Genomic DNA, 115,343 nt, shown 5'->3' with positions numbered 1-115,343 from the left:
CTGCTCGCCGGGTACCAGGCGGTCCTGTCCCGGCACAGCGGGCAGGACGACATCGTCGTCGGCACCCCGGTCGCCGGGCGGGACCACCCCGACCTGGAGGGGCTGATCGGGTTCTTCGTCAACACCGTGGCCCTGCGGGTGTCGACGGCCGGGTCACCGTCGCTGCGGGAGCTGGTCGGACGGGTACGCGAGGTGACGCTCAACGGGCTCGGCAACGCCGAGCTGCCGTTCGAGAAGCTGGTCGAGGAGTTGCAGCCGGACCGCAGCCTGGCCCACGCACCGGTCTTCCAGGCCCAACTGGTCCTCCAGAACGCGCCGTACGACGGCTTCCGGCTGTCCGGCTGCACGACCACCTCCCTGGAGGTCGACAGCGGCTCGGCCAAGTTCGACCTGACCCTGGTGGGGGAGCGCACCGCCGACGGGGCGCTGCGGCTGGCGTTCGAGTACGACACCGCGCTGTTCGACGTCGCCACCGTGGAGCGGTTCGGCCGGCACCTGTGCACCCTGCTGGCGGCGGCGGTCGCCGACCCGGACCGTCCCCTGGACCGGATCCCGCTGCTCGCCGGTGCCGAACTGCGGCAGGTCGTGGTGGAGTGGAACGCCACCGACCGGCCGCTGCCCGAGGTCTCCTCGGTGCTGGATCTGCTGCCCACCGGTCCGGGCGCGCCCGGCTCCGCGCCGGCGGTCACCGGCCCGGACGGCCGGCTCGACCGGGCCGAACTGCACCGCCGGGCCGGGCGGATCGCCGGCCGGCTGCTCGCCGCCGGGGTCGGCCCGGACACGCCGGTCGGCATCTGCCTGGACCGGGGAGTCGCGATGGTGGCCGCGGTGCTCGGCGTGTGGCGCGCCGGGGCCGGCTATCTCCCGCTCGACCCCGCCCTGCCGGCGGAACGGCTGCGTCTCATGCTCGCCGACTCCGGCACCCGCGTGGTGCTGACCAGCCGCGCGGTCGCCGACCGGCTGGCCGGGGTGCTGGCCGATGCCCCGACCGTCCTGCTCCTCGACGCCGACGCCGGGACCAGCGCCGTCGACGGTGCGGCCGGCGGTGACGGCGGAACGGACCGCACCGGCTCGGACGAGCCGGGGCCGGTGGTCGTCCCGCATCCGGACGCGCTGGCGTACCTGCTCTACACCTCCGGCTCGACCGGCCGCCCGAAGGGCGTGGCCGTCCCGCACCGGGCCGTGCTCAACCTGCTCACCTCCTTCCGCGCCGACCTCGACCTCGGACCGGGTGACCTGCTCGCGGCGGTCACCACGCTGTCGTTCGACATCTCCGTGGTGGAGCTGCTCCTGCCGCTGATGTGCGACGTCCCGCTGGTGGTGGTCGGCGCGGACGAGACGGCGGACGGGCCGGCCCTGCGCCGCCGGTTGGTCGAGAGCGGCACGACCGTGCTCCAGGCCACCCCGGCCACCTGGCGGCTCCTGCTGGCCGCCGGTGGGGTGCCGCCGTCGGTGCGGCTCCGGCTCACCGGCGGGGAGGCACTGCCCCGGGACCTCGCCGACGCGCTGCTCGCCGACGGTGCGTCCCTGTGGAACTGCTACGGACCGACCGAGACGACGGTCTACTCGTCCGCCGGCCCGGTGCCGCCCGCCCCGGCCGCCGTCACCATCGGCGGGCCGATCGCCAACACCCGGCTGCACCTGCTCGACGAGGCGTTCCAGCCGGTGCCGGTGGGCGTGGTCGGCGAACTGTACGTCGGCGGGACCGGGGTGGCCCGGGGCTACCACGGCCGGCCCGGCCTGACCGCCGACCGGTTCGTGCCCGACCCGTTCGCCGACCGGCCCGGTGCCCGGCTCTACGCCACCGGCGACCTGGCCCGCCGTCGGCCCGACGGTCAGGTGGAGTACCTCGGCCGCGCCGACCACCAGGTCAAGGTGCGCGGGTTCCGGATCGAGCCGGGCGAGATCGAGACGCTGCTGCGGGCGCAGGCGGAGGTCGCCGACGCCGTGGTCACCGCCTGGACCGGCGGGGACGGCGACGTCCGGCTGGTCGCGTACGCGGTGCCGGCCGCCGGTACCGACCCGGACGCCCTCTGGGAGCGGGTCCGGCCCGCGCTGGCCCGCCGGCTGCCCGAGTACATGGTGCCGGCGGCCCTGGTGCCGCTGACCGCCCTGCCGCTCAACGACAACGGCAAGGTCGACCGGAAGGCGTTACCGGCTCCCCGGTGGACCGACCCCACCGCCGTCCCGGTCGCCCCCCGCGACCCGGTGGAGCACCTGGTCGCCGGGATCTGGCAGGAGGTGCTGCGGGTCGACGCGGTCGGCGTGCACGACGACTTCTTCCGCCTCGGCGGGCACTCGCTGCTCGGGGTGCGGGCACTGGGCCGGATCGGGGCGGCGGTGGACATGGAGGTGCCGATCCCGCTGCTCTTCGCGGCCCCCACGGTCGCCGCGATGGCCGACGCGCTCCGCGCCGCCGAGCCGTCGCCCGGCCACGTCGACGCCGTCGCGGCCTTCCGGCAGGAGATGGCCGGCCTCTCCGACGAGGAACTGCGGGCACTGGTGGAGGGACCGGAATGACCGACCGGGAACGGCTGATCCGGGAGCTGATGGCCCGCCGGGGGCTGGGCGCGGCGACCCGGCCGGCGGGGGTCCCGCGTCGGGCCCCGGGCACCCCCGTGCCGCTGTCGCCGACGCAGGAGGGGATGTGGTTCCTCGACCGGCTCCAGCCGGGCAGCCCGGCCTACGTGATGAGCCACGCCGTCCGGCTCACCGGGCCGCTGGAGCCGACCGCGGTGCAGGCCGCGCTGGACGACCTGGTCACCGCGCACGAGGCGTTGCGGACCCGGTTCGTGGACCGGGACGGACGCGTCGAGCAGGACGTGCTTCCCGCCGACCATCCGGGCGCGCGGTGCGTGCTGGTGGTCGAGGACCTGACGGGCGGGTCCGCCGCCGAGCGTGCGGCGGCGGTCGCCGACGCCGTCCGGCGGGAGACCGAGACCCCCTTCGACCTCGGCCGGGCACCCCTGCTCCGGGTCCGGCTGGGCCGGTTGGCGCCCGACGAACACCTGTTGGTGGTCAGCCTGCACCACATCGTCGCCGACGAGCGGTCCGTCGACATCGTCCTGACCGGTCTGCTCGACGGCCACCACCGGCACCGGACCGGCACCGGCGCGGCGCCCGCCCCGGTCGCCCAGTTCCCCGACCACGTCCTCTGGCAGCGCGAGCGGCTGGCCGGCGGCGGCGCGGACCGCGCCCGCGAGTTCTGGACCAGCCGCCTCGACGGCTGCTCCGGTCTGCTCGACCTGCCCACCGACCGGCCCCGCCCGGCCACCCAGACCGTCGCCGGACGCACCCACGGTTTCACCGTCGCGGCCGACCTGACCGCCGCCCTCGACGCGCTGGGCCGGCGTACCGGCTGCACCCGCTTCATGGTGCTGCTCGCCGGGCTCCAGGTGCTGCTGGCCCGCCTCGGCGGCACCGACGACGTCTGCGTCGGTTCTCCGGTGACGCTGCGCGCCGACGCGGCCCAGCAGGACATCGTCGGCCTGCTGGTCAACACCCTGCCGCTGCGCACCGACCTGTCCGGCGACCCGACGCTGGCCGAGGTGGTGAGCCGGGTCCGGGCCACCTGCGTGGCGTCGCTGGCCCACGCCGAACTGCCGTTCGAGCGGATCGTCGAGACCGCCCGGCTGCCCCGCGACCTCAGCCGCAACCCGCTGTACCAGGTGATGCTGGTGGTCAACCAGGACGGTCCGGAGGGCCCGCGCGGCGACCTGACCGTCCGGCCGGTCCCGGTGGTCCGGGAGACCTCCCGGCTGGACCTGACCGTGGCGGTGCGCGCCGCCGGCACCGGCCTGGCCGGCCTGGTCGACTACAACACCGACCTGTTCGACGAGGTGACCGTCGCGCGCTTCGTCGACCGGTTCACCGCCGTGCTGTGGGCGCTGGCCACCGAACCGCAGCGCCGACTCGCTGACCTCGACCTGACCGGCCCCGCCGAACGACGGGACCTGGCCCGGTGGAACGCCACCGACCGGGCGTACCCGACCGGGGCCGGCCTGCACGAGCTGGTCCGGGCCCGCGCGGCCGTCGACCCGGACGCGCCCGCGCTGCTGGACGTCAGCCCGGACGCCCCGGTGCGGACCCCGCTGACCTACGGCCGGCTGGTCGCGGACGCCGACCGGCTCGCCGATCGGCTGCGCGGGCTCGGCGTCCGGCCGGACCAGCCGGTCGGGCTGGCCCTGCCGGCGGGAGCCGCCGCGCTGACCGGGATCCTGGCGATCCTCACCGCCGGTGGCGGCTACCTGCCGCTGGACCCGGCCCACCCGCCGGCCCGGCTGCGGGCCCTGCTCACCGCCGCCGGCAGCACGGTCTGCCTCACCGCCGCCGACCTCGCCCGGACGCTGGCCGCCCCGCCGGACCCCGCCGATCCCGACGACCGGCCGTACGCCGGCACGCTGCTCGTCGTCGACCCCGACGGTCGGCCGACCGACCCGGGCGACGACAGCGCGCCGGTCGACTCGACGCCCGCGCCGGTCCACCCCGACCAGCTCGCCTACGTCATCCACACCTCCGGCTCCACCGGTACGCCGAAGGGCGTGATGGTCGGCCACCGCACCGCCGTCAACCTCGCCCTGGCCTTCGCCGACCTGCACCGCATCGGTCCCGGTGACCGGCTGCTCATGCTGCCCCCGCTCAGCTTCGACGCCTCCGTCGGCGACCTCTTCCCGGCCCTGGCCAGCGGGGCGGCGCTGGTGGTGCACCGGCAGCCGGCGGCGATCACCGGCCCCGGCCTGGCCGAGTTGTGCCGTACCCACGGGATCACCCTGGTCGACACCGCCGCGCCGCTCTGGGCACGGTGGGTGGACGACCTGGCCGCCCGGTCCGGGCCGGTCGACGCCGGCCCGCTGCGCGCCACGATGGTCGGCGGGGAGGCCGTCGACCTGGACACCGTCCGCCGGTGGGCCCGGCTCACCGACGGTCGGGTCACCGTCTTCAACCACTACGGCCCGACCGAGGCGACCGTCTGCGCCACCACCCTCGCCACCGTCGACGGCGCGGAACTGCCCGGCCTGACCCGGCTGCCGATCGGCCGTCCGGTGCCGAACGTGCGGGTCCACGTCCTCGACGCCGCCCTGCGGCCGGTCCCGATCGGCCTGCCCGGCGAGGTGTACGTCGGCGGCACCGCGCCCGCCCGGGGGTACCTCGGCCGCCCCGCCGAGACCGCCGCCCGCTTCGTGCCCGACCCCTACGGCCCGCCCGGGACACGGCTCTACCGCACCGGCGACCTGGCCCGGCACCGTGCCGACGGGACGCTGGAGTTCCTCGGCCGCACCGACCGGCAGGTCAAGATCCGTGGGCACCGGATCGAGGTCGGCGAGGTGGAGGCGGCCTGCGCGGCCCTGCCCGGCGTCCGCCGGGCCGCCGTGCTGGTCGACCACCCGGTCACCGGTCCCCGGCTGGTCGCCTACCTGGTCGGCGACGCGGACGTACCGGACGGGCCGACCGCGCGGGCCGCGCTGCGGCGACGGATGCCGGAGCACCTCGTTCCGGCGGCCTTCGTGCGGGTGCCGGAGTTGCCCACCAACCGGCACGGCAAGCTGGACCTGGCCGCCCTGCCGGCCCCCGCCGACGCCCCCGACCGGCCCGCGCACGAGCCACCGGCCACCCCCACCGAGAAGACCCTCGCGGAGATCTGGGCCGACCTGCTCGGCACCGGGCCGGTAGGCCGGCGGGACAACTTCTTCGACCTGGGTGGACACTCGCTGCTCGCGGCCACCGTGGTGACCCGGATCCGCACCGCTCTCGGCGCGGACCTGCCGCTGCGGGCGCTCTTCTCCGCCGCCGACCTGGCCGGGCTCGCCGCCGTCCTCGACGGGGACGGTCCGGCCCCGGTCGACCACGGCGACCTGCTGCGCGCCGAGGCCCGCCGCGCCGACGACCTGTCCGTGCCGGCCGGCGCCGTTCCGGCGGTGCCGGAGCAGGTGCTGTTCACCGGGGCCACCGGTTTCCTCGGCGCGTACCTCCTGGCCGACTGGCTCAGCCACACCCGGGCCACCGCGCACTGCCTGGTCCGCGCGGCCACACCGGCCGCCGCCGTCGACCGGGTCCGCGCCAACCTGCACCGGTACGGCCTCTGGCGACCGGAGTACGCCGACCGGCTCGTCGGCGTCCCCGGGGACCTCGGCGCGCCCCGGCTCGGGCTGACCGGGCCGGCCTTCACCGAACTCGGTGAACGGATCGACGTCGTCGTGCACAACGGGGGCGTGGTCAACTTCGTGCAGCCGTACCCGATGCTGCGCCCGGCCAACGTTGACGGCACGTGTGAGGTGCTCCGGCTGGCCACCACCGCCCGCCCCAGCGCGGTGCACTTCGTCTCCACCCTCGGGGTCTTCGTCACCCCGTCGCGCACCGGCACCCTGGTCCGTGAGGGGGACGTGCCGGACGACTGCGCCGGCCTGTACGACGGCTACAACGCCAGCAAGTGGGTCGCCGACGCGCTGGTCCGTGCCGCCCGGGACCGGGGCCTGCCGGTCAGCGTGCACCGGCCCGCCCGGATCACCGGCGACGCCCGTACCGGGGTGGGCAACGTGGACGACTTCTTCAGCCGGCTGCTGAAGACCTGCGTGCAACTCGGTGCCGTACCGGACCTCGACGACCCCGCCGACCTCGCCCCGGTGGACTACGTGGGAGCCGGCATCGGACACCTCACCAGGACCGGATCCACCGGCGACCACCACTACTACAACAACCGCACCATCACCTACGCCGTTCTCGCCGAGGCCGTCACGGACTTCGGTCTGCCGGTGGACCTGGTGCCGTACCCGCGGTGGCGGGCGGCGCTGCTGGCCCGGCCGGACGCCGCCCTCGCCCGGTTCACTCCGCTGTTCGGCGAGGCCACCCCGGTACGCAGCCAACCGGACTTCGACTGCACCGGCACCGAGAACACGCTCGCGGCGGCCGGGGTCACCTGCCCGGCGGCCGACGCGCACCTGCTGCACACCTACCTGGCGGCGTTCGTCGCCGCCGGGTTCCTCGACCCGCCGGGGAGGACCCGTGGCTGACCGTACGCTGACCCACTACCGCTGGGTGGCCATCTGGCTCGGCCAGCTCGTCTCGCTGATCGGGTCGAGCCTGACCGCGTTCGTCCTCGGCGTCTGGGTCTACCAGCGCACCGGCTCGGTCACCCAGTTCTCGATGATCTTCCTGGCCGCCACCCTGCCGGCGGTGCTGGTCGCGCCGTTCGCCGGGGCCCTCGCGGACCGCCGGGACCGCCGCCGGTTGATGCTGGCCAGCGACACCCTCGCCGCGGTGGGCACCGCCGTGCTCGCCGCGCTGGTCGTGGCCGACGCGCTCGAGGTGTGGCACATCTACCTGGCGACGGTGCTCAGCGCCGGGGCGTCCACCGTGCACCAGGTCGCCTACCAGGCGATGACCCCGGCGCTGGTCGGCAAGCGGCACCTCGGCCGGTTCAACGGGTTGATGCAGGTCTCCCGGGCGGTGCAGATCGCCGCGCCGCTGGTCGCCGGGGTACTGGTGGTGACCATCGGGGTCGGCGGGGTGATGGTCGTGGACCTGGGCACCTTCGTCGTCGCGGCCGGCACGCTGCTGCTGGTCCGACTGCCCGCCGAGGTGACCCGCCCGGCCGGGAAGGGCGCCGCCGACGAGCCGGTGCTGCGCGGGGCCGCCGCCGGCTGGCACCACCTGCGGCAGCGTCCGGGCCTGCTCCGGCTGATGCTGGTCTTCGGTGGCTTCAACTTCCTCTTCGGCATCGCCGGGGTGCTCGTCCAGCCGCTGATCCTCTCGTTCTCCTCGCCGGACACCCTCGGCGTGCTGATGTTCGCCGGTGGGGCCGGGCTCTTCGCCGGCAGCCTGCTGATGGGCGCGTGGGGCGGCCCGGCCCGCCGGATCACCGCCGTGTGCGGTGGCCTCGCGATCGGCGGGGTGGCGCTGGTGCTGCACGCGGCGGCCCCGTCGGTGTGGCTGATCGGCGTGGTCGCCCCGCTGTTCCTGTTCACCCTGCCGATCGTGAACAGCTCCACCATGACGTTGATCCAGACCAAGACCGAGCCGGCCGTACTGGGTCGGGTGCTCGCCACCGCCCGGGTGATCGGCGACGCCAGCATCCCGTTCGCGTACGTGCTGGCCGGACCGATCGCCGACGGGGTCGAGCCGCTGCTGCGCGCGGACGGGGCGCTCGCCGGCTCGGTCGGCTCGGTGATCGGCACCGGCGACGGCCGGGGCGTCGCGCTGGTCTTCGCGGTCACCGGGGCGCTGATGGTGCTGCTGGCCGCGAGCGCGTGGGCGTGGCCGGCGCTGCGCCGGGTCGACGACCTGCCCGACGCGCTGCCCGACGATCCGGCGACGCCGCCGGACAGCGGGGCGGAGGCCGACAGCGCCACCGACGCCACCGAGTCGTCCGGCCCGTCCTCCGTGCCCGCCCACCGCTGACCCGTCCACCGACCGCCCCACCCCGATCTCCGAAGGAGCGCCCCGCCATGCCGGTGCCGTTGAGCCCGGACGAGGCCCACCTGTTCCTCGCCTCCGACGCCGCCCCCGCCGCGTACCTCGACCTGCTCGACGCGGTCTCCTTCCGCAGCGCCGCCGCCGGGCTGCGGCTCGGGGTGTTCGAGGCGTTGGCCGACGGCCCCCTGCCGGCCGACCGACTCGCCGACCACACCGGCACCGACCCGCTCGGACTGCGGATCCTGCTCGACGCGCTGGCCGGGTACGGCTACCTCACCCGCGCGGACGGGCGGTACGCCAACAGCGCCAACACGGCCCGCTGGCTGCTGCGCGACGCGCCGGGCAGCTTCGCCCCGGCGCTCTCCTTCTGGTCCACCGTGCTGACCGGCTGGTGGCAGGACCTGGAGTCGTCGATCCGCTCCGGCGGCCCGACCGGCGACTTCTACGCCTGGCTGGAGCGGCATCCGGAGGCCCTCGCCGACTTCCACACCATGCTGCGCGGCCTGGCCGACGCACTCGGCCCGGAGATCGTCGACCTGGTGCCGGTCCCCGCCGACGCCCGCAGCGTGCTGGACGTCGGCGGCGGGCACGCCGCGTACCCGGTCGCCCTGCTCACCGCCCACCCGCAGCTGCGGGCGACCGTGGTGGACCTCGACGGCGCGCTGGCCCAGGGGGCGCGGACGGTCGCCGACGCCGGCCTGACCGACCGGGTCACCCTGCGACCGGGCGACCTCTTCACCGCCGACCTCGGCACCGGTCACGACCTGGTGCTGCTCTTCAACATCGTGCACGGCTACCAGCGCGAGGCGGTGCTCACCCTGCTGCGCCGGGTCGCCGCCGCGCTGCGCACCGGCGGCCGGATCGTCCTGCTCGAACCCCTCGCCGAGGTGCCGGAGCGCCCGGCCGGACCGGGGGAGGCGTTCGTCCGGATGTTCAGCCTGAACCTCTTCCACACCCAGGGCGGCCGGGCGTACGCCTACCCCGAACTCGTCGCGCTGCTGGAGGAGGCGGGCTTCACCGACGTGGACCAGCACATGCTGACACGGTCCGACACCGACCACCTGGTGACCGCGGTGCTGGCCGGCTGATGTCCGAGCACCTGGTCCCGCTCGGCGACGGGTGGGGGCTGTGGCGCTGGTGCTGCGTCCGGGCCGCCGGCTTCCCCGTCGACCTGCTCGACGCCCTGGCCGACCCGGAACTGGCCGCCCTCGCCGACGCGGTGGACGCCGGCGCCGACGACCGCGCGTACCGCGCCCGGTTCCGGCACGCCGAGCGGGCCCTGGCCCGCGCGCTGCACACCGCCGCCGCCGATCCCCGGCTCCGGGAGGCGGTCGCCTGGCAGAACCCGACCGCCCTGGACACCGGCTTCGACACCCTGCTGCGCCGGAACCCGGAAACCGTGTCGCGCACCGGCCGGCACCGCAAGACCGAGGCCCTGGTCACCAGCTACCTGCACCGGTACGCGGCGAAGAACGACACGATCGGATTCTTCGGGCCGCTGCGCTGGGCCCGGATCGATCCGGCACAGCCGGAACCGGTGACCACCGCGCACGACGGCACCGCCGGGGACCGCACCCTCTACCTGGAGGGCTGGGCCGTCGCCGCGCTCGGCCGGGCCCTCGCCCCGGCGCTGCGGCCCTGGCTGGTGCCCCGGCTGCTGCCGCTGCTCGACGTCGACGGGGACAGTCTGCGGGTCCCGCTGGCCGATCCAATGCCGCTGGAACCGGTGCAGGCGGCCGTCCTGCGGGCGCTGCGACCGGGGCGTACCGCCCGGCAGGTCGTCGCGGCGGTCCGCGCCGACGCCGGAGCAGACCCGGACCGGGTGTGGGCGGCGCTGGACCGGCTGCACACCGACCGCCGGATCGAATGGACCCTGGAGGCGGCCCCCGACGACCTGCACGCCGCCGCCACCCTGCGGGCCGTCGTCGCCGCCGTCGACGACCCGGCGGTACGCGCACCCGCGCTGGCCGCGCTGGACCGGCTCACCTCGGCGGCGGCGACCGTGGCGGCGGCCCGGGACGACGCGACGGCGGTCCGTGACGCCCTCGCCGGCCTCGGCGCGACCTTCACGGACCTGACCGGTGCGGCGCCGGTCCGCGAGGCCGGTCAGCTCTACGCCGGCCGCACCCTGGTCTTCGAGGAGTGCCGGCGGCCGGACTCGATCCGGCTCGGCCGGGCGGCCCTGGACACCCTCGCCGGTCCGCTCACTCTCCTGCTGGACAGCGCCCGCTGGTACACGGCGGCCGGCGCGGCGCTCTACCGGCGGGCGCTGCGTACCCTGCACGACCAGCTCGCGGCCCGGCGGCCGGGCGTACCGGTGCCGTTGGCCGACCTGTGGCTCGCCGCCCGGAGCGTGTTGATCGACGACCCGGGGCCGGTGGTCCGCCCGTTGACCCGCGCCCTGCACCACCGGTGGGAACGGCTGCTCGCGGTCGGGGAGGGTGACCGGCGGGTGCGGCGCGGCGTTGCCGACCTGCGCGCCGCCGCAGCCGCCGCGTTCCCCGCCGGCCCGCCCGGCTGGGCCACCGCCGTCCAGCACAGCCCGGACCTGATGATCGCCGCCCCCGACCTGGCCGCGATCGCCGCCGGTGACGTCGACTGGGTCCTCGGCGAACTGCATCCGGGGTACCACACGATGCGCTACGCCAGCTGGGTCGACTGCCACCCGGACCCGGCCGCGTTGGCCGGGGCGATGGCTGCCGACCTGCCCGGCCCGGTGGTCCGGCTCGGCGCGACCGGCAGCCAGGGCGGCAGCGCCACCCGCTTCTCGCCCCGGCTGCTCGCCCCCGGCCACCGGCGGTTGGTCTTCGCCCCGGACACCTGCGGCCACGACCCCGATCACGACCTGGTGGTGGGCGGCTGCGACGTGGTCGACACCGGCGGCCGGCTGCTGGTCCGCCGCCGCTCCGACGGCGACTGCCACGACCTGATGGAGGTCTTCGCGGACCTGGTCGCCGCGAACCTGATGCCGCACTTCCGGCTGCTCTCCCCGGCACCGCACCGACCCCGGGTGACCATCGACCGACTGGTGGTCAGCCGGGAGTCGTGGACGGTCCCGGCCACCGGTGTGGACTTCGCGGCCGACCCGGACGAGGCCCGTCGCTTCCTGCGGGTGCGGTCCTGGGCGCGAGGGCTCGGCCTGCCCCGGCACGTCTTCCTCCGCTGCACCGGGGAACGGAAGCCGGTGCACGTCGACCTGGCCAGTCTGGCGTCGGTGGAGGTGCTCTGCCGCGCGGTCCGCCGGGCCCGACGCACCGACGGAACCGCCGCCGAGATCACCGTGACCGAGATGCTGCCGGACCCCGGGCAGCTCTGGTTCGCCGACCGGGACGGCCGTCGGTACAGCTCGGAGTTGCGCCTCGTCGCGGCCCCCACGACGCCGGCCTGACCCGGCACGGGCGGCGGCCCGGGGTGTGCCCCGGGCTGCCGCCCGGCCGTGCCCCGGGCTGCCCGGCCCGCTGGGTGCGGGTCCGTCCCCCACATTCTCCGCACCTGCGCTGCCGCCACGGCCCGTCCGCGTCCACGGGTGGGTGGCGTGCGGGCATCGGCGCGGCTCAGGGCGCTCGGCGGAATGTGCGGAGCACCGCCCGATGCGGTCGGTCGCGCTGCCGACGACGCTGGATCCACCAACAGCGATACGAGGTCGGGTGGTAAGGGCCATGGGTAATCCTGTGTATGTGAGCGTCCTCGCTCCGGATCCGGTCCTGGCGGCCGGGGCGACGGCCGCGTTGCGTGAAGGTCCGGGTCTGGCTCTGGCGCCCCGGGACGCCCCGGCCGACGTGGCGGTGGTGCTTGTCGACCGGGTGGATCCGCTGGCCCTGGACGCGGTCCGTCGGGTGCGGGACACCGGCGGACGGTCGGAGGTGGTACTCGTGGCGAGCGACTTCACGCAGGCCCAGGCGCTGCACGCCATCGCCGCCGGAGCCCGGGGGCTGGTCCGCCGACGTGAGGCGGGGTCGGCCCGTCTCGCCCGGACCGTCCTCGCGGTCGCCGAGGGCGACTGCTCCGTGCCGCCGGACATGCTGGCCCTGCTGCTCGAACCGGATCCCGGCCGCCCGCCCGCCCCGGCGGTGGACGGGTCGTCCGACGGCGTCGGCCTCGACGAACGGGAACGGGCTGTGCTGCACCTGGTGGCCGAGGGCCGCGAGACCGGCGAGATCGCCCGGGAGTTGAGTTACTCGATCCGTACGGTGTCCGGCGTGGTGCACGACATCACCCGCCGGTTCCGGCTGCGCAACCGTGCGCACGCCGTCGCGTACGCGCTCCGGGCGGGGCTGCTGTGAGCGGCTCGGGGGACCGGCTGAGGGTGGCAGTGCTGGCCGATGACCCGGGTACGGGCAGGGAACTGCTGGCGGCGCTGTGCGCCAGCCCGGGGGTCGCTGCGCAGGTGGTGGACGGCCCGGTAGAGGTCCTGGTCACCGCCGCCGCGACGGTCGACAGGGCCCTGGCGCTGTGCCGACGCCATGACGCAGGTCCACCGGGTCGCACGGTGCTGCTGGTGGCCGACGTGTTCGACCCGGTGGCGGTGCGCGCTGCCGTCAACGCCGGGGTGCGGACCATGTTGCGGCGGTCCGACGCGAGCCCGAGGCAGTTGGTCGCGGCGATCGAGGCGGCACGGCACGGCGAGACGCGGTTGCCGTCGGAGGCCGTCGTCCGGCTGTTGGGCGCGCAGGCCGATCCGTCGGTGTCGGCGCTGTTGACCGCCCGGCAGATCGACGTGTTGGCGTTGATGGCGGAGGGGCACGGCAACGCCGCCATCGCCCGGAGGCTGCGCTGCTCGGAGCACACCGTCAAGAACGCCGGTTACGAGCTGATGGCCCGGCTGCAGGCCCGTAACCGGGCCCAGGCGGTGGCCCGCGCGGTACGCACCGGTCTGGTGTGAGCCGGTGCCGCGAGGACCCGACCGCTCCGGCGGTCGGGTGGGACCGCGCCGGACGGCCCGGCCCCGGTCGGTGGGGGCGCGTCCGGGTCCACGCCGAGAGGCGGTGCCGACCGCCGCTCAGCCCTGGTAGCCCCGGGACGCGAACTCGCCGAGAGCGAGCCGGTTCGGGAGCCCGGTCTTGATGATCAGGTTGGAGACGTGCCGTTCCACGGTCCGTGGCGACAGGTGGAGCCGGCCGGCGATCTCCCGGTTACTGAGCCGCTCGACGAGCAGTCGCAGCACCTCGAACTCCCGAACCGTGACACCGGCAGCGCGCAGTGTCCCGGGCACCTGGTGGGAACCCGTCCGGCGTTGCGGCACCCGGACGCCGGCGGCGCGGAGCAGGGTGCGACAGGCGCCCGCCACGGCGGTCACGTCGGTACGGTGGAAGTGCTCCTCGGCGGTGCGTAGCCAGTCGACCGGGTCACCCCACCCGTCCGCCAGGGCGGCCTCCGCGCACAACCGCAGGCCCAGGTGCCGGCCCATCGGATACGGCTGTCCCACCCGGACCGCCTCGTCGACGGCGGCACAGGCCCGCTCGGCGTCCCCGGCCCGCCCGGCCCGTACGGCTAGGGCGAAGAGGGCGAACTGGCGGTCCCAGCCGAACGCGCTCAACGGCACCTGGTCAGCCGGCCCTGCCCCGGGTGGCCGCGCGCACAGCGCCGTGAGCAGCAGATGCAGCCCGTCCCGCCCGGCGAGCAGGAAGGTGGTCGGGTTCCGGTCCGCGGCCGCGAGTGCCCGGGACATCTCCTCCACGGCCCGGGGCCGGTTCTCCTCGAGCAGTGCGCAGAAGGCGCGGGCAAGCCCGTGGATGCGTGGACCGTTCCGGGACTGATCGCCGTGCGCGTCGGCGAGTTCGTCCAGCGTGGCCTCCATGTCCTTGCGCTGGCCACGGTGGGCGTGCAGGACCGCGCGCAGCAGCAGGACGTACTCGGCGGTTTCCAGCAGGCGGAGCCGACTGGTGGCGGTCCACACGTCGTCGATGAGGGCCTGCGCCCGGTCGAACTCGTGCCGGAGGATGGCCTGGAGGGCGATGCTCGCCTCGGCCTGATAGCGGGCGGTGACCGCGCCGATCCGGGTGGCCTGCGTCCTGGCCTGTTCGAGCCGCTCCGTGTTGGCGTCGCGCAGCGCGTCGTCGTTGCCCAGGCGCACCAGCGCATGGATGTCCCAGATCGGCAGGTCGTGTTCCGCCGCGATGACCCGGCTGCGCTCGAGGCACGCGGTGGCGTCATCCGGGTCCCGTTGCCGGACCAGCGCCCCCAGCAGCTGCCAGGCCTGGCAGGCGACCACCGGCAGGGGGACCTCCTCGGCCACGGCTGCCGCCTGCCGGGCCATCGCCTCCACGTGGTCGAGACGGTCGGCGCCCGGCCGGTCCAACTCGAGGTGGGCGGCCACCACGTCGACGCTCGCGACGTCCTCGGGACGCGGGTCCGGGCCGAGTAGCGCGCGCGCCGCCCCGACCCGGGCGAGTCCCTCCGCGGACTGGCCGGCCAACATCGCGGCCCAGGCCAGCCGGGTGTGCAGGCGGGCGAGTCGTCGGTGGTCGAGGACCCCGGCCACCTGTTCGACGGTTTCCACGAAAGCCAGCGCCCGGTCGATCCGGCCGGCTTCGGCCAGTGCGTAGATCAGCGGTTCCAACGCGTCCGCGCGGATCCCCGGCTCGTCGTCGGTGAGCAGTTCCCAGGCCCGTTCCAGCAGGGCGACGGCCGAACCGGCGGCCCCCTCGGCCAGGCAACGCCGCCCCGCCTCGGCGAAGAGCCTTCCCGCGGTGACGGGTTCACCTGCGGCCAGTCGCAACGTGGCGGCGACCTGGCACCACTCGCCCGGCAGGCCGGAATGCACCTCGGTCACCGCATCGGCCGTCCGACGGGCCAGTCGCGTCCGCTCGGTGGGCTCCAGCAGGCTGGTCAACGCCTCCTGCATGAGCGGGTGCTGGAACCGGTACCAGTCCGGCATCTGTTCGTCCGCGACCACCAGCTGAGCCGCCAGGGGGCCCTGGAGGTGGCTGAGCAGTTCGCGGTCGGACATCCCGGTGACCGCCTGCGCCACGGTGAGCGGGAACCGGCAGCCGAGCAGGGCACCTGCCATGATCAGCTCTCGGGCGCGGTCGGAGAGCTGCTCGATCCGGCGCCGCACGCTGCGGACGAACGTGTCCGGCCGGCTGGTCAGGGCGTCCGCGCAGATCCGCCACCCGGTGGAAGTCTCGACCAGGACGGCCGTGTCGCACATGCCGGCCAGCAGATCCTCCACCAGGAACGGGTTGCCGGTGCTGCCCGCCCACACCAGGTCGGTGGCGGCGTCCGGCACGTCCTGCGGACGTACGGCGAGATAGGAGGCGATCATCCGATGCACCTGTGGCCGGTTCAACCGGTCCAGTTCGAGCAGCACACAATGCCCACGTTGGGCCATCGACCGCACCAGGTCGAGCGCCGGACAGGGATCGCGCCGTAGGGTTCCGAGCAGCAACGCCGGCAGGTCGGACATGTTGTCGACCAGGTACTCGATCACCCCCAGGGTCTCCGGGTCGGCGTCGTGCAGGTCCTCCAGCGTCAGCAGGCATCCCGCCTCCCTGCCGGCCAACGCCATCAGGCGGAGCACGGCCTCGGCGAGGATCACCAGCGAGGCGTCGCCGTTTTCGGTGGAGGCGGGGCGCAGGTCCGGCACCAGACGGCCCAGGACCGGTCGGTACGGACCCAGCGCATCGATGTCGACGGGATCGCCGGCCCGTAGCAGTGACAGGACCGCCTCGGTCAGCGGTCGGTACGGCACCAGTGGCCCGGTCGTGCTGCTACGTCCCCGCATCAGGCGCATGCCGGAGCCGTAGCCGGCGTCGGCGGCCGCCGCGGCGAGCCGCGACTTGCCGATGCCGCCTTCGCCGACGAGGAATATGGCACTGCCACGGCCCGTTCGAGCAGCCAGAAGTCCTGACCTGACGACCCGCTGCTCGTTGTCGCGGCCCACGATGGTCGATGAACGTAGCCCCACAGCTAAACGCTAGTGTCGCGTCACGCGGCGTGTCCTCGGCCAGGTGGCCAGCGTTGGGCGGGGCCCGGTCACCATCGGGCCCCGTCCGTCACCGCTTCCTCGCGGTCACGCCTCCTCCGGTGGGCAGCAGGTCGACCCGGTCTCGATGAGCACCCGCACGGAGTCGTCGGTCAGCCCCTGTGCCGGTACGCCGTGCGCGGTCGCCACGACCAGGCCGGCGAGCACGGCGGCGCGCAGCCCGAAGGGGACGCCGGTACGGCCGTTCGGGCGTCGACCCGGCGAGTCGACCGCGTCGTCCCGGCTGCTGGGTGAGTCTTCGACGAACATCGGACTTCCTCCTGACGTGACGGGGCATGGCTGACATGACGGTCGGGGTTCATCAGGTGCGGTGGTGGATCCATCAACGGCGGGAGCAGGACCTCCCCGCTTCTTCGAGCAGCAGCACGGAGGGCACCTCGGCGGCGAAACCGAGGCGCAGCAGCCCGTAACCGATACCAGCGAGCCCGGCCAGCAGACCGGGGGTCACCACCTCGCCGGGGGTCCCGCAGACGGGTCCCTCCCGACGGACGGCGTCCAGGACGAGACCGGCCCGGTGGCGCAGTACCCGTGCGGCGGCGGGGTCGCCGGTCCCGGCCAGTACGGTCAACGCTTCGGTCCTGCCGAGTTCGCCGTGGCACAGGCTGAGGTCACGCCGAACCGGCTGGTCACCGATCGCCCGCGCCCCCCGGTCGGCCACCACGGTCCGGTCCACCGCCACCAGCTGAGCGACCAGTCGTCCTGCGGTTCCGCCGCACCAGCCGGTCTCGACCGGGTCGGAGAGATCCACGGGTCCGCCCAGCTCCAGGGCGCGGACGGCCACGGGCCGGTACCGGGGCACCGGCCCGGCGATCCGGTGCAGGGCGTACCCGATGCCGGCCCAGCCGTGGGCGAACCCGTCCGGGACGTCTCCGGGCGTGGCGTCCAGGACGACGGTCCGCAGCAGGTCGGCGCACCGCTCGGCGAGCCGCCAGGCGCTGTCGAGTCGAAGTTCGCGGTACACCGCGAGCATCGCGGCCAGACAGCCGGCGAGTCCGTCCGACCAGCCCGCCGGGGATTCGGCCGTCGTGGCGATGCCGGCCAGTTCGACAGTGTCCGAGGCCAGGGCTGCGAGATCGTGGTCGGCGAGCAGGGTCGCCAGCCGGGCGAGCGTGTATGCCATACCGCCCAGCCCGGACAGTCCCCCGCAGCCGACCACGGTGACCAGTTCCGGCCGTGCGGCGAGCGATCGGCACAGCGCCGGATAGGACCGGAGGGCGCGGCGGGCGATGTCGGCGTACCGCGGCATGCCGGTCAGGGTGGCCAGTTGCGCCAGGTACAGCGCCACGCCGAGGTACCCGTGCGCCAGCCCCGCACCCAGGGGCAGGAGCAGCCAGCGTTCGTCGTCGACCGGCTCCAGCCCCAGCCAGTTGATGCGCCCGTCGCCGTCGATGCCGGCCGCCACGATCCGGTCGGCGACCGCGCACGCCGCGGTCAGCAACTCCTGCGGCGGCGCGGCCACCGGGCGCAGCCGCGGGAACGACCGTTCGGGCCGGGAGTGCGTCGAGGTCGCCGACCGGGTCGCCAGGGTAGCCGCGACGATCCACGCCTGGTCCCGCCGGTCCACCTCGCTCAGCTCCCGGAGCGTCTCCCCGACCCGGTCGAGGGCGGGGCGGCCGAACACGTCGGGCAGCCGTCGACCGGTCGAGGTCCACAGGTCACGGCTGTCCGGTCGGGTCTGGAACAGCGGGACGTCCCCGGCCCACAGGTCGATCGCCTCGGCACCGGCCGTGACGAGTTGGAGAGGGCTCGCGGCCCGCGTCCAGAGCTGGTCGAGTTCCTGGTCGCGGTCCAACCCGTCCCGCAGCGACTCGGGGCGACCCGCCGCGTCGAGCAGGTCCCGGTACCACCGGGTCGGCCGCACCACCGCCCGCACCGGAATCCCGGCGCAGCGGCGGACGACCGTGGTCAGTCCCTCCCGGTCCCGCGCCACCGCGTCGTAGCCCAGGCCGAAGCCGTGCAGCAGCGCGTCCCGGTGGATCGTCGGCTCCACCGCCCGACCCGCGACGTGGGGCCGGCTGGGCGCGAGGATCGGCAGGGCGACCCGTCGGACCAACCGCATCCGGTCGGTGCCCACCGACTCCCACTGGTGGATCGTCGCGCACCCGGAACCCGCCAGCGCGGACGTGTCGGCCCGGCCCGGCGCGACGAGGGGCAGCAGGGCGGTGCGCGCCACCGAATCGGCCAGCATCCGGACGGCCGGATCGGGCGGCCGAGGGGCTGTCGGCATGGTCGGGTGGAAGAGGGTCTCCGCGTCGACCACCACCGGTTGGTCCTTCCACGCGATCACGTTTCCGCAGTGGATGTCGGTGGCGCGTACCACGTGCAGCAGGGCGAGCAGTGCCCCCAGCCGCCGGTAGTACTCGGGTGCGGCAGCCTCCGTCGGTAACGCCGTGTGCGGCACGAACTCCGACCAGCCGTACCCGGCGCGGGCCAGGACCACGGGCACCCGCAGATCGAGGCCGGGTACCGCCTGGTTCAGCCAACCGACCAGCTCGCCGAGCCGGAGCTGCGCCCCGGCATCGCGGGGTTTGTACGCTATCCGGGCTCCACTGTCGAAGGACAACAGCCGGACGGTACGACCCCGATGGTGGGCGTCGCCCCAGTGGCCGGTGGCGCGGCACAGCACCCCGGGGTCCGTGTCCCGGAACACGGTACGTACGACGTCGTTCCGGTCCTCGGCGAATCGGGCGACCGCCTCGACCAACGCCTCGGCCTCGAACTGACTGGTCTGCGCGAGCAGCCGGGCCAACACCGGGTACCGGTCGACGAGTTCCGCCAGCCCGGTGGGCTCGGACAGCTGGCGGACGAAGTCGGTGAAGCGCTGCCGGCCGTTCGCGCCGTGCAGGCGGCCTGCGGCGCGGCGGGCGTCCAGCTCGGTGACGAGGGTGGGACCGGCGAGGTCCACGAGCCGGCGACCCAGGTCGTCCCGGAAGCCGGCGACCAGCGTGGCCACGTCGAGCCTCGCGATCCGCCGGTACGGCCCCAGCCGGGCCGCGACCTGTTCCGCCGCTTCGGACACCAGGGTGCGCAGCGGCCAGGCCAGGGCCTCGCGCCAGTTCAGCCTGACCTCCGCGCCCGGGGGGACCGTCCGCCGGACCGCCGCCTCGACGACGCCCGCCCAGCTCGGCTGGACGGTTCGCGCGGCCAGTGCGGCGGGTGGTTCGGCGAGCAGCCGGAGCAGGGTCGCCTGGTCGAGCCGGATCGCGGCCAGCCGGCGGTCGAACATCTCGGTGCCGTCGTGGCCGTACCGGTCCCGCCACCGTGACAGCCGGGCCCGGGAGGGCCCGTCCACGTCCCCGGTGCCTCGGGGGGCACCGGGGACGCGTTCGTGCAGCGCCAACGCTCGGACCCACCAGTGGCCGTCGAGCCCGGCGTCGGCGCGGGTGCTCGCGGTCCTCGGAAGCGGCCCCGTGCTCATCCACCCATCGTCCTGTTCGGACGTTCGACGTTCATGAGTGTTCGGTACGCACTTTCTTCAGCCGGCCGGGCACCCGTCAGCCTCGGCGGGCCACCGCGGCGTCCGGCGTGACCGGCGGTTCCGGGAGCGTACGCAGCCGGGCGACCGGGGAGTTCAGGACCAGCAGCAGCGAGGCGGTGAAGCCGAGTGCGGTGATCACCAGCGTCGGACGCAGACCCACCAGGTCTCCCAGCCAACCGCCCAGAAGCGCGCCGAGCGGCATCGTTCCCCAGGTGAGGAAGCGCAGGGCACCCGTGGTCCGTCCCAGCAGGGCCCGCGGTGTGACGCTCTGGGTGAGCGTCGCCAGGTGCACGTTGCCGATCGTGGTGCCGATGCCACCGAGCAGGAACGAACCGAAGAGCACCGTCAGCACCAGCCAGTCCGGGCCACCCGCGAGGGGGATCAGCGCCTGCGCGAAGGAGCCGATCCCGAAACCGGTGACGATGGCCGGCCCGGGACCCAGCCGGTTGCCGACCCGGCCCGCGAGGACGGCGCCGACCAGCGATCCGGCTGCGCCGACCGCCAGGACGAGGCCGACCGTCGCCACGTCCGCGCCGAGCGAGCGGATGACGAAGAGCGGGAAGACCGTCTGCATCGCCATGAAGAACAGGTTGTTGAAGCCGGCACGGAACGCGCAGACGCGCAGGTACGGGTCGGCGCGTACGAACCGCAGCGAGGCGCCGATCTCCGCGATGACCCCGGTGTGCGGGCGCGGCGGAGGCGCCGGGTCCCGGTGCCGGATCGCCAACAGGACCAGCGCGGAGACCAGATGCACGACGGCGTTGGCGAACAGCGTCACCGGCACGGAGATCGCCTGTACGAGCAGGCCACCGAGACCGGGACCCCCGATGCGCGCCGCCGAGATGCTGCCCTGGACCCGGCTGTTGGCGGCGGTGAGCAGGTCACGTTCCACGAGCGACGGCAGGTAGGTGGAGGAGGAGAGGTCGTACAGGACGGCGAGGGTGCCGATGACGAAGCCGGCGACGTACAACTGCTGGATCGTGAGCACGTCGGCGACGAAGAGAGCGGGCACGAGCGCGAGCAGCCCCGCCCGGAGGAGGTTGGTGGCGACGAGGAACGGCCGGGGACGTACCCGGTCCACCCACACCCCGGCGAACAGGGTGACGAGCAGGTAGGGCGCGAACTGTGCCCCGTTGAGCAGACCGGCCTGCACGGGGGTGGCACCGAGGTCCACCACGGCGAGCAGCGGCAGGGCCAGAGCGGTGACCTGCACACCGAGGCGTGCGATGCTCTCGCCGGTCCAGTACCGGACGAAGTCGGCGTGTCGCCACAGGTTGGGCGTGGTCGAGGTGGTCATCGCAGCACGAACACATCGTCTTTGAGGTCCTGGATCACGGCGTAGTCCTCGGCGGTGCCGGTGCCGGTCAGGAAGATCCGCAGGGGGGAGGTGAGCAGGTCCCGGGTAGGACGCATCAGGTCGCCGGGTCGTAGCTTGACCGCGACGGCGTGCACCGTCGGCAGGGCGGCGATCCGGTTCAGGACGCCGTCGTCGACCGCCGCCACCACCCCGGTCCGATCGGTGCTGGTGTTGCAGACCATCGCGGGCCGGGCGGGGGAGTAGATCCGGCCGGCGTACCGGGCGTGGAAACGCTCCGGGTCCACGTACGCGAGGGCGGTCAGCGACGCCTGGTTGTGCCCGAGGCACACGTCGTGGAACCCGCAGTTCATGTTGCCGTTCATCCGCGCGCCGATCTCCACCAGCGCCGGCCCGTCCGGCGTGACGATCACCTCGGCGTGCGCCGACCCGTTACGCACGCCGAGCGAGGCCAGCACGTCGTCGACGTACGCGATCAGTTCGGGCACCGGCTGCTCGGCCGGGTGGAGCAGCACGTCCCGGTCGTAGACCGGCCGTCCGTCGGCGACGAGGCGCTTGTGGTACCGCCACACCCCGCAGACGAATCGCCGGCCGTCGCGGCTGACCGTGTCCACGATGTACTCCTCGCCGGGCAGGTACGACTGCACGAGAACGTCGGTGTTGGCGGTGCCGTACACGTCGGGCGCGGCGAGCACGGCGCGGGCGGCGGCCTCGACGGCGGCGTCGTCGTGGCACAGCCGGACCCGGTCGGTCCCCGCCGACCGTACGGGCTTCACCACCACCGGGTACGTCGTGTTCTGTTTGATCCAGCAGACCAGGTCGGCGGGGTCCGCCGCGCGGAACTGGAGCGCGCACCGCAACCCGTCGGTGCGTAGCTGCTCGACCATCCGGTACTTGTCGCGGCGCAGCGGCGAGGTCGCCGAGCCGTTCGTCGGTAGCCCGAGCTGCTCGCTGAGCAGGTCGGCGAGGGCCACTCCGGAGTCCTGCCCGGCCACGACGCAGATCGGGTCGAGGGCCCGGAGGCGGGGGAGCGCGTCACCGGAGAAGACGATGTTGTCGACGAAGGCGGTCAGATCGGGGCCGGGCAGGGCGTCGTGCATCTGCTCCGCGGTCTGCACGTGGACGAGGTCGACACCGTGCGCGGCGAACGCGGCGGGTAACAGGTTCCCGGTGGTGTAGGCGTCCACCACGACGCCGACGCGGCGGGTCATCGGGACTCCCGGTGGAAGACGCAGCCGACGTACGAGCCGTCGCCGAGGAATCGGATGTCCTGACCGACACCGGGGATGCCCTTGACGAAGGCCCCGCCGTAGCCGCCGTCGGTGAGGAAGACTCCCCAACTCAGGAGGCAGGGCACCGTCCGCCCGTCGGCGTCGAGGAAACGCTCGGCGACCGGTCGCACCCGACGCTGTAGGACGTGCGGTGCGGACAGGGCCGCGTCGAGACGCTCTTTCCAGGTGGTGGGATCGACCATCCAGCCGGCGGTGATGCCGCGACCGGCGTAGCCGGTGCTGGGCTTGAGGACCAGGTCCTCCCGGTGCTCGCGGGCGTGGTCGAGGAGGCTTCTGTCCAGTCGCCGGGTCCAGGGCAGGAGCCGGTCGACCACCTCCCGTTCGTCGGCGGAGAGGGCCGACCGACACGCGTCCTCGGCAAGCAGCGCCAGGCACTCCTTGATTCCGTGCAGGTCCGCGGCGAACGGCGCCAACAGGGTCGCCGCACCGTCGTCGATTGCGTCCAGCAGCGGCCGGACGAGCGCGTCCGCTTCGGGCGAGCCGTCGAGTCGGCCGAGCTGGAAGGTACGGAAGACCCGGTCCACGCGTCGTCCACCCGCGGTCAGGACCCCGCCCCGGTAGGCCAGTTCCCCGGCGTGGCAGGGGAACGCCTCGTGCCCGGCTGCGGCGAGTGAGGCCAGGAACAGCGTCAGGTGGTCGTGGCTCCCGCCCGGCCAGGTCAGTACCGCGATCGGGTGCGCCGAGGGCGGGAACGCCCGCAGCATCCCGGCGATCGGGTCGCGGTAGGTGAGGTCGTGGCCGGCCGCGAACGCGGCGAAGGTCGGGTCCGCCAGCATGGCCCGGTTCATCTCGGCGATCTCGCAGCCCCCGAGTGAACTGCTGGTGTTGAACTCGACGAGGCGGAAACCGGTCGCGTCCTGGACGAGGTCGGCCCGTCCGATCGACGGGAGTTCCCGAGCGGACACGGCCGACGCGGCAGCCTGCGCCTCGGGCAGGCCCAGTGCTCGGGCCAACGCCGCCGGATCCCCGTCGAAGAGCCGGTCGGGCAGGGCGCGCAGGGCGTCGAGGAAGACCCGGAGGTCCCGTCCGAGCGAGGTGGCGGCGTCCGTGTCGAGCAACGCCGGCCGATTGAAGACGGGCCGGCCGAGCCAGGCGTGGGTACCGCCGAACGCGGCGGCGGCGGTGTCGACGGAGCCGACGTCGGCGAGCAGGGCGCGGGTGAGTGCGTTCTCCGCCAGGGTTGCCCCGGCGACGGTCGTGGTCGTCATCTGGGCTGCTCCAGGGTCAGGTAGGGGGTGACCTTTCCGGTCCGGTCGTTGCGGGCGAGCCGGTCGACGCGGACGAACCGCACGGCGTCCGGTTGGGCGCTGGCGATGGCGTCGAGGGCGTACACCCGGCGCAGGACGTACGCGCGGAGGCCCTGCGGCTCGCCGCCGCGGTGACGGATCTCGACGGCGGCGAGGCTCGACCCGTCGCGGGGATCCACGGTCAGCGCGAGCTGCGCGTCGGCGACGCCGGGTGCCTCGCGTACCGCCTCGAGCAGATCGCCGAGGCGCAGCAGGGTGTTGAAGAACTTGACGCGGTCGTCGGCGCGGCCGAGCACCCGCAGGCCGTCCTCCCGGCCGCAGGGGCAGGCGGCGGAGGTCACCCGGTCGCCGAGCCGGTACCGGTGAGCCGGCGCCGGCCAACCCTCGCCGTGCCGACTGAGCAGGGTGCCGTCGCCGTCGACCTCGAGCACCTGGTCGGGGAGCAGGTGCAGGACGGCCGGGTCGCAGGCGGGATCGTTGACCGCGATCACGTACGTCTCGATCGAGCCGTAGTTGCCCCACAGGCCGGCGTCCGGAAAGGCCTCCCGGATCGCGTCCCGCCGGGCGGTGGTCAGGGGTTCGCCGACCCAGATGACGGTGCGCACCGGCAGCGCGGGGCGCAGCGGCGCGGCGGCCGCGGCGAACTCGGCCAGCACGCTCGGTGCCCCGGCCAGGGCGGTCACGCCGGTGTCCACGAAGGTGTCCCACCAGTCGGGCAGGTCGTCAGCCGCCACCGGCCCCATCGGCAGGACGGACGCCGCACAGCCGGCCGCCAGAGTGTTGTAGAAGTAGTGCGCGCCCCACAGCCGCCCGGGTCGGAACAGATTGAGCAGCACGTCCCCGGGGCGTAGCGGACGCCAGTCGCGCAGCAACCGGGGAACGCCCTGGTGATGCGCGATCGTCGTCACCTTGATCCGCCCGGTGGTGCCCCCGCTCGCGACCAGGTGGCCGCCGGTGCCGGCCGTCGCGGCCCGGCTGAGGGCGGCGACGTCGCCCGGACCGGTCTCGGCGACGGGTGGCACGGGGGCCGATCCGATCAGCACGGCCACCTCCCGGTGAGCGTCGCGGCGACCCGGGTCGCGATCGTCGCGGTCACGCCCAGCCGGTGCTCCACGGCCACGCCCAGGTCGAGCAGGGCACCGTCTGATCCGGACCGGCCGACGAACTGCACGGCGAGCGGCCCGCACTCGTCGTCGACGACGGCCGGCAGCACCAGCGCCGGCATCCCGGCGAAGCTGGCGATCGGCGTGTAACCGATCCGGTCGGTGTAGTCGGTGTCGACGGGCTTCGGCAGCGTCGGCCGCCCGGCCCGCTCGACCACCCGCTTCGGCGGCAACGGACTCACGGGCAGCAGCATGACGTCCACGCCGGTCCTGTCGAGGAAGGTGGGCATCGCCGTGTGGAACGCCCGCTGGGCGTCGTGCAGTTCGCGGTGCCGGCCGGCGGTGACGGCCTCGCGCAGTGAGGCGCGGGCGGGCGCGGAGAGGGCCATCCCGAGCCGACCCTCCGTCTCCGCGACCACCTCGCCGACATCCGCCGCGCAGAGTTCCCAGGCCAGTTCACGGGCGCTCCACATCGCCTCGGGCAACTCGATCTCCCTGACCGTGTAGCCGAGGTCGCGCAGCACGTCCACGACCCGGTCCTGCGCGCCCGCCATGGGCGGGGCGGCCGAAGCGGCGTTGCGCACCGTCGCCACCACCGGTCGGCCGGTGCGCCCACCGTGCGGCGGAGGGGTCACCGGTGCGCGCCGCCACAGCAGCCGGAGGTCCTCGACGGTGCGGGCCATCAGACCGACGGAGTCCTGGGTGGGCGACACCGGCAGCACCCCGGCCAGGCGCGCGGGATGCCAGGAGACGCGCAGCCCGGCGATCCCGCAGTTCGCCGCCGGCCACCGCGCGGACCCGAGTACATCGGTGGCGAGGGCGTAGTCGCTGATCCCAGCGGCCACCGAGACGGCGGAGCCGGTGCTCGACCCGCCCGGCGACAGGTCCGGGAAGGCCGGGTTGAGCGCCTGGTCCGGTGGGCCGATGTTGAGTTCCGTCGCGTAGGCCTTGCCGACCACGGACAGGCCGATCTCCCTGAGCCGGGTGACGGCGTCCGCCGTGACGGCAGGGTAGTGACGGTGGGTGGCGTGCCCGAGGCTGGTCGGCATGCCCGCCACGTCGATCGTGTCCTTGACGGTCACCGTCCAGCCGCCGTGGTCGGCCCGCGGGTCCACCCACCGCAGCGCGCGGGTGACCTGGTCCGCGTACCCGACCCACGCCCGACGCAGGTCGGACCAGGTGTCCCGGTCCAGGCCGGCGTCGGCGAGCGCGGTGTCCCGTCCGGCCACCGGCCCGAGCAGCAACGGCACGGTCGTGGCGTCGGGCGGGGCGACCAGGGTGCGGTCGAGGTAGTGCAGCGCCGCCGCCCTGCTCATCGGGCTGCCTGGAGTTCGTTACGTCGCGCGTACGCCGCGAAGCGGGTCGCCACCACCTCGTGCACGGTGTCCGGCGGAAACAGCAGCCGGGACACCGCGCCGTCGGCCTCCAGCTCGGACAACCACAGCCCGCCGTCGGCGGTACGGAGCAGGTCGATGCACACGTAGGACAGGTCGAGCCGGTCCGACACCAGGCGGGCCAACTCGTGCACCTCGGGTTCGAGGTCGCGCCGTACGGTGAACGAGCCGCCCCGGCTGACGTTGGCCACGTGCGACCCGGGTTTCGGCCGCCGGTCGACGGCCGCCACGATCTTCCCCTCCACGACGACGGCCCGGGTGTCGGCGACCACGTCGGCCAGGCAGGGCTGGACGATCATCCCGGTGCGGCTGCCCGCCGCGAGACCGAGCACCGCCTCCAACGAGGCGCGGTCGGCACACGGCACGCAGCCCTGCCCGCCGCTCCAGGCGGTCGGTTTGACGAAGACCGGAAACCACTCCTCCGGCACCAGCCGGTGCTGGCCGATGCGGTGCACGTCCCGGTCGGCGGTCAGCCGCAGAGTCGGGATCACGGGCACCGGGGAATCGGCGAAGAGGTTCAGCGTGGCGTACTTGTCGTTCAGCAGGATGCCGGCCTCGATGGGAATGGGAAGCCAGAATCCCATCGTCTCCAGGCACGTCGCGACGGATATCCCGGTCCACAGGTCAGAAATGTGGGTCGGGCCGGTACGGACGCCGTAGACGACGATGTCGCGGTCCGGGGACAGCGCCTCGTCGCGGTGGTAGGCGACGCCGTCGGCGATCGCGACGTGATCCGGGGCCGCCACGACGAAATCGAGGCCGGCACGTGCTGCTCCAGCAGCGTAGTCGGGCCAGAATTCCTGTTCCTCGTACGCCCGTAGCAGTTCCGAGCTGCGGTCGGGAAAGAGGTAGAGGATGCGCTGGTCAGCCATGACACCTCACCGTTCGAGTTGGGGGACCCGGACAGAATGCCAACCGGCGTTTAAGGAACACTTAAGACCCGCCAAAGCGCGAAGGCCCGGAAACCCGGTTTCTTAAGCATTGTGGACGACCTGTCGTGGTCGCTGTTAATGTCCGCACCGGACCGACGTGGAATAGCGAGGTACGCAGATGATCTGGCACCACGAGGAACGCATCGACGTATTGGCGCAGGCGCGCCGAGAAATGTGTGGAAGTGGCGGACGGATACCCGACGCGCAGTTCTACGAGCGTAAGCTGGCCGAGGTCTGGCGGCGTGCCGGGGACACCCCGGCGTACGCGGGAATCGGCGGGTACACGCCGGCGGCGTTCGCCGCGCTGCCGGTCACCGCACGGGAGGAACTCAAGGCACGCCCTGCCGACTTCCTCGCCGTCGCGCCGAACGCGGCACTGCGCTACTACGAGACCACGGGCAGCACCGGTACGCCGACGCCGACGCCGAGGCTGGCCGAGGACGTCATCTGGAACACCGTCTCCGTGGCGGAGGCGTGGCGGGAGTTGCTCGACGGGCCGGACGAACGGGTCCTGAACCTGCTCCCCTCGGACGTGGTGCCCGTCGGCGACCTGGTGGCTCAGGCCTGCGACTACCTCGGCGTGGCGCACACCCGGGCGTACCCGTTCACCACCGGCATCCTCGACTGGGACCGGCTTGCCGACCTGTGGTGCAGGGTCGCCCCCACGACGGTCTTCGTGGCGCCCGGCGTCGCTCTGCAATGGACCCGGCTGGCCAAACAGCGTCGGCTGTTGGACACGCTCAACGGCTCCGTACAGCGGCTCATGCTGCTCGGCGAGGTCAACACCCCGGCGTTGCGGGCCCGGCTCGGCCGGTGGTGGGGCGCCACGGCGCTGGACGGCAGCTACGGCAGCACCGAGACCGGCACGTTGGCCACCGCGTGCACCGCCGGAAACCAGCACCTGCTGCCGACCGCCGCGTACTTCGAGCTGTTGACCGGTCAGGGCCTGGTGCCCGCCGGGGCGGGTGCCGGTGCCGGCACCGCGGCGGGGACGGGCGAACTGGTGGTGACGCCCCTGAACGCGTACGCCCGGCCGCTGCTGCGGCTCAACACCGGGGACGTGGTGACCCTGACCACCGGCTGCCCGTGCGGCCGGCGCACCCCGCTGGTCCGGGTACACGGCCGTGCCTCCGACACCACGCAGGTGCGTGGTGTGGCGCTGGCCCCGGGCCAGGTGGAGGAGATCGTCTACGCCGCCACCACCGCCACCGGCTACCTGATCGAGGTGGACGCCGACGGTACCTGGGCCCGGTTGCTGCTCGAACGGGACGTCGACGGCTACCGCTCGGGCGAGCCCGCGATGGTCCAGGCCCTCCAGACCGTCTTCGACCGGAGCCTCGGGCTGGCGTGGGACCAGGTGGCGTTCGTCAACACCCTGCCCGTCAACACCAAGAGCGGAGCCGCGCAGAAGAGCTGGAAACGGTCGAACGTGCGCGTCCTGGAGTCGGCGTGACCCGCGCCGCCACCGGCCCGGCCGGTACCGGCGAGGCCGACCTGTGGTGCACGTACGCAGCCGTACGCACCCTGGCGTGGCTCGGCCGCACCGATGCGGTGGACGACCGCGCCGGTGTGCGGGCCTACCTGACCAGCCGTCGCAACGCCGACGGCGGGTACGCGTGGAGCCGGGGCATGGCGTCCGACGCGTGGTCCACCTACTACTGCACGCAGGCTCTCGCCGAGCTGGGGGAGGTGGTCCCCCAGGTGGACCGCACCCGGGGCTGGCTGCGGGACACCTGGTCCGGTGCGGCGTACGGCATGACGCCCGGCCAGGCTCCCGACGTCTGGGCCACCCACTTCTCCACCCGTACCGTGTCCGCGACCTGCGGTGACACCGTGCCGGACCGCGCTGCGCTGGCCGGCTGGCTGCGTGCCCTGCAGTCGCCGGGCGGCGGTCTCTGCTGGACGCCCGGCGACGCGGAGCACGGCAACGCCGACGTGCGCGCCTGCTACTACGGCGTGATGTCGTGGCTGGCCGTCGCCGGGGCCGGCGACCCGCCGCCGTGGGACGTGCCACGGCTGGTGGCGTGGCTGCGCCGACGGCAGGACCGGGACGGCGGATTCCGGTTCGGCGAGGCGGCGGAGGTGCCCTGTCTCTGGGCGACGTACCGGGCCACGGCCGCCCTGGCCGCCCTGGGCGCTTCCCCCCGGGACCCGGCCGCCGTGGCCTCCTGGGTGCTCGGCATGCGGGGCGGCAGCGGAGCGTTCGTGCGCTGGGCCGGCTACCCCGTCGAGGACGTGTGGGCCGCCTTCTGCGCGGTCGGCACCCTCCGCGCCCTCGGGGTGCCGACCGCGCTCGTCGAGGCACCGGTGGTGGCCAGGATCCGCGCGGTCGCCTGCCCCGGCGGCTACACCTACCGGGAGGCGCCGCTGGCCGCGGACGCGTTGACCACCGCTGCGGTGATCCTGTCGAGCGACGGCGACGCGGCGGCAAGGACCTGGCTCGAAGGCTGTCAGCTGCCGAACGAGGGCGGGGTGATGTACATGCCGGGTCGCGGTGCGGAGGTGCGGTGCACCCTGTGGGCGCTGGCCGCCGGTGCCTTCGCCGGCGACGCCGTGGGCCGCTCGCGGATCGCCCGGTGGATCGTCGACCTCCAGAATCCGGACGGCGGCTTCGGGTACTGGGCGGGACGTGGGTCCGACCTGGTGTCCACGGTGTCGGCGGCGGAGATCCTGCGGCTGCTCGGTGTCACTGCGCGACGCGGCCTCGACGCGGAGGGACTGCTCGCCTTCGTGCGCTCCTGCGGGGCCGGGGAAGGGCACGCACCCGTGCCGGGCGGCCGTCCCACGCTTCGCGCCGGCCTGCAGGCGCACCGGCTGCTGGCGGCGCTCGGCCAGCCCGACACGTCGGCGGTCGCCCGGCTGCTCGCCAGGCACCGGGTGCGCGGCGGCGGCTGGGCCAACGAGGGCGACCGGATGCCGGACCTGCTCTCCACGTACGAGGCGGCGTTGACCACCGACCGGCTGGGCCTGCCGTTCGACGGGCCGCACGTCGAACGGTTCCTGGACAGCACGGACCGGGGCGGCGGGGTCGCCTGGACACCGCTGGCACCGACCGGCGGCGGCGTGCTGGCCGACTGTCTCGGCGGGCTGCTCCGCGCCCGGCTCACCGGTCGGCGGCGTCCGCTGCCGGCCGTCGCCCTGTCCTGACCACCTGTGCCCGGGAGGCTCCTCGTGCCCACCATCGCCATCGCCGCCGCGCCACCGCTCCCGACGGCCGGCCAGCGCGCGGTCGTGCTGCGACTGACCCGCTGGCTGGTCGAGCGGGGGGTCCGTCCGGAGCGGGTGGTCGTGCGCTTCGACCCGGCCCCGGACCTGTACGCGGGAGGTTGGCCCGTTCCCCGGCACACCACGGTGACGTGCTGCGTCGGCCCGGACCGGGACGGAGAGTTCCGGGCGGCCCTGGCCGGCCACGTCGCCACCACGCTCGGCGGCACGGGCTTCCTCTACCTCGAGTTCCGCACCACCTCGCCCGCGGACGTGTACGTGCGCGCGGGCCACCACCTCGTCCGGGCCGACCAGCCCCGGCCAGTCCGAGAGGAGACAGCATGACCACCGACGTGACAGCCCGACTCCGGAAGACGCTCGCCGCCCAGCTCGGGGACGCCTTCACCGGCGTGGCCGACACCGACCTGTTGCCCGAGACGCTCGGCGACGCCTACGACAGCATCTCGGCGCTGGAGTGCGTCACCGCCGTGGAGGAGGAGTTCGGCATCGAGGTCGACCTCGTCACCGACGACGTCCGTTACTGGTTCGCCACCGTCGACCGGATGGCCGCGTTCGTCAGCCGCCGGCTCGAAGACGTTGCCGTGCTCCGCGTGGTCCGATGATCCCGTTCAGGACGTCGGGCACGACCGGACCTGCGGTCACCTGGTGGCGGGAACAGCACCAGCTGGACGCGGAGGTGCGATTGTTGCTGCCGTTGCTCGGCCGGGTCGACCGGGTGCTGAGTTTCGCACCACCCCACCACCTCTACGGCCGGATCTTCGGCGTGGAGCTGCCGCGACTGGCCGGCGTGCCGGTCGTGGCGGCGTGGACCGACCCGCTGGCGCTGCCCCCGATGACCGCCGGTGCCCGGCACCTGGTGGTCTGCCTGCCGTCGACCTGGCCGCTGTTGCGGCGGCACGTCGAGAGGCTGCGCGGCACCGACCTCGTGGCGGTGCACAGCACGGCGCGGACGACCCCGGCGACGCACCACGTCGTCGATCGTCTCGGTCTCACCGCCGTGGAGGTGCTGGGATCGACCGAGACCGGCGCGGTCGCCACCCGGGTGGTCACCCGCGCCGGGTGCGACTGGACGCTGCTACCCGATGTCGAGTCGTTGCCCGCCACCGACGGCCGGCTGCACGTCAGCGGGCCGCGCCTGGCGGCATCCCTGACCAGCTACCGCACCGGCGACCTCGTCGAGTTCACCGGCGCGCGTACCTTCCGGCACCTCGGCCGCTCGGGGGGCCTGGTGAAGGTCAACGGGCGCCGGTGCGACACGGACGCCGTCGCCGCGCTGGTCAGCCGCATGGTGCCCGGGTGCGACGCGCGCTGCGTGCCGGTGACCGACCCGCTACGCGGCGAACACTACGACCTGTACTACTCGGCCGGACCGGAACCCGCCGAACTGCGCCGGTTGCTGGCGGCGGCCGGCGCCGACCTGCCCGCCCCGCGCCGCGTACGTCGGGTGCCGGCGCCGTGACCGACCCCGTCGAGGAGGTCCTGGCGCGGACCGCCGCCCCGATCGAGGCGTCGCCGGACGAACGGCGCGCGATGGCCGGCAGCCGCGCGGTCCTCGCCGCCACCACCACCGAGGTGTACGGCACCACCCGTGGCTTCGGCCCCCTGGCGGCCTATCCGGCCGACCCGGATCCGCGTCGACAGGGGCTCGGACTCGTCGCACACCTCGCCGTCGGACAGGGCGAGCCGCTGTCGCCCGGCGTCACCCGCACGATGGTGTGGCTCCGACTGCGCAGCATGGCCCTCGGGTACTCGGCCGTGGAGCCGCGGTTGTGGGTCGCGCTCGCCGATCAGTGGAACGCCGGGTTCACGCCCGTCGTGCCGCGTGAGGGCAGCCTCAGCGCCAGCGGCGACCTGGTGCCGCTGGCCCACGCGGCGCTGGCCGCTGGCGGGTCCGGCACCGAGCTGGCATGGCACGACGGCGCGCGGGTGCCCTCGGCCGGGCGGCTACGGGCCCTGGGCCTGTCCCCGGTGGTGTGGGAGGCACGCACCGCGCTCGCGTTCGTCAACGGGTCCAGCGCCAGCCTCGCCCAGGCCCTGCACAACCACCGGATCCTGCGCGCGTCCGTACGGCTGGCCGCGGCGGCCACCGCCCGCATCGTCACGCTGCTCGGCGCCGATCCGGCACCGTACGGTGAGCCGCTGTCGCGGGTACGCAACCAGCCCGGCCAGCGGAGCGTCGCCGCCTGGATCCGTGCCGCGCTGCCCCCGGCGAGCGTGCGTGCCGACAGCCGACCGTTCCAGGAGCGGTACTCGCTGCGCTGCGCCCCGCAGGTGCTCGGCGCGGTCCTCGACCAGCTCGACGCGCAGGGCGTGATCCTGTCCCGGGAAGCCGACGGTTGCACCGACAATCCGGTCACCGTCGACGGGGCCGTACACCACGGCGGCAACTTCCACGCCGCGCCCGTGGCGCTCGCCACCGAGGCGCACGCGGTCTGCGCCCACCAGGTCGCACTCCTGATGGAACGGCAGCTCGCGCTGCTGATCGACCCGACCGTCAACGGGGGCCTGCCCCCGATGCTCACTCCCGCGCCCGGTGCCGCCAGCGGTCTGGCGGGTGTGCAGATCGCGGCGGCGTCGCACCTGGCCAGGCTGCGACAGCTGGCGCATCCCGCCTCCACCACCACGATCCCCGCCAACCTGGAGAACCAGGACCACACCCCACTGGCCCTCAACGGTGCGAACGCGGTCGCCGACATGCTGACGCGGGTCCGGTGGATCGCCGGGTCGTTGCTGGTGGCCGTGAACCAGCACACCCATCTGCGTCCGGCGCCCACCGACGGCCTGTGGACGCGGCTCCGACAGGCGATCGGGCCACTCGACGGGGACCGGCCGCTGGCCGCCGCGATCAGGGACGCGGCAGCGCTCGGCCTGCCGGAAGAGGGGTGACCGGGGCCGTCCAGAGCGGTGCCGTCCTGCCCAGGAGCCACAGTTTCGCGGCGTACAGGCGCATCAGGCCGTGCAGTCGGAACTGGTGCGGACGATGCTGTTCGAGCAGGTGTCGATCGAGCAGGTTCTCCAGCAGCCGGCGTACCGCCGACACCGGCAGTCCGGTGGCGGCGGAGGCCGCCGAGGCGTCGAACTCGTCCCCCGGCACCAGGCTGAGCAGGCGAAACATTCGCTGCTCGGGCTCGGGCAGGGTCCGGTAGGACGCCTCGAACACGCCCTCCACGCTGCGGTCACCGGCGGACAGCTCCTCCAGCCGCAGCCCGTTGTCGAGCCGGTGCGCCAACTCCCGGATCGGCCACGCCGGGCGTTGCCGCAACCGGGCCGCCGCGAGCCGGATCGCCAACGGCAGGTATCCGCACAGCCGGACGACGCGGGCCACGGCGGCCGGATCCGTCGCCGCCGGGGCGCCGGCGACCCGGATGAACAGGTCCACCGCGTCCGCCGGCTCGAGCACGTCCAGGCGGATCGGGTGGGCGCCGTCCACCCCACCCGCCGTGCGGCTGGTGACGATGACGAGACTGGCCGAGTTCCCGGGCAGCAGCGGCTGCACCTGCCGGGCGTCCACCGCGTCGTCCAGCACGACGATCATCCGTCGGGTGGCCAGCAACGCGCGCCAGCGCGCCGCGTTCAACGCCGGGTCCGGGCCGGCCTGCGCGCCGAGCATGCCGAGCAGGAGCCCCAGCGCGGACTCCATGGACAGCGGCTCCCGGTCCTGGGTGCAGCCGTGCAGGTCCACGAAGAGCTGCCCGTCGGGGTAGGCGGCGCGCTGCTGGTGGGCGAGGCGGGTCGCCAGTGCCGTCTTGCCGACGCCGGCCATTCCGGAGATCTGCAACAGCGCCGGAGCCGACCGCGGCTCGGCCGTCACCCGGGCCGCCTCGGTGAGCTGCGCCGCCCGGCCGACGAAGTCGGTCAGGTCCCGGGGCAGCATGTTCGCGCCGAGCTGGTCGGGGTGGCCCGGCCCGGCCACGATCACCCGGCGGTGTGCCGCGCGCAGACCGGGGCCCGGGTCGACCCCCAGCTCGTCGCGGAGCAGCCGGTGTGCCCGTCGGTACGTCTCCGACGCGTCCGCGGTCCGGCCCTGCCGGGCCAGCGTGACGATGAGCAGTTCGTGGAAGCGCTCGCGCAGTGGATGTTCCTGGGTGAGCTGTACGAGCTGGGGCACCAGGTCCGCGCTGCGGCCGAGCGTCAGCTCCAGCTCGGCGAGGCGCTCCCAGGCGGTGAGCCGCTCCTCGGTGACCACGGGCTCGACCTCCCGGCGGAGCAGCCCCGGACCCAGGTCCGCGAGCGGGCTCCCACGGAAGGTGGCGAGGGCCCGGCGGAGCAGGTCCGCCCCGGTTGCCGGCGCCGCCGCCGTGGCACGTCCCACGAGCGCCCGGAAGCGGTGCAGGTCCACCGCCTCGGGATCGATGTCGAGCAGGTACCCGCCAGCCCGGTGGACGAGGCGCACGTCCCGTACGGCGGCGCGTACCTGGGAGGCGTACACCTGGAGGGCACCGTGCGCGCTGCGCGGTGGTTCGCCGTCCCAGACGGCGTCGACGAGACGGCTGCGCGTCACGTGCCGGCGGGGTTCGAGCAGCAGCGCGGCGAGGAGTCGGCGTGGCTTGAGCGGCAGGGGCCGCTGCCGCTCCTCGCCGACGCGAACCTCCAGGTCACCGAGTAGGCGGAAGTCGTACCTCATCGAGCCTCCTCCCCAGGGCCTGCGGGCGCCTGCCCCCACCTCGGGAGGCGCGACGCCCGCAGGCATCCACTCAGCTCCCGCGGGGTGCGCGGGCCTCGACGGTCACCACGGCCGCGCGAGCGCCGACGGCGTTGTGGTGGTGCAGGACGAGCAGGTCCTGCGGGACCTGCGCCGGATCCCGCCCGACGGTCAGCGCGGTGCCGGGTCGGGCCAGATAGGTCAGTGCCGGTTCGGTGCCGCCGAGGACCCACGTTCCGGGGCGGACCGGATCGAACGTCAGGCCGCCCACCCGGTCGACCACGGCGTCGCCCGGCGCCCGGTAGAAGCCCCGGACGGCCACCTCGTAGCTGATCTGGTGGGCCGGCCCGGCCGGGTCCACACCGAGCGCGGCGAGCTTCACCGGCAGCAGTACGACGTTGGTGTCGAAGATGTTCGTGTCGGTGTCACCGAACCGGCCGTTCACCGGTTGGACGTCCACCACGGTGGGCTGCGACCGGTTCAGGTCGACCGTCGAGACCAGCAGCACGTCGCTGCGCGGTGCCTTCACCACCGTCGACTCGAAATCGGCACGCCCGTCGCCGGTGGTGTCGAAGCGTACGACCGGAACGGTGTTGCTACCCAGGTTCGCCCAGTCGCCCCAGGTGGCCAGACCGATGCCGAGCACGGCGTCCTGCGGTCGGCCCTTGGCGCGGGCCGCCGGCGCGGTGGAGGTGGCACCGACGAAGCGCAGGTCACCGCCGCGAGCCGTGCCGTTCACGGTGCACCCGTTGACGATCGGGCCACCGCAGCTCGGCAGCTGCGGTGAGCGGGCGTGCAGTTCCAGCACGCTGACCAGGCTGCGGTACGCCGCCGCGCCGCTGCCCTGGTGCAGGCCGCGCCCCGCGATACGCAGGCTGGCCTGGGCACGGTCACCCATCCGGAGCACGGGCGGAACGGTGACCGCGGCGGCGGGCTTGGGGGAGGCTGCCACCGGCAGTCGCAGGGCCACGGTCGCTCCGCGCACCGGCGTGAGCAGGAGGCGCCCGGCGGCGTCGGCGACGAACTGCCGGGCCAGGCCGCCCTGGACCGCCTCCATCGTCGGGTCCATGGTCTTGCGCAACGCGGCGACGTCGTCGATGTGCAGCGTCACCCTGACCTGGGTGGTGCCGCGCGGCGCGAGCCGCACGGTGTTCCGGTCCACCGTGTACCGTACGCCCGGCGTGGTCGTGATGCCCTCGTACCGGGCGGTGAACACCGCCGGCGTGGTCCCCTTGTTGACGACCTTGACGGTCTTGGTCAGGCGGGTGGGCCGGGACGCGGCCACGACCCCGAAGGTCACGCTGACCGCGCCCGGATCGTCCTGCGAATAGGCGAGGACGTTCGTGGTCAGGGCCGCGGTGGCGTCGATCCGTCCCGCGCCCACCCGCTGCGGGGCGTACCGCAGGCCGGCCTCGTTGCGCAGGTCGTGTCCGGCGGTGTTCATGGCCGCCGCCTTGACCTCCTCGTACGTCCAGTCCGGGTGGGCCTGGCGGATCAGCGCGGTGATGCCGGTGGCGTGCGGAGTGGACATCGACGTGCCGGAGAAGACCGCCCGGTCGGTGCCGCTGCCCGCCCAGGCTGCCGCGATGGTGTCACCGGGCGCGGAGATGTCCGGCTTCACCGCCGGCCCCCGCACGCCGCGGGACGTGAAGCTGCTCGCGGTGTCCGGCAGGCGCGGGTCGTACGTCGGCAGGCTGGCCTTGTCCACGCCGCGCAGCGAGACCTCGAGCGTGCCGGCGACGGCGGTGGGCCGCAGCCGGCGGGTCTCCGTCGCGGTGAACTGGAACATCGGCAGCGTGCTGTTGCCGGTGATCCGGGACGCGAAGTGATCCTGCGTGGACGACAGCACGAGCCCCGCCGCGCCGCCCGCCTGGGCGTTGTTGGCGCGGGCCGCCGAACCGCACTCGCGCCCCTCCAACGTGGCCTGGTCGTCCATCTCCACCCAGACGATCCGGTCCTTCACCAGGGCCCTCTCGGCGGCGCCGTACCCGCTGCACCCGGTGGTGTTCTCCGCCGGCAGCACCACGACCGGACGCCGTACGTCGAGGGTGTCCCAGCCGGTGAAGGCGAGACTGAACTGGCCGGCGCTCGCCCCCGGCACGGGCGCGTGCACCTGCGCCACGTCGCGGAGCACGTACCCGTCACGGGAACTGGCCACGGTGAGCGCCTCGGGAGCGACCGACCCGGGTGAGGCCGCCGCGTCGTACAGGTCGTTGCCGTTGCCGGCGGAGAACACCGACAGCACGTCGTGCTGGGCCAGCTTACGGACGAACAGGGACACCGGGTCGTCCACGGCGTTGTAGTTGCTGCTCAGAGCGAGGTTGAGGACGTCGAGGCGGTCACCGAGGTCACCGTCCCCGTTGGGGTCGAGGGCCCAGTCCATCGCTTTCGGCGTCAGCGCCGACGTGAGGCCGTGGCAGCCGAACACCTTGATGGTGTACAGCGTCGCCTCCGGCGCCATGCCCGGAGCCACCCGCATGGCCTCGACCTGCTCCGGCGTGAGCTTCGCGTAGTCGCCGGTGAAGGTGGTGCCGTCGGCGTTCACGCCCAGTGAGCCGATGATGCTGGCCCCGTGGGTGCCGTGGTGCCCGCAGGAGATCGGGTTCGGGTCCGGCACCGGCACCGGCGACCCGGCCGTGCCGGAGGCGTCGTAGTCGTCACCCACCAGGTCGGTACCGCCGACCACCTTGGCAGTCGGGAAGTAACGGGGGTCGATCACCGTGTGGTCGATGCTCCGGTACGCCTCCTTGGTGCCGGGTCCGCCGAAGGCCGCGTGGGTGTAGTCGATGCCGTCGTCGATGATGCCGATCCGCACCCCCTTGCCGGTCCTGCCGGTGTGCCGCCAGGCGTTCAGCGCGTTGGTGAACTGCACCGAGTTGGTACTGCTCTTCACGTGCTCGACGATGCGCCGGACGGAGACGACGTCCGGCCGGCCGGCGAGTTCCCGCAGCTGCGCGGCGTCCGCCGAGACGATGAGCCCGGACACCGCGTTCGACGTGACGGACAACAGCCGGGCGCCGGCCATCCCGTTCACCAGCTCGCGCGCCGTCTTCTCGACGTCACGGCGCGCGGACCGCACCGCGGCGCGGTCCGCCCCGGTGGCGGAGAGATCCGTCGCGGACCGGTCGGCCAGTTCGACGAAGACGGTCTGCGGCCCGCTCGCCTCGACCAGCGCGGGAGTCAGCTTGGTGGCCAGCGGGCCGAGGTCGGTCACCTCCACGGGAAGCCCCGACGCCGCCGGTGCGCTGGGCCCGGTCGGCCACGCGACGGCACCCGGAGCCGCGACGACGGTGAGCGCCAGTACGGCGGCCACCAGCACGGATGATCTGATCGTTGATCTCACAACTGGCCTTCCTTCTTGTTCTGCTCGTTCACCGGCCCGGACACGCGTCCCCGGTCGTCCCCCGCCCCACCTCCCGCCGTCACCGGCTGACGCCGGTCGCGGCCGCACCGGCCGCAGACCCGGTGACAAGGCTCCGGGCAGGGCGGGTCGACCGACAGGGAAGGACCGGCAGAGCCGTGGCGCGGGTTTTTCCCGCACGGTCGTCTCGGCGCCCGGGGTGAGGGGGCGCCAGCGGGGTGTCCCGGCCGGGCGACGGCAGGGCGGGACCGTCCGGGCGTCGACGGGAGGGGTCTCCGTCGACCGGGTCCGGCGGGGGCGCTCAGCGGGACGACGGGGGCGGTTCGGGGCGGGTGCCGGGCCCAGCGGCATCCGGCGGGGGACGGCGGAGCCGCCGTCGACGCACGTCGACGGCGGCTCCCGGTGCTCCTGCCGCGTCAGGTCGCGGCGCGGCCCGTGTCGGGGCGGGTGCCGGCCGCCGCGCTGCCGCTGCGCCCGGCGACCGTGCCGCGGGGCGGGTTCGCTCAGCTGCCCACGTACGCCGCGAGGTGTTCGCCGGTGAGGGTGGAGCGGGCCGCGACGAGGTCGGCGGGGGTGCCCTCGAAGACGATGCGACCGCCGTCGTGGCCGGCGCCGGGACCGAGGTCGACGATCCAGTCGGCGTGCGCCATGACCGCCTGGTGGTGCTCGATGACGATGACCGACTTGCCGGCGTCGACGAGCCGGTCGAGCAGGCCGAGCAGCTGCTCGACGTCGGCGAGGTGCAGGCCGGTGGTCGGCTCGTCGAGGACGTAGACCCCGCCCTTCTCGGCCAGGTGGGTGGCGAGCCTGAGCCGCTGCCGTTCGCCGCCGGAGAGCGTGGTGAGCGGCTGGCCGAGGCTGAGGTAACCGAGCCCGACGTCGGCGAGCCGGTCGAGGATGGCGTGCGCGGCCGGCGTGCGGGCCTCGCCGGTGCCGAAGAACTCCGCTGCCTCGACCACCGACATCGCGAGCACCTCGCTGATGTCCCGACCGCCGAGCCGGTACTCCAGCACCGACGCCTGGAACCGCTTTCCCGCGCAGTCCTCACAGGTGGTGGCGACGGCGGCCATGGTCGCCAGGTCGGTGTAGATCACGCCGGCGCCGTTGCAGGTGGGGCAGGCGCCCTCGGAGTTGGCGCTGAACAACGCCGGCTTCACGCCGTTGGCCTTCGCGAACGCCTTCCGGATCGGGTCGAGCAGGCCGGTGTACGTCGCCGGGTTGCTCCGTCGCGAACCCCGGATCGCGCCCTGGTCGATGGAGACGACCCCGTCCCGCCCAGCCACCGAGCCGTGGATCAGCGAACTCTTGCCGGAGCCGGCGACGCCGGTGACGACGACCAGCAGGCCGAGCGGGAGGTCGACGTCGACGTCGCGCAGGTTGTGGGTGTTGGCGCCGCGGATCTCCAGCGTGCCGGTGGGCGTGCGTACCTTCTCCTTGAGGGTGGCCCGGTCGTCGAGATGGCGGCCGGTGCGGGTGCCGCTGGCCCGCAGTCCCTCGACGGTGCCCTCGAAGCAGACGGTGCCGCCCGCCGTGCCGGCGCCGGGACCGAGGTCGACGACGTGGTCGGCGATCACGATCGTCTCCGGCTTGTGCTCCACGACGAGCACCGTGTTGCCCTTGTCGCGCAGCCGCAGCAGCAGGTCGTTCATCCGCTGGATGTCGTGCGGGTGCAGGCCGACGGTGGGCTCGTCGAAGACGTAGGTGACGTCGGTGAGCGAGGAACCGAGGTGGCGGATCATCTTGGTGCGCTGCGCCTCGCCGCCGGACAGGGTGCCCGACGGCCGGTCGAGCGAGAGGTAGCCCAGCCCGATCTCGACGAACGAGTCGAGGGTGTGCGTCAGCTTCGCGAGCAGCGGCGCCACCGACGGCTCGTCGAGGCCGTGGACCCAGTCGGCCAGGTCGCTGATCTGCATGGCGCAGGCGTCGGCGATGCTGACGCCGGCGATCCGCGAGGACCGGGCCGGCTCGCTGAGACGGGTGCCGTCGCACTCCGGACAGGTGGTGAAGGTGACGGCCCGGTCGACGAACGCGCGGATGTGCGGCTGCATCGCCTCCCGGTCCTTGGCCAGGAACGACTTCTGGATCCTCGGGATCAGCCCCTCGTACGTCAGGTTGACGTTGTCGACCTTGATCTTGGTCGGTTCCTTGTACAGGAGGTCGTGGAGTTCCTTCTTCGTGAACGTCCGGATCGGCTTGTCCGGGTCGAAGAAGCCGCAGCCGCTGAAGATGCGGCCGTACCAGCCGTCGACGCTGTAGCCGGGGATCGTGAGCGCACCCTCGTTGAGCGACTTGCTGTCGTCGTAGAGCGCGGACAGGTCGACGTCGGTGACCGAGCCCATGCCCTCGCAGCGCGGGCACATGCCGCCCAGCCGGGTGAAGGTCGCCTTCTCGGTCTTCGTCCGGCCCGCGCCGCGCTCGACGGTGATCGCACCGCTGGCCCGCACCGAGGGGACGTTGAACGAGTACGCGTTGGGCGGCCCGATCTGCGGCTGCCCGAGCCGGCTGAAGAGGATCCGCAGCATCGCGTTGGCGTCGGTGGCGGTGCCGACCGTGGAGCGGACGTTGGCGCCCATCCGCTCCTGGTCGACGATGATCGCCGTGGTCAGCCCCTCCAGCAGGTCGACGTCCGGGCGGGCCAGCGTCGGCATGAAGCCCTGGAGGAAGGCGCTGTAGGTCTCGTTGATCAACCGCTGCGACTCCGCGGCGATGGTGCCGAACACCAGCGAGCTCTTGCCGGAGCCGGAGACCCCGGTGAACACCGTCAGCCGGCGCTTCGGGAGTTCGATGCTGACGTCCTTGAGGTTGTTCTCACGCGCCCCCCGAACGCGGATCAGGTCGTGGCTGTCGGCGGAGTGCGGCGCAGGCGACTGCGGATCCGTCCTCGGGGCCATGCTCATGGTGTCTCCATCGGGTTGCGCGGGGGCCGCCTGAGCGGCCCCCGTCGGTGTCGCCGGACGGCTCAGCGCAGTTCCTGGATGCGGACCATGTTGCCCGCCGGGTCACGGAAGGCGCAGTCGCGCACGCCGTACGGCTGCGCGGTCGGCTCCTGGACGACCTCGGCGTCGCCGGCCTGCAACCGGGCGAAGACACCGTCGAGGTCGGAGGTGGCCAGCAGGATCATGGCGTAGGTGCCCTTGGCCATCATCTCGGCGATGGTACGGCGCTCGTCGTCGGTGATGCCGGGGTCGGCGGTCGGCGGGTGCAGGACGACGGAGGTGCCGGGCTGGCCGACGGGGCCGACCGTGATCCAACGCATCCCGTCGTATCCGACGTCGTTGCGGACCTCGAAGCCGAGGGTGTCGCGGTAGAAGGCCAGGGAGGCCTCCGGGTCGTTGTGCGGGAGGAAGCTCGCGTTGATGGTGATGTCCATGGCAGTCACGCTAGGTGAGGACCGGGGGCCGGGGCTTCTCGATTCCTGATCGGTCTGGTCACCTGCTTCGCCACGCAGGACGGCAGCCCGGCCGTCGCGCGTGCCGCCCGGCGCCGGTAGACGCTGGGCGGCACGCCGACCAACTCGGTGAAGCGGGTGCTGAAGGTGCCCAGCGAGGAGCAGCCGACGGCGAAACAGACCTCGGTGACGCTGAGATCGCCCCGGCGCAGCAGCGCCATCGCCCGCTCGACCCGTCGGGTCATCAGATAGGCGTACGGTGACTCCCCGTAGGCGAGGCGGAACTCTCGGCTGAGGTGCCCGGCCGACATGTGCGCGCTGCGGGCGAGCGCCTCGACGTTCAGCGGCTGGGCGTACTCCCGGTCGATCCGGTCACGGACGCGGCGCAGCCGCGCGAGGTCGTGCAGCCGCTGCTCCGTGGCGGGTGTGCTGGTCACCTGCGAGATCGTGCCACACCGTCGGTCCGGTGGAGGGCAGGTCGTCAGGGTCGGGTGAGGATGACGAGTTGCCGGGTCGCCCGGGTCATCGCCACGTACCGGTCGACCGCCCCTTCGACGCCGTCGCCGAACGCCTCCGGGTCGACGAGGACGACGAGGTCGAACTCGAGCCCCTTCGACAGCTCCGGGGTCAGCGACCGGACGCGGGACGTCGCCCGGAAGGAGGGATCGCCGATGACACAGGCCGTGCCGTCGGCGTGCGCGGCGAGCCAGGCGTCGAGGACCGATCCCAGCGCCGAGGCCGGCCCGTGGACGACGGGGACGTCGCCGCTGCGGATGGAGGTCGGCACGTTGGCGTCCGGGAGCACCGCCCGGATGACCGGCTCGGCCTCCGCCATGACCTCGCTCGGGGTCCGGTAGTTGACGCTCAGGGCGGCCAGGTGGATCCGGTCCAGCCCGACCCGCTCCAGCCGTTCCCGCCACGACTCCGGGAACCCGTGCCGGGCCTGGGCGCGGTCCCCGACCACGGTGAAGCTCCGGGACGGGCAGCGCAGCAGCAGCATCTGCCACTCGGCGTCGGTCAGTTCCTGGGCCTCGTCCACCACGACGTGCGCGAACGGGCCGGCGAGCAGGTCCGGGTCGGTCGCCGGGTCCACGGTCGCGTCGACCAGGGCGTCCTGGAAGTCCTCGCCCCGGAGCATCGTCACCAGACCCACGCCGTACTCGTCGTCGGCGGCCTCGATCAGGTCGTCCACGACCCGGGTCATCTGCTCGCGCCGGGCGGCGACCGCGGTGTGGTGCCGCCGTCGCCGTCGGGACGCCTCCGGGTCGCCGAGGCGCTGCCGGGCGGCGTCCAGGAGCGGCAGGTCGGAGACGGTCCAGGCGTGCGGGTCCGCGCGCTGCAACACCCGCACCTCGTCCGGGCTGAGCCAGGGCGCGCACCTGCGCAGGTAGGCCGGGACCGACCAGAGGTCCCCGACGAGGTCGGCCGCGTCGAGCAGCGGCCACGCGCGGTGCACGGCCGTCCGCAGCTCCCGGTCCTGGGACAGCGACCGGCGGAGCAGGTCAGCCGGTTCCCCGCCGTCGTGCCTGTCGACCAGGATCCGGAGCAGCTCCGCCCAGATCTGGTCGGGCGCCTCGTTGTGCGGGGTGCCGGGTTCCACCGCCGCGAACGCCTCGGCCCAGTCGTCCGCGCCCAGCCGGACCTCGGACCAGGGGGTGGTGACCGTCATGTCCCTGGTCGGCGGCTCCTCGTAGAACCTGACCGCCGCCTCGATCGCCCGGACCAGGTCCGCCGACGACTTCAGCCGGGCCACCTCCGGGTCGGTCTCGATCACCGCCGTGCCGCCCTCGGCGACCAGCTCCCGCAGGGTGCAGGTCTGCACGCTCTCCTCGCCGAGGCTGGGCAGGACGTCGGCGACGTAGGACAGGTAGGGCTGGTGCGGACCGACGAAGAGCACGCCGCCCCGGCGGTTGCGCAGGCGGGGGTCCGAGTAGAGGAGGTACGCGCAGCGGTGCAGGGCGACGACGGTCTTGCCCGTACCCGGCCCGCCGTCGACGACGAGGGTGCCGGCCGATCCCGCGCGGATGATCGCGTCCTGGTCGGCCTGGATGGTGCCCAGCACGTCGCGCATCCGGCTCGACCGGTGGCCGCCCAGGCTGGCGACGAAGGCGGACTGGTCGTCGAGCGCGGCGTGTCCGTCGAGTCCGTCCGGAGTGAACACCTCGTCCCAGTAGTCGCTGATCCGGCCACGGGTCCAGCGGTACCGGCGGCGGCTGGCCAGCCCCATCGGGTTGGCGTGGGTCGCGCCGAAGAACGGCGCGGCGGCGGGGGAGCGCCAGTCGATCAGCAGCCGGCGGCCCGCGCCGTCGGTGAGGCCGAGTCGTCCGACGTACCCGGGCTCGGCGCCGTCCGCGCCGACCATGCGCCCGAGGCACAGGTCCAGACCGAAGCGCCGCAGGGCGCGCAGGCGGGCGGTCAGCCGGTGGATCTCCATGTCCCGGTCCAACGCCTGCTGGCCCGTGCCACCGGGTGCCCGGCGGGCGGCGTCGAGGCGGCCGGACAGGTCGGCGGTCACCTGTTTCAGGCTGGCCGCGACGGCCGCGAAGTGCCGTTCGTCGTCGGCGATCAGCATCGGGTCGGCCTTGCCGGCGAGCTGCTCGGAAAGCTCGAAAACACTGGCGGTCAGGGGGTTCACGGCATCAGCTCCGATGTTGTTCTGGCCCCGGACCGGCGATTCTGCGGTACGCCCCGGGTCTTGCCGCAAGCCCCCTGGCGTGTTATACGTTAGAAACGGAAAGGAGTGGCTGACCTCCTTTCCGTTCGTCGTTGCTGCTGCTGTTCGTCGTTCCCTGCCGGGTTTTCCCGGCCGCCGGGTCGCGTACGCCGGGCCCCACCACCTGCCGGGTCGGCGGGCGCGGGCCGGTACCGGGAACCGCCGACGTCGGCGGTTCCCGGTCCTCGTGCGGCTGGCGTCAGTTCGCCGTGCAGGACAGCGTGGGAGGCCGGCTGTTACTGCCGTTCCACGTGCCGACGAAGCCGAAGGTGGTGCTGACCCCGGGGGCGAGTGCACCGTTGTAGGCCATGCTCCGGGCGGCCACCGTGGCCCCGCTGCTGGTGACCGTCGCGTTCCAGGCCTGCGCGACGGTCTGCCCGTCGGCGAAGGTCCAGACCACCGTCCAGTCCCGGATCGCCGAGGTGCCGGCGGTCACTGTCACCTCACCCTGGAAACCACCCGGCCACTGCCCGACGACCGAGTAGGTGGCGGCGCACCGGTTCGGCGGCGGCAGGGTGGGCGGCGGGCTGGTCGGCGGCGGGGTGGTCGGCGGGACGGTGGTCGGCGGGGGCGTGGTGGGTGGGGTGCCGCCGAAGACGGTGGCCTCCCGGGCGGTGGCCCTGATCCCGTGGGCGCCGTTGAAGATGCGCTCGCCCCAGGTGGTGAGCTGGTCCGGGTCGAAGTTCGACGCCATGTCCAGGATCGGGTCCGTGTTGCCGCTCCAGGACCAGCCGAGGTAGCCCAGCCCCCGGGCGTCCGCCTCGGCCAGCAGGGTCTCGTGGTCGACCTCGCCGTCGCGGAACCGCCACCCGAACTCGCCGATGACCAGCGGCCAACCGTTGGCCTCGAACCGGTCGAGGTAGTCGACGATGCTGGCGGCGGTGTTGAACACCGCGTACATGTGGATCGACAGCACGGTGTTGCGCTGGGTGTCCGCGTCCAGGACCGTCCGGGCGTTGTCCCGCATCACGTACTGCCAGTCCTGGCCCCAGTTCGGGCCGTCGACCATGAGCAGGTGCGCGAAGCCGTTGGCCCGCATCTTCCGGATCGCGGCGACCGTGGCGGCGGTCCACTGGGCGGCGTCCACGTTGCCGATCGGCTCGTTGCCGATGTTGACGACGACGTAGTCCTCCTCGCCGACCAGCGCGTTCTTCTGGCTGATCCAGTAGTCGACCGCCTCGTCGAGCGAGGCGGCGGCGCCTTCCTCGCCGTAGCCGGTGGTGTCGTGCACCTCCAGCACGCAGATCAGCCGGTTCTCCTTGCAAAGGGCGACCACCTGCGCCACGTCGTTCGACGGGCCCCAGCGCTTGCCGGTGCCGAGCACCACCCGGACGGTGTTGGCGCCGAGCGCCTTGACGTCGGCGAAGGAGTCGGTGCGGCCGGTGAACCAGACGTGCGGGTGGTTCACCCCGCGCATGACGAACGGCTGACCGTTCGCCTCGACGATCGTGCCGTCGGAGACGTGCAGGCCGACAGCGGCGTGGGCGGGGGGAACGAACATCAGGACGGAGCTGACCAGCGTCAGCAACGCCGCACCGAGAAGGGTGAGTCGTCTCTTCATGACCTACCTCAGAGGGGGAAGGCCCGAGACCGGGCGACAGCCGGGGTCACAGGCGTGCGGGCCCGACGACCCGTTGCCCAGACGGTCGTCGGTCGGCCCGGAGTGTGTGGACGTCACAGGACGGCCCGGCTCGTGCAGAACGCTACGCAAGGCTGGTCGACCACGCAACGCGCCCGCGCGCCACCCCCGCCCGGATCGGTGTCGTACGGTGTCCCGTATGGACGGGCAGGAGGCCGGGACCGTGCCGTCGGGTCGACCGGGACGTCGCACCCTGGTGTTCCAGTGCGTCACGGTGGTGCTGGTCCTGCTCGGCGCGGGGTACCCGCTGCTGGCCGCCGCGGCCGGGACCGGCGACTGGGCCGGGCTGGCCGACCCCGGCCTCGCACGCTACGGGGACCCGAAGGAGTGGCACCCGCCGCTCGGGGTCGAGTCGCCCTGGAACCCGATCCTGTGGATCTTCGTGGTCGCCCGGGTGCTCGTCGTGGCCCACGGGACCACCCTGCTGGGGCTCGTCGGCGTGGTGGTCGGGGTGGCCCGGCTCGCCGGTCGGGGAGTGGGGCGGGGCCGGTCCGCGGCCCTCCTGGTCGGCACCCTGCTCTGCGCGGCGGTCACCGTGGTCATGCTGACCCCGTACGGCGCCCATCTGCGCACCTGGCTGCTGGACTAGCCCCGGGCGGGCTGTCCCTCCTGGTGCACCGGGGCCGACCTGCCCGCCGGGCCATTCGGTACTTCCGTCGGGTCGCGCCGTGAGCCGGAGCTGTTCCCGACGCAATGCAACGGCGGGCGCGGGAGGTGTCGTAATGACGCATAGGAATTGAGTGATAGCTGATAGTAGGGTGTGGACCGATCTGAATGTCCGTGTTAAAGTCGGCCCCCGCAAGTGCCTTCGATCTGGTGGGGCGGGGGATGCGGTCGAGCTGGTGATGTAGGGGCGGCTGTCGCCGCACACATAGTTCAATGCTGATTCGAGACTGTAGGCCGGTATGGTGAACTGCGGCCAGTCGAACAATCCTCAACCCTCTTGACCTGCGGATATCCTCCATCATTCCGCGCTTCTACGCCGTCTTCACCGTTATTGGTGCGCCACTGGGCTGCGTGCAGGGGTTATTCCTCTCAGCGTCCCGCCCGTCGTGAGTTCGACACCTCCGAGATTCGGGTTTCAAGGACAGAGGAAGCCATGGACACCTCTCTTGTCGGGAGACTGCTCGATCGGGGCCGGAAGGGCGCGTCGACCGCGCTCGGCCCTGAGAAGGAATCGGGGAAGCGGCCCGAGGAAGATACACACGCGGAATTTACCGAGATCAAGGACCCCGACTTCGTGGCGCTGGGTCTCGGTGCGACGGGCATGATGGCGATGCTGTGGACGGTGGCCTCCGGGCGGCGCGCCGTCGGCGTCGAGATGCGGGGCGACCCGTCGCTCGGCGTGCACTGGAACATCCGCGAGGACTTCTACCACCACCTCGGCCTGATCGACCGGATGATGGTCGAGAGCTGGGGCGAGGAGCGGGTGCCCCGCTACCCGGACGGCCGGCCGATCGCGCTGCGCGACATCTTCTACAGCAACGACACCGAGCCGGGTGACGTCTACGCGGACGAGGTCATCGCCGGCTTCGAGCACTCCCACATCTCCGGGCTGATCTACCACACCGAGTTCATCGACGACCGGTGGGTGGACGGCGAGCCGAACCGCGTCCTGACCATCCTCGAGCCGCAGAAGCCGCCCACCGAGAACGACCCCTCGAAGATCGGGCGACCGGTCATCGACGTGCTCAACGGCCCGTCGGTGTTCCAGGCCGGCGCCTCGGAGGTGCTGATCCTGCTGCGGCGGTACCTCGAACTCGTCGAGGAGATGGACCTGGCCGCCGGCCTGGAACCCCGGGTACGGCTCTACCTCTCTCACCGCGTGGTGGTCGGCGACGAGGGGGACGGCGACGGCTTCCTGCGCTGGCTGCGCCAGAAGGACGGCTTCGTCTCCCGGCGCGACGGCCGCCGGCAGCTCCTGATCGAGGAGATCCAGGAACTGGACTACCGGGGCAGGTTCCGGCGGGTCCGCAAGCCCGGCACCGGTGTCATCGACCTCGGCGTGCCCGAGGTGTTCATGATCGCGCAGGGCTTCGACAGCAGCGACGCCGACCGGCTCGGCTTCCGGCAGGAGGAGATCGAGGTCGACCACCACGACGGGCGCGGCCCCACCGTGGCCCAGGCGGACTACCTCGCCGGCTTCATCGAGCTCTACGTCGGTCCCCGGCTGCGCCGCCGGATCGCCTCCGAGTTCGACAGCGAGGGCAACGAGTACTGGGTCCGGCAGATCGCGGTGGGTCACGAGGACGACCCCGAGGTGGGCTGGATCCTGGTCCAGGTGCCGGACTTCGAGACCTTCGACCCGGTCGCGGCAGGACTGGTGCCCCCCGGCACGGCCCGGCAGTCCACCGAGTACGTCGGCGCCCACCAGCGGCTGATCCGGGACTACTACCTCGAGCAGGTCTCCCTGATCCTCGAGATGCCCCGGGCGGACCTGGAGAAGGTCCAGCTGCCGTACGGGCCGAAGCTGTTCAGCCTGGTCGAGAAGGCCGGCGCGGACGCGCTGGTGGCCGCCAACGGCGTGGTGGCCGGCGACTCCTTCGGCAACGGCCACTTCCTGACCAGCGGCGGCGCGATCACCGGCATGGTCGGGCACGCCTGCCGGATGCTCACCTACTGGCAGGACCGGGACCGGGGCGTGCCGGTGTCCACCGCGCTCCGGACCCTGGCCGACTCGATCAGGACGGACACCTTCGACTGGTTGCAGGTCAGCGCCCAGGAGTTCAGCCAGGCCGTGCCGATCAACTTCGGTGACGAGCGGGTACGCGAGATCCAGAAGCGCACCTCCCGCGAGGCCAGCGAACGGGCGACCACCGTGGAGGCCGTCCGCCGTCGCCGGCACTCCCTGGTGCCGCTGGACACCTCCGACTGGCGTCGGCTCACCGTCCGCAGCGGCCGGCTGCACGCCGCCGAACTGCCGCCGCTGTCCGAGATCCATCCGGCGATCCGCGAGCGGGCGGGCCGTCCCCCGGCGGATGCCCCCGCCGGTGCGGCGACGTCGGCGCGGGAGCCGGTGGCGCACGGGGCCGCCTCGTGACGACGGTCGCCGCGCAGCCCAGCGGCGACTCGCACGGCACCCGGGGCGAGACGGTGGTGCCGCTGCGGCTGCGACCGCAGCGGCTGCGCACCCTCCGGCAGCGGCAGTTCGCCCTGCTGGTGGTCTGTGCCGGCGCCCTGGTCGCCGCCGTCGACGGCACCGCCGTGTACGTGGCGCTGCCCGACATCCAGAAGGACCTCGGCTTCGCACCGACCACGCTGGCCTGGGTGGTCAACGGGTACCTGATCCCCTTCGGCGGCCTGCTGCTCCTGGCCGGCAAACTCGGTGACACCATCGGCGCCAAGCGGGTGTTCGTCGGTGGGCTGGCGTTGTTCACGGCCGCCTCGGCGGTCTGCGGTCTGGCCGGGCACCCGGCGGTGCTGGTCGCCGCGCGCTTCGTCCAGGGAGCCGGGGGCGCGCTGACCACCGCGGTCGTGCTCGGCATGATCGTCACCATGTTCCCGAAGCGCCGGGAACAGAGTCGTGCCCTCGGCCTGTACGCCTTCGTCGCGTCGTCCGGTGCCGCGCTCGGTCTGCTCGCCGGGGCAGCCCTGACCCAGTGGCTGAGCTGGCAGTGGATCTTCTTCGTGAACCTGCCGGTCGGCGCGGCGACCATCGCGGCGGCCCTGTTCCTGCTCGACAACGTCCGGGAGGAGCGGGACCGCGAGGGCCTCGACTGGTTCGGTGCGGTGACCATGGTCGCGGCGGTGATGCTGACCGTCTACACGATCGCGCAGAGCGCCGCGCACGGCTGGGGCAGCCGCCGTACCCTCCTGCTCGGCGGCGGTGCGGTGCTGCTGCTCGCGCTCTTCGTCGGCTGGCAGACCCGGGCCCGTCACCCGCTGGTGCCGATGAGCCTGCTGCGTCGGGGCAACGTCGGCCGGTCCAACGTGGTGCTGGCCCTGATGGTGGCCGGGCCGGCGGCGATGTTCTTCCTCACCTCGCTCTACCTGCGCGACGTGCTCGGCTTCACCGTCGTACAGGCGGGCCTCGGTTTCCTGCCGGCCACCGTCGCGGTGGGCGTGGGCTCGTTGAAGGTCGCCCCCCGGCTGTTGCGCCGCTGGGAGGCCCGGACCGTCCTGGCGCCGGCGATCCTGCTCCTCGCGCTGGGCCTGCTGCTGCTCGCCCGGATCCCCGCGGACGGCCACTATCTCGTCGACGTGCTGCCGGCCGTGCTGCTGATGGGGGTCGGGTCCGGCCTGGCCACGCCGCCGGTGCTGCAACTCGCGTTGGCCGGGGCCACCACCCGGGACAGCGGCGTCCGGTCCGGCCTGGTCAACACCACCCAGCAGATCGGCTCGGCGATCGGGCTGGCGGTGCTGGCCCCGGTGGCCGCCACCGCTACCGCCGACGCGCTGCGCGCCGGTGCGTCGACCGCCGACGCGCTCACCGGCGGGTACCGCACCGCCTTCGCAGTCGGCCTGGCGATGACCGTGGCGGCGCTGCTGCTCGCCCTGGTACTGCTGCGCTCGGAAACCGCGGTCACCGCGCCGGCGGCCCGCCACGACGCCGAGACCCGCCGGCCCGTCGTGGCGGACCGGAACCCCACCGGCGCCGAGGACGCCGACTTCCTCGCGATCGGCCTGGGCGGCACCAACATGATGGCGATGCTCTGGTCGATCGCGGCGGGCCGCCGCGCGGTCGGCGTGGAGCTGCGCGGCGACCCCTTCGTCAACCTGATGCACTGGCAGATCAGCCGCGACCTCTACCACCATCTCGTCCTCCTGGACCGGCTGATGGTGCAGCGCTACGGCGAGGAGCGGATCCCGCGGCGGGGCGACGGCCGCCTGCTGCGGCTGCACGAGTGCTTCTACCTGCCCGGTGCCGAGGGCGGTAGCGGCGGACGGAGCGACGAGATCATCTCCGGGTGGCACTCGGACGCGTACATCGCCGGGGCCGCCGAGTCGATCCAGGTGGTCGACGACCGGTGGGTGGACGGTCGGCCGCACCGCGCCGTCACCGTCCCCACCCTGCCCGAGGTGTCGCCGGAGTACGACCCGACGCTGGTCGGGCGGGGCATGGACGAGGTGCTCACCGAACCGCAGGCCGTCCTGCTCGCCGCCGAGGAACTGCTCATCCTGCTCCGCCGCTACCTGGAGGAGCTGGAGCGGATGGACCTCGCCGCCGGCGTCGACCCCCGGTGCCGGATCTTCCTCTATCACCAGGTGGCGCAGCCGGTCGCCGGCCGGTGGTGGGACCGGTGGCGCTCGCCCGCGGCGTCCCGGCCCGACCGCGCGCCCGGGTTCGAGCGCGGCCCGGACGGGCGGGTGCGGGTGCGGATCGAGGGGGTCCGCGAGGTCGACCACAAGGGCCGGATCCAGCGGGTCCGGGACGACGACCTGGACCTGCTCGACCTGGGCACCCCGGAACTGGTCATGATCGCCGAGGGGGTCACCGGCGTCGACGCCGCCCGGCTCGGCTTCCGCCAGGAGATCGTCCGGATCGACCACGGGGACGGCCGGGGCCCGGTCGTCGCCCAGGCCGACTACATCTTCGGCCTGCTCGGGGTGTACGTGCACAACAACGGCCGGCGGCGGATCGGCTCGATGTTCGACGAGGCGGGCAACGAGTACTGGGTGCGGCAGGCGGTGGTCGGCCACGAGGACTACGCGGAGAGCGCCTGGACCGTGGTCCAGGTGCCGGACTTCGAGCGCTTCGACCCGGTGCGGCAGGGAATGGTGCGGCCGGGCACCAGCCGGCGGTCCGCCGCGTACTTCGGCAGCTACAAGAAGCTGGTCCGGGAGTTCTACCTGGAACAGGCGGCCCTGCTGACCGGTCTGCCGACGTCGGTACTGGGTCGGACCCAGTCGCTGTCCAGCCCCCGGCTGGTCACCGTGGTCGCCCGGATCGGCGTGGACGCGCAGGTGGCGCCCAACGTGGTGGTCGCCGGTGACTCGTTCGGCACCGGCAGCTTCCTGAGCACCAGCGGCGCGATGCACGGCATCGTCGGCCACGCCTGCCGGGTACGCGACTACTGGCAGGAACGCCAGGACGGTGCCACCGCGGCGGTGGCCGTCCGCCGGCTGGCCGACCGGATCAGCGAGGACACCGCGACGTACCTGCGGATCTGCCGGGACGACTTCGCGCAGCCCTCGCACCGCCCGGCGAGCGCGCGGGGCGGTGCCGCCCCGGACACGTCGCGCGAGCGGAGCCTCGAATCGGCGCGGCAGCACCGACGCGCCATCGCCCGGTTCGACCCCCGGGACGACTGGAGCCGACTCCAGGTCTTCCCCGGTCGGCTGCACATGCCGGGTCTACCCGCCGTGGCCGACCTGCCGCCGGAGGTCCCGGCGGTACCGGCCGTCCCGCCCGGCGACGCGCCCCGGCGGGAGTCGGCGATGGCGAACCAGAGTTGACGTCCGGGCCCACGCAGCTTGAGGGACAGGGGAACCATATGACATCGAGTGGTCACTACGACGTGGTGGTAGTCGGGAACGGGGTCGTGGGCTCGTCCATCGCCTTCGAGCTGTCGCGTCGGGGGGCGCGCGTGGCCCGTATCGGCGAGCCGAACCGGAAGTACGCGGCCTCGACCGCGTCCGGCGCCATGCTGGGCTGCTTCGGTGAGGTGACCACCTCACTGCTGGCCACCGCACACGGCCGCGCCAAGCTGGCCGTCGACTACGAGGCCCGGGGCATGTGGGCGGGGTGGGCCGACAGCCTGGCCGACGCCGCCGCCGACGAGCGGGCGCTGGTGACCTCGCGGGGCACCCTGGTGATGCTCAACAGCACCGGCTCCAAGGCGGTCGACACCGGCAACTTCCAGGCCATCGAGTCCGCCCTGCGCTCCTACGAGGAGCCCTACGAGCGGGTGGACCCGCAGGACGACGCCTGGCTCGCCCCCAACGACCTGCACCGGTCGCTGATGGGGCTCTACATCCCCGCCGAGCGGTCGGTCGACTCGGCGCTGCTGCTGGCCAAACTCGACGCGGCGCTGCGTCACACGGCGGGGACGATCGTCGACGGGCGGGCCCGCACGCTGGTCACCCAGGGGGACCGGGTCACCGGCGTCGCCCTCGAGGACGGGACGGTGGTCGGCGCCGACACCGTGATCGTCGCCGCCGGCGCCACCTCCCTCGACCTGCTCGGGGCCTTCGAGGACATCGCCCGGCGCGTCCCGCCCATGGTCAGCGGGTACGGCGTCTCGGTGATCGTCGAAACCGGCGACGGCCGGGTGCCCGACTCGGTGCTCCGGACGCCGAACCGGTCCTTCGCCTGTGGCCTGCACTGCGTGCCCCGGGCCGACGGCAGCCTCTACGTCGGCGCCACGAACATCATCTCGCACGACCCCCGGCAGTACGCGCTGCTCAGCGACCTGAAGTTCCTGCTCGAATGCGCGATGGACCAGTTGCACACCGGGCTGGACGACGCCTCCCTGCAGAAGCTCCAGGTGGGTAACCGGCCGATCCCCGCCGACGGCTTCCCGCTCTTCGGGCGGCTCGACGGGACGGCCAACGTCTGGCTGGCGACCGGCACCTACCGCGACGGCCTGCACCAGTCGCCGCTGCTCGCGCAGCAGATGGCCGACATGCTCGGTGGCGGCGAGGCGCACCCGGCCCTGCGCGACTTCGTGCCGGTCCGCCCACCACTGCCGACCGGCACCCGTGACGAGATCATCGAGACCGCGGTGGACCACATGTTGGGCACCGGGTGGGAGTCGAAGTGGACCGTCAGCGGGGAGTGGCCCAAGATCCTCTCGTCGAACCTGCGTGCCACGTACCGCAGCATCGCCGAGAGCGTGCACCCGACCTTCACGCCGCCGTCCGAGCTGCTGGTCGAGATGGACGACGTGTTGGACGAGGACCTGCACGACCCGCTGCGGCAGGCGCTGACGTCCTACTACAAGGAGTGGGAGTGAACCGGTGGCCTGATCGTCCCTGACGTCCCGGCCACCCGCTCCGGTCGACACCGGGCCCTGCCGCAGCGGGATCACCTCCCGTGGCCGGGCCCGATGGTCGACGTCCGGGGCCCGCGACCCGGCGGGCCCCACCTCGACTGCCGGTCCGACCGGGCACGCCGAGGGGCAGGTCGTGGACCGGGGCGGCGCTGCCGGGGCGGTCACGCCGTCAGTGGGCGGTCAGGACCCGCAGCAGCTCCGAGGACAGCCGCCGGTCACTGTAGAGCAGTCGAACGGCGGAGGGGTCGGGGTTGCCCGCGTCCGGGCCCCGCCACACCAGGTCGAGCCCGACGCGTTCCACGGCCCGCCGGGAGCGGTCGTTGCTCTCCACCAGGTAGGCGGTCAGCGGCAGATCCGGGCGCAGGCGGCGCGCCTCGGTGGACGCCGCCGCGCTGATCTCCTGCGCGTAGCCCCGACCCCAGAACCGGGGGAGAAGCCGGAAGCCGAGGTTCCACGCGACGCCGTAGCGGACGAAGCAGCCACCGATACCGACGAGGGCGTCCGCGTCCCGCCCCGGCCGCCAGGCGGTCCAGATGCCGAGGCCGTCCCGGTGCCACGCCGCGCGCCAGTTCTCGATCATCTGAGCGGTCTGCCCGGTACGGTGGTGGCGGGTCTGCGGGTCGGGCCCCCACACCTGTGGGTCGGCGTAGAGCGCGAACAGCGCCGGCACGTCCGCCAGGGTCGGCGTGCGCAGGATCAGGCGGCCGGTGGTGATGTCGTCCGTACCCCCCTCGACGTCAGACACCGGGCCATCGTGACCCCGATCGGGCGCCCCGGCCAAGCCATTTCCCACCGGGGGGCAGCCGTGGACGTCCGGGGCGCGTAACGCGGCGGGGCCCCGGGACGAAGTACAGGTGTCACGCCCGCCGCACCGAGGAGCCGCCGATGGGTCGCCCGCCCCCGCTGACCGATCCCGAGGTCTTCACCGCCTTCTACCGCGCGCACGTCGACGCGGTGCTGCACTTCGTCACGCGCCGGGTCGACGACCCGCACCTCGCGGCCGACATCACCGCCGAGGTGTTCTTCGCGGTCATCGCCTCGGCCGCGACGTACGAGCCGGCCCGGGGCAAGCCGGTGGCCTGGCTCTACGGCATCGCCCGAAACCACATCGTCGACGACGCCCGGCGGCGGGCCCGGGAGACGGCCGGGCGTCGACGGGTGGCCGGTCGTCGGCTGCTCGACGACGACGACATCGGCCGGCTCGAGGAACGCATCGACGCCAACCGGGCGGCCCGCGACCTGCACCGGCGACTGCAACGGTTGCCGGAGTCCGAGCGGGCCGTCCTCGAACTGGTCGCCGTGGACGGTCTCACCGTCACCGAGGCCGCCGCCGCCCTGCGGATCCGCCCCGGCGCGGCACGGGCCAGGTTGTTCCGTGCCCGCCGCGCCCTCGCCGACACCCCCGCGCCCGTGGAGGAACCATGCCTGAGGATGCCATGACGAACACCTTCGAAGAGCGCCTGCTCGCGCAGCTCAGGACCGAACTGCCGGCCAGCGCGGGGGCCGGTAGGAAGCCGTGGCTGGTGGCGGCCGCGCTGGTGGCGGTGAGCGGCACGGCGGTCGCCGGGCTGACGATGGTCCCACCCGCCTACGCCATCGAGGTCGCCGTCGACGGCAGCGTGACGGTCACCATGAACAGCATGGACGCGGACGACGTGGCGGAGGCCGAGGCCGACCTGAAGAGCCGGGGCGTGCGCATCGAACTGGTCGCCACCACCCACGACTGCCTCGGCGTGCTCGACGCGCCGTCGGTGGTCCCGTCGCACCCGCCGCTGACCGGTCCGCCGTCGCGGGAGCAACACCCCGAGCTGTACGCGTTCGACGCCCTCGGCGACGGTGTCTTCGTCGTCCGCCCCGATGTCATCCCCGCCGGCGAGGTGCTCTGGGTCGCCCTGGCCGACGACGGCGACACCCTGGCCACGGTCGCCGACTTCGTTCCCGCGGGCGCCCCCGAACCCGACTTCTGCGCCTGAGCCACCCGGGCTCCCGGTCGGCGGCGCGCGAATCGCCGACCGGGAGCCCGGTGTGCCCCCTGCCTACCGCTTCGCCAGCTCGGTCAGCTGGTCGAAGGTCCGCACGAGAACCTCGCGGCGCTGCTCCCGGTACTCCGGCCCGGGTTCCAGACCGTCGATCGTCCGGTCCCAGACGGCCAGGTATCGGCCCTTCCAGTCGGCGATCGTCTCCGGGGTGGGCAGGTCGGCCCCCACGTACTGCTGCTCGGCGATGAGTCGGAGCAGCTCCAGATTGCAGGGCACCGCGACGCCCCAGTACTCGTCGGGCTCGATGCCGACCGGATCGCCGGACATCGCCTCGGCGACCTCGGAGATCAGCCGCCCGGTCAGGTCCGACAGGTGGTCGGCGGCCGTGTCGTCGTCGAAGTTGCCGCTGCCCCAGGTGCCCATGTGGTCCTCGCTCCCACCCGCGTCCGATCGTTCGCGGCATTGAACCAGGCACCACCGACATCACCGGGGCGGACCGCCTGCCAGCGGGGGTGCGGTGCCCGGCGGCAGCTCCGCCTGCCCGGTCGGCAGCCCGGGATCCCCACCGTCGGTCGACCGCCGCAGGAAAAATCCACCTGCTCTTCGGACGGTGACAGGACACCATGGGGCCATGCTCCGCGTCGACGCGCCCCTGGAGACCGACCGCCTGCTGCTGCGCCCGTTCCGGGACGACGACGTGGACGCGCTCCACGACCTGCGTACCCGTGCGGACGTGCTCCGCTATCTGTACTGGCCGCCGGCGACGATCGAACAGACCCGTGACGTCGTCGCGCAACGGCTCACCATGAACACCCTGTCCGGCGAGAACGACTCGCTGGTGCTGGCGGTGGAGCAGCGGGCCACCGGCCGCATGATCGGCGAGGTGGACCTGCGGTGGCTGAGTGTCGAGCATCGGCAGGGTGAGGTGGGGGCGATCCTGCACCCGGCCGCGCAGGGACGAGGTTTCGCCACCGAGACGGTGTCGGCCCTGCTCGATCTCGCCTTCGACCGGCTGGGACTGCACCGGGTCACCGCCCAGACCAACGCGCACAACGCGGCGTCGATCCGCGCGCTGCACCGGCTCGGCATGCGGCAGGAGGCCCACCTCCGCCAGTGCGTCCACTACGCCGGCACCTGGCACGACGAACTGGTCTTCGCGATCCTGGCCGAGGAATGGGCGTCGAGAGCCCCTGCCGGCGAGGGAACCGGCCCCGCCGGGGCCGCCCGTTGTCCTTCCTGACGTACCAGCCCGCCGACCATGTCGGTGTCACAGATCCGGAGGTTTCCCGCCATGACCAGTAAGACCTACCAGGTCATCGTGCGCGGCAGGTTCGCGCCGCTCGACGCGGAGCAGCGGGCCGCGCTGCTCGCCGTGGCCGACGACCACGACGTGTTCGGGGCCCGGTTCACCGAGGAGGGAACCGTGACCTACGAGCGGTCCCTGCAGACGTTCACCGTCCGCTGTCTCGTTCCGGCCACCGAGCAGGACGGGGAGGCTGCCGTGACCGGCCGGGCGGAGGCGCTCGCCGCCGCCGCCGTCCGGGGACTCGGCGCCGACTACCGCGACCTCACGTCGGTGTCGACCGATCTCGACAGCATCAGGATCCGGCGGCGCGGACGGTGACCCCGGCGGCGGCTCAGGTGCCGCAGTAGGTCCGGTAGGCGCCGAAGTCCGGTGGGGCGGGAGCGGCGTAGCGTTCCAGGCCGGCGCGCTCGTCGTAGGGGGCGCTCAGGACGTCCAGCAACCGCCCGAGCGGGGCCAGGTCGCCGTCGGTCGCGGCGGCGAGGGCCTCCTCTACCAGGTGGTTGCGGGGGACGTAGACCGGGTTGACCCGGTCCATCCCGTCGGCGTCCGGGCCCAGGGCGCGCCAGCGCGTCAGCCAGTCGTCGACCGCGCCGGGGTCGGGGAACAGGCGGCGGGTGGGCTCGACCTCGCCCCGGGCGGCACCGGCCAGGGCGCGGAAGAACGAGGTGACGTCGACCCGGCCCGCCGCCAGCAGGGCGGTCAGCTCCTCGGCCAGCGGCGTCACGACCGCCTGGTCGACGTCGTCGGGCAGGCCGAGCTTGGCCCGCATGCCGGTCGACCAGGCCGCGTCGAACCGGCGGCGGAAACCGTCGAGTGACTCCATCGCCAGGTCGATCGCCTTCTCCTCGTCGTCGTGCAGGAGGGGCAGGAGCGCCTCGGCGAGCCGGGCGAGGTTCCACTCGGCCGCGGCCGGCTGGTTGCCGTAGGCGTAGCGCCCACGGTGGTCGATCGAGCTGTAGACCGTGGCCGGGTCGAACGCCTCCATGAAGGCGCACGGCCCGTAGTCGATGGTCTCGCCCGAGATCGTCATGTTGTCGGTGTTCATCACCCCGTGGACGAACCCCACGAGCATCCACCGGGCCACCAGCGACGCCTGCGCGGCGACCACCGCCCCGAGGAGGGCCAGGTACGGGCGCTCTGCCCCGGCGGCGGCGGGATGGTGCCGGCTGATCGCGTGGTCGGCGAGCCGGCGCAGGAGGTCGACGTCACCGGTGGCGCGGGCGTACTGGAAGCTCCCGACGCGCAGGTGGCTGTCGGCGACCCGGGCGAGCACGGCTCCCGGCAACGGGGTCTCGCGGTACACCGTACGGCCGGTGGACACCACGGCGAGGGACCGGGTCGTGGGGATACCCAGGGCGTGCATGGCCCGGCTGACGACGTACTCGCGCAGCATCGGGCCGACCGCGGCCAGACCGTCGCCGCCGCGCGCGAACGGCGTCCGCCCGGAACCCTTGAGGTGCAGGTCACGGCGGTGGCCGTCCGCGTCGACGAGTTCGCCGAGCAGCAGCGCGCGCCCGTCGCCGAGCTGTGGGACGTACCCGCCGAACTGGTGCCCGGCGTAGGCCTGCGCCACCGGGGTCGCGCCCACGGGAACCGTGGTGCCGACCAGCAGGCCCACCCCGTCGGGACTCCGCAACCAGCCGGGGTCGAGGCCCAGTTCCGCCGCCAACGACTCGTCCAGCACGAGCAGCCGGGGGTCGGGAGCCGGCTCGGCCCGCCAGGGCACGGCAAGTTCCGGGAGGTCGCGGGCGAAGCGGTTGTCGAGGGGGACGGGCGGCGGGGGTTCGGCACTCACACCGACGAGACTACGTCGGACCCCGGCCGGTGGGCGGCGTGCAGCTGCCGTGATCCGGGTCCCGGCCCCCTCGCTCCCCACCGGGCCGCCACTACTAACAAACGACAGGACCGGCTGACCCGGGCCACCGGCACGATGTACCCGAGCTGGCCCGTCGACAACCTCCGCCGTCGTCGGGACGGACGCCGAGACGCCGACCGGGTGGGCCCGGCCGGGAACGAGAAGGGGCCCTGCGAGTTGAAGCAGCTGTTCGTCGACTACCGGGACGCCACAGCCGCGTCTCCGGTGGCGGTGGCCCGTTCCGGACGGGGGGTGGACGAACTCGGTGACCGGCTCGACACCTACGGGTTCGCCATCGCACAGATGCCCGGCGACCTGCCGCCCCAGGACGCGATCGACGTCCTCGCCGGGGCGTGGTCGCTCGGCGCGCCGTACGTTCCCGCGCTGTACCGGCTGCCCGGGGCCGAACAGTTCAACCGCCCCTACGCCGACATCCGCGCGACCGACGCCGGTGACCACCCGGGCTTCGCGGTCCGCTCGGCCCAGGAGTTCCACGTCGACGGCACCCTGGACGGTCCCGGGGAGGTGCCGATGGTGATGATGTACTGCGTCCGGCCCGCCGCCCGGGGTGGCGAGTCGCTGCTGCTCAACGCGATCGGGGTGTTCCACGCGCTGCGGGAGACCGATCCGGCGGCGGCGGCCGTGCTGACCCGGCCCACCGTGCTGCGCCGCTCGTCCACCCTGCGCGGGGTCGAGGCGCACACCGACGGGCCGGCCTTCGTCGTGCGGGACGACGGCGGCATCGTCAACCGGTACTCCGACGTCCCGAGCACCACCACCTGGATCGCGCCCGCCGGTGAGGAGGCCGCCCTCGCCCGGGCGCTCGCCTTCATCCGGCAGGAGGGCAGTGGCGACGGCCGGTACCGGCTCTCCGTCCGGCTGGCGGCCGGCGAGTGCCTCGTCGTCCGCAACGACCGGGTCTCGCACGCCCGCCGGGGCTACCAGGACACCGCCGCGCAGCCCCGTCAGCTGCTCCGCGCGACCTTCGGGGTCGGTCCCCGATGACCGGATCCACCATCCAGGGACAGCAGGCCGCGAGCGTGGCCGACGGGCACCGGCTGCTGGACGGGATCGCCGCCCGGCTGCGGGCCGAGGGAGACGTCAGCCGGCAGGTGGTCAACCTGGTGCCGAGCGAGAACCGGCTCTCCCCGCTGGCGAGCCTTCCGCTGCGGTACGACTTCTACAACCGGTACTTCTTCAACGCGCGGCTCGCCGAGGAGGAGTGGAACTTCCGGGGCGGGCAGGGCGTCGGCGACGTCGAGGTCACCGTCGGCATCCCCACGCTCGCCCGGCTGGCCGGCGGTGCCCTGGTCAACGTCCGGCCGGTCTCCGGGATGAGCGCGATGTTCCTCGTCCTGATGACGTGTGGCGGCGAACCGGGCGACACGGTGGTGAGCATCGACCCGGCGGCCGGCGGGCACTACGCCACCACGTCGGTGATCCGGCGGCTCGGCCGTCGGCCGGTGACCGTCGGCCAGTGCGGCGGGACGGTCGACGACGAGCGCCTGCGGGCCGTCCTGCGGGAGCACCGGCCGGCGCTGGTCTACCTGGACCTCCAGAACAGCCTGGCCGAGATCGACGTCGCCGGGATCGTCCGGACCGTCCGGGAGGTCAGCCCGCACACCCGGGTCCACGCCGACGTCAGCCACACCCTCGGGCTCGTGCTGGGCGGCGTGCACCGCAACCCGTTGGACGTCGGCGCGGACACGATGGGCGGCTCCACCCACAAGACCTTCCCCGGGCCGCAGAAGGGGGTGCTCTTCACCCGGGATCCCGAACTCGCCGACCTGATCGCCCGGACCCAGTTCGAGACGATCAGCAGCCACCACTTCGCCGAGACCCTCTCCCTCTGCCTCGCCGCCGCCGAGTTCGAGCTGTTCGGGGCGGGCTACGCGGCCCAGGTGGTCGAGAACGCCCGGGTGCTCGGCGCGGAACTGCTCACCGTCGGCTTCGAGGTGGTCGTCGGCACCGACGACATCACCGACTGCCACCAGGTCTGGGTGGACACCGGGCCGGAACTCGACCCGATGCGCTTCGCGGCCGGTCTGGCCTCGGCCGGGGTACGGGTCAACGTCATCCCCGACCTGCCCGGGTTCGACGGCCGCCCCGCGCTCCGGCTGGGGTCGGCCGAACTGACCTTCGAGGGCGCCCGCGCCGAGTCGATGTCCGAGCTGGTGCAGGTCTTCGACCTGGTCCGCCGGGGCCGGGTGGACGAGGCGGGCGCGCGCCGGGTGGCGCTGCGCGAGAACCTCGGCGAGCCGTACTTCCTCCGCCGCGAGCAGCTCGACGGCCATGAGCGCTGACCGGACCGGCCGGACCGGGCCGACGCTGACGGTGATCGTCCCCTGTGCCGGGGCGCAACGCCGGTTCGACGCGCCCTACCCCAAGGAGCTGCACCGTATCGACCACCACGAGTCGATCATCGATCACGCCCTGGCCCCGGTCCGGGACTTCGCCACCCGACGCGGGGCGCGGGTCCGGCTCGTGGTGGTGATCCGGCCGCACAAGACGGACACCGTGGCCTACCTGGCCCGGTACGCGGACGTCTTCGAGACGGTCTTCGTCCACCAGACCGACCGGCACGGTCCCGACCTCTCGGGCGCGGTCACCGCGGCGCTGCCCCTGTGCGCCGGGCCGACGGCGGTCGTGCTGCCGGACCAGGTGGTCACCGGCGACACGGTCGCCCAACGGTTCGCCGAGGCGCACGACCTGCTGGACCGACACCCGTACGCGGTGCTCGCGGCGATGATCGACGACCCGGTCCGGCTCGCCAACGACGGTGCCCTGCGGCTGCGGGGCGACGGCCCGGTGCGGGTGGTCGAGGGCGCGGCGGACAAGCCGCCGGACCCGACGGGCTTCAACGCCGCCTGGGCGACGGTCTTCGCGGCGGCGCGCCACCGGGACGGGCTGCCGCACATCGTGGTCGGCGCGGGGGCCACCGCCCTGGTCGACGCGCCGGCCGTGCTGGTCGACGGGTTCCACAACGTCAACCGGGTGGACGACCTGTGACCGGGGCCCGCAGGCGACTGCTCCTCGACGCCGGTGACTACCCGGTGTCCCAGTCCGCCGCGTCCGGACTGGCCGTCCGGATAGCCGAACTGGCCGAGACCCTCGGCGACGGGTTCGCGGTCACCGTCTACTCGCCGGACGTGCCCGACCCGATGCACCTCGGCGGGGCCCGGCTCGAAACGCGGGCCGACCGGTGGCGGGACCTGCTCGACGCGACCGACGCGGTCTTCTTCTTCGACGTCGCCGATCCCGACCGGCTGGCCCAGGCGGTCGAGGCCGGTCCGCTGATCGTCTCGGAGACCGCGCCGCCGATCGAGCACGGCAGCTACCCGTCGCTGCTGCGGCAGGCCGCGCCCGAGGAGCGGTACCGGGAGGTCGTCGAGGCGTACCGGCGGCAGTTGCGCGTCTCCCACCACTTCATCTGCCGCTCCCGGGTGGAACGCGCGACCGTCCTGGCCAGCCTGGTCACCGCCGGCCGGGTCGGCGTGCGGGACCTGACCGGGTCGGCGACGCTCGACCACCTGGTGACCTCCGTGCCGATCGGGTTCAGCCGGCACAGCCGGCTGGTCGCCGAGCGGACCCGGCCCGAGCCGCTCGCCGACGTCCTCTGGACCGGCGGCATCTGGTCGTTCTACGACCCGTACGTGCTGGTGGACGCGGTGAGCCTGTGCGCCCGTCGCGGGTCGCCGGTCACCGCCGCCTTCCTCTACGGCCAACCCCATCCGGACACCCGGGAGATCGTCGAGGCGCTGGAGAAGCGGATCGCCGAGCGCGCGGTGACCGACCTGGTGACGGTCGTACGCCGACCGGTGACGCACCGCGCCCGGGACGCGTACCTCACCGCCGCGCGGGCCTTCGTCTGCGTCGCCCGGCCCGGCGCGGAGAACGACACCTGTGTCCGGCTGCGCGTCCGGGACAGCCGGCTGTACGGGGTGCCCATGATCGTCGACGGCTTCGGCGCGACGGCGGACGAGGTACGCCGGGACGGCCCGGGACGGGTGCTCGACGAGCCGTGCCCGGAGACGCTCGCCGACGCGCTGACGGAGACCCTCGCGGCCCGGCCGGCGGGTGGCGCGGTGAACGCCTTCGAGTACCGGGACGACCTGTGGGGGCTGGTGCCACGGCTGCACGACCTCCTCGGTCGGTAGGACAGGAACAGGGGTGCACGCGATGTCCGCGAGTCACATGTGGCGGCCCTGGTCGCCGGTTGCCAGCCCGACCCATCCGTTGACCCTGGTGCACGGGGAGGGCAACCGGGTGCGCGACAGCGAGGGCGGGTGGTATCTCGACGGGATCGCCGGTGCGCTGAACGCCTCCTGCGGCCACGGTCATCCCCGGCTGATCGAGGCCGCCCACCGGCAGATGGCCCGCCTGGCGCACTACGACCTGGTCAACGCCGTCCACCCGGCCGCCGAGTGGATCACCGAACGGCTGGCCGCGCTGCTCCCCGGCGACCTCGGGCAGACCCTGCTGGTCAACAGTGGCTCGGAGGCCACCGAGGCAGCCGTCCGGATCGCCCTGGAGCACTGGCGCAACGTCGGCGAGCCCCGCGACCGGGTGGTCACCTTCGCGGCCGGCTACCACGGCTCGACCGCGCTGGCGCTCGCGCTGTCCGGCCTGCCCTACACCCACAGCGGCTGGGTCGACCCGTTCCCGGTGCACCGGGTGGCCCTGCCCGGCAGCGCCCGCTCGGCACGCACCGCCGTCGACGGCGCGATGCTGGCGGCCCGCTTCGCCGAGGCGTTCACGGCGGGTCCGCCGCCCGCCGCGGTGGTGGTGGAACCGCTGCTCAACGTCGGTGGCGGTATCGTCCTGCCGCCCGGACTGCTGGCCCGGATCCGGGCGCTGTGCGACCAGCACGGCACCCTCCTCGTCCTGGACGAGGTGTTCTGCGGGTTCGGCCGTACCGGACGGATGTTCGGCTTCGACCACGACGGCGTCACCCCGGACATCGTCACCACGAGCAAGGGCATCAGCGGTGGCTACGTCCCGCTCGGCGCGGTCACCACCACCGACGCGGTCAAGCAGTCCTTCCACGCCGAGCCGCTGTTGCGGGGCCTGCGGTACGGGCACACCACCGGCGGGCACGCGGTGGCCGCCGCCGTCGCGCTGGCCGTCCTGGACGTCGTCGAGGAGGAGGGGCTGGTGGCCAACGCGGCGGCCCGGGGAGCGACGCTGCTCGACCGGCTCGACCCGCTGCTGGCGTACCCCGGGGTGGTGGACGTGCGGGGCCTCGGCCTGGTGGTCACGGTGGAGAGCGCCGACCCCGGTCTGGCCTCGGCGGCCGTGCTCGGTGCCCGCGCCCGTGGCCTGCTGGTCCGCCAGCAGGGCGCCTGTGTGATGGTCATCCCGCCGCTGACCCTCACCGCCGGGGAGACCGAACAGCTCGCCGACACGCTCCTGGCCGCCTTCGACCAGGTGTGCCGGCCGGCCGGTGACGCCCGGCCGGCGCCGGTCGCCGCCGGCCGGGTCGACGACCCGAGGTAGGCGACGCTGTCCACGCCGCACCTCAACGCCGCGGGCTTCCCGGACGTGCCGTGCGTCCGGTACTACCGCACGATCCGGGCGGGCGTCACCGGCCCGTGCCGGCAACTCGGCTACGGGGTGAACCGACGACCGGTGCCGGCCGGGGTCACCCGCTGCCTGAGCCGGCTCTACGCCGACGTCGTCACCCACCGGGTGGTCGAGTACGACGACGCCGGCCTGGTCCCGGCCCGGACCCTCGTCGGTGAACTCCTCGGCTGGTACCTGGACGTCGAACCGCTCGCCGCCGAGCAGGTCGTGCTCTTCCACGGCACCACCGAGGCGATCAGCGTGGCCTGCGAGTACGCCGCCCACCGGGGCGTGCAGCCGGTGCTGCCGATCCCCAACTACTACTCCTTCGAGCACTCGCTGTCCCGCCACGGCGCGGTCACGCCGGTCTACTACGGCACCGACGGGCAGCTCGACCGGCCGGTCCCGGCGGGCCGGCGTCGGCTGCTGGTCGACGTCGCGCCCAACGGCGTGCTCGGCTCCTGGCTGTGGCCGCCGCCCGCCGGCCCCGACGACCTCGCCCTGATCGACGTGCCCTTCTCGCTGCCGCAGTTCGACCGCGCCGACGACTTCCGCGCGGTGCTGCACCGCAAGGTGACCGCGTACCCCCGGTGGCTGCTGTGCATGACGCCGTCGAAGGACCTGTCGATCCCGGGTCTGCGGGTCGGCTTCGTGGCCGGCACCGAACCGGGGTTCGCCGAGTTCGCCGCCGCGGTCCGCTTCGAGCGGGGCTACTCGGTGAACGCCGCCGTCGCGCTGGTGGCGGCGGTGCACCTCGGGCTGCTCGTGCTCGCCCTCGCCGACCCCGCCGCCCGGAGCCGGACGGCCCTGCGGCTGCGGGAGCTGTTCGACCGGCACGGGGTTCCGTTCCTCGACCACGAGGAGGAGACGGCGTTCCTCGCGGAGCTGGACACGGCGACCGGACTCTTCGCCCGTAACCTCGACCTGCTCGACGGGTGCGGACTGTTCGAGCCGGTGATCGGGGCGGCCCGGCCGGTGGCCGGCTACTCCACGTTCCGCTGGCTGACCCGGCCGTTCGCCTCGCCCGACGCCTGGACCCGCTGGGTCAACCGGCTCGGGCACGCCGGGCTGAAGGTCAACCCGAACTACCTGTTCGGCGCGGCACCCGAATACTGGCAGCGGCTCTACCCCGACCGGTACGGCATCCGGCTCAACATCTCCGTCCCGGCCGGCGAACTGCGGGGCAACCTGCGGTTCCTGCACCGGGCACTGGACCTGCGAGGACAGGAGGCAATCCGATGACGCTCGGCGTGCTGGACGTGATCGCCGCGAAACGGCGCGGTGAGCGGCTCCCGGCGGAGGCGATCGCCCTGGTGGTCGACGGCTACGTCCGGGGCGACGTGCCGGACTACCAGATGGCGGCGTGGCTGATGGCCGTCGCCTGCCGGGGAATGGACTTCGACGAGGTCGTCGCGCTCACCCGGGTGTACGTCGACAGCGGCGAGCGGCTCGACCTGCGCGGCTTCGACCGGGTGGTCGACAAGCACAGCACCGGCGGCGTGGGCGACAAGACCACCCTGGTCGTCGCGCCGGCGCTGGCGGCGCTGGGTGTCCCGGTGGCCAAGATGAGCGGCCGGGGGCTGGACTTCGCCGGTGGCACGCTCGACAAGTTGGAGTCCATCCCGGGCCTCCGGGTCGGTCTCGACTCCGACCGGATCCGGGCGGTGCTCGCGGAGGTCGGCATGGTGGTGGTCGAGCAGTCGGCGCGGCTGGTCCCCGCCGACGGCGCCACCTACGCGCTGCGGGACGTCACCGGGACCGTCGAGAGCCTGCCACTGATCGCCGCGAGCATCATGAGCAAGAAGATCGCGGCCGGCACGGACGGCGTCGTGCTCGACGTCAAGTTCGGCGGTGGCGCGCTCACCGGCGACCTGGCCAGCGCCACCGACCTGGCCGCCCTGATGATCGACGTCGGGGCCGCGTTCGGACTGCGCTGCCACGCGGTGATCAGCGACATGGACCAGCCGCTCGGGTGGTCGGCGGGGAACGCCCTGGAGATCCGGGAGGCGGTCGACGTGCTCCGGGGCACCGAGGTGCCCGGACTGACCGAGCTGTGCGTCACGCTGGCCGCCGAGGCGGTGCTGCTCTCCGGCACCGAGACCGACCAGGACCGGGCGCGGGAGCAGGTCCGCGCGGTGCTCGCCGACGGTCGGGCCCTCGCCGCGTTCCGGCGCTGGGTGGCCGCCCAGGGCGGGGATCCGGCGGTGGTGGACGACCCGCGACTGCTGCCCGCCACCCCGCGCGCCGACCTGGTCACCGCCGAGCACAGCGGCTGGGTGCGGGCGGTCGACGCCCGCGCGATCGGCACGCTGGCCCTGCGGTTGGGAGCCGGCCGGCAGGTCAAGAGCGCGCCGATCGACCACGCCGTCGGGGTGACCCTGCACAAGCGGGTCGGTGACCGGGTGGTCGCCGGTGAGCCCCTGGCCCAGGTGCACCACCGGGAGGCCGGCCCGGCACCGGTGGCGCGGGCGCGGGCCGCGTTCACCATCGTCCCGGAGGAGGTGCCGCCCGTCTCCGCCGTGCACACCGTGCTGCGCCCGCGCCGCTGACCGCCCTCACCCGTCGGCGCGGACCAGGTCGACCGTCCGCCGCAGGATCCGGTCCATCCCGTCGGCGTCGAAGGCGGCCGGGTTGACCTGCGCGGTCACCTGCACCCCGCGCGCGTTGCGCACCCAGTCGACGAAGCAGGTGGTGCCGAGCGTCGGGTAGATGGGCTCGCCGACGGCCGCGTACAGGTCGACCCAGCGCATGCCCAGCCCGGCCAGGCGCAGGTCGCGTTCCGGGCGCGCGGTGTAGACGCCGAGCACGCACTGGGCCACCGGGCCGGTGTCGACCAGACCCGCCTGCCAGAGGCGGTCCACCGGACGCAGCGGCAGCGCGTGGTCGATGGTCTCCAGCAGCCGGTCCTGGAGCGCACCGACCCGCGCCGGCAGCGTCCCGCCCGGGACCGGGGCCCGGTGCACCGGGATGCCGTGCGAGAACAGGCCGGGCGTGCGCAGGTAGCCCGGCAGGCAGCGGCCGTGCGAGTTGGTGACCAGGCCGCCGTGGTACACGCCGGAGACCTCGGTGAACGCCTGGAGCAGCGCCTCGGCGGCGAGGGCGAACTCGGTGACGCCGTGGGCCGCCCAGCGGGCCGTCATCGGGTCGGCGACCTCGGCGGGGATGTGCTGGCGCAGTTCCACGGCCGGACCGGTGCCGGCGCCCGGGTTCCCGGACGGGCAGCGTGGCGGGTACGGCCCCGACTCCTGGCGGACGCGCCGCCAGTACTCGGCCCGCCGTTCGCCCCAGGGGCCGGCCAGCGCCGCCCGCTGCCGTTCGGCGAAGTCGGCGTACGGCCGGGCGGGCACCTGCGGCGCGAGTCGCCCGTCCGGGGCGGCGCGGGCGACGGCGTACAGCTCGGTGACGGTGCGCAGCACCAGCCCGATGGAGAGCCCGTCCATGACCAGGTGGTCGAGGGCGATGCCGAATAGGTGCCGGTCCGGGCCGAGCCGGGTCAGCACGACCCGCCACAGTGGTGGTTCGTCCCGTACGAAGCGCTGCCGCAGCGCCGCCAGCATCTCCCGCCGGACGTCCTCCTCCGGGCCCTCCGGCACCACCTCCCACCGCACGTGGGCGTCGTCGACCGTCCGGGCGGTGGCCGACGGGTAGCTCCGGCGCAGCACGTCGTGGCGTTCGGCCGCCCCGTGCAGCGCCGCCTCCAGCGCCCGGCGGTCGAGCGGCCCGGTGACCTCCCAGGCGGAGGTCACCAGGGTCGGCGAGCCGTACGGCTGCCCGGCCAGCGAGCCCAGCCACGACTCCTCCTGGAGGGATACCACCTCACCGGACATCGGTGTCCTCCGCATCGCTCAGGTCCTGTAGGACGAATCGGAACTCGCTGGTCCTGGTCCGGCCGTCCGGACCGGTGAGCCAGAGGTCGTCGAGGGCGGGCAGCATCTCCTGCACCCCGACCACGGCGTCCGGCCGGTCGGCGACCCGGCGGAGCTGCCGGACGACCTGGTACGAGGTGATCCAGCTCCGCGCGTCGCAGTAGACCGGTTTCGGCTCGCCCGGCACCCGGACGAACGAGTGGCGGGGTAGTCCCCGTCGCCGGAAGAAGCCCGCCAGATCGATCCTGCTGGGCGAGGTGCCCAGCAACGGCGCGAACTCCCGGACCGGCAGGCGCCAGCCCTCGCGTCGTACCACCAGGTTGTCGATGCGGACGCGGGGCACGTGGTCGGCGTCGGGAAAGAGGGACAGGGCGTTGTAGAACGCCAGGGACAGGAACTCGCCGAGGAACTCGGTCAGCCGGGCCACCACCCGACCGGCACCGTCGACGACCACCACCCGACCGTCCCGTTCGGCGACCCGCAGGTCGACACCGGACATCTTCGGCACCGAGGCGGGCAGCACCGTCCGCGACCACAACGTCCAGTAGCGGTGTTTCTCCGGCAGGTACGCCGCCGGGGGCGGTGCGGTCCGGGGCGAGCGCCGGGGCGTCGGGGGAAGGGCGGGGACGAAGCGCTCCGCCGGGGTGGCCGCGTCGATCAGGGCCTCCAACCGGCCCGGCTCGGGCTGGTTGTCCAGGCAGAAGCGGTAGTCCAGCGGGTTCACCGTCGCGTGCACCTCGCCCAGCACCCACAGGTGGTCGACGCCCCGCCGGGCGAGCATCACGTCCGCACTGTGCGTGCGCGCCGCCGACCAGCCCGCGCGGGGTGCCCGGAAGGCCGACCGCCAGCGCTCGCGGAGGGCGGCGCTGCGGTGCACGTGGGTGCCGTCCGGCGCCCGGGTGACGGGTTCGGCCGCCAGCAGGTCGGCGACCATCGCGTGTACCTCGGCGGTCACGCCCCGGTGGATCCGGCCGGGGCGGCGGTCGTCGAGTTCGGGCAGGAGTTCGTCGAAGACCGCCTCCAGCGACGGATCCCGGCGCAGCGCCGTCCGCGCCCGGTCCTCGATCCCGGTGGCCAGCCGCCAGCTGACGTACCGGCAGGTCTCCATCAGCAGCTCCAGGGGACCATCCAGCTGCGCGACGGCCCGCGCGCCGACGGTCGCGTCCCAGTCGACGGTGACGTCGTGGTAGAGCAGCTCCCGGCTGTTCGGATTGATCCGTTTGCGGATCGACCGGTCCACCCCCGCGACCGCCTCGAAGGACTCGGCGAGCGCGGTGCCGGCCCGCCAGACGCCGGTGGCGTCGCCGGCGGCGGCGCGGACGTCGGCGCGTCGCCGGGTCAGCTCGTGCACCTGCCCCCGCAGGCGGCGGCGCGGCTCCTCGGGCAGGCGGGCCAACTGGGCGTCGAGCATCTCCTCCGACCCGCCGACCATCGGCACGTCGAAGCCCCAGTGCAGGCACCCGGCGCGCTGGAGCGCGTCGAGCACCTCGGTCAGCCGTCGCCGGTCCCAGTGCGGGCCGCCGGCCGCCCGGACCGGACCGAGCAGCTCGTCGGCGTACCCGGAACCGCCCAGGCAGGTCAGTACCAGGTGCTGCTCGGCGGTGAGCCGGTACGGTCCCCGGCGCGGACGGACGAACGCGTCGTCCCGGAGCGCCCCGGCCTGGTCGACGATCACCGGCAGGTGCCACCGTACCTCCGGATCGGCCTCCCACCCCCGGGCCAGCGCGGTCAGCGCCCACGGCTCGAAGTCCGCGGTGTGCCGGACCCGCTCGCCCCGACCGGCGACCTCGACGACCAGATCACGTGCCCGGTCGACGCGCGCCCAGCCGATCGGTCCGAAGAACCCGATGGTCTCGTTCTTCGTGGCGTAGCGCTGGAGGTAGGCCCCGAGGATCAGCAGCTTGTCCCGGTAGTAGGAGGGCGGCCGGGAGCCGGTGACCCCCTCGGTGGCGTACCGGCCCACCCACCGGTCGACCATGTCCGGGTTCTGCCAGCACAACGCCTCCAGCAACCACGGGTCACCGGCGGTGCGGGCGAGGAGTTCCCGCAACCCGCCCCCGTCGTGCCGCTGCTCCTCGGCCGTGGCGAGGAAGTCGCGGAGCCGCTCGGCCGGACAGCCGGCGGAACGCAGCTGGACGATCGGCCACAGGCCCCAGTTCCGGCCGATCGGGACGAGGGAGCCCCGGGTCGCCTGCCGCAGCGGGACGGTCTCACCGGACACCGTGGCCCCCCGTTCCCTGCCGGTCCTGGAGCACGAACCGGAACTCGCTGGTCCTGGTCCGGCCGTCCGGGCCGGTGAGCCAGAGGTCGTCGAAGTCGGGCAGCATCTCCTGCACCGTCACCATCGCGTCCGGCCGGTCGGCGACCCTGCGGACCAGCCGGACGACGTTGTGCGTGGTGACCCAGCTGGTGGCGTCGCAGAAGACCGGCTTCGGCTCACCCGGCACCCGGACGAACGAGTAGCGGGGCAGGCCCCGCTCGCGGAGGAAGCCGGCCAACTCGACCCGGCTGGGCGGCGCGGAGAGCAGCGGTGCGAACTCCCGTACCGGGATGCGCCGGTAGGCGCGCTGCACCACCAGGTCGTCGATGCGGACGCGGGGCATCCGGTCGGCGTCCGGGAAGATCGACAGGGTGTTGTAGAGCGCCAGCGACAGGAACTCGCCGAGGAACTCGGTCAGTCGGGTCAGCACCCGGCCGGTGCCGTCGACCACCACCACCGTGCCGTCCCGCTCGACGACCCGCAGGTCGACGCAGGACAGCTTCGGCACCGACGCGGGCATCGACGTGCGTGGCCAGAGCGTCCAGTAGCGGTGCTTCTCCGGCAGGTACGCCGCCGGGGGCGGCGCGGTGCGGGGGGAGAGGCGCGGTGTCGGCGGGACGGCCGCGATGAACCGCTCCGGCGGGGTCGCCGCGTCGATCAGCGCCTCCAACCGGCCCGGCTCGGGCTGGTTCTCCAGGCAGAACCGGTAGTCCAACGGGTTGATCGTGGTGTGCAGCTCACCCAGCACCCAGAGGTGCTCGTCGTCCCGCCGGGCGAGCATGATGTCCGTGCTGTGCAGCTCGGCGGCCGACCAGCCCGCCCGGGGTGCGGCGAAGGCCGCCAGCCAGCGCTGGCGCAGTACGACGCTGCGGTGCACCCGGGACCCGTCCGGTGCCTCGGCGCCCGGCTCCGCCGCCAGCAGGTCGCCGACGATCTGCCGTACCTCGGTCATGACGCTCCGCACGATCCGGCCGGGACGGCGGTCGTCCAGGTCGGGCAGGAGTTCGTCGAAGACCGCCTCCAGCGACGGGTCCCGGCGCAGCGCCGTCCGCGCCCGGTCCTCGATCCCGGCGGCGAACCGCCAGCTGGCGTACCGGCAGGTCTCCATCAGCAGTTCCAGCGGGCCGGCCAGCCCGGCGACCGCCCGCGCGCCGAGAGTGGCGTCCCAGTCCACGGTGACGTCGTGGTAGAGCAGCTCCCGACAGTCGGGGTTGATCCGCTTCTGGACCGAGCGGTCCACCCCCGAGATCGTCTCGAACGACTCGGCCAGCGCGTTGGTGGCCCGCCAGACGCCGGTGGCGTCACCGGCCGCGGCGCTCACCTCCCGCCGCAGCCGACTCAGCCGGTGCAGGTCCTCGCGCAGGCGGCGGCGCGGCTCCGCCGGCAGGCGGTCCAGGTGCGCGTCGAGCACCTCCTCCGACCCGCCGACCACGGTGATGTCGAAGCCCCAGTGCAGGCATCCGGCGCGCTGGAGCGCGTCGAGCACCTCGGTCAGCCGGGCGCGGTCCCACTCCGGTCCGAGCGCCCCGAGCAGGTCGTCGGCGTACCCCGACCCGCCCAGACCGGTCATCACCAGGCGCTGGTCGGCGGTGAGCCGGTGCGGTCCCCGGCGGGGGCGGACGAACGCGTCGTCCCGGAGCGCCCCGGCCTGGTTGACGACCACCGGCAGGTGCCACCGCACCTCCGGATCGGCCTCCCAGGTCCGGGCCAGCGCGGTCAGCGCCCAGGGTTCGAAGTACGTGGTGTGCCGGACCCGCTCACCCGTCCCACCGACCTCCACCACCAGGTCCCGGCGGGGGTCGAGGTGGGCCCAGGCGATCGGGCCGAAGAACCCGATGGTCTCGTTGCGGGTCGCGTACCGCTGGAGGTAGACGCCGAGGGTGAGCAGCTTGCCCCGGTAGTAGGTGGGGCGCCTGGTGCCGCCCACCCCCTCGGTGGCGTACCGGCCGAGCCAGGAGTTGACGATGGTGGGGTTCTGCCAGCACATCGCCTCCAGCAGCCACGGGTCGGCGGCGAACCGTTCGACGACCTCGCGCAGTCCGCTCCCGGTGTGCCGCTGTTCCTGCGCCGCGGCGAGGAAGTCCCGTAACTGCTCCGCCGCGTGACCGGCGGAACGCAGCAGGACGACCGGCCACATGCCCCAGTTCGCGCCGATCGGGACGAGGGGGTCCGGGGCACCGCTCCCGGTGCCCGTCCGGAGTCCGCCGCCGAGAACGTCCATCCGTCCGCTCCTTCGCTAGAGGTGTCTGCCGGCCGTCACCCAGCCGGTGATCGCCGCCGCCAGGGTGTCCGGGTCGGTGGTGCCGGAGTCGAGGAAGCGGGTGCCCTCCGGCAGGTGCGTCCGGGCCGCCCGGCACCGGTCGACCTGGTCCAGCCGCCACCGGCGGACCTCCGCGTCGTGCACCGGATCGGTCGGGTCGATCACCTGGGCGGTGATCCGGGACCGTAGGACCCGCTCGTCGACGTCGAGCCATACGTGCAGGACGTCCTCGCCGCCGTCGACCAGCCCGCCGACGACCTCCGTCAGGTAGGCGGGGACGACCAGGGTCATCGGCACGATCAGCGTGGCGTCGTACCACCGGCGGATCTCCCGCAGGGTGGCCAGGGTCAGGCTCCGCCAGATGGGCAGGTCCTGGAAGTCACCGGTGGGCGGGGCCGGCACGAGCCGGCGCAGCGCGAAGCCGACCTCCTCCGGGTCGACGACCATGCTGCCCGGCAGCAGCGCGGCGAGCTTCTCGCTGAGCGTGGTCTTCCCCGCCCCGAACGGTCCGTTGAGCCAGATGATCACGTGTTCTCCGTGGGTCAGTCGGTGAAGTCGACGGACGCCTCCCGGCGTCCGCTGCGGTCGTACCGTCGGAAGGCCAGGGCCGCCACGAGGAGCCACCCGGCGGCGATCACCGCCTCGGTCACGGCGAGCCGGGCCACCCCGGCGGTCGGCCCCTGCGCCAGCAGCTCGCGGACGGCGGCCAGCCCGTGCGTCAGCGGTAGCGCCTCCGCCAGCCAGGACACCGGCGCCGGCCAGAAGGTGGTCGGCACCTGCACGCCGGTGAACACCATCAGGCACAGCCCGCCGAGGCTCGCGATCAGGGCGCGCAGCGACACCGTCCGCAGGGCGAGCGCACCCAGCAGCAGCCCGAAGCAGTACGTCGACACCCCGGCGAGCACGACCAGCGGGACGGCGAGCAGGGCGGTCGGCATCGGCAGGGGCACCCCGAAGAGCGGCGGGAGCAGGAGCAGGGAGACCGTACCCACGCCGATGCCGTCCAGCAGCCACAGCACGCTACGGCCGGTGAACACCGTGAACGGGCCGGTGGGGGAGGCCACCAGCAGCGGGAGGGTGCCCAGCAGCCGTTCCCAGGCGGTGGAGTTGACCACCTGGAGGGCGGTGTTGGCCACCATGAAGACCGAGTTGCCGACGATCAGGTAGCTCACCTTGTCCGGGGCCCCCAGCAGCCGACCCAGCAGCGCGAAGAGGCTCACCTGGCACAGGATGCGCACCAGCCAGATGAAGGTCCAGGACCGCCAGGTGTAGATGGCCCGCAGGTCGGCCAGGGCGGTGAGCACCGCGTACCGCAGGACCCGGACGTGGTCACGGAGGATGCCGGTCACGCGTACCCCACCGTGCCCTGGGCCCGCAGTCGCCGCAGGATCCGCTCGATCACCCAGAGCCCGACCGCGAACGCGGCCGCGCCCAGCACGAGCAGCACCGCCAGCCGCGCCGGCACGTCCCGCACGGCCGCCGGGGAGAGGCAGTCCCGCAGCAGCTGCGCCGACCAGGAGAGGAAGACCACCCTGGTCAGCGGCTGCAACCACTCCGGCAGGAAGGTGACCGGCACGACCGCGCCGCCGAGCACGTAGAAGGGGTACGTCAGCGAACTCTTCAGGGTCAGTGCCCACCGGCCCAGCACGAACACCCCGGCCAGCGCCGTCGCGGTGCCCACCACGGCCACGGTGTTGCAGGCCACGGTGAGCAGGAAGATCAGGGGATGGTGCATCTCGATGGTGATGCCGAAGCCGAGCCAGGCCACCAGGGCCGACTCGACCAGCCCGAGCTGGCTGATCACGGTGACCGCGGTGATCCGGCCGAGCAGGACGACCACCAGCGGGGCGGGCGTGGCGACCGCGGCCTCCAGGACGCCGTTGCGCCGGTCGCCCTCGATGGTGCCGCCCGAGATGTTCACCGCCATCGACCAGAGCGACATCGCACCCGAGCCGACGATCGCGTACGGGGCCAGGTCCTCCCGGCCCGACTCGACCAGCACCGCCAGGAAGGCGACGGTGAACAGCGGCATCGTCACCAGGACCATCAGGTCGTTGACCGACTGCCAGACGTGGGCCACCTGGAACCGGACGGCCGCCCAGAACAGCGCGATCACCGGATCTCCAGCCCCCGGTCCCCGACCACGTGCAGGTAGACCTCCTCGAGCGACGGCCGGCCGGTGGCGAGCCGGGTGACCCCGGCGTCGACCAGGATCCGCAGCACCTCCCGGGCCGCCCCGGGGGCGTCGGTCTCCACCCGCACCGCCCCGGAGGGCAGGGTGCCGACGCTCACCACCCCGGAGAGGGTCCGCAGCAGTTCCACGGTGACCGGCGGCACGTCCTCGGCGGTGACCCGCTCGTACGTGGAGAGCCAGCCGCCGATGGTGCGCGGATCCTCGGTGGTGACCAGCCGGCCGCCGTCGACGAGGGACACCCGGTCGCAGACCGCCTCCGCCTCGGCCATGTCGTGCGTGGTGAGCAGGACGGTGCGCCCCTCGGCCCGGACCTCGCCGACCAGCACCCGGAACTCGCGGGCGGCCACCGGGTCCATGCCGACGGTCGGTTCGTCCAGGATGACCACCTGCGGGTCGCCGACCAGGCCCCGCGCCAGGTGCAGGCGCTGCTTCATCCCGCGCGAGAAGGTCTCCACCCGCTCGCCGGCCCGGTCGGCCAATCCGACCCGCTCCAGCAGCCCGGCCACCCGCACCTTGGCGGCGGCGGTGGGCTGGCGGTACAGCGCCGACCAGTACATCAGGTTCTGGCGGGCGGTGAGCCGCCCGTACAGGCCGCGTTCCCCGCCGAAGGCGATGCCGATGCGCCGCCGGGCGGCGGCGGTCTCCGTCACCACGTCGTGACCGTCCACCCGGGCCGTGCCGGAGGTGGGCAGCAGCACGGTCGACAGGATCTTGCACAGGGTCGTCTTGCCGGCCCCGTTCGGCCCGAGCAGCCCGTGGATCTCCCCCCGGCCGATGCTCAGGGTGAGCCGGTCCAGGGCGGTGCGGGGTTCGCCCCGCACGCCCCGGTACACCCGGGTGAGGTCGCAGATCTCGACCGCGTCCCCGCGGCTCATGCCCGTGGTCCGGGTGCGTCGGTCACCGGGAGGCGTCCAGCGCGGCGCCGGCCACCAGGTGCAGCCGCAGGTCCCGGGCACCGTTGAGCGCGGTGTGTACCTCGGTGGTGTTGAGCAGGTACGCGTTGCCGTCGGTGGGCACCCGGAAGACCTCGTTGCGCTCGACGAACACGAACGCCGCGTGCTCGCTGCTCCGGATCGCCACGTGCAGCCGGGCGGTGTCGTCCCGGTGCACCGAGTAGCAGGTCCGCGCGGTCAGCGCCATCAGCCGGGTCCGGAAGACCGGGAACGGGAACCGCGCGACGACCTCCTCGAAGTAGGTGCCCTTCAGCTCGGGGTTGAGGTCCGCGTACTCGTGCTCGGGCGCGATGTCCTTCTCCTGGTAGCAGGACTCGTACCAGGGGTCCGCCGAGCCGGGCCGCACCTGGATGGCGAGCTGCTGGGTCTGGTCGAAGATCAGCGGCCGGTGGCGCACCAGCTCGTCGGCGGCGCGGGCGAGTTCGTCGACGTCGACGTCCAGGTCGACCCGACCGACCAGACCGGTGCCGGCCCCGCCCTCCCCGTCGGCCGAGACGATCCAGTTCACGTGGCTCATGCGGTCTCCTGCCATCCGTTCGCGTCGAAGATGTACTGCGGGGGCAGCGGGATCTGCCCGAACGTCCGGCCGTGGACCAGCGTGTACGACCCGAAGGAACTGACCGCCAGCCGGTCGCCCACCCTCGGCAGCCGACCGGTCGGGCGGTGCCGCTCGGTGCGCCGCAGCCGGTCGTTCTCGTAGAGCGCCGGTCCGTAGACGTCGCCGGCGAACTCCCAGGGCTCACCACCGTCGAGCACGTGGACCGTGGCGAAGGTCCACGGCGCCACGTTCCACGGGGACGCGGCGACGGTGACCGCGTGTCGGGCCGGGTCGACGTCCAGCACCTCGGTGACCAGGTACGCGCTGTCCAGCAAGAGCGCCGAACCGGGCTCCACCCAGCACCGCGGGCGTCTGCCGAGCGTCCCGGCCGCCTCGTCGAACACCTCGCCGACCCGCTTGAACGCCTCCGGCAGCGCCGACGGGTTCCGGGACAGCGCCAGGAAACCGCCGCCCAGGTTGATCTCACGGACCTCGGGGAACGCGGCGGCCAGCAGCACGCCCAGCCGGGCCCGGTACTCCAGGCTGCGCGCCACGTCGGCGGAGAGCGCCTCCCCGGTGTGCACCCGGATCCGCTCCACCGTCAACGGCGAGCGCGCGACCCGCTCCAGCCCGGCCCGGTCCAGCTCGATGCCGAACCGGCTCACCACGTCGAACGTCGACGGGTGCCGCAGCCGTTCGGGCAGCCGTACCCGGGCGCGGAAGCCGACCGGCTCGACGGTGCCGCGCTCCTCCACCTGGGCGAACTGGAGGGGTGACTGGATGTCCAGCAGCACCCCGTCGCGGAGCAGGCGGTCCAGGTCCGGCGGGCGGAACGCCGGGCCGGTCGCGGTGACCGTCCCGAAGCCCACCGACCGGGCCAGCGCCACCTCGCCCGGCGACTGCGCGTCGGCGAGCAGGCCCATCCGCGCCAGGATCGCCAGGACGGTCCGGTTGGCGCAGGCCTTGAGCCCGACGGCGAGCCCGATGCCGTGCTCGGCCAGCGTCTGCCGGACGAACCCCACGTGCCGGCGTACGGTCGCGGCGTCCCACAGCACGAAGGAGGGTTCCGGCACCGCCAGCGCGGTGGCGACGAGGGTCGGGTCCAGCGACCCGCCCGGTGGCACGAAGACCGCGTCCCGGGGCGCGGCGACCGGCCACCCGTCGGCCTCGTCCCGGAGGCTGCGGAGCCGGTCCGCCAGCTCGTCCCAGACCGTCGTCACGTCGGCGAACCTCCCTCGGCCCTGGTGAGTCGGAAACGTAACCGAGCCCGACGGCGGCAGGGGCCTGTCACCTGTCAGGGACCGCTGCCGGGCACCGCTGGTTACGGTCGGTCGGCGGACCCGCCCGCCGTGGTCGCCGTGTCCGCTGAGCACCGGAGTGCCTCTGCCGAACCGAGAAGACGAAGGTGTGACATGGGCCAGGAAGGTCTGTTCGACCTCGCACCCTCCCAGGAGATCGTCTGGGTCCACGAGAGACTGTCCCCGGGTAGCCGTGCCTACAACTTCACCGCGTTCGTCGTCGTGCGTGGCGACCTCGACCCGGAGGCGGTGCACGAGGCGCTGGGCCACGTGCTCGACCACCACGACGGGCTGCGCCTGGAGCTGGCCGACACGCCGGACGCCCGGCCCGCGCAGCGGGTGCGCGCCCGGTGCCGGCCCCGCTTCCGCACCCTGGACATCTCCGGGGAGCCCGACGTCGACGCGGCGTTCGACGAGGTCGTCCGGGTCGAGGCCACGACGGGCTTCGACACGTACGAGGCCCCGCTGGTCCGCTGGTGCCTGGTGCGGACCGGTGCGCGGGAGCACCGCCTGATCCACGTCGAGCACCACCTGATCCACGACGGCCGGTCCTTCCTGATCCTGGCCGGCGACCTGTTCCGCGCCTACCGGTCCCTCGTCGCCGGTGCACCGGTCGAGCTGCCGGCGACCGTCTCCTACACCGACCACCTGCGCCGGGTGGCCGCCGTGTCGCCCGGCGACCGCGCGGAGAGCCTGGCCTTCTGGCACCGCGAACTGGCGGACGCCACGTTCGAGGCGACCCTGCCCGGCCTCGCCCGGCCCGGCGCGGTCCGCCGCAACCACGGCGCCCAGCACCGGCAGCGGTTCGCCCCGGAGGTGGCCGACCGGATCCGGGCCCGCAGTGCCGAGAGCGGACACACCGTCTACACCACGATGCTCGGCCTCTTCGCCGAACTCGTCCGCCGGCACTGCGGCCAGGACGACCTCGTCGTCGGCACCGCCGTCGGCAACCGCTACGACGCCGTCGACACGTCGGTCGGCATGTTCGTCAACACCATCCCGCTGCGGCTGCGGCTGTCCGGGGAAACCCCGGTGGACGACATGCTCTCGGACGTCACCGAAACCCTGATCCGGGCCATCCCGCACCAGGACGTGCCGATCCAGCAGCTCACCCGGGAGGTCGGCCGGCACACCAGCGGGGTGGAGAACCCGCTGTTCAACATCGCCTTCAGCGGCGTCGACGACACCGTGCCGGACGTCCGGGTGCCCGGCCTGGACGTGGTGCTCTCCGAGGGCCACAACTTCGGGACCACCCGCTTCGACCTCGACCTGGTCTTCATCCCGGACGCCCGGCGCGTCGTCGGGCCCCGGGTCGGTCCGGCGGCGCTCGACCTGCACTGGGACTACGACGCCGACCTGTTCTCCGCCGAGACGGTCCGGCTGCTCGCCGACCGGCTCGCCGCGCTGGTCGAGGCGTACCTCGACGCGCCGCCGACGGCCCCGGTCGCGTCGCTCGCCCCGGCCCCGGTGCCGGATCCCGTCGGCGACGTCGCCGGGGGAGCGGAGCATCCCGTCGTCTCCGGTGAGGTGCTGCCCCCGGGCCGGGACCCCGAGGCGGTCGCCGTGGTGAGCGGAGCCCGCACCCTCACCTACCGGGACCTCGACGTCCGGGTGCGCCGCGTCGCGACCGCGCTGACCGCCGCCGGCGTGCTGGCCGGGCAGCCGGTGGCCGTGCTGCTGCCCCGGGGCCCGGACGTGGTGGTCGCGCTGCTGGCCTGCGCACGGGTCGGTGCGGTGTACTGCCCGATGTCCGTCGCCGACCCGGCCGACCGGCTCCACCTGTTGCTCGACCGGCTGCGTCCGGCGCTGGCGCTCACCGACGCGGCCACCGCCGGTCGGCTGCCCGCCGTCCCGGCGCCCCTCGCCGTGCTCGACGGCGACCGGTGGCCGGCGGCCGGGCCGGCGGCGACCCTCGACGACGTCGCCTACGTCATCCACACCTCCGGCTCCACCGGTGTGCCGAAGCCGGTGGCGGTGGGTCGGGCCGCCCTGTCCCACCTGGTCGACGCGATCGTCGGGCGCTACGCGCTGACGGCGGACGACCGGGTACTGACGTTCACCCAGCCGCATTTCGACGTCGCCCTGGAGGAGATCCTGCCGACCCTGGCGGTCGGCGCCCGCCTGGTGGTCCCGCAGAGCGAGGTCCTGGGCGGACCGGAGCTGGTCGCCGTGTCGGCCGCGCGCCGGGTGACCGTGGCGAACCTGCCGACGAGCTACGTCCGCACCGTCGCGCCGGACCTCGCCTCGGCGTGGCGCGACGGGCGCTGGCGGCCCCGGCTGCTGGTCGTCGGCGGCGAGGCCGTCACCGGCGAGTCGCTGCGGGACCTGGTGTCGACCGGCACGACCACCGTCCTGAACGCCTACGGCGTCACCGAGGCGACGGTCACCTCGACCGTGCACGAGGTGACCGGGGACGACCTGGCCAGCACGGCGACCGTACCGCTCGGCACCGACCTGCCCGGCACCCGCACGTACGTGGTGGACCGGTCCGGACGGCCGCTGCCGGACGGCGCGGTCGGCGAGATCGCCGTCGCCGGGGTGGGCCTCGCCCGGGGCTACCTGCACGACGAGGCGGCCACCGCCGGGGCCTTCCGGCACGTCGACGCCCTCGGCGGGCAGCGGGTGTACCGCACCGGCGACCGTGGCTACCGCGACACCGCGGGCCGGCTGCACTTCGCCGGTCGCCTCGACGACCAGGTCAAGTTCCGGGGCTACCGGATCGAACCGGGCGAGATCCGGTCGGTGCTGGTGGAGCACCCGGGGGTCCGCGACGCGTACGTGCTGCTGACCACCGGGCCGGACGGACAGGCGCAGCTCGTCGCCTACGTCGAACCCGGGCCGGACGGCGACGCGCCGGAACACGGACAGCTGCGGGCCTTCCTCGCCGGCCGGCTGCCCGAGCACCTGGTCCCCTCGGCCTTCGTGCCGGTGCCGAAGCTGCCGCGCACCCCGGTCGGCAAGGTCCGCCGGGACGACCTCCCGCCGGTGGTGGCCACCGTGACCCGGCAGGACGTCCCGCTCGCCTCCGACCGGGAGGAACGGATCGCCCGGATCTGGCGGGAGGTCCTCGGCGTCGACCGGGTCGGCCGGACCGACAACTTCTTCGACCTCGGCGGGCACTCCCTGCTGCTGCTGCGGGTCCACGCGCGGCTCGTCCGCGAACTCCGGGCTGACCTGCCGGTGGTGACGCTGTTCCGCTATCCCACCGTCGAGGCGATCGCCACCCACCTGGCCGGGGAGGGCGGCGAATCGTCCGGGCGGCCCGACCCCGGGCCGGCCCGGTCGGCCGGACGGGACCGGCTCTCCCGCGCGCGGGCCCGCCGGGGCGGCACCGACGCGGGACCCCACGAAGTCGTACCGCTGGACGAGAACGGACGCAGCCGTGAACCCTGACAGCAACCTGATCGCAGTCGTCGGCATGGCCGGGCGGTTCCCGGGGGCGGCGAACCTCGACGAGTTCTGGCGCAACCTCAGCGGCGGCGAGGAGTCCGTCACCCGCTTCCCGGCCCGCCAGTCCGGCGGGCACACGTACACCCCGGGCCGGGGCATCCTCGACGGGGCGGACCGCTTCGACGCGGGGTTCTTCGGCTTCACGCCCCGTGAGGCCACGATGCTGGACCCCCAGCACCGGCTGCTCCTGGAGTGTGCGTGGGAGGCGCTGGAGGACGCCGGCTACGACCCGGCCGGCTGCCCCTGGCCGGTCGGCGTGTACGCCGGCAGCTCGCAGTCGTCGTACGAGCGCCACGTGCGGGAGCACCTGACCGTCGACGACTGGGCGGTGCGGCTGGCCAACTCGATGGACCTGCTGACCGCCCGGGTCGCCTACAAGCTCGGCCTGACCGGCCCGGCGGTCACCGTCCAGACCGGCTGTTCCACCTCGCTGGTGGCGATCCACCTGGCCGCCCAGGCGCTGCTCGCCGGGGACTGCGAGGCGGCCCTGGCCGGTGGGGTGTCCGCCGTCGTGCCGAACGCCCTCGTGCCGTGGAGCAAGGGCGGCCCGGTGTCCCGGGACGGTCACGTGCGCGCCTTCGACGAGGCGGGCAGCGGCTTCGTCAGCGGCGAGGGGGTCGGGGTGGTCGTGCTGCGCCGCCTGGAGGACGCGCTGCGCGACGGTGACCACGTCCATGCCGTCGTCCGGGGCTCGGCGGTCAACAACGACGGTGCCGCGAAGGTCGGCTTCACCGCGCCCGGGGTCGACGGGCAGACCGAGGTGGTCCGGGCGGCCCTGGCGGTGGCCGGGGTGGGCGCGGACACGATCAGCTACGTCGAGGCCCACGGCACCGGCACCCCGCTGGGGGACCCGATCGAGGTGGAGGCGCTGACCAACGCCTTCCGGAGCAGCACCGACGCACGGGGGTTCTGCCGGATCGGCTCGGTCAAGACGAACATCGGCCACGCCGACACGGCGGCCGGCGTCGCCGGGTTCATCAAGACCGTGCTCGCCCTGCGGCACCGGCGGATCCCGCCGAGCCTGCACTTCCGCGAGCCGAACCGCAAGATCGACTTTGCGGCGGGCCCGTTCGTCGTGAACACCACGCTCAGCGACTGGGCGCCGCGCGCCGGGGTCCGGCGGGCCGGGGTCAGCGGGATGGGGATCGGCGGGACGAACGCCCACGTGGTGGTCGAGGAGGCCCCGACGCCGACGACCGCGCCGACCGACCGGCCGTGGCACCTGCTGACCGTCTCGGCCCGCAGCGCCGGGGCGCTCGACACCGCCGCCGCCCGGGTGGCGCGGGCGGTGGCCGACCGGTCCGGCGCCGACCTCGCCGACGCCGCCTGGACCCTCCAGCAGAGCCGCGCCGGGCACCCGTACCGCCGGTTCGCGGTGTGCGCCTCGGGCGCGCAGGCGACCGCCCTGACCGACCCCGGGTCCGCCGCCGGTCGGACCGGCACGGTCGCCGGTGACGTGGTACACCTCTTCGCCGATCGGGATCCGGCGCACCCGCCGGTGGACGAGCTGTACGCGCACGAACCGGTTTTCCGGGCCACGGTCGACGACTGCGTCCGCGCGGCTCCCGCCGGACTCGCCGGGGACCTGGGCGGGGCCGTCCTCCACCGGGAACCCTCCGCCGACCCGGCGGTCGAGGCGTGCGTGACCTTCGTCGTCCAGTACGCGCTCGCCGCGCTCTGGCGGCACTGGGGCGTGGAACCCGTCGCGGTGGCCGGGCACGGTACCGGGGCGTACACCGCCGCGTGCGTGGCCGGGGTGCTCCGCCCCGACGAGGCCCTGCCGCTGGTGGCGCAGCGGGCCCGGGTCCGGCGCGACGGCGCGGCCGGTGGCACCGCGCGGGCCGACCTGGAGGCCCTCGCGCGCCGGGTGCCCGCCCGCCGCCCCGCGCTGCCGTGGGTGTCCGACCTGACCGGCGGCTGGATGGACACCCGGCAGGCCGTCGACCCGACCGGCCACTGGGCGACGCACGCCGGGTCCGACGGCTCCTTCGACGCCGCGCTCGACACGCTGCTCGACTGGCGTGCGCTGACGCTGCTGGAGGTGGGACGGGGTACCACCGTGGCGGACCGGCTCGCCGCGCGCGCCGACGCGGTGCGCCGGCACACCGTGCTGGCGTCCGTGCCGGGGCACGGGTCGACGTACGCGGCGGTCCTCACCACCCTCGGACAGCTCTGGGCCGCCGGGCTGGACCCGCAGTGGCGCCTGTACGAGGGAGAGCGGCGCGGCCGGGTGCCGCTGCCGACCTACCCCTTCGAACGGCGCTCCCACCTGCCGGAGCCCGCCCCCGCCCCCGCCCCCGCGCCGGCTCCGGCCGCCGGGACCGCTGCGGCCACCGTGTCCGCCCCCACCGCGTCCGCCCCCACCGGGGGTGGCCGCCCCGAGGTCGCCTGGCCCGCGCTGGCCGACAGCACTCCCACCGCGCCGACGGCCACCGTTTCCCCCGCCCCGGCCACCGCCGGTGCCGTGGCCGACGAGGCGGTCCTGACCACCGTGCGGGCCCTCTTCGTCGAGCTCTTCGGGGTGCCGGAGGTCGGACCGGACGACAACTTCTTCGACCTGGGGGGCGACTCGCTGCTGGCGATCGAACTGGCCGCCCGGATCAACGAGACCTACGAGCTGGACCTGCCGTTGCGCAGCGTGTACGCCGCCCCGGTGGTGGCCGAGCTGGCGGATTCGGTGCGGGCGGCCCTGGCCGCCGAGGGACGCACGGCGGGCGACGGCGGCTGATGGCGGGCATGCGGATCCTGGTCCTGGGCGGCACCTCCTTCGTCGGTCGGGCGATCGTCGCCGACGCCCTCGCCGGTGGCCACGCGGTGACGACCCTCAACCGGGGCCGGACCGGCCCGGATGTTCCCGGCGTCGAGGCGGTCCGGGGGGACCGGGGTCACGACGGCGGACTCGGCGCGCTGCACGGACGGTCCTTCGACGCGGTCGTCGACCCGTCCGGGTTGGTCCCGGCGGACGTGCTGCGGACCGCCCGGCTCCTGGCCCCCGGCACCGGCTTCTACGCCTTCGTCTCTAGCGTCTCCGTCTACCCGGACTGGAAGTCCGTCCCGGTCCACGAGGGGTCGCCGTGTCACGCGGGTGAACCGGACGAGGAGGGCGACCCCGCCGACCACCGCCGGTACGGGCCCCGCAAGGTCGGCTGCGAGCAGGCCGTGCACCTGGTCTACCCGAGGGACCGGGCGCTGATCGTCCGGCCGGGCACGATCGTCGGACCGCACGACAACATCGGCCAGGCGCTGTGGTGGCTGGACCGGATCAGCCGGGGCGGGCCCGTCCTCGCCCCCGGGGAGCCGTCCCGCCCCCTCCAGTTGCTGGACGTCCGCGACCTCGCCCGGTTCGTCGTCGACCGGGTCGAGAACTGGGCCAGCGGCGTCTTCAACACCGTCCCGGACGGACCGAACACCACCATGGGGGCGTGGCTGGCGCACGCGGTGGCGGCCACCGGCAGCGACGCCGAGCTGGTCTGGGCCGCCGAGGAGATGCTGCTCGCCCGGGAGGTGCTGCCCTGGTGGGAGCTGCCGCTGTGGCTGCCGGACCGTCCGGAGAACCGGGCCGCCTGGGACACCTCCGGAGCGGCAGCGGCGGACGCCGGCCTCACCTGCCGGCCGGTCGGCGAGACGGTGGCGGACACCTGGCGGTGGATGGCGTCGGGTGGGCGTCCCACCCCCATGCCGGGTCTGCCGCCCGTCGGCATGGGCGAGTTCCGGGAACGCCGCCTCCTGCAGTCCGTCCTGGCCGGCCGGTGAGGACGCCATGAGCCCGGATCCGGCGGCCGGTGCGGACGCCATGAGCCGGGACACGACGATCGGGGTGGTGCGGCCGTGACCGAGCCGGCAGCGGTCTTCGAGGACGAGTACCGGGAACTGCTCGACTCCTTCGGCAGCTTCGTGCGCCGGGAGCTGGAGCCGCTGGCCGCCGAACTCGGCGAGGGCGGACATCCCTCGCCCGACCTCTGTGCCTACGTCCGGCAGCGCTCGGCCCAGCTCGGCTTCTACGCCGGTGACTACCCCGAGTCGCTGGGCGGCAGCGGAATGCCGTTCAGCGCGGTGGTGGCCCTGCACCACGTGGCCGGCCGTACCGGCTGCCGGCTGGCACCGTACGCCCTGGCCGGATCGGAGGGGCCGAGCCCGCTGCTGCTGGCCGGCACCGAGGCGCAGGTCAAGCGGTACCTCGAACCCCTGGTGCGCGGGCAGCGCACCCGGTGCCTGGCGCTGACCGAGCCGGACGCCGGCTCGGACGCCTTCCGGCTGACCACCACCGCGCGACGGGTCGACGGCGGTTGGGTGATCTCCGGCCGGAAGACGTTCGTCAGCAACGCCCACGCCGACCTGGTGCTCGTCGTCGCCGCCGTGGACACGTCGGCGGGGCACCGGCGGCCCGCGGTGTTCCTGCTCGAACAGGGCCATCCGGGGATGCGGCTGGGGCAGCGCTACGAGGGCATGTCCGGCGAGGTGCTGCACGAACTGGTGCTGGACGCCGCCGAGGTGCCCGACGACGCGCTGCTTGGCGACCCCACCGACCCGGACGCGCTCGGTGCCAGCATCGGCAGCCTGTCCCGGGGCCGGCTGATGGTCGCCGCGCAGTGCAACGGCATCGCCGAGTACGCGCTGTCCCTCGGGGTGGAGTACGCCCGGCACCGCCGGGCCTTCGGCCGGCCGATCGGCGACTACCAGCACGTGCAGGAGCACCTGGTGACCAGCCGCGCGGAACTGGAGGCGTCGAAGGTGCTCACCCTCGCCTGCGCCCGGCTCGTCGACTCGGGCGTGGAGCCGCCGGAGAACGCCGCGCTGGCGAAGCTCACCGCGTCCACCATGGCCGTCCGGGTGGTGGACCGGGCGTTGCAGGTCCACGGGGCCACCGGCTGGGTCCGGGGTCATCCGCTGGAGTTCCTGTACCGGCAGGTCCGGACCATGACCATCATCGAGGGCACGACCGAGATCCAGAAAGTGATCATCGCGGGGGCGATGGGTCTTGGCTGAGCCAGGGAAGGGGTACGGCGTGCGGAACGACACCGTGGTCGGTGGCGACATGGCGTGGAGCATCGCATCCGGCGGTCCGCTGCCGCCGCCACCTGTCGAGGGGACGGAGGTCGACGACTGGCTGCGACACTGGACCGACCGGGGCACCGGGGAGGCCGTACGCGACGGCGACCGACGGTTGACGTACGCGGAGCTGGGCGCGCTCGCCGACCGGACGGCGGACGCGGTGCGGGGCCGGGTGCGACCGGGGGACGTGGTCGGCGTACGCCTGGACCGGTCGGTCGAGCTGGTGGCGACCGCCCTGGCGATCGTCCGTCTCGGGGCGGTGTACCTGCCGCTCGGGCCGGGCTGCCCGGAGCAGCGCCTCGACCTGGTGCGACGGACCGTCCGGGTGCCGTGCGTGGTGGACCGGGCCGCGGTGCGCTCCGCGGACCGGGCGGACGCGACGTCCCCGGACCGGATCGCGCTTCCCGCCGCCGGCGGGCCGGTGGGGGAGCCCACGGTGGCGGTGTTCCCGCCGGTGCCGCCGGAGGCCGCGCCGGTGCCCGCCGGCACCTGCTACGTCGTCCTGACCTCCGGCACGTCGGGTGCCCCCCGCGCCGTCGCCGTCGGACGGGGGTCGCTGGCGGCGCTCGTGCGGTGGTACCACGACTACGTGGGGCTGGGGCCGGGGGAGCGGCACAGCCTGCTGGTCAACCCGGCGTTCGACCCGCACGTGATGGAGCTGTTCGCCACCCTGTGCGCGGGGGCGACCCTGTCCGTCACGCCCGCCGAGGCGTGTCGGGACCCGCACCTGCTGACCCGGTGGTGGGCCCGGGACGGGGTGACGGTGAGCAACCTCCCCACCCCGGTCGCCGATCTGGTGCTGGCCCGGCCGTGGCCGGCGGACCTGCGACTGCGGCACCTGGGGGTCGGCGGGGAGCGGCTGCGCCGGTGGCCGGGGCCGGAGGTGACCGCGACGGTGCACAACATGTACGGCCCGGCCGAGGCGACCGTGACGACGGTGGTGTGCCGGCTGACCGACCGCCCGGACCGGGACCGACGGCCACCGATCGGCCGTCCGGTCGCCGGCGCGGTGGTCTGCGTCACCGATCCGGCGGGGCGTACGGTCGTCCGCGGCGAACCCGGCGAGCTGCGCATCGGCGGTGACGGGTTGGCGTTGGCCTGCTTCGGTGACCGGGGCGGTCCCCCCTTCGTGTCCCCGCCACCGGAACTGCCCGGTCTCGACCGGGTCTACCCGACCGGCGACCGGGTCCGGATGGGCGCCGACGGGGTGCTGGAGTTCCTCGGCCGGGTCGACGACCAGGTGAAGGTGAGCGGGGTGCGGGTCGAACCGGCGGAGGTGGAGGCGGCACTCGAACGTGATCCCGACGTGGTCCGGGCGGCCGTGGTGGCGACGTCGTCCCGCGCGGGCACCCGCCTGACCGCCTTCGCGCAACCCCGGCCGGGGGGCCGGATCGACGCCGACGCGGTGCTCGCCCGGGTCCGGGGCTGGCTGCCCGAGCAGGCCGTGCCCGCCGTCCTGCGGGTCGTCGGGGCGATACCGGTGACCGCGAACGGCAAGACCGACCGGGCGGCCCTGCGTGACCTGGTACCGGCGGCGGCGTCGCCCTCGGACGCCGAGGACCTCACCGACCGGCAGCGACTCGTCCTGCGGGTGTGTCGGGACCTGCTGGACCGGCCGGAGACCACCCTGGACGACCGCTTCGTCGACATCGGCGGCAACTCCCTGATGGTCGCGCGCCTGCTGGTCGCGCTGGAGAATGCCACCGGCACCCGGCTGCGGGCCGCCGCGTTGATGCGGCAACCCGACCTGGCGGGCATCGCCGCCCTGCTGGACGGGGCACCGGTGGCGACCTCCCCGGGGGTGGTCGACGGGTAGCCCGCCTCAGCCCACGTGCGCCCAACGCCCACCGGGTTGGCCCGTCCACTCCCGGCGGCCGGGCAGGAGGTTGAGGTGCTCCTCCCGGACCAGGTCGTAGCGGAGCGCGAAGGCGACCAGCGCCTCACGTTTGGAGTGCATCCGGCCGCCGTTCGACGACATCGACTCCTCGTCGATTGGCAACTTGCACTGCCGCAGATAGTCGATGTGATAGTTGATGCTGCTGCGGTTCACATTTGCGAACCCGGGTGCCGGTCGCAGCCGTTCGATGACCTGCTGCACCGACGGCACGGCCGCCGTCGAGGACCCGCGCAGGCGGGGTTCACAGAGCGCGACCAGCACCAGGAAGTACTTGGTCTGTTCATCGAGTACCGGCAGTGGAATTTGCGAAGCAGCACCGGACATCGGTGAGTCGAGAAATGTCGGCGGCGAGGCGAACACCCGGAGTTCGAGCAGTCCGCCGGCCGACGGAACGAGCACTCTCGACATCTCGAACGGCACCACCGCGTCCAGTCGCCGGGGTGCCACCTTGATTAACTCGGTTCCGCCCTCGAGGTTTTCCACCACGAACGTCGTGTTGCTCGTCAGATTCGACAGCGACCAGCAGTGCGGCAGTGCGCGGACGGCGCCGATGGCGTTCGGCGGGTACGGATCCACCGCCACGGTTCGCGCCGAGCGCCCGAACCAGAACACGTTTCCCGCCGGCAGTTCGGTCTTCGTGCTGGTCGTCCGCCTGCCCTCGGTCGAGCAGGCCCGGGTTGCCGACCAGTCGATCACGATCCCCTCCGGGTGCGTGGGCACACTCGGAGGCATACCGGCCACCGGAGGGAGAGACGTCTCTGTCTTCACGTTCACCTCGCCGTCTTACCTGGGGCTGCCGAAGGCCAGCCGTGCTATTCCGTCCATCGAATACGAAGCAGCTCGACCCTTCTGTGTCGATCGTCGTGGCCACGGCCGATGTCACCGGACGAGGCGACGCGTCCCTGCGTCGCGCCGCCTCATCCGGCCGGCCGTCATCCGACATCCGTGATCTTCTCCGCGGTGCGACGGGCAGTGCCGAACCACGCATGATCACGAATGCCGTGCGACAACGTACCGTCGCACATCAATACCTTAACGCTCCTGAGCGGCTTTTTGGTACTGGAAGTTCCGTAATGGACAAGGTGCCTGGTCATCGGCTTTTCCTCAGCGGTCGATCTCCTTTACCGAAGGCGGTCGGGGTTGGTGTTCCATGCGTGACCAGCCGGAATGCAATTGACCATCGTCTTTGTGCTGGAAGGGGGGTGGCGAGGTGCCGCCAGGAGCGCCCGGACGGCGTCGGCGACGGGCGCGGTTGCCGGGGACGGCGTCCCGGTCCACAGTCGGAGGGTGCCGAACGGGGCTTTGCCGACGACCAGTCGTTCCCGGCCCCACCGCGATCGCGACGCCCCCGGCGTCCGGGAAGGAACACGCGTGCCCACAGCGCCGTACCGCGACCCCGCCCTGCCGGTCGCCGACCGCGTCACCGACCTGCTCGCCCGCATGACCGTGCCGGAGAAGGTCGGCCAGATGCTCCAGCTGTCGGCCCAGGACGGGGTACGTGACCTGGTGGAGCGGATGCACGTGGGGTCCATCCTGCACGCCGCTCCCGAACGGGTGGTCGAGGCGGTCGACCTGGCCGCCCGCACCCGGTTGGGCATCCCGCTGCTGGTCGCCGAGGACTGCATCCACGGCCACTCGTTCTGGGCCGGCGCGACCATCTACCCCACCCAGCTCGGCATGGCCGCCACCTGGGACCCGACCCTGGCGGAGCGGGTCGCCCGTGCCACCGCCGTCGAGGCCGCCGCGACCGGGGTGCACTGGACCTTCTCCCCGGTGCTCTGCATCGCCCGGGACCTGCGCTGGGGACGGGTCGACGAGACGTTCGGCGAGGACCCCTTCCTGATCGGCGAGTTCGCCTCGGCCATGGTGCGCGGCTACCAGGGCTCCGGCCTGACCGATCCGACGGCGGTCCTGGCCTGCGCGAAGCACTTCGCCGGATACTCCGAGACCCAGGGCGGCCGGGACGCCAGCGAGGCCGACATCTCCCGCCGCAAGCTGCGGTCCTGGTTCCTCCCGCCGTTCGAGCGGGTCGCCCGGGAGGGCTGCCGGACGTTCATGCTCGGCTACCAGTCCATCGACGGTGTGCCGGTCACGGTGAACGACTGGCTGCTCGACGAGGTCCTGCGCGGCGAGTGGGGCTACACCGGCACGCTGGTCACCGACTGGGACAACGTCGGCCGGATGGTCTGGGAACAGCGCATCCACCCCGACCACGCCGAGGCCTCGGCGGCCGCGGTGCGGGCCGGCAACGACATGGTGATGACCACCCCGGGCTTCTTCCAGGGGGCGCAGGAGGCGATCGCGCGTGGGTTGCTCGACGAGACCGACCTCGACCGGGCGGTCACCCGCATCCTCACCCTCAAGTTCGAGTTGGGGCTCTTCGAGGACCCGCGCCGGCCGGACCCGGGCCGCCAGGCGCAGGTGATCGGCAGCGCCCCGCACGCCGCGCTCAACCTGGAGGTCGCCCGCCGCAGCCTGGTGCTGCTGCGCAACGACGGTACGCTGCCGCTGGCCGGCGGGCTGACCGCCGCCGACGACGGCCGCGCCGTCGCCGGGGACGACCCCACGCCCCGCCGGATCGCCGTGGTCGGCCCGAACGCCGACGACCCGCACACCCAGCTCGGTGACTGGGCCGGTGCCTCCGGACAGGCCGACTGGCTGCCCGACGGGCACCCCCGCGAGATGACCCAGACGGTCCTGGACGGGTTGCGCGCGCACGTGCCGGCGGACTGGACGGTCACCCACGCCCGGGGTGCGGACATCCTGACCCTCGGACCCGATCCCGCCGGCGAGTTCTTCCCCGACGGGCAGCCCCGACCGCCCGTCGTCGTCCCCGCCGCCCCCGAGGAACGGCTGATCGCCGAGGCGGTCGAGGCGGCACGGCACGCCGACTACGTGGTCGCGGTCGTCGGGGACCGCATCGAACTGGTCGGCGAGGGCAAGTCGACCGCCACCCTGGAACTGGTCGGCGGCCAGGTGGCCCTGCTCGACGCGCTCGCCGCCACCGGGCGGCCCCTGGTCGTCGTCCTGATCGCGTCCAAGCCCCTGGTGCTGCCGCCCTCCGCGCTCTCCGCCGCCGCCGTGGTCTTCGCCGCCAACCCGGGTATGCGGGGCGGTCGCGCGATCGCCGAACTGCTGCTCGGGCTGACCGAACCGGAGGGCCGGCTGCCGATCTCCTTCGCCCGGCACGCCGGCCAGCAGCCCACCTACTACAACCAGGTCCGGGGCCAGCACGGCACCCGGTACGCCGACCTCACCCAGCGCCCGGCGTTCGCCTTCGGCGAGGGCCTGAGCTACACCACGGTCGAGTACGCCGACCTGCGCGTGCTGACCCCGACGGTCACCGCCCGGGACACCCTGCGGGCCCGGGTCGAGGTCCGCAACACCGGGCGACGGCCGGTCCGGGAGACCGTGCAGGTGTACGTCAGCGACACGGTCACCTCGGTCACCTGGGCGGAGAAGGAACTGAAGGGGTACCGGCAGGTGTCCCTCGCCCCCGGCGAGGCGCGCACGGTCGAGCTGGACCTGCCCGTGGCGAGCTGCACGCTGGTCGACGCGCACGGTGCGCGGGTCGTCGAGCCGGGTGCGTTCGAGCTGCTCGTCGGGGCGTCCTCGCGGGACGAGCACCTGCTGCGGGCCGGCTTCACCGTGGTGACCTGACGCGCGGCTGACCGGTCAGTCGACCGCCGACGGCTGATCTCCGCAGGTCAGCCACCAGGGGTGACGGATCGGCCGAGGCTGCTCCTGATGTTCGGCCCGGCAGGCCTGCCGAACCGGCGGGAGAGCCACTGTGGACAACTAGGTCATACTCCACGGTCGGGATCTCCTGGCGGATCCCGCGCCACAGCACGACCCATGGCGACGTCAGTGCGGCAGCTGCCGTTCGCGACTCCGTCGGATGGGGTAGCCGTGGAAGGTGACGACCCAAGGAGTTCACGGCATGGCAGCAGGTGCGCCCGACGAACCGGTTCCGGCAGTATCAGCAGGTGGGCAACGGGTCCTCGACCTTCTGGACAAGGCGATCGACCTCCAGAGCCCACTGGTGCGCAAGAACATCGCCCGCGCCCGTCAGCGGAACCCGGAGGCGACCCCCGCCGAGGTGATCCGGAACCTGGAGCGGATGTACGTCAGCGCCCTGGCCGGGACGGGTGCTGCGGTCGGCGGAGCCGCCGCCGCGCCCGGCGTCGGCACGGGGGTGGCACTGGCGCTGTCGGCCGGCGAGGCGCTCTCCTCCCTCGAGCTGAGCGCCCTCTTCGTGCTCTCGGTCGCCGAGGTCCACGGAGTCCCCATCGACGAGATCGAGCGTCGCCGGACGATCGTGATGGGAATCCTGCTCGGCGGGAGCGGCTCCACCACCATCACCAAGGTCGCCGAACGTACCGGGCAACACTGGGGACGTCAGATCGTCGCCAAGGTGCCCATCGAGACGCTGCGTCAGATCAACCGGATCCTGGGCAGGAACTTCGTCACGAAGTACGGGACCAAGCAGGGAGTCATCGTTCTGGGCCGGGTGGCACCGTTCGGTATCGGCGCGCTGATCGGTGGCGGTGCCAACGCTGCGGTCGCCGCGCTGACCGTGAAGGCCAGTCGTCACGCGTTCGGCCCGCCCCCGACGTCGTGGGACGACTGAGGCGCAGCACAGGGAACTCGGTCGGCTGCCTCTCGGTGCCGTGCGGCCTCCGCCCGGTTGGTACCTCGCCCAGACCTGCCGGCGATCGGGCGACGCCGCTTCCGGTCGAACCGGTCAGCACCGGCGGGCCAGGAGCCGGGTGAGGCTGGCCCGGTTCGTCACTCCGAGCTTGTGGTAGACACGCCACAGGTGGCTGTCCACCGTACGGACGCTCAGCCCCAGGTCGGCGGCAACCTGGCTGTTGGTCATTCCGGTGCTGACCAACGCCGCGATCTCGGACTCGCGTGCGGTGAGCTGGTGCAGCGCGGCCGTCGCCAGCGGCCGGGTGGCGTCGAGGCCCCGCCGGGCCACCGCGACGTAATCCGCCAGTCGAGGCGACCCACACGCGTCAGCCAGCCCGGCGACGCGGTCAAGGTGGCCCGGAACGCCGTCAGCTACTCGATTGTCGATACAGGCGTTGGCGATGACGAGGCCGGTGAGGGCCGCGTCGAGCTTGGCATCGCGGGCCTCGAACTGGGCGAGGGCCGCCGTACCGGTCTCCGCCGCCCCGCGGGGATTCCCGTGTAGGCCGTGGGCGCGGGCCTCGGCCCGACCGGCGTATCCCAGACACAGCGGGGACGGCCGTCGCCCGGCATGACGTCTGGCGCGTCGTGCATACCCGTCGGCAGCGCCCGGCTCGCCGCCGGTCCCGTGCTCCGCGTAGGCGAGCAGTTCCCACTGTCGGGACCGACGCCATGCCGGCAGGCGGGGCAGGTCCCGTCCACCCGCTGCGCGGAGCGTCAGGTGGATGCCACGCTCGGGCTCGCCCGCGTGCACCAACGCCTCGGCCGCCATGGCGCGGACCACCACGGCGAACGTGGTGTCGAGCCCATCGCAGACCCGCACGGCCTCGTCCGCCGCGGCCACCGCTTCGGCAGTGTCGGCACCGGCCCGAAGCCACACCAGGGCGTTCGCGCGCAGCCCGGCGACCAGCGCCTGACTCGGCCGGTCGTCGCTGATCCGGGCCAGGTGCGCCGCCTCGTCCAGGGTTTCCAAGCCGCGCGCGAGTCGCCCGAGCCGAAGCTGGATGTCTCCGAGGGTCTTCAACATCGCGGGAAGGACGTGCGACTGCCCGCTGCTACGGCACAGCGTCACCCCGCGCTCGAGATGGCGCTCGGCGTCACCGATACGCTCCATGATCGCCTCGACCCGGGCCAGCTTGTACAGGCAGGAAAGGTCACGCAGCAGCACCATGTCGGACGTCGCGTCGGCCCGCTGAGCTGCCCGCCCGACAGCGGGCTCGGCGTTGCCCGGCTTGTCGTCGGAGTACCGCGCCAACGCCGTCAGGCTCAACGCGATGATCTCGCCTGCCGGATCGCTACTGCGGCGCGCGTGCCGGGTGGCGGCGGTCGCCTGCCGCGCCGCGCGGTCGAGGTGTAGCGCCTCCAGCGCGTTCTCGGCCAGCTCACGCCGTAGCCGGCTCATGATCCGGTCTCCGTTGGGGAGTGCCGTCAGCGCAGCCGCCGCGGTACGGGCGAACGCGTCCGCCTCCCGGAAGTTACCCAGCTGCCGCTCCACCTCACTGGACAGGACCAGCGCGGTCGCCCTGACCTGACGGTCCGGAACCGGCTCCCGGGCAAGCAGCGTGTGCAGCGCCTCCCGGCCGGCCCGTGGCTGCCCGGCGAGCAGCCGGGCACGGGCCAGCAGGAGGTGCGCCTCGTACCACCGGCCGTCGGACTCGGGGATCAGGGTCAGCGCGACGGTCAGCCAGCCGATCGCCGCGTCGGGATGAGCGTCTGTCGCCTCACGGGCCGCCACCAGCAACGTGTCGACGTGCGCGGGCTCCGCCGGGTCGGCTGCCCGTGCGACGTGGTACGCGCGCGCCGCCATCGGCCCACCCCGCCGACCCAGTTCCGCCCCGATCCGCGCATGTACCGCGCGGCGCTGACTGACCGGTATGAGGGCGTAGACCACGTCGGCGAGCACCGGATGTCGGAAGGCGAGCCGTGGTGCCGGCTCGGCCGGTCGGATCAGATCCCGTGCGACCAGTGTGTCGAGGGCGGCGAGCGTCTCGTCGGAACCGGCCGCCGCGACCGCGACCAGCAGGTCGGGCGAGAACGGATCGCGGAGCGCCGACGCCAGCTGGGCCACTCGCAGGTCGGTCGGCGACAGGTGCGCGAGCTCGTCGGAGAACACGGCGGCGGCATCGGAGGTGTCCGGCGATCCGGCGGCCAGCATTCGCATGTATGCCGGATTGCCGTGCCCGTCGCGGTGGATGGTGGCCAGATCGGGGCGGTCGCCGAGTATCTGTCGGGTGTCGGCGAGCGAGAGCGCGCCGATCGGGTACGTCCGCAGTGCTCGCGAGGACGTCGCCCGGAAGACCACAGCAGCCGCCTCCAGCGGAAGTTGCCGGGGACGGTAGGCGGCGATCAGCAGGACGGGCGCGCAGACCGTGAGCTCAAGTAGGCGGTCGAGGACGGGCGCAAGACAGCCGGGCAGCCGGTGCAGGTCGTCAAGGACGAGGAGTGCGGCGGTGCGGGCTGACAACTCGGTCAGCCCGTCCGGCAGGCGCCGCCACCACTCCGACGGTGCGGGCGCGTCGGAGCGCCGGTCGCCGGGCGCGCCCTTGGGCGCCGACACCACGCAGAGGTCGCGAGCCTTCGCGTACGCGAGCGACGCGGTCAGCAGAGTGGTCTTGCCGATCCCCGGCTCCCCGATGATGACGGCGGCACCGCCCCTGCCGGCTTGGAGGCTGTCCACCAGACATTCGAGATCGCGACCGCATTCCGTACGACCGATCACCGCGCTCGGCCGAGCCACTGCAACCGACGACATGCTCGTGCCTCCGCGCAGCGGTTAGGTAGATCGTTCTAGGTAGCTCTACTGATGCCTCGGAGGGTCGAGTGCTGACATCATAACGGCCGTGCCGGCCGGCGCGAAGGGGCAACAATTCTGTCAATCGCGTGAGGAGTGTCGATATGATCTTCAAGAGGCGGCCGAAGGATCGCGGACGGGACGGGGCGAGAATCCCGCGACCTACCCGACTCAAAGCCTATTCCACCGTGGTCGGCCTGGCTGTCGCATCGCTGGTCGTGGTCACGCCCGCCGCCGCGCAGGCAGGGGCCATCGTGGCCTGCCCGACCGACCTCCAGTACTGGAACCGCTACGGCTCCGTGTGGGAAGCTCACCGCTATCGGATCGTCTCATCGACGCCAGTCTTTCTCGCCAGCGACGGTCGCGCCGTGAGCAATGGCCTGACGTATCCGGTCTCGGCGACCGTGACCGCTACCCAGACACGGACGCACCAGGTCACCACGTCGGTCGGCGTGGCTACCCAGCTCACCGAACAGCTCACGATCAATGTCAGCACCCAGATCGTGCAGATTCGTAGCACGGCGGTCGGAGTGTCCACCACCTTCGAGGTGCAGCCGAACCAGACGGTCTACGCGGACTACGGGGTGCACGCCTACCAGGTTTCCTACTACGTCGAGAAATGGCGCGCCAGAGGTTCGATGTGCGAGGAGTGGGGCTACTATCCGTCAACGGTGACCGCGCCCACCTACGTCGAGGGGTGGCAGCTCCGGCTCGGCTGAGCCCCGGCCGCACCCCGCACCACCGTGCCGACCTCATCCGAGCGCACCGCGATCAGCGTCGATCCCGGTGGCAGCGCCTCGACCCGAGCCAACAGGTCAGCGTCCCCGACGAGGTTGCCCTGGTCCAGCCGATCCGCCTGTCTCGATCCACCGCCCGCAGGTCCGGATCGACGTGTCCGGCAAGCGATTTTCCGTGTCGGCAACCCGATCCGAATGAGCCTGCGGGCCGACTTACCCGGTGCGGGTGAGGTGGTTAGAGTGCACATGCTCTCCAGAGGATCATGGCTTTCACCCCTCGTGATCCGGCCTCTGCCGTGAGCCCGTGACCTCGTCGACGCCCCCAGAAAGGCCCGGACCGAGTGGTACCTGAGATCGTGGGGCGCAAAGGGCCCCTTGCCGGGCGGAGGATTCCGGTCGGCGACACCCGGTTCACCTTCGGCCGCCTGAGCGACAACGACGTGGTGATCTCCAGCAGTGGAGTCTCCCGTTCCCACGCGGAGGTGGTGCGCGAGGAGCGCGGCTACGTGCTGTACGACCGGGGCAGCCGCAACGGCACGCTGGTCAACGGGCGGCGGATCAGCGCGCACGTCCTCCAGCACGGCGACCTGATCACCATCACCGACGAGACGTTCTGTTTCGAGGTGGCGGCCGATGTGACCACGATGATCTCCGACCTCACCCTCTTCCAACCCGCCACCGAGCCGGCCGTGGTCGTCGACCCGGGTCCCGTCCTACGGGTCACCGTCTCGGGTGGTGGACCGGTCGGGCTGAGCCTGGCCCTGCTCCTCGAACGTCTCCTCGGGCACCGGGTGGCCGTCACCGTGTACGACAGCCGCTGGATCCAGGACGGCTCGCGGGTCGTGTGGAAGAACGAGGCACAGGGCAACACCCGGCGGCAACAGGTCGTGACCGTCCAGAGTCGCCAGTACCTGAACCTCCCCGAGGAGGTGCAGGATCGGCTCTTCGTCTCCGGGGCGTACTCGGAGATGTGGCCGACCGGTCCCGACTCGATCCGTGGCTACGGCCCGCGCAACATCCGGATCGCCTACATCGAGGACAGGCTCCTGGAGTTGGCGAACGAGAAGTCCGAGCGGATCCGGCTGGTGGCCGCCCGGTTCGACGCGGCCGAGCAGCACGAGACGGTCGCCCGGGAGCACGTGCTCGCGATCTGCGACGGCGCGCGATCCCGTACCCGAGAGCACTTCACCACCAGGTTCGGCGTCGCCGACAGTTCGATCTACTCGGTGGACGGCCGGCACCTCCAGGACGTCGTCCTGGGCCTGCGGGTGAAGTCCGACCTGCCGGACGCGATGAGTGTCCTGCTGACCGTGGCCCAGAACCGCTTCCTGCTCAACTCCCTCGGCGGTGAGGGCTTCCTGAACATGCGCCTCACCGACGCCGAAGCGGCCGAGGTCGTGGGGCTGGACCCGGTCCGTCGTGAGTTCAAGGACTGCATCGCCTCCCGACCCTGCCTGATGGCCCGGGAGGACGACGGCGACTTCCAGTGCTCCACCCACGGCACGCTGTTCCTGCCCGCCCTGCTGCGCGGTTCGCCGCTGTGGCGACGGGTGACGGAGGGCCTGGCGTTCTTCGGCGTCGCGCCGGAGAATCTCAGCGCCGTCACCGCGTTCCGCCTGGACATGGTGCAGCGCCCACGCTTCACCGCCCGGCTGTACGCCCCGACGTCGACCACCCCGGGCACCTACGGCTTCCTGATCGGCGACGCCGCCAACTCGATCCACTTCTGGCCGGGCCGGGGGCTCAACAGCGGGCTGGCGTCGGCCATCTCCCTGGCCCGGTCGCTCGCCAGCGGCTGGAACGGCCGGCCCTTCCGGGACGCCGACTTCGTCCGCCACGAGGCGGCGATGTCGATGCTCCAGTACCGGCACAAGAGCCGCGCGTGGAACGCGATGGTGACCACCGACGAGCAGGGTGCCAACCGCGCCATCAAGGACGTGATCGCCGACGTGATCGCCGAGGGCGGTGGGGCGGCGGACGGTCCGGACCGCGAAGCGGACCTCGATGCGTTGATGGAGCGGATGCGCGAGATCCGCGCCCGGCTGTCGTCCCGCCTCACCGGCCTGCCCGACGACCAGGTCCTCCTGGACCACCTGCGGACGCTCAAGGGCGAGACCGTACGGACCCTGCTGGCCAGCGGCGCCTGGGACACGCTGACCGTCGGTGGGGAAGAGGTCGACATCGACATCTTCTACCGGCAGGAGCTGCCCGTCCCGGCCTGATCCGGTGTGGGCTGCACCCGCTGCTCCGCCGCCGGGGAGGTGGACCACCTCTCTGGCTCCGGCCACCCGTCAGGCCGGCCGGAACGCGGCGCCCGTCGTGCTGCCGGTCTCCGGGCGGGCCAGGCAGTGCACCAGCCAACCCTGGTCGGCGGGGAGTTCCATCGGCCAGGCGTCACGTACCCAGCCCCGGGTGTCGTCCGGCACCGCGCTGCGCGCCGTCAGGATCGATGCCGAGCAGGCCGTCCCGATCACGTCGTGGGTGAGCAGTTCGTCCTGCGGCAGGTCCACCGCGTCGTCCGGGCGCCGGATCGCGGCGAACGTCTCCCAGGAGTGCTCGCCGGCACAGTCCGCCTTCCGGGGTGGCATCGCGGTCCCGCTGATGCTGACCAGACCACCCCAGCACAGTGGGGTGGTCGGGCAGAACGCCGTGGCGCAGGCCGCGAACCCGGCCGGCACGGCCGGTGCGGCCGAGGGCGTGGCGTTCTGCCGGAGCGGGCCGGCGTCGGCCGGTGACCCGGTGCCGTCGTCGCCGATCGCCTGCCAGGCTACGACCCCGCCGGCCAGCACGAGGGCGACCGTCCCGGCCACCACCGCCCACCGCCGCCGCGTCGACCGTCCCGGGGCGGGGTCGGTCGGCCCCGGTGGAGGAACGGTGGCCGGCGCGCCCGCGACCGGCAGTGGCGAAACCGGTGCCGGCCCGGCCGGCAGCGGTGGGGCGGCGACCGGAGGGAGCGTGGGCGGGTGGGCCACCGCACCGGACGACCAGCGGGCGGCAGCGGCCAGCGCGGCGGCGGACGGCCAGCGGTCCGCCGGCTCGGTGGCCAGGGCCCGTTCGACGACGGCCCGCACCGGCTGCGGTACGTCGTCACCGAGGGCCCGGGGGACCGCCTGTACCCGTTGCAGGGCGATCGCGTACGGGTTGTCGCCGGTGAACGGACGCTGCCCGGACAGACACTCGTAGGCGGCGAGACCGAGCGAGTAGACGTCACTGAGCGCGGTGGCCGGCCGACCGAGCACCTGTTCCGGCGAGAGATAGGTCGGCGTGCCGAGAACCGCGCCGGACGCGGTCAGCAGGGACGCGTCGTGCCGGCGCGAGATGCCGAAGTCGGTGATCAGCAGCGACCCGTTGGGCCGGACCAGGAGGTTGGCCGGCTTGACGTCCCGGTGCACGATGCCGCACTCGTGGACCGCCTGGAGCCCGTCCGCGGCCTGAGCGACCAGGTGCATGGTGTCGGCGGGGGAGAGCCGGCCCCGCCGGGCCAGCAGGTCGGACAGCGACTGCCCGTCGATGAACTCCATCACCAGGAAGGTCAGCCCGTCGCTGTGCCCGTAGTCGTGGATCGACGCCACGGCGGGATGGTTCACGCTCGCCATCGCCTTCGCCTCGACCAGGAACCGGCGGGCGAAGTCCGGGTCGTTCGCCACGTCCGGCAGCATGGCCTTGACCGCGACCGTCCGGCCGAGCAGCACGTCGACCGCCCGCCACACCTCGCCCATGCCACCGGCGCCGATCCGGGCGTCGAGCCGGTACCGGTCGCCGAGTCGCAGGCCAGGGCGCAGCATCGCTCTCCACCGTCCGTATGTCGCATCGTCCTGACGGCGGGCCGACCGTCGCGACATGATGCCACAGCGCAAGCGACCCACCGTCCTCACCACCCCGTCGCGACGACGCGGCCGGCGGTGCGGGTCACCCTCCGGCGGGCCTCGTCCATGATCCGCACGCGGATCGACGTCGGGAGGGCCGGCCCGTCCGTCTCCGCCGGTTTCCCGGCCGGGGTGAGCTGCTGTTCAGCGGGGCGTCGACCGGGCGGACCCGTCGAGATCCTCGACAAGTCCGAGGAACGCACGGTCGGCCTGGGCCAGGGTCGGCGTGCCGTAGAGCGGCGATACCAGGACCCGTCGACAGTGGTCGAGTTCGATGTACACGGCTCCGCCCACTCCGTTCGGGTTGGCGAGCACGGCGAACCGGTGCGCGCTGCCCACGCAGTCCGCCGCCGGGGGCAGGGTGGTCAACGCCCGCTCCACGGACGTCCGTTGCTGCGGAGAGAGGGTCCGCCCGTACGCGAAGTCGCCCACGGGATCCGCCGGCCCGCTCTTGTCAGCGGAGACGCGGTACCCGCACAGCCGCACCGGGTCGCTGGACCGGAACGGGACCGCTCCCCGCCCCGGCCGTACCGAGGAGTCGGGATACCCGGTATCGCTGGCCACCACGTCGCGGTGATCCTGCGAACAGCCGGACCTGGCCGCGCCCGCCGACTCGATCTCGCGGACGACCCGCTCCGAGACAGTGGTCAGCCGCAGCCCTCGCACCGTCGTCACCACGTCGGGGAGCGGCTTGCCGCAGCCGTCGACCGGGATTCCCGGCCGGATCCACCGGCCGCGACCGTCGATCAGCAGCAGGTTCGGCACCCATGGCCCCTCCAGGGTGCAGGCTTCGGGGCCGGTCGACGTGTCAGGGCGGCGGAGCGCGGTGATCAGGAGCGTCAGGTCGGTGGCCCGCCCCTCGGTGAGGACCAGGTCGAGACCACCGTCGGCGCGTCGCCGGTGGTCGAGCTGGCAGTGGATCGCGGCCGTCGCGGGGAAGCTGCCGTCGAGGCGTGGCAGGGTGAGTGCCACCTGCGGCGGTTCCGGATCCATCGGCGCGTCCACCGCGCAGGAGCGCCATTGGGCTCGGACAGTCGGCGGGCCCGTCGCCGGGTTGGGAAATCGTGTCGCCTGGTCGGCCGGCGACTGGGCGACGGTGGCGGTCCCACCGCAGGACGCCAGCGTGGCCATGGTCGCCACCAGGCTGAGCCCTCGAACGATCTGACGCATGACACTCCTCGACGAGCGGTAGCTGGCAGCGGCGAGGGGTGCCGATCGGACGACGTGGAGCCGAGAGGGCTTCCCGGTAGTCCGTCGACCGAAACCGGTCACCGAAGGTTATCGGACGTGCGGGAACGTGTCATGCGTGCGCCGGACCGGGCGGCGGAGCAATTCCGGCAGACCCGAGGAAGCCGGAGGCCCCTGCGGTCAGGGTCCGACAGCGGCGGCTGCCCGCTGGTACCGGCCCGCAGTCGACCGCCGCCTACCTGGGTACGAGCGCGGACGGTGCGGCGGGGGGCACGACCGTTCCGGCGAGGAGGTCGGTGGTGAGATGGGCCCGGATGCCCAGGGGCGGGCTGTCGCCGACGCGGGCGACGACGGCGCGGACGTGCTGCTCGGCGGGGTCGGCGAGGCCGTCGTAGACGGCGGCGAACACCTCCCGGGCCGGTTCCCGGAGCCATCCGGAGGGCAGGAGCTGGATCGGTAGCTGCGGATCGAGCGTGGGAAAGCGCCGGAAGGTGTCCATGACCTCGGTACGGGCCCGCACCGCCTCCGCGCCGCTGACCTGTCCGGATCTCACCTGCGGCAGGAGTGGACGCCAGCGCTGGAGGAAGGTCTCGTAGTGCCGGGCGATCGCGGCGATGTCCCAGGCGTCGAGGGGCTGGCGGTTGGTGAGGGTGTCGAGGTCTGCCGGTCGCCCGCGAAACACCGTGACGGTGCCGGTGACCTGACCGAGTCGGGTCTGGTCCTGCGGGGTCAGCTCGTGCGGCGAGATCCACAGACCGTCGTACAGCGGCGCGAAGCCCAGCCACCGGAGCTGCCCACGGAGGGCCCGCCGCTGGGCCCCTCGCTCCTGGGGCAGCGAGAAGGCGACGAGGGTCCAGCGTCCGTCCCACGGCTTCGTCGCGGTGGTGGCGGTGAGGATCCACCGGCCACCGCCGGCCAGGTCGACCGCGGCGGCCCGGCTGAGCCGGTAGAAGCTGTGCCGCCCCTGTCGGCTGCCCTCCAGCACGCCCCGGCGGACCAGCCGACTGATCGCGGCGCGGGCACCGGTGGGGGTCACCCGGGATTCGGCGAGCAACGCGACGATGGCCGCGGACGGCAGCCAGGACAGGTCCCGCAGTGTGTAGTCGGCCAGCAGCGTCACCGCGAGGCCCTGTGGTGCGTTTCCGGCCTGCCGTCGGGGCAGCCGCACCGGGTGGTCCCCGTCGTCAGGGAAGATCTCCTCGATGCTGAAAGGGCTGTTCACGGGGGCGCTCCGGTACGGCTCGAGGACGGTGCATCGACTGTAGACGGCGTCATCGCCGGCCGACGGGGAGTGGCCCGCTCCGCGCCCCCAATCTCATTGAGCTGTCTCAATTGACACTTGTTTGACCGAGGGGGAGACTATCTGTCACACGACGTGCGCGGGGCCGGGCAGGGCATCCCCAGATGTCGTTGGGCCAGAACGTGCCAGTGCGGGGAACCGGGTGTACCCGCTCCAGGGCGCGGCGGCCCGTCTCAACCCGCAGAGGTAGGACAACGTGCGTACGAGAATCAGACGGAGTCTGCTGTTCGCCCTGGCCGCGTCCCTGGCGGTGGTCGGACTCGTGATCCCCGCGTTCGGACCGGCTCAGGCGGCGTCGCTGGTCGAGGTGACCAGCTTCGGGGACAACCCGGGGCGGATGCGGATGCACCTCTACGTGCCCGACTCCCGCCCGACCAGTCCGGCGATCGTGGTGGCCATGCACGGCTGTGGCGGGTCGGGCCCCGGGTTCTACTCCGGCAGTGAGTTCGCCTCGCTGGCCGACCGGTACGGATTCATCGTCATCTACCCGAGCGCGACCCAGCAGGCCGGGTTCGGCAACTGCTTCGACACCTGGTCCGACGCCGCCAAGCGCCGTGGTGGCGGCAGCGACCCCGGGTCGCTGGTGTCCATGGTCAGCTATGTGCAGCGCCAGCACGGCGGCGACCCGAACCGGGTCTACGCCACCGGCAGTTCGTCGGGGGGCATGATGACCAATCACATGCTGGCCCTCTACCCCGACGTGTTCAGGGCCGGAGCCGCGTTCATGGGGGTTCCGTACACCTGCTTCGCCAACGCGGCCGACTACCCGCCGGGAGCCAGCCAGTGCACCGGCGGGACCATGAACCGGACCCCGAAACAGTGGGGTGACGCGGTCCGGCAGGCCTATCCCGGCTACGCCGGCCCGCGCCCGCGGGTGCAGCTCTGGCACGGCACCAACGACACGCTGGTGCCGTACCAGTTGTTGCAGGAGACGATCGAGCAGTGGACCGACGTCTTCGGTCTCAGCCAGACCCCCACCTCCGTCGACACCCCACAGCCCAACTGGAACCGCCGCCGGTACGCCGACGCGAACGGCACCGTCCAGGTGGAGGCGTACGCCATCCAGGGCGCCGGGCACAGCCTGCCCTCCAGCGGCATGGCGGCTGCCGCCGTCCAGTTCTTCGGCCTGTCCACGCCGACGCCGACCACGCCCGTGCCGACCACGCCCGTGCCGACCACGCCCGTGCCGACCACGCCGCCGCCGGGGTCCGGCGCCTGCCGGGTGGCGGTCAGGGTCAACGCCTGGAACAGCGGGCTGACCGAGGACATCACCATCACCAACACCGGTACCAGCGCCATCAACGGCTGGTCCCTGGTCTTCACCCTGCCCGCTGGACAGGTCGTCACCTCCGGGTGGAACGCGTCCTACGCGCCGTCCTCGGGACAGGTGACGGCCAGGAACGTGGCCCACAACGCCGCCATCCCCGTCAACGGTTCGATCACCGTCGGTCTCCAGGCCACGCACACCGGCGACTCGTCCGAGCCGAGCGGCTTCACCCTGAACGGCGCGTCCTGCGTGATCGCCTGAACCGCGCGGACGCGACCCGTCGACCAACCCCCCGGACGCGCAGGCCGGCGGCCGGGGTGGTGGGCCCGCAGACCCTTGCCCGGCGCCGACGCCGCTGTCGACGCCGGGACCCGACCGAATCCGTCCGTCTCCGATCGGACGGGGTACAGAGGAGCAGATCATGAGAACGATGGACGAGGCTCGTCCCGCCTCCACCCCGGGACGCCGCTGGCGGTCCGGACTGGCCGTCGTCGCGGCGGCCGTCGTCGCGAGCGGCACGCTGGTCGCGGTGAACGCCGTCCCCGCCGACGCGGCGTCGGTGGACACCAACGCCTGGTACGTGCTGGTGAACCGCAACAGCGGCAAGGCGCTGGACCTGTACAACCAGGCGACCGGCGACGGCGCGCGGATCACGCAGTGGTCCCGGAACGACGGTAACCACCAGCAGTGGAAGTTCGTGGACTCCGGGGGCGGCCACTACCGGATCACGTCGCGGCATTCGGGCAAGGTCCTGGACGTGGCGAACTGGTCGACGGCCAACGGGGGGACGATCCAGCAGTGGACCGACCACAACGGGGCGAACCAGCAGTGGCGGTTGGCCGACTCCGACGGCGGACACGTCCGGTTGATCAATCGGAACAGCAACAGGGCGCTGGAGGTGCAGGGCGCCTCGACCGCTGACGGCGGGAACATCGTGCAGTACGACGACTGGAACGGCGCCAACCAGCAGTGGCAACTCGTCCGCGTCGACGGTGGCACCCCGCCGCCCACCACTGCGCCTCCTGGGGGCGACGGCTGTGGCAAGGCCCCGACGCTGCGCAACGGCACGCACCAGATCCAGAGCAACGGCAAGAGCCGGTCGTTCATCCTGCGGATGCCCGCCACCTACGACAACAACCACCGGTACCGGCTGATCTTCGCGTTCCACTGGCGGGGCGGGACCGCCAACGAGATCGACTCCGGTGGCACGAGTGGGCAGGCCTGGTCCTACTACGGTCAGTGGGAGCAGTCCGGCAACAACGCGATCCTGGTCGCGCCGCAGGGCCTCGGCAACGGTTGGGCCAACTCCGGTGGCGGGGACGTCACCTTCGTCGACGACATGCTCCGGCGGATCGAGGGTGACCTCTGCGTCAACCCGGCGCAGCGCTTCGCCACCGGCTTCAGTTGGGGCGGCGGCATGAGCTACGCCCTCGCCTGCGCCCGGCCGACCGTCTTCCGGGCCGTCGCGGTCATCGCCGGCGGGCAGATCAGCGGATGCAGCGGCGGCACCCAGCCCGTCGCGTACTTCGGCCTGCACGGCATCTCGGACAATGTGCTCACCATCGCCCAGGGACGGGCGCTGCGCGACACGTTCGTCCGGAACAACGGTTGTGCCCAGCAGAACCCGCCCGAGCCGGCGGCAGGTAGCCGGACGCACGTCACCACCGTCTACTCCGGCTGCCGGGCCGGGTATCCGGTGCAGTGGGCCGCGTTCGACAACGGGCACATGCCCGGCCCGGTCGACGGGACGTACGCCGAGAGTGGCGTCACGACCTGGACCAAGGGCGAGATCTGGCGGTTCTTCGCGCAGTTCTCCTGACCTCGGGCGGACCGGCAGGCGGCAGGACGTCGGAGCGGTGACCGAGCGGGCGGGCTCCCGGCGGGCAGGGGTTCACGAACTCCGGCGGCCGGGGGTCCGCCCCGCTCGTGGGTCGGACCGGCGTCTAGTCCGGAACCTCCGGGCCCAGCAGGCGGATCTCCTCGATGTCCAGCGCTGCCTGGAGCTCGCGCAGCACGGTGTCGTCGATCGCGTTGGTGTCCCGCAACCGGGTGATCTCGCGGCGTTTGCGGTCGAGCACCTCCAGCCGTAGCCGACGCTCGACCTCCCGGGTCCCCGAGGAGACCTGGTCCTCCTGCTCGGCCCGGATGTCGTCGAGGTGGGCCTGGTAGTCGGCGCGTACCCGGCCGACGACGTCCGCCGTCGCGCCGAGCCGCCGCCCCACCTCGGACAGCGCGGCGAGCCCGACCTGGGTGGAACGCAGCCGGGCGTGGTGCACCTCGTCGGCGCGGGGCTGGTCGCCGACGAGTCCGGCCCACCGGACCACCAGCGGCAGGGTGGTCCCCTGCACCAGCATGATCAGGACGATCACCACCACCGTGCAGAAGATGATCAGATCGCGCTGCCGGACCGGTTCGCCGGTGGCGGCGGTCAACGGCACCGCGAGCGCCGCGGCCAGGGACACCGCGCCCCGGAAGCCGGCCCACCCGGCCGCCGTCCGCACCCGCCAGCCCACCTCCAGGTCCCGCTGGGAGCGGCGGCGGTCGACGACCTGGAGGACGCCCGTCGCCAGGTGCACCCACGCCATCCGGGTCGCGGCCACCGTGGCGGCCACCACCAGGGCGATGACCAGGGCCTTTCCGATCGACGTGCTGGTCTCGTCCCGCAGGGCACGGGGGATCTGCATCCCGAGCAGGACGAACAGCCCCCCGTTGATCAGGAACGTGGTGAGGTCCCAGAAGGCGTAGGCCATCAGCCGGGACGGGGCGCGGATGACCCGGGGGCCGGCGTAGGAGAGCAGCAGACCCGCGACGACCACCGCCAGTACCCCGCTGGCGTGCACCTCCTCGGCGAGCAGGAACGCGACGAACGGGGTGAGCACGCTGAGCGCGCCCTCCCGGAGCGGGTCGTCGAGGCGTCGCCGGACCAGCACGACCACGCCACCGACCACCAGGCCGGCCGCGACACCGCCGAGAACCGAACCCCCGATCCGCCCGACGAGTGCCCACGCCCCGGGTGCGGCGCCCCCGCCCAGCAGGCCGAGGGCGACGGAGAACAGCACCAGCGCCGTACCGTCGTTGATCAGGCTCTCCGCCCGCAGGATGGTGAGGAACCGGCGGGGCATCCGTTTGGCCAGGCCGGCGACGGCCGCCGCGTCGGTGGGCGCCAGCACCGCCCCGAGCACCCAGGCCGCCGCCGGGTCGACGCCGAACGCCTGCGCGACCATCGACACGGTGACCATGGTGACCCCCACCAGCACGACCGCGAGCAGCGCGATGGCCGGCAGGTTCGCCCGGATCTCCCGCAGGCTCGTGGTGAGGCTCTCCCGGTAGAGGATCGCGGGGAGGAACAGCAGCAGCACCACGTCCGGATCGAGGACCACGTCGGACAGCGGTGGCGCGAGGGCCAGCAGCGCGCCCATGCCGATCAGCAGGACCGGCGGCGCGACCCGGTACCGCCCACCGAGCGTGGTCCCGACGAGCACGGTGGCACCCAGCACCGCGATCAGCACGAGACCTTCCACGCCGCCCCTCGCCCCCGTCCGACCGCCCGGTGGCCCGGGTAGGCCACCCACCCCGGCCGGTTGTCCGTCCGCCCTCCCCAGTGTCGGACGGCGGACCGGCAGCGCGTCGCGGAACGGCGTGGAGGAATCCGGAACGGCGGCCCGGACCGGCGTCACCGGCGGCCGGTAACGCGCCGGGACCGGCGTCACCGGCGCTCCGGACCGCGTCCGGACCGTGGGGGTGCCGGGATCAGAGCAGCGGGTCCAGGTACAGCAGGCGCAGGTTGCCGACCGGGGTCGTTTGACCCGTCAGGTACGCCTTCACCTGGCTCGGCGACCAGGTCGGGTAGCGCTGGAGCACGCGCGCGGCAGCCCCGGCGACGTGGGGCGCCGCAGCCGACGTGCCGCTGGCGAAGGCGCTGGCGGCGGTGCCGGTGTGCCAGGCCGAGAGGACGTTCACCCCGGGGGCGTGGAGGTCGACGCAGGTGCCGTAATTGGAGAAGCCGGCCCGGGTGTCGTCCGGCTGGGTGGCCCCGACCCGGATCGCGGTGGCGACCGGAGCGGGAGAGTAGGAGCACGCGTTGGCGTTGTCGTTGCCGGCGGCGACCGCGTAGCTGATCCCACTGGAGATGGAGAACTGCACCGCGCTGTTCAGCGCGGTGCTGTGGACGCCGACCACGTTCATCAGGGCCACCGCCGGCTGGCCGGTGACGTGGTGGTCGGTCAGCCACTCGAGTCCGTGGATCACGGTGGACAACGTGGTGGTGTCGGAGCAGTCCAACACCCGTACCGCGATCAACCGCGCCGACTTGGCCACCCCGTACGTGCTGCCCCCGACGACTCCGGCGGTGTGGGTGCCGTGGCCGGTGCAGTCGTCGGCGACCGGGTCGACGTCCACCACGTCGTAGCCGTAGCTGGCCCGACCGCCGAACTGCGTGTGGGTGATCCGGATGCCGCTGTCGACGACGTAGACGGGGATCCCGTGGCCCGTGCCGGTGTAGCTGTACCCGCCGTCCGGTGCCGCCGTCCGCTGGTCGATCCGGTCCAGGTTCCACGGCGGGCCGGGCTGGGTGGCGGTCGCCCGCATGGTGTGGTTCTGCTCGACCCAGGCGACCGCGGGATCGGCGGCGAGCCGGCGGGCGGTCGCCTCGGGCAGGCGTACCTCGAAGCCGTTGAGCGCGTGGCCGTAGCGGTGGCCGACCTTCCCGCCGTAGCGCCTGGCGAGCGCGTCGGCCCGTTCCGACACGGCGGCGACCCGGGTGCCGGCCGGTCCGCCGACGGCGGCATCGGTGAGGACGACCAGGTAGCTTCCGGCGACGGCGGTGGCACCGCCGTCGTTCATGATCTCGTCGACGGCCGGTGCCGCGGTCGCCGGGGCGCCGACCGTTGCGGCGACCAGCGCCGAGGCGGCGAGCACGCCGGCTGCGGCCAGCCGGTGTCGACGAAGGCCGAGAGACATCATCGCTGGTCCTCCTCACGGTGGCCGCCACCGGCGGCACGCCGGGCCACGGCGGTCGGGGCGGTACCGACGACGCTAACCACGTAGTCCACGGCAGTCGACACCGCACGGGCGTTGCTGGCGGTCACCGAGAAAACGCCCCACCCGTCGCCCGCCCGGAGCCGGTGTGCCGCGCGGACCCGGTCTCCCCGGCGACAGCGGGACGACAGCGCGGTGACAGCGCCGATGGACACCATGACGAGCAGGCACCGGGTCCGCCCGGATGCCGGAGCCCTGCCGACCGGCGTTCACCTATTGACAAACTTTGTTTCCAGTCGCAGCCTGTGAGAGCGCTCTCTCAACTGTTTCCCCACGTCTGAGGTGGTCCTATGAGCGTTCGACGACACCTGTTCGCCATCGTCTCCGCCCTCCTCGTCACCATGGCGGCGACCATCCACGCGACGCCCGCACAGGCGGTCGGGCCGGCCCTGCTGCCCGTCACGGTCACCAACAGCACCGGCCGGGGCGAGGCGGTGCACCTGTACGTCATCGGCACCCAGCTCTCCAGCGGCCGGCTCGGCTACGTCACCGCAGGCGGCGCGTTCGTACCGTGGACCGGCGGCCAGCTCCCGCCGTCGCCCGCGCCGGACGCGTCGATCCCCGGCCCCGGCAACGGGGGCCGCACCACCATCCAGTTCCCCCGGGGTTTCTCCGGGCGGGTCTACTTCTCCTTCGGCGAGAAGCTCAAGTTCTTCCTCACCCCGGACGGCCTGGTGCAACCCGCGCCCTGGGCGGCCGGTGACGCGAACCGGAACATCCTGTTCGACTGGAGCGAGTTCACCTACAACGACGCCGGACTCTGGCTGAACAGCTCCCAGGTGGACATGTTCGCCGTGCCGCACGCGGTCACCGTCACCGGTGCCAACGGGGTCACCAAGCGGACCGGGGACGTCGTCGCCAACGGCCGCGCCGCCATCATCAACGGGATCCGGGCACAGGCCGGCTGGGGGAACTCCGTGTACACCCGGTCGGACGGCACGGTGCTGCGGGTCCTGGCCCCGGGCAAGGCCGCCGACGCGGGCCTGTTCAGCCCCACCTACCTCGACCCGTACATCACCTCGGCCTGGAACGCGTACACCACGAAGACGTTGACCGTGGTGCCCTTCGCCAACCAGCCCAACGTCCGCTACTTCGGCCGGACCTCGGGCAGCACGATGACCTTCACCAACAGCTCCGGTCAGGTGGTGGCGTCCTTCCAGCGGCCCTCGTCGGCCAGCGTGTGGGGCTGCGACGGGCAGCTGCACGCCCCCAACGACCAGGTCGTCGGTCCGATCGCCCGGACGCTCTGCGCGGCGCTGAACCGGGGCACCCTCGGCACCATCGACACCCAGCCCAGCCTCAACCCGGCCGAGTTCTACCGCAGCAACCCCACCAACCAGTACGCCCGGGTGATCCACGCCAACATGGTCGACGGCAAGGCGTACGCGTTCGCCTTCGACGACGTCGGCGCCTTCGAGTCGCTGGTGCACGACGGTGACCCGCGCGCCGCCGGCCTGGTCCTCAGTCCGTTCGGCGGGGGCGGCACCCCGCCGCCGACCGGAGTGCCGGTGCTGAGCACCTGGAACAACAAGTGCATCGACGTGCCCAACTCGAACTTCGCCGACCGGGTGCCGCTCCAGATGTGGACCTGCAACGGCACCAACGCCCAGAAGTGGACCTTCACCGGCACGGCGGTGCAGAGCCAGAACAACAAGTGCGTCGACGTCGACGGTGGTGCGACCGGTAACGGCGCGGTCGTCCAGCTCTACACCTGCAACGGCACCGGCGCGCAGCAGTTCACCCTCACCGCCAGCGGCGACCTGCTCAACCAGGCCAGCAACCGGTGCGTGGACATCCGGGACTGGAACAGCGGCGACGGCGCCAGGTTGCAGCTCTGGGACTGCGCCGGCAGCGCCAACCAGAAGTGGCGTACCGGCTGAACCGGACGCCGTTCCCGGCCACCCGGCCCGCTCCACCCCGGCGGCGGGGTCACCCCGCCGCCGGGCAGCTCCAGGATCCCCCCTCGGAAAGGACACCGATGAAGTCGTTCCTCGCGTTGCTCGCCACCGGTGTGGCGGTCGTCGGGCTGACCGTGCCCGCCGCCGCCGCGCCCCCGACCGGTCCGGACCGGACGGACCGGGGCGAGGCCACCCACGTCGACGCGGCCGACCTGCCACCCGGCATGGCCGAGGCGATGCGCCGGGACCTCGGGCTGACCGACCGGCAACTCGCCGGCCGGTTGCGGGTCGAGGCCGCGGCCGCCGTGGTCGACAAGCGGCTGCGCACCGGCCTCGGGGCACGGTACGCCGGCTCCTGGCTGGCCGCCGGGGACCGCCTCACGGTGGCCGTCACCGACGCGTCCGTCCTGGACACCGTGCGGGCCGAGGGGGCCGAGCCCCGGCTCGTCTCCCGGAGCCTGACCGCGCTCACCGCCGCCCACACCACCCTCGACCGGTACGCCGCCCGCCACCGTCCGACGGAGGCGGTCCGGAGCTGGTACACCGACGTCGTCGACAACAGCCTCGTGGTGGCGGTCGCCCCGGGCCGGACCGCGTCGGCCCGGGACTTCGTGGCGCGCAGCGGGATCTCCGCCGGCCTCGTCCGCTACGTCGTCCAACCGGAGGCACCCCGTCCGCTGTACGACATCCGCGGCGGCGACCAGTACGTGATCAACAGGAACACGCTCTGCTCGGTGGGCTTCGCCGTGGCGGGCGGCTTCGTGACCGCCGGCCACTGCGGGGGCACCGGCAGCCCCACCCTCGGGTACAACAACGTCAACCAGGGCACCTTCGCCGGCTCCTCGTTCCCGGGCAACGACTACGGCTGGGTCCGGACCAACGGCGACTGGACGCCCCGACCGTGGGTCAACAACTACGCCGGTGGCAACGTGTCGGTCGCCGGCTCCACCGAGGCCGTGATCGGCAGCGGGGTGTGCCGTTCCGGCCGGACGACGGGCTGGCGCTGCGGCACCCTCCTCGGCCGCAACGAGACGGTGAACTACCCGCAGGGCGCGGTGTCCGGCCTGCACCGCAGCAACGCCTGCGCCGAGGGCGGCGACTCCGGGGGCGCGTGGCTCGCCGGCAACCAGGCCCAGGGCGTCACCTCCGGCGGCTCGGGCAACTGCACGTCCGGCGGGACGACGTGGTTCCAGCCGGTCAACGAGATCCTCAGCGTCTACGGGCTGTCCCTGGTCACCACCGGCGGCGGGGGACCGGGCACCCGGATCATCAGCAACCTCAGCAACAGGTGCATCGACGTGCCCAACTCCAACTTCTCCGACGGCGTACCGCTGCAGACCTGGAACTGCAACGGCACGTCCGCGCAGAGCTGGACCTTCACCGGCGGCACGCTGCGCACCCAGAACAACAAGTGCATGGACGTCGCCTGGGGCTCCCACGACAACGGCGCGGTCATCCAGATCGCCAACTGCAGCAGCAACCCGGCTCAGCAGTTCGTCCTCTCCGCCGCCGGTGACCTGGTGAACCCGCAGGCCAACAAGTGCGTGGACATCAAGGACTGGAACACCGGGGACGGCGCGCGGTTGCAGTTGTGGGACTGCGCCGGCACCCCCAACCAGAAGTGGCGCACCGGCTGACCCTCGTCGGGGATCCCGTCGGGGTCCACCTGTCGGCCGCGCACCGGCCGGACCGGTCACCTCCGGTCCGGCCGGTGCCGCGCCGTCGACCGGCCGATGTCGGTGCGGCCGGCTAGGGTGCGTCCCGTGACCCACATCGACCCGCCCTGGGAACCGCCGCTCGCCGGCAGCGAGACCGCGCACCTCGTCGGGGCCCTCGACCGCCTCCGGACGACGTTCCGGTGGAAGACCGACGGTCTTGACGCGGCCGGTCTGCGCACCCGCCTCGGCGCCTCCGCCCTGACCCTCGGCGGCCTGCTCAAGCACCTGGCGGTGGTGGAGGACCACATCTTCACCGTCCGGCTGCGCGGCGGGTCGATCGGCGCGCCGTGGGAGGCGATCTACCGGACCGACGAGCCCGACTGGGAGTTCGCCTCCGCGCAGCACGACAGCCCGGAGCAGCTCTACGCGTTCTGGGACGACGCCGTCGAACGGTCCCGGGTGCGGCTCGACGCCGCCCTGGCCGACGGCGGGCTCGACCAGCTCGTCCACCTCGCCACCCCGGACGGCCGGCACGCCAGCCTGCGTCGTCTCGTCTGCGACCTGGTCGAGGAGTACGGCCGGCACACCGGCCACGCCGACCTGCTCCGCGAGGCGGTGGACGGACGGGTCGGCGAGGACCCGCCGCCCGACTGGCGGCCGACCCGGTAGGCGCGTCGGACCGGACCGGACCGGCCCGACGCCCCGGACCGTCGGCTACGTCGTCAGCCAGTCGCGCAGCCGCGTGACGTTGGCGGCCTCGCTCTCCACCCGCTGCCGGTCGGCGTCGGTCAGCTCGGTGTCGCGCAACTGCGCGATCCACTCCTCGGCCCGGTCGGGCTCGTCGAGGGCGACCGCCAACTCGGCCAGGGCCACCAGGGCCAGGGCGCGCTCGACCGGCGGAGCGGTGTCGCCGTACCGGCGCAGCGCCAGGGTGAGCGTCCGTACCGCCGCCCGGTCGTCGTTCTTGAACTCCCGGAGGATGCGGGCGTTGTCGAGCGCTCGGGCGATGCCCTTCAGCTTCTTCGACCCGCCGTACTCCACCTCCTGCTCCTCGTCCCGCTGGATGAAGATGATCGCGTTGCCCGAGGGGTCGACGAGCGTGAAGCGGCTCGCCCCGGGCCGGTAGCGGGTGATCCGGGGCAGGCCCCGGGCCAGCACCTTGCCGTACGCCGCGCGCATCGCCGCGGTGAACGCGGCGTGGTACGGCGCGACGGCGTCCACCATCACCAGGCACCCACCGGAGTTCTCCCGGCTCGGGTCCAGGTGTTCGGGCGCGGCCCCGTAGTGCAGTGCGAAGCCGCTCCAGGTGAAGGCGAGGTAGAGGTAGGGGCGGGTCTGCCGGTAGGTGACCCGGAAGCCGAGCGCCTGGTAGAAGGCGAGTGTCTCCTCGGCGGACACGCAGGGCAGCAGTGGCACGGTGGTCTCGTTCGGGCGTACCTCGAGATCGGTCACGCCGGCCATTGTGCCGAAGGGAAGGGTTCGGCCGCCTATGGAGAATTCGCCGCGGTCAGTCCGACCGGAGCTCGGGGTAGTGCCTGCGCTCCCACGTGTTCATCGCGTGGATCCTCTTGAGGCCCCGTCCCTCGCAGATCGGGCAGATCCGCTTGGTGAAGCAGAGGTTGCACCGCTGCCGGCGCCGGTCGTCGTCCAGGGTGAAGCCCTGGCCCAGGCAGCCGGGGCACCAGCCGAGCCCGTCGCACTCGTAGCAGAGCAGTGCCCCGGCGGGCAGGGTCCCGGCGGTGACGACCGGCTCGGGCGGGACGAACTCGACCGGATCGTGGAACAGGACGTGCGGGGTCGTGCCCCGGATCCCGTAGCGGTCCCGGTAGCGGCTGACGCCCCGCTCCGGGTGGACGGCGCAGAGGGTGATCAGATATCCGTCGCGGCGGGCGTCGGCCCGGGTCTCGGCCGGGCCGGTGTGGTTCTCGACGCTCCAGCCGAGCGCGGTGAGCAGGCCACCGCCGTACCGGACGGCGTGCGCGGCGGACGGGTGCTCCTTCGCGACCAGGTCCAGGCTGGCCGTGTAGGCGTGCCGCAGCGGCTCCCGCCAGTCGAGGATGGCCGGCTCCGGCAGCATGGTGACGCCGGGGTGCTGACCCGGTTCGAGGGCCTGGGCGAGGGACTGCATCTCGTGGCGGAGCAGCCAGGCGGCGTTCTCCAACTCCTCGCGCGCTCCGGGGATCTCGGGCATCGCCGCCGCCTTCCGTCGCTGCACGACCGGGCGGGCGCGCCGCCCGGCGCGCCCGCGTCCGAGGATAGTCCCGCCATCGACCGGCATCGTCGTGCGGACGGTGCCGGGAACCCCCCGACCACGGCGGCCCGCCGGGGGCGGGGCGGCGGCCCCCCCGCCCCGCGCGGCCGCGCGGGCGCGGGGGCCCGGCGC

At 73.4% G+C, this 115,343-nt stretch carries 79 protein-coding genes (1 of these 79 running past the window's edge); 42 read left to right on the top strand and 37 right to left on the bottom strand.

Annotated elements, in window-relative coordinates; all coding sequences use genetic code 11:
- The 7 genes from AB0F58_RS00395 to AB0F58_RS00365 all read left to right on the top strand — a co-directional run.
- A protein-coding gene (locus AB0F58_RS00395) for an amino acid adenylation domain-containing protein (protein WP_357135776.1) crosses the window boundary here: on the top strand, positions 1-2,520 show its 3' portion. It extends 840 nt beyond the left edge of the window; 2,520 of the gene's 3,360 nt are visible here — the last part of the coding sequence; the start codon falls outside the window, past its left edge; its stop codon occupies positions 2,518-2,520.
- Positions 2,517-7,007 (top strand): amino acid adenylation domain-containing protein, encoded by a 4,491-nt coding sequence (locus tag AB0F58_RS00390; protein ID WP_357135774.1) that lies wholly within the window; start codon positions 2,517-2,519, stop codon positions 7,005-7,007. Before AB0F58_RS00395 ends, AB0F58_RS00390 begins: the two co-directional genes overlap by 4 nt.
- Complete coding sequence (locus AB0F58_RS00385) at positions 7,000-8,394, top strand: MFS transporter (protein WP_357135772.1); 1,395 nt, start codon at positions 7,000-7,002, stop codon at positions 8,392-8,394. The genes AB0F58_RS00390 and AB0F58_RS00385 overlap by 8 nt, the downstream gene beginning before the upstream one ends.
- Positions 8,395-8,441: 47 nt before the next feature.
- Positions 8,442-9,497, top strand: coding sequence for a methyltransferase (locus tag AB0F58_RS00380; protein WP_357135769.1), 1,056 nt, complete (start codon positions 8,442-8,444; stop codon positions 9,495-9,497).
- On the top strand, positions 9,497-11,797 hold the full coding sequence (locus AB0F58_RS00375; RefSeq protein ID WP_357135766.1) for a lantibiotic dehydratase: 2,301 nt from the start codon (positions 9,497-9,499) through the stop codon (positions 11,795-11,797). The genes AB0F58_RS00380 and AB0F58_RS00375 overlap by 1 nt, the downstream gene beginning before the upstream one ends.
- Positions 11,798-12,068: 271 nt before the next feature.
- Entirely contained in the window at positions 12,069-12,692 is a 624-nt protein-coding gene (locus tag AB0F58_RS00370; RefSeq protein ID WP_357135763.1) for a response regulator transcription factor, read from the top strand.
- A gap of 23 nt (positions 12,693-12,715) precedes the next feature.
- A complete protein-coding gene (locus AB0F58_RS00365; RefSeq protein ID WP_357135760.1) occupies positions 12,716-13,291 on the top strand; it encodes a response regulator transcription factor in 576 nt (191 codons plus the stop codon).
- 117 nt (positions 13,292-13,408) lie between these two features.
- Here AB0F58_RS00365 and AB0F58_RS00360 read toward each other — a convergent pair whose 3' ends face one another.
- The 9 genes from AB0F58_RS00360 to AB0F58_RS00320 all read right to left on the bottom strand — a co-directional run bounded on the left by AB0F58_RS00360 (position 13,409) and on the right by AB0F58_RS00320 (position 27,094).
- Positions 13,409-16,315, bottom strand: coding sequence for an AAA family ATPase (locus AB0F58_RS00360; protein WP_357135757.1), 2,907 nt, complete (start codon positions 16,313-16,315; stop codon positions 13,409-13,411).
- A gap of 105 nt (positions 16,316-16,420) precedes the next feature.
- Positions 16,421-16,642 (bottom strand): hypothetical protein, encoded by a 222-nt coding sequence (locus AB0F58_RS00355; RefSeq protein WP_357135755.1) that lies wholly within the window; start codon positions 16,640-16,642, stop codon positions 16,421-16,423.
- A gap of 73 nt (positions 16,643-16,715) precedes the next feature.
- Positions 16,716-19,811, bottom strand: a complete 3,096-nt coding sequence (locus AB0F58_RS00350; RefSeq protein ID WP_357135752.1) for a type 2 lanthipeptide synthetase LanM family protein — start codon at positions 19,809-19,811, stop codon at positions 16,716-16,718.
- 76 nt (positions 19,812-19,887) lie between these two features.
- Complete coding sequence (locus AB0F58_RS00345; RefSeq protein WP_357135750.1) at positions 19,888-21,168, bottom strand: MFS transporter; 1,281 nt, start codon at positions 21,166-21,168, stop codon at positions 19,888-19,890.
- Positions 21,165-22,397, bottom strand: coding sequence for an ATP-grasp domain-containing protein (locus tag AB0F58_RS00340; protein ID WP_357135748.1), 1,233 nt, complete (start codon positions 22,395-22,397; stop codon positions 21,165-21,167). Before AB0F58_RS00340 ends, AB0F58_RS00345 begins: the two co-directional genes overlap by 4 nt.
- Entirely contained in the window at positions 22,394-23,686 is a 1,293-nt protein-coding gene (locus AB0F58_RS00335) for a hypothetical protein (protein ID WP_357135746.1), read from the bottom strand. The genes AB0F58_RS00340 and AB0F58_RS00335 overlap by 4 nt, the downstream gene beginning before the upstream one ends.
- Positions 23,683-24,768 carry an AMP-binding protein gene (locus AB0F58_RS00330; RefSeq protein WP_357135743.1) on the bottom strand — a complete coding sequence of 362 codons (1,086 nt, stop codon included), beginning with the start codon at positions 24,766-24,768 and terminating at the stop codon, positions 23,683-23,685. Before AB0F58_RS00330 ends, AB0F58_RS00335 begins: the two co-directional genes overlap by 4 nt.
- Positions 24,762-26,144, bottom strand: a complete 1,383-nt coding sequence (locus AB0F58_RS00325) for an amidase (RefSeq protein ID WP_357135741.1) — start codon at positions 26,142-26,144, stop codon at positions 24,762-24,764. Before AB0F58_RS00325 ends, AB0F58_RS00330 begins: the two co-directional genes overlap by 7 nt.
- Positions 26,141-27,094 carry a hypothetical protein gene (locus AB0F58_RS00320; protein ID WP_357135739.1) on the bottom strand — a complete coding sequence of 318 codons (954 nt, stop codon included), beginning with the start codon at positions 27,092-27,094 and terminating at the stop codon, positions 26,141-26,143. Before AB0F58_RS00320 ends, AB0F58_RS00325 begins: the two co-directional genes overlap by 4 nt.
- Before the next feature lie 178 nt (positions 27,095-27,272).
- Between AB0F58_RS00320 and AB0F58_RS00315 the strand changes: the two genes are divergently transcribed.
- The 6 genes from AB0F58_RS00315 to AB0F58_RS00290 are packed head-to-tail and all read left to right on the top strand — an operon-like array spanning position 27,273 to position 33,265.
- The gene (locus AB0F58_RS00315; RefSeq protein WP_357135737.1) at positions 27,273-28,607 is read left to right on the top strand and encodes a hypothetical protein; all 1,335 of its coding nucleotides are present in this window, start codon (positions 27,273-27,275) and stop codon (positions 28,605-28,607) included.
- Positions 28,604-30,301, top strand: coding sequence for a prenyltransferase/squalene oxidase repeat-containing protein (locus AB0F58_RS00310; RefSeq protein WP_357135736.1), 1,698 nt, complete (start codon positions 28,604-28,606; stop codon positions 30,299-30,301). Before AB0F58_RS00315 ends, AB0F58_RS00310 begins: the two co-directional genes overlap by 4 nt.
- A 24-nt stretch (positions 30,302-30,325) precedes the next feature.
- On the top strand, positions 30,326-30,703 hold the full coding sequence (locus AB0F58_RS00305; RefSeq protein ID WP_357135733.1) for a hypothetical protein: 378 nt from the start codon (positions 30,326-30,328) through the stop codon (positions 30,701-30,703).
- Positions 30,700-30,981: an acyl carrier protein gene (locus AB0F58_RS00300; protein WP_357135730.1), complete on the top strand. Its 282-nt coding sequence runs from the start codon at positions 30,700-30,702 to the stop codon at positions 30,979-30,981. The genes AB0F58_RS00305 and AB0F58_RS00300 overlap by 4 nt, the downstream gene beginning before the upstream one ends.
- A complete protein-coding gene (locus tag AB0F58_RS00295) occupies positions 30,978-31,838 on the top strand; it encodes a hypothetical protein (protein ID WP_357135728.1) in 861 nt (286 codons plus the stop codon). The genes AB0F58_RS00300 and AB0F58_RS00295 overlap by 4 nt, the downstream gene beginning before the upstream one ends.
- Entirely contained in the window at positions 31,835-33,265 is a 1,431-nt protein-coding gene (locus AB0F58_RS00290; RefSeq protein ID WP_357135726.1) for an aromatic amino acid ammonia-lyase, read from the top strand. The genes AB0F58_RS00295 and AB0F58_RS00290 overlap by 4 nt, the downstream gene beginning before the upstream one ends.
- Here AB0F58_RS00290 and AB0F58_RS00285 read toward each other — a convergent pair.
- From AB0F58_RS00285 to AB0F58_RS00255, 7 genes are all read right to left on the bottom strand, one after another.
- Complete coding sequence (locus tag AB0F58_RS00285) at positions 33,225-35,003, bottom strand: BTAD domain-containing putative transcriptional regulator (protein WP_357135724.1); 1,779 nt, start codon at positions 35,001-35,003, stop codon at positions 33,225-33,227. The two genes, AB0F58_RS00290 and AB0F58_RS00285, sit on opposite strands and share 41 nt — an antisense overlap.
- A gap of 70 nt (positions 35,004-35,073) precedes the next feature.
- Positions 35,074-38,364, bottom strand: a complete 3,291-nt coding sequence (locus AB0F58_RS00280) for a S8 family serine peptidase (RefSeq protein ID WP_357135721.1) — start codon at positions 38,362-38,364, stop codon at positions 35,074-35,076.
- A 521-nt stretch (positions 38,365-38,885) separates the two neighbouring features.
- Positions 38,886-41,273 carry an excinuclease ABC subunit UvrA gene (locus AB0F58_RS00275; RefSeq protein ID WP_357136777.1) on the bottom strand — a complete coding sequence of 796 codons (2,388 nt, stop codon included), beginning with the start codon at positions 41,271-41,273 and terminating at the stop codon, positions 38,886-38,888.
- Between the two features lie 68 nt (positions 41,274-41,341).
- Complete coding sequence (locus AB0F58_RS00270; RefSeq protein WP_357135719.1) at positions 41,342-41,752, bottom strand: VOC family protein; 411 nt, start codon at positions 41,750-41,752, stop codon at positions 41,342-41,344.
- A gap of 5 nt (positions 41,753-41,757) precedes the next feature.
- Complete coding sequence (locus AB0F58_RS00265) at positions 41,758-42,207, bottom strand: helix-turn-helix transcriptional regulator (RefSeq protein WP_357135715.1); 450 nt, start codon at positions 42,205-42,207, stop codon at positions 41,758-41,760.
- 44 nt (positions 42,208-42,251) lie between these two features.
- Positions 42,252-44,405 carry an RNA polymerase recycling motor ATPase HelR gene (gene helR / locus AB0F58_RS00260; protein WP_357135713.1) on the bottom strand — a complete coding sequence of 718 codons (2,154 nt, stop codon included), beginning with the start codon at positions 44,403-44,405 and terminating at the stop codon, positions 42,252-42,254.
- A gap of 277 nt (positions 44,406-44,682) precedes the next feature.
- Complete coding sequence (locus AB0F58_RS00255; RefSeq protein ID WP_357135710.1) at positions 44,683-46,044, bottom strand: cellulase family glycosylhydrolase; 1,362 nt, start codon at positions 46,042-46,044, stop codon at positions 44,683-44,685.
- A 217-nt stretch (positions 46,045-46,261) separates the two neighbouring features.
- On the opposite strand from AB0F58_RS00255, the gene AB0F58_RS00250 reads away from it, so the two are divergent.
- From AB0F58_RS00250 to AB0F58_RS00235, 4 genes are all read left to right on the top strand, one after another.
- Positions 46,262-46,711, top strand: coding sequence for a hypothetical protein (locus AB0F58_RS00250; RefSeq protein WP_357135707.1), 450 nt, complete (start codon positions 46,262-46,264; stop codon positions 46,709-46,711).
- A gap of 510 nt (positions 46,712-47,221) precedes the next feature.
- Complete coding sequence (locus AB0F58_RS00245; protein ID WP_357135704.1) at positions 47,222-49,162, top strand: hypothetical protein; 1,941 nt, start codon at positions 47,222-47,224, stop codon at positions 49,160-49,162.
- A complete protein-coding gene (locus AB0F58_RS00240; protein WP_357135701.1) occupies positions 49,159-52,518 on the top strand; it encodes an MFS transporter in 3,360 nt (1,119 codons plus the stop codon). Before AB0F58_RS00245 ends, AB0F58_RS00240 begins: the two co-directional genes overlap by 4 nt.
- Before the next feature lie 38 nt (positions 52,519-52,556).
- Positions 52,557-54,017, top strand: coding sequence for an FAD-binding oxidoreductase (locus AB0F58_RS00235; RefSeq protein WP_357135698.1), 1,461 nt, complete (start codon positions 52,557-52,559; stop codon positions 54,015-54,017).
- A gap of 208 nt (positions 54,018-54,225) precedes the next feature.
- Here the strand turns inward: AB0F58_RS00235 and AB0F58_RS00230 are convergent, their stop codons facing one another.
- Entirely contained in the window at positions 54,226-54,801 is a 576-nt protein-coding gene (locus AB0F58_RS00230) for a GNAT family N-acetyltransferase (RefSeq protein ID WP_357135696.1), read from the bottom strand.
- Positions 54,802-54,941: 140 nt separating this feature from the next.
- Between AB0F58_RS00230 and AB0F58_RS00225 the strand changes: the two genes are divergently transcribed.
- Together AB0F58_RS00225 and AB0F58_RS00220 are read left to right on the top strand one after the other, a co-directional pair.
- A complete protein-coding gene (locus AB0F58_RS00225) occupies positions 54,942-55,496 on the top strand; it encodes a sigma-70 family RNA polymerase sigma factor (protein ID WP_357135693.1) in 555 nt (184 codons plus the stop codon).
- Complete coding sequence (locus tag AB0F58_RS00220) at positions 55,478-56,029, top strand: hypothetical protein (RefSeq protein ID WP_357135691.1); 552 nt, start codon at positions 55,478-55,480, stop codon at positions 56,027-56,029. The genes AB0F58_RS00225 and AB0F58_RS00220 overlap by 19 nt, the downstream gene beginning before the upstream one ends.
- 63 nt (positions 56,030-56,092) lie before the next feature.
- On the opposite strand, the gene AB0F58_RS00215 is transcribed toward AB0F58_RS00220, so the two are convergent.
- Positions 56,093-56,458 carry a DUF4259 domain-containing protein gene (locus tag AB0F58_RS00215; protein ID WP_357135688.1) on the bottom strand — a complete coding sequence of 122 codons (366 nt, stop codon included), beginning with the start codon at positions 56,456-56,458 and terminating at the stop codon, positions 56,093-56,095.
- A 208-nt stretch (positions 56,459-56,666) separates the two neighbouring features.
- Between AB0F58_RS00215 and AB0F58_RS00210 the strand changes: the two genes are divergently transcribed.
- On the top strand, positions 56,667-57,275 hold the full coding sequence (locus tag AB0F58_RS00210) for a GNAT family protein (RefSeq protein WP_357135685.1): 609 nt from the start codon (positions 56,667-56,669) through the stop codon (positions 57,273-57,275).
- A 51-nt stretch (positions 57,276-57,326) separates the two neighbouring features.
- Positions 57,327-57,659 (top strand): DUF6204 family protein, encoded by a 333-nt coding sequence (locus AB0F58_RS00205; protein ID WP_357135682.1) that lies wholly within the window; start codon positions 57,327-57,329, stop codon positions 57,657-57,659.
- A 13-nt stretch (positions 57,660-57,672) separates the two neighbouring features.
- Here the strand turns inward: AB0F58_RS00205 and AB0F58_RS00200 are convergent, their stop codons facing one another.
- Complete coding sequence (locus AB0F58_RS00200) at positions 57,673-59,136, bottom strand: protein adenylyltransferase SelO (RefSeq protein WP_357135679.1); 1,464 nt, start codon at positions 59,134-59,136, stop codon at positions 57,673-57,675.
- 237 nt (positions 59,137-59,373) lie between these two features.
- On the opposite strand from AB0F58_RS00200, the gene AB0F58_RS00195 reads away from it, so the two are divergent.
- Genes AB0F58_RS00195 through AB0F58_RS00165 form a run of 7 tightly spaced genes read left to right on the top strand, consistent with a single transcriptional unit; the run spans position 59,374 to position 67,307 of the window.
- The gene (locus tag AB0F58_RS00195) at positions 59,374-60,201 is read left to right on the top strand and encodes a TauD/TfdA family dioxygenase (RefSeq protein WP_357135676.1); all 828 of its coding nucleotides are present in this window, start codon (positions 59,374-59,376) and stop codon (positions 60,199-60,201) included.
- Positions 60,198-61,499: a hypothetical protein gene (locus AB0F58_RS00190; RefSeq protein WP_357135673.1), complete on the top strand. Its 1,302-nt coding sequence runs from the start codon at positions 60,198-60,200 to the stop codon at positions 61,497-61,499. The genes AB0F58_RS00195 and AB0F58_RS00190 overlap by 4 nt, the downstream gene beginning before the upstream one ends.
- The gene (locus AB0F58_RS00185) at positions 61,489-62,205 is read left to right on the top strand and encodes a hypothetical protein (RefSeq protein WP_357135670.1); all 717 of its coding nucleotides are present in this window, start codon (positions 61,489-61,491) and stop codon (positions 62,203-62,205) included. Before AB0F58_RS00190 ends, AB0F58_RS00185 begins: the two co-directional genes overlap by 11 nt.
- Complete coding sequence (locus AB0F58_RS00180) at positions 62,202-63,353, top strand: hypothetical protein (RefSeq protein WP_357135667.1); 1,152 nt, start codon at positions 62,202-62,204, stop codon at positions 63,351-63,353. The genes AB0F58_RS00185 and AB0F58_RS00180 overlap by 4 nt, the downstream gene beginning before the upstream one ends.
- 22 nt (positions 63,354-63,375) lie before the next feature.
- Entirely contained in the window at positions 63,376-64,692 is a 1,317-nt protein-coding gene (locus AB0F58_RS00175; RefSeq protein ID WP_357135665.1) for an aspartate aminotransferase family protein, read from the top strand.
- 45 nt (positions 64,693-64,737) lie between these two features.
- A complete protein-coding gene (locus tag AB0F58_RS00170) occupies positions 64,738-66,000 on the top strand; it encodes a hypothetical protein (RefSeq protein WP_357135663.1) in 1,263 nt (420 codons plus the stop codon).
- Positions 65,997-67,307, top strand: coding sequence for a thymidine phosphorylase (locus tag AB0F58_RS00165; RefSeq protein ID WP_357135661.1), 1,311 nt, complete (start codon positions 65,997-65,999; stop codon positions 67,305-67,307). The genes AB0F58_RS00170 and AB0F58_RS00165 overlap by 4 nt, the downstream gene beginning before the upstream one ends.
- A gap of 6 nt (positions 67,308-67,313) precedes the next feature.
- Here the strand turns inward: AB0F58_RS00165 and AB0F58_RS00160 are convergent, their stop codons facing one another.
- The 9 genes from AB0F58_RS00160 to AB0F58_RS00120 are packed head-to-tail and all read right to left on the bottom strand — an operon-like array spanning position 67,314 to position 78,049.
- Positions 67,314-68,585 carry a condensation domain-containing protein gene (locus AB0F58_RS00160; protein WP_357135658.1) on the bottom strand — a complete coding sequence of 424 codons (1,272 nt, stop codon included), beginning with the start codon at positions 68,583-68,585 and terminating at the stop codon, positions 67,314-67,316.
- A complete protein-coding gene (locus AB0F58_RS00155; RefSeq protein WP_357135655.1) occupies positions 68,575-70,845 on the bottom strand; it encodes a lantibiotic dehydratase in 2,271 nt (756 codons plus the stop codon). The genes AB0F58_RS00160 and AB0F58_RS00155 overlap by 11 nt, the downstream gene beginning before the upstream one ends.
- Positions 70,835-73,105 (bottom strand): lantibiotic dehydratase, encoded by a 2,271-nt coding sequence (locus AB0F58_RS00150; RefSeq protein ID WP_357135652.1) that lies wholly within the window; start codon positions 73,103-73,105, stop codon positions 70,835-70,837. The genes AB0F58_RS00155 and AB0F58_RS00150 overlap by 11 nt, the downstream gene beginning before the upstream one ends.
- 15 nt (positions 73,106-73,120) lie before the next feature.
- On the bottom strand, positions 73,121-73,672 hold the full coding sequence (locus tag AB0F58_RS00145) for an AAA family ATPase (protein WP_357135650.1): 552 nt from the start codon (positions 73,670-73,672) through the stop codon (positions 73,121-73,123).
- 14 nt (positions 73,673-73,686) lie between these two features.
- Complete coding sequence (locus AB0F58_RS00140; protein WP_357135648.1) at positions 73,687-74,493, bottom strand: ABC transporter permease; 807 nt, start codon at positions 74,491-74,493, stop codon at positions 73,687-73,689.
- Entirely contained in the window at positions 74,490-75,260 is a 771-nt protein-coding gene (locus AB0F58_RS00135; RefSeq protein WP_357135645.1) for an ABC transporter permease, read from the bottom strand. The genes AB0F58_RS00140 and AB0F58_RS00135 overlap by 4 nt, the downstream gene beginning before the upstream one ends.
- Positions 75,257-76,213, bottom strand: coding sequence for an ABC transporter ATP-binding protein (locus AB0F58_RS00130; protein WP_357135643.1), 957 nt, complete (start codon positions 76,211-76,213; stop codon positions 75,257-75,259). The genes AB0F58_RS00135 and AB0F58_RS00130 overlap by 4 nt, the downstream gene beginning before the upstream one ends.
- Positions 76,214-76,235: 22 nt before the next feature.
- Positions 76,236-76,808 carry a hypothetical protein gene (locus AB0F58_RS00125; RefSeq protein ID WP_357135641.1) on the bottom strand — a complete coding sequence of 191 codons (573 nt, stop codon included), beginning with the start codon at positions 76,806-76,808 and terminating at the stop codon, positions 76,236-76,238.
- On the bottom strand, positions 76,805-78,049 hold the full coding sequence (locus tag AB0F58_RS00120) for a hypothetical protein (protein WP_357135639.1): 1,245 nt from the start codon (positions 78,047-78,049) through the stop codon (positions 76,805-76,807). The genes AB0F58_RS00125 and AB0F58_RS00120 overlap by 4 nt, the downstream gene beginning before the upstream one ends.
- A 192-nt stretch (positions 78,050-78,241) precedes the next feature.
- Here AB0F58_RS00120 and AB0F58_RS00115 point away from each other — a divergent pair, with 192 nt between their 5' ends.
- The 5 genes from AB0F58_RS00115 (at position 78,242) to AB0F58_RS00095 (ending at position 88,445) form a co-directional block, all read left to right on the top strand.
- Positions 78,242-81,520 (top strand): amino acid adenylation domain-containing protein, encoded by a 3,279-nt coding sequence (locus AB0F58_RS00115; RefSeq protein WP_357135636.1) that lies wholly within the window; start codon positions 78,242-78,244, stop codon positions 81,518-81,520.
- Complete coding sequence (locus AB0F58_RS00110) at positions 81,510-84,305, top strand: beta-ketoacyl synthase N-terminal-like domain-containing protein (protein WP_357135633.1); 2,796 nt, start codon at positions 81,510-81,512, stop codon at positions 84,303-84,305. Before AB0F58_RS00115 ends, AB0F58_RS00110 begins: the two co-directional genes overlap by 11 nt.
- Positions 84,306-84,313: 8 nt before the next feature.
- Positions 84,314-85,330: an NAD-dependent epimerase/dehydratase family protein gene (locus AB0F58_RS00105; RefSeq protein ID WP_357135631.1), complete on the top strand. Its 1,017-nt coding sequence runs from the start codon at positions 84,314-84,316 to the stop codon at positions 85,328-85,330.
- 75 nt (positions 85,331-85,405) lie between these two features.
- Positions 85,406-86,563, top strand: a complete 1,158-nt coding sequence (locus tag AB0F58_RS00100; RefSeq protein ID WP_357135628.1) for an acyl-CoA dehydrogenase family protein — start codon at positions 85,406-85,408, stop codon at positions 86,561-86,563.
- Positions 86,564-86,582: 19 nt separating this feature from the next.
- Positions 86,583-88,445: a non-ribosomal peptide synthetase gene (locus tag AB0F58_RS00095; RefSeq protein ID WP_357135625.1), complete on the top strand. Its 1,863-nt coding sequence runs from the start codon at positions 86,583-86,585 to the stop codon at positions 88,443-88,445.
- A gap of 6 nt (positions 88,446-88,451) precedes the next feature.
- On the opposite strand, the gene AB0F58_RS00090 is transcribed toward AB0F58_RS00095, so the two are convergent.
- Positions 88,452-89,222 carry a hypothetical protein gene (locus AB0F58_RS00090; RefSeq protein WP_357135622.1) on the bottom strand — a complete coding sequence of 257 codons (771 nt, stop codon included), beginning with the start codon at positions 89,220-89,222 and terminating at the stop codon, positions 88,452-88,454.
- Between the two features lie 675 nt (positions 89,223-89,897).
- Between AB0F58_RS00090 and AB0F58_RS00085 the strand changes: the two genes are divergently transcribed.
- Both AB0F58_RS00085 and AB0F58_RS00080 read left to right on the top strand, forming a co-directional pair.
- Positions 89,898-92,186 (top strand): glycoside hydrolase family 3 N-terminal domain-containing protein, encoded by a 2,289-nt coding sequence (locus AB0F58_RS00085; RefSeq protein WP_357135620.1) that lies wholly within the window; start codon positions 89,898-89,900, stop codon positions 92,184-92,186.
- A gap of 280 nt (positions 92,187-92,466) precedes the next feature.
- Positions 92,467-93,156, top strand: a complete 690-nt coding sequence (locus AB0F58_RS00080) for a hypothetical protein (protein WP_357135617.1) — start codon at positions 92,467-92,469, stop codon at positions 93,154-93,156.
- 114 nt (positions 93,157-93,270) lie between these two features.
- On the opposite strand, the gene AB0F58_RS00075 is transcribed toward AB0F58_RS00080, so the two are convergent.
- Complete coding sequence (locus AB0F58_RS00075; RefSeq protein ID WP_357135615.1) at positions 93,271-95,895, bottom strand: LuxR C-terminal-related transcriptional regulator; 2,625 nt, start codon at positions 95,893-95,895, stop codon at positions 93,271-93,273.
- A 218-nt stretch (positions 95,896-96,113) separates the two neighbouring features.
- On the opposite strand from AB0F58_RS00075, the gene AB0F58_RS00070 reads away from it, so the two are divergent.
- Together AB0F58_RS00070 and AB0F58_RS00065 are read left to right on the top strand one after the other, a co-directional pair.
- Complete coding sequence (locus tag AB0F58_RS00070) at positions 96,114-96,728, top strand: hypothetical protein (protein ID WP_357135613.1); 615 nt, start codon at positions 96,114-96,116, stop codon at positions 96,726-96,728.
- A gap of 374 nt (positions 96,729-97,102) precedes the next feature.
- The gene (locus AB0F58_RS00065; protein ID WP_357135610.1) at positions 97,103-98,968 is read left to right on the top strand and encodes an FHA domain-containing protein; all 1,866 of its coding nucleotides are present in this window, start codon (positions 97,103-97,105) and stop codon (positions 98,966-98,968) included.
- Positions 98,969-99,037: 69 nt separating this feature from the next.
- Here AB0F58_RS00065 and AB0F58_RS00060 read toward each other — a convergent pair whose 3' ends face one another.
- From AB0F58_RS00060 to AB0F58_RS00050, 3 genes are all read right to left on the bottom strand, one after another.
- On the bottom strand, positions 99,038-100,531 hold the full coding sequence (locus AB0F58_RS00060; RefSeq protein ID WP_357135607.1) for a serine/threonine-protein kinase: 1,494 nt from the start codon (positions 100,529-100,531) through the stop codon (positions 99,038-99,040).
- Between the two features lie 225 nt (positions 100,532-100,756).
- A complete protein-coding gene (locus AB0F58_RS00055; protein WP_357135604.1) occupies positions 100,757-101,782 on the bottom strand; it encodes a hypothetical protein in 1,026 nt (341 codons plus the stop codon).
- Positions 101,783-102,035: 253 nt separating this feature from the next.
- Positions 102,036-103,022 carry a PaaX family transcriptional regulator C-terminal domain-containing protein gene (locus tag AB0F58_RS00050; RefSeq protein ID WP_357135602.1) on the bottom strand — a complete coding sequence of 329 codons (987 nt, stop codon included), beginning with the start codon at positions 103,020-103,022 and terminating at the stop codon, positions 102,036-102,038.
- A 274-nt stretch (positions 103,023-103,296) separates the two neighbouring features.
- Between AB0F58_RS00050 and AB0F58_RS00045 the strand changes: the two genes are divergently transcribed.
- A complete protein-coding gene (locus AB0F58_RS00045; RefSeq protein ID WP_357135600.1) occupies positions 103,297-104,628 on the top strand; it encodes a PHB depolymerase family esterase in 1,332 nt (443 codons plus the stop codon).
- 160 nt (positions 104,629-104,788) lie between these two features.
- On the top strand, positions 104,789-106,186 hold the full coding sequence (locus AB0F58_RS00040) for an RICIN domain-containing protein (RefSeq protein WP_357135598.1): 1,398 nt from the start codon (positions 104,789-104,791) through the stop codon (positions 106,184-106,186).
- Positions 106,187-106,310: 124 nt separating this feature from the next.
- On the opposite strand, the gene AB0F58_RS00035 is transcribed toward AB0F58_RS00040, so the two are convergent.
- Positions 106,311-107,888: a Na+/H+ antiporter gene (locus AB0F58_RS00035; protein WP_357135595.1), complete on the bottom strand. Its 1,578-nt coding sequence runs from the start codon at positions 107,886-107,888 to the stop codon at positions 106,311-106,313.
- Positions 107,889-108,117: 229 nt separating this feature from the next.
- Entirely contained in the window at positions 108,118-109,329 is a 1,212-nt protein-coding gene (locus tag AB0F58_RS00030) for a S8 family peptidase (RefSeq protein ID WP_357135592.1), read from the bottom strand.
- A 365-nt stretch (positions 109,330-109,694) separates the two neighbouring features.
- Here AB0F58_RS00030 and AB0F58_RS00025 point away from each other — a divergent pair, with 365 nt between their 5' ends.
- The 3 genes from AB0F58_RS00025 (at position 109,695) to AB0F58_RS00015 (ending at position 113,629) form a co-directional block, all read left to right on the top strand.
- On the top strand, positions 109,695-111,284 hold the full coding sequence (locus tag AB0F58_RS00025; protein ID WP_357135589.1) for a beta-1,3-glucanase family protein: 1,590 nt from the start codon (positions 109,695-109,697) through the stop codon (positions 111,282-111,284).
- Positions 111,285-111,382: 98 nt separating this feature from the next.
- Positions 111,383-112,939, top strand: coding sequence for a ricin-type beta-trefoil lectin domain protein (locus AB0F58_RS00020; RefSeq protein ID WP_357135586.1), 1,557 nt, complete (start codon positions 111,383-111,385; stop codon positions 112,937-112,939).
- A 126-nt stretch (positions 112,940-113,065) separates the two neighbouring features.
- Entirely contained in the window at positions 113,066-113,629 is a 564-nt protein-coding gene (locus tag AB0F58_RS00015) for a DUF664 domain-containing protein (RefSeq protein ID WP_357135584.1), read from the top strand.
- 45 nt (positions 113,630-113,674) lie between these two features.
- On the opposite strand, the gene AB0F58_RS00010 is transcribed toward AB0F58_RS00015, so the two are convergent.
- Together AB0F58_RS00010 and AB0F58_RS00005 are read right to left on the bottom strand one after the other, a co-directional pair.
- A complete protein-coding gene (locus tag AB0F58_RS00010; RefSeq protein WP_357135581.1) occupies positions 113,675-114,412 on the bottom strand; it encodes a glyoxalase in 738 nt (245 codons plus the stop codon).
- Between the two features lie 55 nt (positions 114,413-114,467).
- Complete coding sequence (locus AB0F58_RS00005) at positions 114,468-115,151, bottom strand: hypothetical protein (protein ID WP_357135579.1); 684 nt, start codon at positions 115,149-115,151, stop codon at positions 114,468-114,470.
- Between the last annotated feature and the right edge of the window lie 192 nt (positions 115,152-115,343).

The organism is Micromonospora sp. NPDC023956 (genome assembly GCF_040639195.1).
In the GTDB taxonomy this organism is placed as follows: domain Bacteria; phylum Actinomycetota; class Actinomycetes; order Mycobacteriales; family Micromonosporaceae; genus Micromonospora.
The sequence above is the reverse complement of the archived record's forward strand: the minus strand, read 5'-3'. Positions and strand labels throughout refer to the sequence as shown.

Excerpts from the sequence above, each read along its gene's own strand:
- AB0F58_RS00390 (WP_357135774.1), top strand. The coding sequence starts at position 2,517 with ATGACCGACCGGGAACGGCTGATCCGGGAGCTGATGGCCCGCCGGGGG.
- AB0F58_RS00380 (WP_357135769.1), top strand. The coding sequence starts at position 8,442 with ATGCCGGTGCCGTTGAGCCCGGACGAGGCCCACCTGTTCCTCGCCTCC.
- AB0F58_RS00375 (WP_357135766.1), top strand. The coding sequence starts at position 9,497 with ATGTCCGAGCACCTGGTCCCGCTCGGCGACGGGTGGGGGCTGTGGCGC.
- AB0F58_RS00370 (WP_357135763.1), top strand. The coding sequence starts at position 12,069 with ATGGGTAATCCTGTGTATGTGAGCGTCCTCGCTCCGGATCCGGTCCTG.
- AB0F58_RS00355 (WP_357135755.1), bottom strand. The coding sequence starts at position 16,642 with ATGTTCGTCGAAGACTCACCCAGCAGCCGGGACGACGCGGTCGACTCG.
- AB0F58_RS00350 (WP_357135752.1), bottom strand. The coding sequence starts at position 19,811 with ATGAGCACGGGGCCGCTTCCGAGGACCGCGAGCACCCGCGCCGACGCC.
- AB0F58_RS00345 (WP_357135750.1), bottom strand. The coding sequence starts at position 21,168 with ATGACCACCTCGACCACGCCCAACCTGTGGCGACACGCCGACTTCGTC.
- AB0F58_RS00340 (WP_357135748.1), bottom strand. The coding sequence starts at position 22,397 with ATGACCCGCCGCGTCGGCGTCGTGGTGGACGCCTACACCACCGGGAAC.
- AB0F58_RS00335 (WP_357135746.1), bottom strand. The coding sequence starts at position 23,686 with ATGACGACCACGACCGTCGCCGGGGCAACCCTGGCGGAGAACGCACTC.
- AB0F58_RS00325 (WP_357135741.1), bottom strand. The coding sequence starts at position 26,144 with ATGAGCAGGGCGGCGGCGCTGCACTACCTCGACCGCACCCTGGTCGCC.
- AB0F58_RS00320 (WP_357135739.1), bottom strand. The coding sequence starts at position 27,094 with ATGGCTGACCAGCGCATCCTCTACCTCTTTCCCGACCGCAGCTCGGAA.
- AB0F58_RS00315 (WP_357135737.1), top strand. The coding sequence starts at position 27,273 with ATGATCTGGCACCACGAGGAACGCATCGACGTATTGGCGCAGGCGCGC.
- AB0F58_RS00300 (WP_357135730.1), top strand. The coding sequence starts at position 30,700 with ATGACCACCGACGTGACAGCCCGACTCCGGAAGACGCTCGCCGCCCAG.
- AB0F58_RS00295 (WP_357135728.1), top strand. The coding sequence starts at position 30,978 with ATGATCCCGTTCAGGACGTCGGGCACGACCGGACCTGCGGTCACCTGG.
- AB0F58_RS00285 (WP_357135724.1), bottom strand. The coding sequence starts at position 35,003 with ATGAGGTACGACTTCCGCCTACTCGGTGACCTGGAGGTTCGCGTCGGC.
- AB0F58_RS00275 (WP_357136777.1), bottom strand. The coding sequence starts at position 41,273 with ATGGCCCCGAGGACGGATCCGCAGTCGCCTGCGCCGCACTCCGCCGAC.
- AB0F58_RS00270 (WP_357135719.1), bottom strand. The coding sequence starts at position 41,752 with ATGGACATCACCATCAACGCGAGCTTCCTCCCGCACAACGACCCGGAG.
- AB0F58_RS00255 (WP_357135710.1), bottom strand. The coding sequence starts at position 46,044 with ATGAAGAGACGACTCACCCTTCTCGGTGCGGCGTTGCTGACGCTGGTC.
- AB0F58_RS00250 (WP_357135707.1), top strand. The coding sequence starts at position 46,262 with ATGGACGGGCAGGAGGCCGGGACCGTGCCGTCGGGTCGACCGGGACGT.
- AB0F58_RS00245 (WP_357135704.1), top strand. The coding sequence starts at position 47,222 with ATGGACACCTCTCTTGTCGGGAGACTGCTCGATCGGGGCCGGAAGGGC.
- AB0F58_RS00235 (WP_357135698.1), top strand. The coding sequence starts at position 52,557 with ATGACATCGAGTGGTCACTACGACGTGGTGGTAGTCGGGAACGGGGTC.
- AB0F58_RS00225 (WP_357135693.1), top strand. The coding sequence starts at position 54,942 with ATGGGTCGCCCGCCCCCGCTGACCGATCCCGAGGTCTTCACCGCCTTC.
- AB0F58_RS00220 (WP_357135691.1), top strand. The coding sequence starts at position 55,478 with ATGCCTGAGGATGCCATGACGAACACCTTCGAAGAGCGCCTGCTCGCG.
- AB0F58_RS00215 (WP_357135688.1), bottom strand. The coding sequence starts at position 56,458 with ATGGGCACCTGGGGCAGCGGCAACTTCGACGACGACACGGCCGCCGAC.
- AB0F58_RS00210 (WP_357135685.1), top strand. The coding sequence starts at position 56,667 with ATGCTCCGCGTCGACGCGCCCCTGGAGACCGACCGCCTGCTGCTGCGC.
- AB0F58_RS00205 (WP_357135682.1), top strand. The coding sequence starts at position 57,327 with ATGACCAGTAAGACCTACCAGGTCATCGTGCGCGGCAGGTTCGCGCCG.
- AB0F58_RS00190 (WP_357135673.1), top strand. The coding sequence starts at position 60,198 with ATGACCGGATCCACCATCCAGGGACAGCAGGCCGCGAGCGTGGCCGAC.
- AB0F58_RS00185 (WP_357135670.1), top strand. The coding sequence starts at position 61,489 with ATGAGCGCTGACCGGACCGGCCGGACCGGGCCGACGCTGACGGTGATC.
- AB0F58_RS00175 (WP_357135665.1), top strand. The coding sequence starts at position 63,376 with ATGTCCGCGAGTCACATGTGGCGGCCCTGGTCGCCGGTTGCCAGCCCG.
- AB0F58_RS00165 (WP_357135661.1), top strand. The coding sequence starts at position 65,997 with ATGACGCTCGGCGTGCTGGACGTGATCGCCGCGAAACGGCGCGGTGAG.
- AB0F58_RS00160 (WP_357135658.1), bottom strand. The coding sequence starts at position 68,585 with ATGTCCGGTGAGGTGGTATCCCTCCAGGAGGAGTCGTGGCTGGGCTCG.
- AB0F58_RS00150 (WP_357135652.1), bottom strand. The coding sequence starts at position 73,105 with ATGGACGTTCTCGGCGGCGGACTCCGGACGGGCACCGGGAGCGGTGCC.
- AB0F58_RS00130 (WP_357135643.1), bottom strand. The coding sequence starts at position 76,213 with ATGAGCCGCGGGGACGCGGTCGAGATCTGCGACCTCACCCGGGTGTAC.
- AB0F58_RS00125 (WP_357135641.1), bottom strand. The coding sequence starts at position 76,808 with ATGAGCCACGTGAACTGGATCGTCTCGGCCGACGGGGAGGGCGGGGCC.
- AB0F58_RS00115 (WP_357135636.1), top strand. The coding sequence starts at position 78,242 with ATGGGCCAGGAAGGTCTGTTCGACCTCGCACCCTCCCAGGAGATCGTC.
- AB0F58_RS00105 (WP_357135631.1), top strand. The coding sequence starts at position 84,314 with ATGCGGATCCTGGTCCTGGGCGGCACCTCCTTCGTCGGTCGGGCGATC.
- AB0F58_RS00080 (WP_357135617.1), top strand. The coding sequence starts at position 92,467 with ATGGCAGCAGGTGCGCCCGACGAACCGGTTCCGGCAGTATCAGCAGGT.
- AB0F58_RS00070 (WP_357135613.1), top strand. The coding sequence starts at position 96,114 with ATGATCTTCAAGAGGCGGCCGAAGGATCGCGGACGGGACGGGGCGAGA.
- AB0F58_RS00060 (WP_357135607.1), bottom strand. The coding sequence starts at position 100,531 with ATGCTGCGCCCTGGCCTGCGACTCGGCGACCGGTACCGGCTCGACGCC.
- AB0F58_RS00055 (WP_357135604.1), bottom strand. The coding sequence starts at position 101,782 with ATGCGTCAGATCGTTCGAGGGCTCAGCCTGGTGGCGACCATGGCCACG.
- AB0F58_RS00040 (WP_357135598.1), top strand. The coding sequence starts at position 104,789 with ATGAGAACGATGGACGAGGCTCGTCCCGCCTCCACCCCGGGACGCCGC.
- AB0F58_RS00030 (WP_357135592.1), bottom strand. The coding sequence starts at position 109,329 with ATGATGTCTCTCGGCCTTCGTCGACACCGGCTGGCCGCAGCCGGCGTG.
- AB0F58_RS00025 (WP_357135589.1), top strand. The coding sequence starts at position 109,695 with ATGAGCGTTCGACGACACCTGTTCGCCATCGTCTCCGCCCTCCTCGTC.
- AB0F58_RS00020 (WP_357135586.1), top strand. The coding sequence starts at position 111,383 with ATGAAGTCGTTCCTCGCGTTGCTCGCCACCGGTGTGGCGGTCGTCGGG.
- AB0F58_RS00005 (WP_357135579.1), bottom strand. The coding sequence starts at position 115,151 with ATGCCCGAGATCCCCGGAGCGCGCGAGGAGTTGGAGAACGCCGCCTGG.